Below are 115,343 nucleotides of genomic sequence, written 5' to 3'. Positions count from 1 at the left end.
AATTTTAATCTAAAAAAATGATGAAACTTATTATAATAATTGTGTTTTTTTTCTTTGTAAAATGGTTTTTATATATTGGTGCTAAAGGGAGATTAGAGGGAACAAATCAATTTACAAAACAAAAACAAGATTTAGGATCATTATCAAAGAGTGAAATTAAAGTAAGTGATTCTAAAAAAGAAGCTTCGAAGCAATCTTTAGTTGGTTCTATTATTTTAACAGTAATATTAATCGTAATTATTTATATCTTTTAAAAAAATTAAACGAAATATATTATGTTTATGGTTAATTTTTTAATAAAATCCTGAGGCTGAAGCCAAAGGCAATACGGATTATACCCTTCCTTTTAGTGCATTGAAAACCCATGCAATTGCAAAAAAACCGATTCCTACAGCTGCAAATCCCCAACCGGCTACATCATCGTATCTATAGATTCCAAGTCCAATAATAATAATTCCCATTACAATCATTATAAATGTAGCCCATGCTAATACAGTGTTTTTATTCATTCCCATTTTATACTATTTTTTTTAAGGATAACAAAGATAGGGTTTTCAATATCAAAATTCAATTTCAATTGCAAAAATCAACTTCAAAATTAAATGATATTTGCAAAAGTCAATTTTGATAAACTTCTACCTAAATATTCGTTACTAAATTACAAATACCTACTTGAAAATATGAATCAACATTTCTTTAAGTAAATCACTTTGAGGCAAAGCATTGGCACCAACTCCTTTACTTTTAATGTCAATATCTCTTAATGTTGCGATAACGGCACTTACTTTTTTCATGGGATAATTTCTTGCAGCCAAATCATAATCTTTTAAAAAATAAGGATTTACTTTTAAAACGTTTGCTAAATTTTTAGGATTTTTATCTTTAGTGCCGTGATATTGTAACAATTGTGAAAAAAAACTAAAAACCAAACTTGTTGTAACCACAATTGGATTATCTTTTGGGTTTTGAGCAAAATAGTCAATAATTTTATATGCTTTTAATTGGTCTTTTTCTCCAATGGCTTTTCTTAATTCAAAATTATTATAATCTTTACTAATTCCAATATTATCTTCAACATCTTTGGCTGAAATAGTATGCCCTTTAGGTAAAACGATTTTCAATTTATCCAATTCATTGCTTATTTTAGATAAATCAGTTCCTAAAAACTCAACCAACATGATCGTTGCTTTAGGTTCTATTGCATAACCTTGACCTGAAAGAACTCTTTTAATCCATTCTCCTACTTGATTTTCATACAATTTTTTACTTTCAAAAATTAATCCTGTTTTTGCTAAATTTTTAGTTACTTTTTTTCGTTTATCAAGAGTTTTATATTTGTAAGCAAAAACCAAAACAGTGGAAGGTTGTGGGTTTTCGGCATAACTTTCTAATTTATCTATCGACTTAGCTAATTCTTGAGCTTCTTTTACGATTACTACCTGATGCTCTGCCATCATTGGAAAGCGTTTTGCATTTGAAATAACATCTTCCATAGTTACATCTCTTCCATACAAAATAGTTTGATTAAAATCACGCTCATGTTCTTGCAACACGTTATTTTCAATAAATTCTGTAAGTTTATCAATATAATAAGGCTCTTCACCCATGAAAAAATATATGGGTTTTATATTTCCAGTTTTTATATCTTTTGTAATTCGAATGACTTCGTCCATGTTTGTTGTTAATTGTTTTTAGTTTATTGTTTGTTATTACCAAACTTTAAACCTTTAATTTCTGAATTATTCAAATATTTCATAAAAGCTCCTATTTTATTTTTGACTAATTCAATTTTTATAGAAACTTCTTCAAATTGAATTTGAGAAATTAGTTTTTTATCTAACGATCTATATAATTGTGATTTTAATTCGCCACAAGAACCTTTTGAGTAACTTAAAAAATTAATAAACTCTCTATTTCCGTTTCTTTCAAAACCTTCTGCTATATTATCCATAATTGAACCAGAACTTCTATCCATTTGATCTTTCATGGAGAATCTTTTTCCTAAATTTGTATTTTCAAATAAATATTCAATTTCAGAACAAATTTCTCTAGATTTATTCCAAATTTCTAAATCTTCAAATTTATCTATTTTTGCCATAAACTATTAACAATAAACAATTAACTATAAATTTTGCAGCAACTCAATTTCCCAACCTATTCTTTCCGATTCAAAAATAGTGAAAATAAAGTGTCTATTTTTGATGAAATTAGAAAAAAATTCATTCTTTTAACTCCAGAAGAATGGGTTCGTGTGCATGTTGTTCGATTTTTAATTGAAGATAAAAAATATCCTAAATCCTATATTAATGTTGAAAAAGTTGTGAAAATCAACGGAATGAATAAAAGATACGATATTGTTGTATTTAACAAAGACGGTTCAATTTTTTTATTAATTGAATGCAAAGCTCCTGAAGTTGGTATTAATCAAAAAACATTTGATCAAATAGCACGTTATAATTTGATGTTAAATGCCAATTATTTAATGGTTACTAATGGTCTAAATCATTACTTTTGTGAAATGGATTTTGAGAAAGAGCATTATCATTTTTTAAAAGAATTACCCGATTTCAAAATTCTAAATCCTAAATCCTAAATTTGAAAATAGCAGTAGTCATATTAAATTGGAATGGAACAAAGTTGTTGCAACAGTTTTTACCTTCAATTATTAAATATTCTCAAAATGCAACTATTTATGTTGCAGATAATGCTTCCACTGATGATTCTATAGCAGTATTAAAAAGTGATTTTCCAACGATTAAAATAATTGAAAACTCAAAAAACTTTGGTTTTGCACAAGGATATAATGAAGCACTTCAATGGGTAGAAGAACCTTATTATGCTTTAGTGAATTCTGATATAGAAGTAACCGAAAACTGGTTAAATCCAATTGTAGAATTATTTGAAAAGGAACCTTCAACCGCTATCATTCAACCTAAAATTTTAGATTATAAAAAGAAATCTCATTTCGAATATGCAGGAGCAGCAGGTGGATTTATTGATCAATTTGGTTTTCCTTTTTGTAGAGGGCGTATTTTTGAAACTTTAGAGCAAGATAAGGGTCAGTATAATGATACCACCGAAATTTTTTGGGCAACAGGTGCATGTTTATTTATTAGAAAAAAAGTTTTTAGAGCATTAAAAGGTTTTGATGAAGATTTTTTTGCTCATCAAGAAGAAATAGATTTATGTTGGAGGACTTTTAATTTAGGATACCAAACAAAATACACTTCAAAATCGGTAGTTTATCATGTTGGTGGAGCTACTTTGGACGTTGCAAATCCTAAAAAAACATATTTAAACTTTAGGAATTCACTTTACATGTTAGTAAAAAATTTACCATCAAAACAATTGTTCTTCATTATTTTTTTTCGAATGATATTGGATGGAATAGCAGCTTATAAATTTTTATTTTCAGGAAAACCAAAGCATTTTATAGCTGTTGGTAAAGCGCATTTTTCATTTTACAAAAATTTAGTTAAAATGTATCAAAAAAGAAACGCTTCACAAAAGACTAACTATTTCAAAACTAATTCGATAGTCTATAAATATTTCATCAAAGGTTTAAAAAAATTTACTTCTATATTTTAACAATAATTTATAGCATAAAATTTATTATAACTTAATTTTCTATTTAATTTTGAAAAAAATAATTACCATGAAAAAAGTTTTATTACTAGTTACAATTGTATCTCTAAGCTTAAGTTCATGTGTTTCTAAAAAGAAGTTTACAGCTTTAGAAGCCCAACAAAAAGAAACACAAGACTTATTAAACACGGTAACTTTAAAATTAAATACTTGCTTGACGGAAAGTGAAGCATTAGAAAAACAAAGAAAAGATTTATTAAGTCAGTTAGAATATCTAAAAAGAACTAATACAGACTTAATCAACAGTTCCAAAGAACTAACCGTTCTTACCACAAAAGGTGCTACTAATTTAGAAAAATCTTTAGAAAGTTTAAAAGAAAAAGATTTAAAAATCAGTCGTTTACAAGATGCATTGACTAAAAAAGATAGCGTAACATTGGCTTTGGTTACAAGTCTTAAAAAAGAAGTTGGTTTAAATGATCCTGATATTAACGTCAATGTTGAAAAAGGAGTTGTTTTTATCTCAATTGCTGACAATTTATTATTCAAATCGGGAAGTTATGAAGTTAGTCCTAATGCCAAAAATGTTTTAGCTAAAGTGGCAAAAGTAATTAACAGCAAACCTGATTTTGAATGTATGGTGGAAGGTCATACAGACAATATTCCTTACAGAAGCGGTGTTCTTTTAGATAATTGGGATTTGTCGGTAAAACGTTCTACTTCAATAGTTAGAGTTTTACAAAACGAATTAGGAGTTGATCCAAAACAGTTAATTCCTGCAGGAAGAAGTTCTTATGTGCCACTAACTACTAACGATTCTCCAGCAAACAGAACTAAAAACAGAAGAACTAAGATTATTATTCTGCCAAAAATTGACCAGTTTTATGACATGATTGAAAAAGAAATGAAAAATTTGAGTAAAGAATAGTTTAAAATACGAAGTACGAAGTTTTAAGTACGAAGTGATTAAAAATCCAAAAGTATAGGCTTTTGGATTTTTTTTTATTTTTTTGGTAATATTTACATGAATTAAATTTAACTCTCAAAATTTAGGAAAATCAATATGAATCTATTAAAATTATTTTTTGTTGTTTTTTGTTCGTTTTTACTACTATCGTGTAAAAAAGATGAAACAACTGTAAGTATAAAAAAATCAGACAAAAAAGAAAGTATAACTTCTTTAAATCTTAAAAAAACAATCATAGAAAAAAATTTTAAAGAAATTGATGCCAAATTAAATACATACAAAAAAAAGGAAATGAGTGTTCCTGATGAAATGGACATCACGGCCTATTATGATCAGAATCATTTGGTTAAATTGACCTTTACTTCAGATTATGGTCATGATACAGAAAGTGGAAGCTTTTATTTAAAAAACAACAAACTATTTTTATTAAAAAGCGAATATTATTCTGAACAATCGATAAGTGGTCCTTACACAATTAGTCAAAAGATGCTGTATTTTGATGAAAATGTTGTTATTGAATCTTTAGGAAAAGAACAAACTTTTAAAACTATTTCAGCCATAAATATGTAAAAAGTTCCAAGTTTTCCCAATAAAAATGTGAAACCAAGTGATGTTCGTGAAATTAAGGAAATGTTGAATTATTGTATTGAAGCATTAATCAAATAATTACTCAAAACCAAAATTAGCGGGTAATAAATCTCCTACTCTTTTTCCAGTAAAAACTCCAGAAAACATAATGTTTTCATAATTGGAAAACAATCCAAACTTATCTATGAAAAACGTAGGTTCGTAAAATATGACTTTTGATTGCTGTTTTTTATCGTACAAAACACTCAATTCTTTCTGAAATTTTTTATTTGGAATTGAAGAATTCACATTAGAGAGTACCGATATTCTTTGCATCCCTAAGGTATCTTTGGTTGTAAAATGCATGTTTGGAAGCGTTGGAAAACTTCTATAAAAAAGTTGAAAACCCTTTTCTGAAAAATTCCTTTTAGATAATTCACGCATAAAATGAGTTATGGAACCTTCAAAGGCTTCCAATCGTCTTTTTTTGATTTTTTGAGTGCTATCGACTTCTACAAATCTTGAATCACCTGAATAAATTGAGGTATAAATAAAATCGGCATCCAATGTATATTTCTTAAAATTAATTTCAAATCTATTTAAATCATAATACACTTTGTATCCTAAATAAGGGTTATTTATTACCAAATCAACATCACTGTAGGCATGAAATTTATTTTTGTCTTTATCAAAATAAAAGTACAGTTCATCCTCATTTTCTATAATGCATTTTTTTCCAGCTTTAGTCAAACCCAAAAACTGTTCTTTAAAAATACGCATCATTTGTTTTCTAGAAAAACCACCATCTGAAAGAACAATTTCATTCAATTCTTCTACTTTTGGTTTCAAATAAACTTTATATTTCACCCCTAATTTAGGTTGAGAAATTATAAATTTTTCATATCCAACATAAGAAATAATTAAAGAGGCATTCAATTCAGAAGCAATAGTAATTTGAAACAAACCTCTTTCGTTAGTAGTAGTTCCCAAGGAAGTTCCATCAATATACACAGTTGCTCCTAATAAAGGCTCATTATTTTCATCTAGAATTTCACCATAAATATTTTGCTGAGCAATAATTTGATTATTTGAGAAAAAAATAAAAATTAAAAATATAAACTTGAGGATTTTCATGTGTGAAATTTATTTGTTAGAATTCCGATAGTGTTTTTCTAATTATGGATTAAAGTTTGTAATGAATTTAATAAACTATAAAACATCTAAACTTCCTTTTCCTTCTCTAATAACTTCTGGTTCATAAACAGATAAATCAATTATAGTAGAAGCCACATTATCACCATAACCACCATCAATTACTAAATCAACTTTATGTTGCCATTTTTCAAAAATTAATTCTGGATCCGTTGAATATTCGATTACATCATCTTCATCATATATTGAAGTTGAAACAATTGGATTTCCTAACATTTCAACAATTTTAAGAGCAATATTGTTATCAGGAACACGAATTCCTACTGTTTTTTTCTTCCTAAATTCTTTTGGTAAATCGTTATTTCCTGGTAAAATAAAAGTATATGGTCCAGGCAATGCCCGTTTTAAAATTTTAAATGTAGCTGTATCAATTTGTTTTACATAATCAGAAATATGACTTAAATCGTTACAAATAAATGAAAAATTGGCTTTTTCAAGCTTAATTCCTTTAATTTTTGCAATTTTTTCTAAAGCTTTAGAGTTGGTTATATCGCAACCTAAACCATAAACTGTATCGGTTGGATAGATAATTAATCCGCCGTTTTTAAGTACATCAACTACTTTTTTTATAGCAGCTTCGCTTGGTTTATTTTCGTAAATCTTGATGAATTCTGACATTTGGATTTTATTTAGGATTTAATTTAAAACTTTTTACTAAAAAAAACATTATCCCAAAACTTGTAATTTAGCAAATCGAAGTAAAAGTTTTTTAATTCCTCCAACATCAAAACGAATTTCGGCTTTTTTATCAGCTCCAACTCCTTCAAGATTTAAAATTTCGCCTTTGCCAAAACGTTCATGCATTACTATATTTCCAACAGTTAAATTAGAATCAAATAAATTTGCATTTGAACTGCTTGATGATTTACTAGCTACGGGTTTTAATTTTCGAATATTGATTGTACTTGAAGGTTCATCATAACTCAAATGTTTTGGTGGTGTTCCTGTAGCCGGTTTAGATAAACGCAATTTTGATTTATCTACATCACCAAAAATATCAATATCCATCATGGGTTTGTATCTGTAATTTCCGTTATCTTGAGGATTCATGTATTCTAAAAATTGATCTCCAATTTCTTCAATAAAACGTGAAGGTTCACTATCCACCAATTTTCCCCAACGATATCTGGATTGTGCATAAGTCAAATACGCTTGATGTTCGGCACGAGTTAATGCAACATAGAACAATCTTCTTTCTTCTTCCAATTCGCTTCGTGTATTTAAACTCATTGCACTTGGAAACAAATCTTCTTCTAAACCAACAATAAAAACATAAGGAAATTCAAGTCCTTTAGCCAAGTGAATCGTCATCAAAGCTACTCGATCGTCATCACCGGTGTCTTTATCTAAATCGGTTGCTAAAGCTACATCTTCCATAAATTCGGCCAAAGCACCTCTAGCACCGTCAATTTCTTTTTGACCTTCGGTAAAATCTTTAATACCGTTTAAAAGCTCTTCAATATTTTCTATACGAGCAATACCTTCAGGAGTACCATCTTTTTTTAATTCTTGAACTAAACCTGTTTTTTTGGTTACATGATCTGCTAAATAAAAAGCATCTTGATTTTCATTAATGACTTGAAAACTTTTTATCATGGTAACAAAGTCTTGCAACTTTGTTTTGGTTCCTGAATTTAGTTTTAAATCAATTTTGTCAATATGTTCCATTACTTCAAAAATAGAACGCTTGTAATGATTTGCCGCAACGGTTAATTTCTCGATAGTTGTATTTCCGATTCCACGTGCTGGATAATTGATAACTCTAACTATTGCTTCTTCATCTTTCGGATTAATAACCAATCTTAAATAAGACAATACATCTTTAATTTCCTTTCGTTGATAAAAGGAAAGTCCGCCATAAATACGATAAGGAATATCTCTTTTTCTCAAAGCGTCTTCCATGGCACGAGATTGCGCATTGGTTCTGTACAAAATAGCAAATTGACCGTTATGCAATTGTTTTTGCATTTTCATATCAAAAATTTCTCCTGCCACAAAACGTCCTTCTTCACCGTCAGTTAAACTTCTGTGCACTTTAATTGGTGGTCCATCATCATTGGCAGTCCAAACTATTTTATCTAACTTGGTTTTATTTTTATCAATAATACTGTTGGCTGCTTCCACTATATTTTTCGAAGATCTGTAATTTTGTTCCAAACGATACATTTGTACATTATCATAATCTTTCTGAAAATTCAGGATATTATTGATGTTGGCACCACGAAAAGCATATATACTTTGCGCATCATCACCAACTACACAAATGTTTTGAAATCTATCCGATAAAGCTCTAACAATCAAATATTGAGAGTGATTGGTATCTTGGTACTCATCCACTAAAATGTAACGAAAACGATCTTGATATTTTGCCAAAACATCTGGAAAACGATTTAATAACTCATTGGTTTTCAATAACAAATCGTCAAAATCCATTGCACCACTTTTAAAACATCGATCCACATAATTTTGATAAATATCACCTAAACGTGGTTTTTTGCTCATGGCATCCGATTCTTGTAATTCAGGATTATTGAAATAAGCTTTTACAGTAATTAAAGAGTTTTTGTACGATGAAATTCGACTCAAAACTTGTTTGGGTTTGTAAACATCTCTATCTAATTGCATTTCTTTTATGATGGCAGAAATTAATCGAACACTATCTTGCGTGTCATAAATAGTAAAATTAGAAGGATATCCTAGTTTTTCAGATTCAATTCTCAAAATTTTTGCAAAAACAGAGTGAAAAGTACCCATCCAAAGGTTTTTGGCTTCATTATTACCAACAATATCTGCAATACGTTTTTTCATTTCACGTGCTGCTTTGTTAGTAAATGTTAACGATAAAATATTAAAAGCATCAACACCTTGACTCATTAAATTGGCAATTCTAACAGTTAAAACTCTTGTTTTTCCTGAACCGGCCCCAGCAATAACAATCATTGGTCCATCTTTTTGGAGAACTGGTGCTTGTTGCGCTTCGTTTAATTGATCTATATATCTTTGCATTTTACTATTTTATCTAATCTACAAAAATACAAATTCAAAAATCAATTTCAATGGCAAAAAATGAATATCAGTTAAAAAAAGTGAAATTCTATTTTTGGTATTTAATTTTGAGTTGCAACAATACCATTGTTTTTTAAAATTGATTTTTGAAATTGATTTATTTAATGTTTACTTTGCAATTTAAAATTAAAAAAAATGGATATTTCAAAAATCATAGAAATTGCCTCTTATACTATACCATCAATAGTAACTGGTGGTGTTGCTTACTTTTTATTTCAATCATTTTTTAAAAATGAAGAAAATAGAAGACGTTACGAATTGGTAAAACTAAATCAAAAAGAAGCTTTACCCTTGCGATTACAAGCTTATGAGCGAATGGTTTTATTTTTGGAACGCATTCATCCTGCACAACTTCTTTTGAGAGTTGCTCCACCAACTACTGATAAAAATGATTATGCTACTTTTTTAATTCATGCCATTCAAACAGAATTTGAACATAATTTGACACAACAAATTTATCTAACTGATGACTGTTGGGAAATGATTACAAAATCTAAAAATACAACTGTTCAAATGATTAGAAAAACATCTCTTGAAACCACCATTGCCAATGCAAGTGAATTGAGAGAAGCTATTTTAAGAGAACTAACTGAAATGGAAGCACCCACAAGTATTGCAATTACCTTTTTAAAACAAGAATTGAAATTAATATTGTAATTACTTCTATTTTTATTCTTCTACTGGAATTTCCTGAGTATCTACATCTTTAGATTTTGCATATTCATAGCCAATTTGCCACCATTGTTTCATTTTTTCTTTATTAAAAATCAATGAATTTGTGGTTAAAATAGAAGGTGTATAATAAAAATTGATAGTGGCTCCTTTGAATTTAGCTTCATATTTACCAATTTTAATGTTTTGATATTCAATTCGGTCCATCATAAACGAAAAAAGATTGGTTAAAGCACTAAAAACACCTCTTGCTGGCATTCTGTTATACAATGGCGTTTCTGTGTGAAGAATTATTGCATCTACATGAGTTGCACCGTTTTTAATGGCTTCCTCAATGGGAATCATGCTTGCAAAACCTCCATCTGCATATTCACATCCTTCTTTTTTTACCAATGACATAAATGGAATGTAATTGCACGAAATCCATATCCAATCGCAAAAATCATCGTAAGTGTATTCTTTAATTGCTTTGTACTCTACTGAATTTAAGGACAAATTGGAAACCGTAACATAAATGTTTTTTGCAGAACTTTTTAAAACTTCAAATTCTTCAATCGTAAAGACTTTACTTATCAATTTTCTCAAATTTTTACTTTCACCAAAGGTTTTTGATCCCTTTATGAAATTTCTCATCACATTAACATGACTGATTTCAATAACATCTTCACCATACTTCTTTTTAATTACAAAAGGACAATTACTGAAAATACTTTTTTGATTAACAGAAGTGTAAATTTCTTTAATCTTTTCAACTTTTTGTAAAGCTAGGTGCGAAACCAGTAAACTTCCCGTAGAGGTTCCATAATACAAATCATACTCTCTTTTAAGATCTTCAATTAAATATTGAGCCACACCACCAGCAAATGCGCCTTTACTTCCTCCACCTGAAATTACTAATGCCTTCATTTAATTTTAATTTGAATTATAAAATTACACTATTCGTTTAAAAAATAATCAATACGATTTATTTGAGTATTTGTTGCCTTTATTTTTAAATCTTGAAACTGATTTTTGATAATTGAATTTTTTATCAATTCTCTAATGGTATCTTTTGCAAATTTGACTGCTTGCCATTTGTGATGCAATGATAAATCTATCAATGAGAGTAAAACTTCATCTGGAATTTTTTCTAACTGAATTAAAGGTTCAAGAGCACTTTGTCTGGTTATTGATTCAAAAGGTTCTTTTGAATAGTTTATTAATTCGTTAATAACTTCATCATTAGACACTTTATTTGAAACATATTGAGCATATTTTAAGATTAAATGTGCCAATTTTAAATTATAGTTTAATCCTTCCCAATTTTTAGCTAAATCCAAATACTTTTCTCGTTCCTCAGGAAAGTTTTTAAATAACCTATACAATGCAATTTCTCTAGTGATATAAGATTTATCGTTTAATAAATCTTCAAAAAAACTTAGGTTTTCAAAAGGAATAAAGTCGGTAGTTTCAATCAAAGTTTGCCTTACTTTTAAATCATTTGTATTTAAAGCAGCTCCAATAAGTTCTTTTTTATCTTTAAAAGGAATATTTTTTACTTGATATAAAATTTCTTGTTTTATTGGAAAATAAGCCTCTGAAATCATTACGTTTAAAAACTGTTCTTTCTTTTCTAAAAAAGGAACTTGAGCTAATTTTCTTATTTCTTCAAGTTGAAAAATAGACTTATTTTCTTTTAAAATAGCATTAACTTGACTCCATTTAAAATCAGAAGATTCCAACCATTCTGCTTTAAAATTATCAACATTAAAATTACTGACTTTCTTAATCTCATTTAAAAAGTCATCTGTATTTACATTTTTATAGGCATATTTTTTTAAATACGATTGAACTGCTTTTTTAAACTTTTCTTCTCCAATAGTGGTTCGTAAAACATGTAAAGCCCAAGCACCTTTTTTATAAAATGTCAATGAACTTGCTTTTTCATTTAAAATTGGAATAGTGTCATATTGAGCATTTTCTCTAAGTTCTAAAGCATTCAAATACAATTGATGATGAAAATAATCTTCTCCAAACAATTCTTTTTCAGCTAACAGAGCATAATAAGTAGCAAAACCTTCTTGCAACCAATGGTGTTTGCTTTCTTTAGCAGTAATTAAGTTTCCAAACCATTGATGCGCTAATTCATGAGCGTTGACGTTTAAATAATTTCTATCGTTGAAACCAATATCATCTACAACAAAATCTTGAGAAAAAATGGTAGAAGTTGTATTTTCCATTCCAGCATATAAAAAATCTCTAACAGGAACTTGACGGTAAACTTCCCAAGGGTATTTAACTCCAATTTCTTCTTCTAAAAAATCAAATAGTTGTTTTGAATAGCGGTAAGTAGGTTCAAATTTTAGAGAATCCTTTTTATCCAAATAAAATTCTAAGAGTGTTCCAGATTTTGAAGTCGTAGATTGTTTCACAAAATTGCCAACTGCAAGCATAACCAAATAAGAAGACATTGGTTTTTGCATTTCAAAATACTTAATCTTAGAAGTTTCAGTCAGAAACGATTTTTTAAGTTTGCCATTCGAAAAAAAGTCATAAAAATCATTAAAAGAAATAGAAATATTAAAAATTACTTTCTCATTTACATCATCAAAACTGGGCAGCCAATGACTGGTATATTTGCCTTGTCCTTGGGTCCAAATTTGCAAGTTGTCATCTTCACCATTAAAATAGAGCGCTTGTTTTGGAGATGCTTCATATTTAAAAGTTAAATGATTTTTACCTTTTTTATAACCTTCAAATAAATCTAAAGTTTTTCCTGAGTTTTTAAAATCGACCTTTTTATCATTAATGAAAACTTCCATAATTTTCATATTTTTGGCATCAATTTTTATGGTATCATAGCTTTTTTTTAAATCAAATTCATAATGAACTTTCCCTGAAATAGATTTATTTAAAGAATGTAAAGTTAAAAATGCATCGCAACTAATGAAATCAACTTTTTCTGTTTGTTGACCAACGGCAAAGAATGAAAATAATATAAAAAAAAGTAAGCGCATAAACGTTTTTGGATTATTTTACGAATATAAACATTTTTAAAACTTTTGCATTTCTAAATTATTTAATTTTGAAGTATATTCGCTAATAATAAATATTATATTAATGAAGAATTGTGTTTTTTTGCTTTTATTGATGATTTCTACAACTATTTTTAGTCAAGAGTCTGAAAAAGAAAGTGGTTGGTATTTAGTAAAAGCTAAAGATGCCACTTCAAAGTATTTAGATATTACAGACGACTATTCAATTGAAGATAATTTAATTACAATCAAACATGTAGAAAGTATACAACTTATAGCCTCTGAAACGCGACCATTTAAACAAATTCAACTTAATTTCACCGAAGAAGGGAAACAAATTTGGGAAGAACAAACAGATAAATTTTCGGGAGAAAAAGTATGTTTTATATTTGAAAATCAAGTTGTTGCAATTGTAACAATTACTGTAAAAATTAGTTCTGGAAGCGTCTCTTTTTCCTCTGAAAATCCCAAAATAAACACAGAAGAATTGTACAATAAATTAAAACCAATTGTAGAAAATCAAAAATGAATTTATTTGAAACTCCTATTGAATTCCTAAAAGGTGTTGGTCCACAACGAGGCGATTTGCTTCGCAAGGAACTCAATATACATAAATATGGAGATTTAATTCATTTATTTCCAAATCGTTATATTGACAAAACCAAGTATTTTAAAATCAATCAACTTCAAAATACCAACTCTGAATTTCAAATTATTGGCAAAATCATCAACATCAAAACGGTGGATCAAGGCAAAGGAAAGTCGCGTTTGGTTGCTACGTTTATTGACGATACAGGCCAAATGGAGCTGGTTTGGTTTCAAGGTCAAAAATGGGTTAGAGAAAGTTTAAAAATTAATGAAGTTTATGTCATTTTTGGTAAAATTTCGCAATTTGGAAATACGTTCAATATGGCGCATCCAGAAATGGATTTATTGGAAGAACATAAAGCCAACATTGCATCAGCTATGCAACCTGTATATCCCAGTACCGAAAAGCTAAATAAACGTGGAATTACAAACAAAGTAATGAATAAAATGATGCAACAATTGTTTTTAGAAACTAGTGCATTATTTGCAGAAACCTTACCCATTTATTTGATTGAAAATTTAAAATTAATTTCCAAAAAAGAAGCACTTTTTTATATTCATTTTCCAAAAAATCAAGAGGTTTTAGCCAAAGCTCAATTCCGATTGAAGTTTGAAGAATTATTTTTCATTCAATTACAACTCATCACCAAAAACCTAATTCGAAAGCATAAAATTAAAGGAATGCCCTTCGAAAAAGTGGGAGACAATTTTAATAATTTTTATAAAAATCATTTGCCTTTTGAACTAACAAATGCCCAAAAAAGAGTTTTAAAAGAGATTAGAAATGATATGGGAAGTAATGCCCAAATGAATCGTTTGCTTCAAGGAGATGTGGGTTCTGGAAAGACAATTGTGGCGTTAATGTGTATGTTGATGGCAAAAGATAATGGTTTTCAAAGTTGCTTGATGGCTCCAACAGAAATTTTAGCCAATCAACATTTCAATGGTTTGTCTGAATTAGCTAAAAATTTAGACATCAACATTCAAATTCTAACAGGTTCTAGTAAGGCAAATGAGCGAAAAATGATTCATGAAGCACTAGAAAATGGAACCTTAGATATATTAATAGGAACTCATGCCCTACTTGAAGATAAAGTAAAGTTTCAAAATTTAGGATTAGCAATCATTGATGAACAACATCGATTTGGTGTAGAACAAAGAAGCAAACTTTGGAAGAAGAATACAATTCCTCCACACATATTAGTCATGACAGCAACTCCAATTCCCAGAACATTAGCCATGAGTTTATATGGAGATTTAGATATTTCTGTCATCGATGAATTACCACCAGGAAGAAAACCAATTCAAACCGTACATCGTTTTGATAGTAATCGATTGAAAGTTTGGAAATTTATTAAGGATGAAATTGCTAAAGGAAGACAAATTTATATTGTTTATCCACTGATAAATGAATCTGAAACAATGGATTATAAAGATTTAATGGACGGTTACGAAAGCATTTCTCGTGATTTTCCTTTGCCCAACTATTCTATTTCAATTCTTCACGGTCAAATGAAACCCGCTGATAAAGATGAAGAAATGCGAAGATTCTCCGAAGGAAAAACAAATATTATGGTGGCAACAACGGTTATTGAAGTTGGTGTAAATGTTCCAAATGCTTCCGTAATGATTATTGAAAGTGCAGAACGTTTTGGACTTTCGCAATTACATCAATTAAGAGGAAGAGTTGGTCGTGGAGCCGAACAAAGTTACTGCATTTTAATGACCAGTCACAAACTTAGCGATGATAGTAAGATACGAATGGAAACCATGGTAAGAACCAATGATGGTTTTGAAATTGCTGAAGTAGATTTAAAATTGCGTGGACCCGGAGACATTATGGGCAAACAACAAAGCGGTGTTTTAAATTTACAAATAGCTGATTTGGTAAAAGATAAAGATATTCTTCAATTGGCACGTCACGAAGCTATCAAGATTCTTAAAGCAGATGCTCCAATGGAAAAACCCGAACACAAAAGGCTTAGAGAAGTTTTTATTGAAATGAGCAAAAAGAAAAATATTTGGAATTATATAAGTTAACCAAACAAATAGAATCGTTACGTAAATTAATATTTGTATATACAATTGTTAAATAAAGTATAAGTAGTTGGTTTTATACCATTGTAACAAGTAATTTTGTTTCCTATTTTAATATATTTCTATGAAAATTAAAACTATCATTCTAACCTTAATTGTATTATTTTTTATTGGTTTTATTGGCTATCGCATAAAGAGTAATTCAGATAAAAACAATACCAAAAATACTAAAACTAATGGAAATAGTAAACCTAACGTAAAAGTAAATGGATTGGTGATTTCTGAAGAAAGTTTTTCTAACATTATTTCTGTTTCAGGATCAATTGATGCCAATGAACAAGTTGAAATAAGAAGTGAAGTTTCAGGAATTGTAGAAAGTATTTATTTCAATGAAGGTACTAATGTGATTAAAGGTCAAACTTTATTCAAAGTTAATGATAGCGAACTAAGAGCACAATTAGCACAAGCTGTTACAAAAAAGAATTTAGCCAGTGAAAATGAAAGAAGAGCTAAATTATTACTAGAAAAAGAAGCCATAAGTCAAGAAGAATATGACATTGCAAGTGCAGAATATAGAAGTTTACAATCACAAATGCAATTAATTCAAGCACAAATAGCGAAGACAAATAGTAAAGCGCCTTTTTCTGGTAAGATTGGATTACGTAACATTTCACCAGGTACTTACCTTACTCCCACAACTATTGTAACCAATTTAGTGAGTTCAAATCAACTAAAAATTACATTTTCTATTCCTGAAAAATATGCCAGTGAAGTAAAGATAAATCATGAAATTAGTTTTACTGTTTCTGGAAGTTCTGAAATTTTTAATGCAAAAATATATGCCATTGAACCTAGTGTGGATATGACAACAAGAACTCTTTTAGTTCGTGCAAAAACAGAAAATAAAGATGGAAAATTGCTACCAGGTACTTATGCCAACGTAAAAGTTCCTTTGAATGTTATTGATAAGGCTATTTTAATTCCTACGGAAGCAATAATTCCTGTACAAAATGGAAAAAAGGTTTTTATTTCAGAAAGCGGAAAAGCAAAAGAAGTAAAAATTGAAACAGGCACACGAACTGAAGAATCTATTTTAGTAACCAATGGATTAAAATCTGGTGACACATTAATTACAAGTGGAATAATGAGTCTGAAGCCTGATACATCTGTAAAAATAACTCTTAAATAATAAGCATGAATTTATCTACACTAAGTATTAAAAGACCTGTTCTTACTATTGTATTAAATCTTGCCATCATATTATTTGGTTTAATTGGATATAAATTTCTAGGAGTTAGAGAATATCCTTCTATTGATCCAGCACAAATTTCGATTAGAACCAATTACACAGGAGCAAATGCTGATATTATTGAATCCCAAATCACAGAACCTTTAGAAAAAGCAATTAATTCTATCGATGGAATTAGAAATATAACATCTTCTAGTAATCAAGGAAGAAGTTCCATAACCATCGAATTCAATTTAGAAAAGGACTTGGAAGAAGCGGCTAATGATGTTCGTGATAAAGTATCTCAAGCTATTAGAAGCTTACCAGAAGATATTGATTCTCAACCTATAGTTTCTAAAGCTGATGCAGATAGTGAAGCCATTATTTCGATGACCGTACAAAGTGAAACTAGAAATGCATTAGAATTAAGTGATTATGCTGAAAATGTTATTGGTCAACGATTAGAAACTATTCCAGGAGTAAGTGGCATACAAATTTGGGGTGAAAAAAGATATGCCATGCGTTTGTGGATTGATCCTTATAAATTAGCTTCTTACGGATTAACTGTTGCTGATGTTAGACAAGCATTAAACGATCAAAATGTAGAGTTACCATCAGGGAAAATTACAGGTGATAATACCGAACTGACTGTAAAAACTGTAGGGAATTTAACAACTGCAGACGAATTTAACAACATCATCATAAAAGCTGATGGAGATAAAATCATTCGCTTAAATGATATTGGTTCTGCTACTCTTGGACCAGAAAATATAGAAACTCAATTGACACAATCTGGAAAACCAATGGTTGCCGTAGCAATTGTACCACTTCCTGGAGCAAATTATATTGATATTTCAGATGAGTTTTATAAGGAGTATGATAAACTAAAAAAGGATTTACCAAAAGACATCCAATTAAACATCGCAATTGACACCACTGTTTTTGTAAAACGCTCTGTAACTGAAGTAGTGGAAACTTTGATGATTTCGATTTTATTAGTTGTTTTAATCATTTACTTGTTCTTTAGAAATTGGGCTATTGCATTTAGACCTTTAATTGACATTCCTGTTTCTCTAATTGCGACGTTTTTCATTATGTGGTTGTTTGGTTTTTCAATAAATGTTTTAACGCTATTGGCCATAGTTTTAGCTACTGGATTGGTTGTTGATGACGGAATTGTTGTAACCGAAAACATTTTCAAAAAAGTAGAAGAAGGCATGTCGCCTATTGAAGCCGCAATAAAAGGTTCTAACGAAATATTTTTTGCAGTAATTTCCATTTCAATAACCTTGGCAGCTGTATTTTTGCCTGTAATTTTCTTAGAAGGATTTGTGGGAAGATTATTTAGGGAATTTGGAGTTGTCATTGGAGCTGCAGTATTGGTTTCTGCATTCGTTTCCTTAACTTTAACACCCATGTTAAATGCTTATTTAATGAAAGGTGGCGAACAAAAAAGAACCAAATTTTATGATTTAACTGAACCCTACTTTGTGAAATTAAATAAAGGTTATGCTTCCTATTTAGAACGATTTGTAAAACACAAATGGGTTAGTTTTGCCATTATTATTGCTTGTTTCGGATTAATATATTTGTTTTTTAGTATTCTTCAAAAAGAAACAGCTCCTCTAGATGATCGAAGCGGTTTTGTTATGCGAATGTCAACACCAGAAGGAGCAACTTACGAATACACAGACCGATTCATGCAAGAAATGTCACAATTAGTTGACGATTCTATTCCTGGAAAAAATGTTAGTTTAGTAATTTCATCACCCGGATTTGGTGGTGGCGGTGCTGTTAATAGTGGTTTTATACGTATTTCATTAAAAAATCCAAGTGAAAGAGAAAAATCCCAAATGGAAATTGCAGATGACTTATCCAAATGGACCAAACGCTTTCCTGATGCTAAAACTTCTGTAATTCAGCAACCTACTATTTCTGTAAGTCGTAGAGGTGGTTTACCTATTCAATATATTATTCAAGCTCAAAATTTTGAAAAACTACAAGAAAAAATTCCTCTATTCATGGAAGAAGCTTCAAAAGACGAGACTTTTTCAATGGTTGACGTGAATCTAAAATTCAATAAGCCCGAAATTAATGTTTCAATAGATAGAGAAAAAGCGAAAAGTTTAGGAATTTCTGTGATCGATATTGCTCAAACTTTACAATTATCATTAAGTGGTCAACGTTTTGGCTATTTTACAAGAAACGGAAAACAATATCAAGTCATAGGACAGTTTTTACAACAAGATAGAGCAACTCCATTAGATTTAACCTCGATTTTTATTAAAAATGATAAAGGTCAATTAATTCAAATGGACAATGTGGTAAATGTGGAAGAACAAAGTAATCCACCACAATTATACCATAACAACAGATACATGTCTGCCACAGTAAATGCAGGTTTAGCACCAGGAAAAAGTATTAATGATGGAATTGAAGCTATGGATGCCATAAAAGCTAAAGTACTTGACGATACTTTTACAACAGATTTAGGTGGTGAATCTAGAGATTTTGTAGAAAGTAGTTCTAACACATCTTTTGCTTTTGGTTTGGCTTTATTGTTGATTTTCTTGATTTTAGCAGCTCAGTTTGAAAGTTTTATTGATCCATTTATCATCATATTAACTGTTCCAATGGCAATTGCTGGAGCTTTGTTTTCGTTGTGGTTGTTCGATCAAACTTGGAATATCTTTAGTCAAATTGGAACCATTATGTTAATCGGTTTAGTTACCAAAAACGGAATTTTAATCGTTGAATTTGCCAACCAATTGCGAGAACAAGGAAAATCAAAATACGATGCGATTATTGAAGCTTCCGAATCGCGTTTGCGACCAATTTTAATGACCAGTTTAGCTATTGCTTTGGGTGCTTTACCTATTGCAATGTCGCTTGGAGCAGCATCTGCTAGTAGAATGGGAATGGGAGTTGTAATTGTAGGAGGTACATTATTTTCCTTAGTTTTAACTCTTTTTGTAATTCCAACCATTTACTTATTATGGTCAAGAAATAGAAAATATAGACCAGAATTTGATAATATTGAAGCTTTAGAAAAATAATTATGTCAAAAATATTTACCCTTTTTTTTATTGTCATTTCTTGTACTCCTTTACAAGCTCAAGAACTTCTTTCCATTGAGGATGCGCTACAAATTGCTTTAGAAAATAATTATGAAATAAAAATAGCTTCCAATAATCTAAAAATTGATGCAACTAATAATAATTTAGCTAATGCTGGAATTTTACCTGCTTTTAATGCCAGTTTAACCAATAATAACAGCCAATTAAATACAACCCAAACCCAAGCTGATGGTTCGCAAAGGACTTTAGACGGTGCAAAAAACATGAATTTAAGTTATGGCGTTGGATTAGATTGGACCATATTTGATGGCATGCGAATGTTTGCCAGAAAAGAACAATTAAGTACACTTGAAGCTCAAGGAAAATCTGAACTTCAAGCTACTATTTTAAACCGAATTAGTGATGTTTATTTGACTTACTACGATTTGGTACAACAACAACAAATTATAACTTCTATTGATAGTGCAATGGTCATTTCAAACCAAAGAGTGACCACTGCTCAAAATCGTTTTTCTATTGGTAAAGCATCAAAACTAGAAGTGTTGAATGCACAAGTTGACTTAAATACTGATAAAAGTTTACTTTTGAGTCAAAAAGAACTGCTAAAAAACACAAAAATAAGACTCAACGAACTATTAGCAAGAGATTTACTTTTAGATTTTACTGTGGTTGATGAAATTGATTTTGATGCTAATTTAGTTTACGAAGAACTTAAAGCATTAGCTGAAAAACAAAATCCTCAATTACAAGCTCAAATTTTATCAAAAAAAATAGCCGATTTGAATTTTAAACAAGTCAAGGGAAATCGCTACCCTACTGTGCGAGTTACTTCAGGTTATAATTTTACTCGTTCCGAAGCTTCATTGGGATTTATTACACAATCTTCTGGTAGAGGATTTGTTTATGGAGTTTCTGCAAGTGTTCCAATTTTTAATGGTTTTCTTCAAAATAACAGAGAAAAAGCAGCCAAAATCGAAGTAGAAAACGCTGATTTACTTTTAAATCAACAAAAATTAGCATTAGAATCTCAAATAGCTTCACTTTTTCAAAGTTACCAAACTAATTTAGAGTTAATTGCATTAGAAAAAGAAAATCTAGAAATTGCTAAACAAAATCTCGACATTACTTTAGCCAAATTCAGAATAGGAACCATCATTCCAATTGAGGTAAGAACCGCTCAACAAAACTTTATTGAAGCATCAGTTCGCTATTCCAATGCAAAATTTCAAACCAAATTATCTGAAATTAGTTTAAAAGAATTGGCTGGAACATTAAGTTTGAATTAATTTACTAAATTTACCCTAAATTCATACTTCTAAATTCTAAATTTTCATGGTTCAATACAACCCAAAAGATTGGATTACCTTTATTTTTCGTTTCCATAAATCAGATACTTTTCGTCAATTGATTCCCATGATGATAACTATTGGAATTTATGCTTATGCTATAGCTTATTTAGAAATTGAATATTGGAAATTATCGGCAGACAGTCATGTAAAAAACATAACTATTATGCATGGTATGCTGGGTTTTGTAATTTCCTTACTTTTAGTTTTTAGAACAAATACCGCTTATGATCGTTGGTGGGAAGGACGTAAACATTGGGGTGCTTTAGTAAACAATAGTCGAAATTTAGCTATAAAACTATCTGTAATTTTAAAAGACGAACACGACAAACATTTCTTCAGAAAAGTAATTCCAGGTTATGCTTCTATTTTGCAAAAACATTTGAATGATGAAGAAACAGGTAAAATGCTTTTTGAAGACCTAGATTTGGATATCGATCATCACAAACACAGACCCAATCAAATTGCAAAAATGATGTTTCAAAAAATAAACGATTTACACGAAAGTGGAAAAATTTCGGGAGATCAACTAATCGTTATTAATAATGAAATTCAATCTTTTACAGATATTTGTGGAGCTTGTGAGCGAATCAAAAACACTCCTATTCCCTACTCTTATAGCTCTTTTATCAAGAAATTTATATTTTTTTACATTATGAGTTTACCTTTTGGCTATGTTTTTAGTTTAGGCTATTATGTAATTCCAGTTGTAGTTTTTACATTTTATGTTTTAGCGAGCTTAGAATTAATTGCCGAAGAAATTGAAGATCCTTTTGGTGATGATGCTAACGATTTACCTACAAGAAAATTAGCCAGCAACATCAAAAAACATGTCGAAGAATTGATTTAAAATAGTTTTTCATATTTTTAGATTTTTGGTTTTAAATAGGTCAAAATTTCTAAATTCATATTTCTAAATTCTAAATTTAAAAAGTATCTTTGCACCCTTAAAAATAAAACAAAATGCGTATTTCATACAATTGGTTAAAACAATTTATCAAAATCGACTGGAAGTCGGAAGAAACAGCAGCTTTACTAACTGACTTAGGTTTGGAAGTAGAAGGTGTAGATAAATTTGAAAGCCTAAAAGGTGGTTTAGAAGGTATTGTTGTTGGTCATGTACTGACTTGCGAAAAACATCCTGATGCTGATAAACTAAAGATCACTACTGTAGATTTAGGTGATGGAAATGCTCCTGTACAAATAGTTTGTGGTGCTCCCAATGTTGCCGCTGGTCAAAAAGTACCTGTTGCTACAATTGGAACAAAATTATACGATAAAGAAGGAAACGCTTTTGAAATCAAAAAAGGAAAAATTCGTGGACAAGAAAGTCACGGAATGATTTGTGCCGAAGATGAATTAGGTTTAGGTGATAGTCATGACGGAATTTTAATTCTAGATGAAAATTTAAAACCAGGAACTTTAGGAAAAGATGTTTTCAACATAGAAACGGATGAAGTTTTTGAAATTGGATTAACACCTAACAGAGCTGATGCAATGAGTCATTGGGGTGTTGCTCGTGATTTAAAAGCGGGTTTAATCCAAACCAACATTAATCCTGAATTAATTACACCTTCTGTAAGTAGTTTTAAAGTGGATAAGAGAACTTTAAAAATTGATATAGAAGTTGAAAATAAAGAATTAGTACCGCGTTATTGTGGTGTGACTATTTCAGATGTTACTGTAAAAACATCTCCAACTTGGTTGCAAAATCGTTTGAAGTCTATTGGATTAACTCCAAAAAATAATATTGTTGACGTAACTAATTATGTTTTACACGAATTAGGACAACCAACACATGCATTTGATGCCAGTAAAATTAAAGGAAATAAAGTTCTTGTAAAAACTGTTGAAGCTGGTACAAAATTTACTACTCTTGATGGTGTTGAACGTACTTTAGACCAAGAAGATATAATGATTTGCAATGCTGAAAAACCAATGTGTATTGCTGGTGTTTTTGGAGGTTTAGATTCTGGTGTTTCTGAAAATACTACTACTATTTTCTTAGAAAGTGCCTACTTCAATCCAGTTTCTGTAAGAAAAACAGCTAAAAGACACGGTTTAAATACAGACGCTTCTTTCCGTTTTGAAAGAGGAATTGATCCAAGTATTACCGAATATGCTTTAAAACGTGCTGCTTTATTGATTCAGGAAGTAGCCGGTGGCGAAATTACTTCAGATATTATAGACATATATCCTAAGAAGATAGAAGATTTTAGTGTTTTCGTAACTTTTGATAAAATCAACAGAGTAATTGGTGAAGAATTGAAAAAAGAAACCATCAAAACCATTTTAACTTCATTAGAAATCAAAATCAATAACATTACTGAATCTGGTTTAGGATTGACCATTCCTTCTTACAGAGTTGATGTACAAAGAGAAATTGATGTTATTGAAGAAATTCTTCGTGTGTATGGTTACAACAGCATAGGTTTTAGTACCAAAGTGAGTGCTACTATTGCAAATTCTCCAAGAACTGAAGAATATAAAATCCAAAATATCATTTCTGACCAATTGTGTTCTCAAGGATTTAACGAAATGATGGCTAATTCTTTAACTTCTCCAGAATATATAAAACTATCGGAACAGTTGATTGAAAATGAAACTGTTACTATAATTAATCCTCTAAGTAATGAACTTTCTGCGATGAGACAATCGTTATTGTTTTCTGGTTTAGAAGCAATTTCATTCAACATTAATCGAAGAAAAACTAATTTACGTTTGTACGAATTTGGAAAATCATACCATAAAGTAGAAAATGGGTACGATGAAAGAAAGCATTTGTGTTTATATCTAACAGGAAATAAAACAGCCGAAAGTTGGAATACAACGGTTTCAAAAACAGATTTCTTTTTAATGAAAGGTTATGTAACCGCATTACTTACTCGTTTAGGATTAGAACAAAAAGTAGGTTCATTACCTGTTACAAATGATGTTTTTTCTGAAGGATTAGCATTGGCTATTGGTAAAGAAATTATTGCTGAATTTGGAATCGTAAAAAAATCCATTTTAAAAGCTTTTGATATTAAACAAGAAGTAGTTTATGCCGATATCAATTGGATGGCAATTCAAAAATACGTTTCAAATAAGTTGAAATTAGTTGAAATCTCAAAATTCCCAGAAGTAAGAAGAGATTTGGCTTTATTAATTGACAAAGAAATTACTTTTGAAACGATATATAAAATTGCTAAACAAACAGATAAAGCGCTAATCAAAGAAATTAGCCTTTTTGATGTTTATGAAGGGAACAACTTGCCAGAAAATAAAAAATCGTATGCAGTAAGTTTTATCATGAATGATGAAAAGAAAACTTTAGATGAAAAACAAATTGAAAAAGTTATGCAAAAACTTCAAGCCAATTTTGAAAGAGAAGTTGGAGCTACTTTGAGATAAAATTTTCATCTTAAAAAGTTATCTGCTTTAAAACTTAATCTTTAAATAAAAATTAAAACCCATAATTCTATTTTTTAAATTAAAAATAAATTATGGGTTTATTTATTAAAATACTCTATACTTACAATTTACTAATAAAATTACTATACAAATCTTTGTATTGATAGCCTGATTCTACTCGGTTTTTCGATAGTTTTTTATATTCAACCAAAGCCCAAAGAATGAATTCTTTCATAAAATAAGCATCTTCTTTAGAGGTTTCTGGTTGATACTTTTTAACCAAAACATCCAAAGGTTTTACTTCGTCTAGTATTTTTTGATATTCAGCATTACTTTCATCATCTAACAATTCAAAACCACTTTCGTTGAAAAACCATTCTAGTAAATCCGTGTAAGCGTTTTTTTCATTTTCTTTTTCCAACTTTTCTATTTTAGGAAAATATCCGGGAAATAAAGTATGAATAGCATCACCAATTAAATATTGAGCAACCGTAGCTGCACCTTCTTGTTCACCCTCATAAACCAACTCCACTTTTCCTGTAATGGCTGGAATTATTCCCATAAAATCAGATAATCTTACAGTTGTTTTTTCTTCACCAGCTAATAAAGTTCTTCGTTCAGCAGTAGAAATTAAGTTTTCAAAAGCTGTAATACTCATACGAGCTGAAACTCCACTTTTAGCATCAATAAACTCACTATCTCTAGCTTCAAAACCTATTTGTTCTAACAAATCTTTGGCTAAACTTGGCACATGAACTGTTTCTGATTGATTTGCATCTAATTTTGATTCTTGTTGTGTAATAGTTCTAGCAATTCCAATACTTTCAGGATAATGTGTTAAGATTTGTGAACCAATTCTGTCTTTCAAAGGTGTTACAATACTTCCTCTATTGGTATAATCTTCAGGATTTGCAGTAAAAATAAATTGCAAATCTAAAGGCATTCTCAATTTAAAACCACGAATTTGAATATCACCTTCCTGCAAAATATTAAATAACGCAACTTGAATTCGAGCTTGTAAATCGGGTAATTCGTTTATTACAAAAATACAACGATTGGCTCTTGGTATCATTCCAAAATGAATTACTCGTTCATCAGCATAATTTAGTTTCAAATTGGCTGCTTTTATCGGATCAACATCACCAATTAAATCCGCAACAGTAACATCTGGAGTTGCTAGTTTTTCAAAGAAACGCTCACTTCTGTGCAACCAAGTAATTGGAGTATTATCTCCTTTTTCTTCAATCAAATCTTTGGCAAATCTCGAAATCGGATTTAAAGGATCGTCATTAATTTCTGAACCTTCGACTACTGGAATATATTCGTCCAAAAGTTCAATCATTTTTCGAGCCAAACGTGTTTTTGCTTGACCACGAAGTCCTAATAAGTTAATATTATGTCTGGATAAAATAGCACGTTCCAATTCTGGAATTACAGTGTTTTCAAAACCATGAACTCCTTCAAAAGTAGTTTCACCTGCTTTTATTTTGTTTCGTAAATTGTTTCTTAATTCGTCTTTTATGTTTTGGGATTTGTATCCTGATTTTTTTAATTCGCCTAATGTTTTTATTTCTTTCATATTATTTTTTTTTTGCCACAAAGGCACTAAGTCACAAAGTTTTTATTATATTTTATTATTTAAAATTTGATTTATGCAAACTGAAAACTGAACACTATTTTATTTTTTTCTTTCTATTTGCTTCATAATCTTGAAAAATCATTTCTCCTAAACCTTTCAGACCTGTGTAAAATGCTTTTCCTTGATTGGCTTCTGTAAAATGATTTACAAATTGCTGTAAATAAGGATCTTTAGCAATCATAAACGTAGTGATTGGAATGTGCAATTTTCGAGCTTGAGCGGCTTGGTTATAGCATTTATCTACAATATATTGATCTAAACCATTGCTGTTCATGTAATATTCTCCATTTTTCTCACGAACACAACTTGGCTTTCCATCAGTAATCATGAAAATTTGTTTGTTGGTATTTCTTTTTCTGCGAAGAATATCCATGGCCAATTGTAATCCTGCAACAGTATTGGTATGAAATGGTCCAACTTGCAAATAAGGTAAATCCTTGATTTGAATCGTCCAAGCATCATTTCCAAACACTAAAATATCTAAAGTATCTTTTGGATAACGAGTTGTGATTAATTCAGCTAAAGCCATCGCAACTTTTTTGGCTGGTGTAATTCGGTCTTCACCATAAAGGATCATGCTGTGTGAAATATCAATCATCAAAACCGTACTCATTTGAGATTTGTGATGACTTTCTTCCACAATTAAATCGCGTTCAGTAAGCATAAACTCACCTACTCCATTGTTTACTTGTGCATTTTTAAGACTTTCTGTTAATGAAATTTGCTCTACTGAATCGCCAAAGTGAAATTCACGAAAATCACCTGTTTGCTCATCACCTTTTCCTGTTTGCTTTGATTTATGATTTCCTGAAGAAGCTTTTTTAAGATTTCCAAAAATTTGATCTAAAGCAGCTTGTCTGATAGCTCTTTCTGTTTTTGAAGTGATGCCCAATCCACCAGTTCCATCAGGTTTTAGTTCTTCTTTGATGTATCCTTTTTTCTTTAAATCTTCAATAAAATCATCAATAGTATATTCTGGTGTGGTTAATTTATATTCAACATCTAGTTGACGTAACCAATCTATTGCTTCATCAAAATCTCCAGAAGTGTGTGTAATTAATTCCTTAAAAATCGTAAACAACTTATCGAAAGGTGACTCGTAAGGTGCTTCGTAATTCTTAAAATAAAATCCTGATTTATTCACTTTATTCATAGTCATAAAATTAAGAATAAATGACTAAAGAAAATTATAACGAGTATTAATATTTAGTTAAAGGTATAAAGACTTTAATTCAATTAAAACTTCGGTTAAGACTTTATTATCAATCTTACTTAAGTCATCAAAACGAAGAGAAGCAACCAACTTTCTGTCTTTGTCAAACATGAGATTTCTGTGCTTTTTTAAAAGATATCCTTTCATAAAGCACAAATCAATTGCCTTTTCTTTTTTTAAGATATTAAGATAACAAAATGGTTTTTTCTTGTAGTAATAGAAAGGTAATTTCCATTTGAATAACAATTCAACTTCAGGAACATTTTTTTCAATAACTGCACAAATATGTAACATTAATGATTGAAAATGCTCCGATTGTTTTAAAATATGTTCTTCAGCTGGTTTCATTATTCTTTTCCAATAGTTGCTATTTCATTTTTACTTTTTGATTTTGAAATTAATCTATTGCTATATTTAAGTAGACTTATTGAACCCCAAAAAAACAAACTCAAACCTATAATAGAACCAATAATATAACCTACTAAAAAGGCAGAGTCTTCTTTTGAGTTTTTAATTATACCCGTTATTGCAGTTACTATTGACATACTAGATATTATAAGTAATACTACACTTATTCCTTTTAAAAAATATCCCAAAATCTTCATAATTACTTTTTTTTCAAAAATAGTCAAAAAAAATAGTTCTACATTCAAAAATAATTATTTACTTTGCATTTCAAAGTACTTTAAAATGGAAAACGAAAAATATCTTCAAGACATTGCTGAAATAAAAAACATGATGAACAAATCGTCGCGTTTTTTATCATTAAGTGGATTATCTGGCATTTTAGCTGGTTTTTATGCTTTAATTGGAGCTTTTTTAGCCAATAACATTATCAAGTATACTTATGACTCGAGATATGTTATTGTTAGAGGCAAAATGAATTCAGAATCAACAGAAAATGCAATAAAACAATTGTTTATTATTGCTGCAGTTGTTGTAATTTTATCCATCATAACCGGAATTGTTTTGAGTTCTACAAAAGCCAAAAAATTAGGTGAGAATCTTTGGGATGTTTCTTCAAAAAGATTGGTGGTTCAATTTTCAATTCCGTTAATAAGTGGTGGTTTGTTTGCTTTGGCTCTACTCTATCAAGGTTATTATGGTTTAATTGCACCTGTTACCTTGATTTTTTATGGCTTAGCTTGTGTGAATGCGAGTAAATACACTTTAGGTGATGTAAAATATTTGGGCTTAACGATGATTGTATTGGGATTAATCTCAACCTTTTTTGTAGGTTATGGCTTATTCTTTTGGGCAATTGGTTTCGGATTATGTCACATCGGTTATGGATATGTTATGTATCGAAAATATGACAGAAAATGAGTTATGAGTCGTTAGTTATGAGTTAGTAATTATACCTTTTAACCTCATAACCTTTTAAACTTTTAACACAAAAAAAAATGAAAAATATCATACAAAACATAAACAAAGCCTTTGATCACCGAATTCGTCTTGGGATAATGTCTGTATTGATGGTGAATGAAAGTGCTGATTTTTCTACTTTAAAGGAATTATTAGGAGTAACTGATGGAAATTTGGCCAGTCATGCTAAAGCTTTGGAAAATGAAAATTATATAACTGTGGAAAAACAATTTATTGGCAAAAAACCCAATACCAGCTACATTGCTACAAGAGAAGGAAGATTAGCCTTTAACAATCATATTAACGCCCTTGAAAAATTAATCTCAAAATCATAAACATTTTTTTATCCATTTACTTTGAATTTCAAAGTACTTTTAAATACTAAAATATGAAAGAAATAATCATCGAAAAACTGTACAAAATTGTAAAAGTTCCTTATGAATTTTTATTCAAAAATGCTGCTCCTTGGGAAATTAATATTTCGGATTTTATAAATCTTCCCGATGACAGTTTGGGATTTCATTTAGGCTGCTTTCTACTAAAATACAATTTAGAACCGCAACCAAGATTGGAAGAACACGACATCTATCACGTTTTAACAAATACTGGAGTTTTGGTTACTGACGAAATTAACATGCAATTCTATTTACTAGGAAATGGCAAAAAATCACCTTTTGTATTTATGGTTATTGCAACTGGTTTGGTCTTCTACCCTTTTCGATTCAAAACATTTATCGAATCTTATAAAAAAGGAAAACAAGCCCATCAATTTTATCATTTGGATTTTTTGAAGATGCTTCCTGTTCCATTGGCAAACATTAAATCAACTTTTAATATTTATTAACAATAAATCAATAAAAATCATGGAAAAAATATTAAAAAAGCCATTTTATCAAAAAAATTATATCCCAATTTTATCCTTTACAATTGGTACAGTTTTATTGCTTTTATATGCATTAACCAAAATTAATATATTTCCAATTATAGGTCTTTTCTATGTTTATTTAGCTGTTATTACTAATTGTTGTTATCTAATTGCGATAGTAATACTACACTTCATTAAAAAAAGAAATAACAAAGAAACATTTACAAGAATAGGAATTACTTTATGCAATATTCCAATAACTATTTTTTATATGTATTTAGTTTTTAACGTAATACATTAACCACAAAAACTTTTAAAAATTTAAACACATAACCTTTTAACCATTTAAAAAAACATCATGGAAAATCAAACTCAAAACCTGCAACAAAAACCTTCGTTCTTTCAATCCAACACAGCCAAAATGATAATGGTTGGTTTATTATGTCTATTCCTATTAATTCCTTTAGAATTGGTCAAAGGATTAATTTCAGAACGTTCACAACGCAAAAAAGAAATGACTCAAGAAGTCAATACACTTTGGGGTTCAGACATTAAATTTTATGGTCCAATATTGAGTATTCCTTATTATAGTTTTGAAACTATTGAAGTAGTTGATGCCAATTCGCAACGTACAACACAAACGAAAAAAGTGATAAAAAATGCTTATTTTTTTCCTGAAATTTTGAATAATTATTCGAATATTAAAAAAAGTCAGCCTTTAAAAAGAGGATTATATGAAAACGTTGTTTTTACTTCAACAATGGATTTTAACGGAAATTTTGAAAAACCAAATTTTGATAAATTAAATATCAATCCAGAATCTGTCATTTGGGAAAAAGCAACTGTTATTGTCAATACAACCAATTTGAAAAGTATCAAAAGTGATTTGAAAATTTCTTTGAATGATCAATTTTTCTCATTTGAATCAAAGTCTAATAATCAATCAAATTATGGTGTTTTAGAGTCAAATCAGTTTGATTATAATACATTACAAAATCAAGATAAAATCAACTTCAAATTTCAAATGAAGTTTAATGGAAGTGAAAGTGTACAATTTATTCCTATTGGAAAAACCACCAATGTAAAAATTGATTCCGATTGGAAATCACCAAGTTTAATGGGAACTTTTGCTGCCAATGAAGAAAATAAAAAAGTAGATAGCACGGGTTTTCACGCAGAATGGAAAGTATTAGAAATCAACAGACCATTTTCGCAACAGTATGAAGAAAGCGTTCCTAACTTAAATGAGTATTTATTTGGAGTGCGATTATTGGAAACTGTAGACCAATACCAACAAAATGAAAGAGCTTCAAAATATGGGTTTTTGGTTATTGGATTAACGTTTTTAGTGTTCTTTTTGATCCAATCGATTAGTAAAATCAACATTCATATTTTTCAATACACGATGATTGGATTGGCTTTAGTGATGTTTTATACCTTATTGATTTCGATTACAGAACATTCTACATTTTCATTAGCTTATTTAATCGCAGCAATTGCTGTAATTGTGATGATTGTACTCTATTCAATTTCCATTTTAAAAAATAAAAAATTTCCAATGTTTATTGGAGTTTCATTAACTGCCTTATATAGTTTTATATTTGTTATTATTCAGCTAGAAGATTATGCTTTATTAGTTGGAAGTATTGGATTATTCGCAATTTTAGGAGCTGTAATGTACTTTTCTAAAAAGATTGACTGGAATAGTTAGTTTTAGTTGACTGTTGTCAGATAACAATTTAAGGAAAAACCACAAATTCATAAATTTTATTCTTTGAATTTGTGGTTTTAATTTTTAAAAAAATCCATTAAAATAATCGCAACCGTTGTTAAAACCATCACGATTAATAAGATTGTAAAATATAACTTTTGGACCTTTTTATTTTCTTTATAATCATATGAAGGAATCGTTTCAGTACTAGCTATTATTTCATTTTTTATTAACAATTCATTGATTTTTGCTCTGTCTTTATCTAATAAAAAATAAAGAAATTCATTTGTTAAATCATTATTGTAATATGAAATATTGTTTTCAATCAATAAATGTTGAAACAGAATTTTATCTTTAAATAAAATATTTAGTTTAAAATGCTCTTGAAATTTTATTTCTATATTATTCATTTTAAATCTGATTTATTTTTTTCTTTTCTAAAACTGCCAACTAAAAACTGCCAACTAAAAACTGAACACTGAACACTGAACACTGAACACTTATTTCCCGTCAACGTAATCTTGTAAATAAGCAAAACGTTCCGTTAATTTTCCGTTTTCTGTTACTTTAGCTCTTGCTAAAACACCATCTTTATCCTCATTAAAAAAAGCTGGAATTACTCTTTCTAAGAAAACTTCACCAAAACCTTCACTGGCATCTTTGGGCAATTCGCAAGGCAAATTATCCACAGCCATAACCACTACAGCAGATGGATGCGAAAACGGTACTTCCTTTTCTTCGCTAGCTAAATAACCGTATAAAGGCTCTGCAATTGTACTTGCTCTAATGGTACAAGCAATTGGTCCATTAATATCACAAGAAATATCTGCTACCACTTTTAATTTGCACTTTGGAGATTTTAGCATTGCTTTACTCAAGATAATTGGGGCGCCATTACCATAAAAATGTCCAGCCATAAAAATATCAGAAACATTGGCAAATCTTTCAAAATCAGACTCGTATTCATTTGGGTTTTTATAGAAGTCACTTTTATCTAAAACTTGTCCGTCTTTTCTTTTATTATAATCTAAAACATCAATAAAAGTATAAACGGGTGCATCATATTTTTTAGTCAGATAATCCGTAACTGATACTTGTTTCATTTTCATGGCATCTAACATTTCTTTAGCACCGTAAGCTACTTTTCCACTTCCTGTTAAAACAATTTTTATATTTGGTAATTGATTTCTTCGTAACCTTTCAATTAAAGCCTTTTGATCGGGTAAAGTTTCTGCTTTAGCTAAATTAAATAATTCATATTTCATTCCGAAAGCTCTAATTCCATTGTACGCACCAACAATTCCAGCATAACGCCCAAAACCAATTAAACGATTATTATCTTGATTTACAATTGTTTCATGATCGTACAACTCGATATTTTTTTCTAAAATAGCCAGTAATAAACTTCTGTTATAAGGTTGTTTTTTTATAGTATGAGAAAAGAAAAAATATTTTTTATTGGGGATTAACGCATCCAAAGGAACTTCTTTTACACCAATTAAAACATCGCAATCATCCATGTTTGAGGTAACTTCAAATCTTTTTTCTTTATATTGTTCATCAGAAAATATTCTAACATCAGAAGACTCAACTTTTATTTCTGCCTGTGGAAATTCATTTTTTAAAACTTCCAATCTATAAGGAGAAAATACTACTCTTCTATCTGGTGGGTTTTTGCGTTCTTTTATGATTCCGAATTTCATTGGTGCTGAATTTTGTTCAACATCTTTCGATGTTTATTTTTATTAATTTAAGATTACAAATATAGCTTTTGAATAACTAGTAACAAAAGATTTTTTAATTGAAAAATTAGTAGTAATTTTGGCCCAGTTTTAGTACTACCATTAGAGGTATTCACTGCCTTCTAATAACTGAGCACTTAATACTTAAAAAAGGGGTCGACTGGTTTTGACAGCGAGTGGAATTAACTAGTAAGCACGTCGAGCATTGTATGTTTTGCTCGTAAATCCAAACGTACAAATCTATACACGGCGAAAATAATTACGCTTTAGCTGCATAATCTGAATTATAGTAAGATAGTGCCACGTTCCTACTAGGTAGGAAAGCTGGATTCTCCTTAAAAGCCTTGGTTTATGGCGTTTAGTTTAGGAGAACCGTAAAAGTAAACCTAGAAACGGTAATACTTTAAATCCGTTTTGAACTGGTAAAGTTAAGCAAAGAGTGGTTGTTTTTGACCTAGCTTTTTGTCGAAAATCTAATCAAAAACTAAGCGCGTAGAAAGCTTTTTGATTGCTTGTTTGGACCCGAGTTCGATTCTCGGCGACTCCACAATAAACATTGATTATCAATGTTTTACAAATTTTACACCCAATTTTACACCCAATTATGTAAAGTTGGGTGTTTTTTGTTTTAAGCGCATTTGATATAATCTAAGTGCTAAAAACTTAATTATTGCTTTTGAATTTTACAATAATTTCTTCAATATCCTCTTTTATGAATTCCCAATATTTGCCTTTGAAACAAATAGGATTGAATTCATCATCTGCTATGCTAAAATCAGTAAAATTTTGAATAATCAAATCTCTGTCGTGGGTATACGGATATCTTTGTTCGTGTAAATCTAACATTTGGGATAAACTATAATTTTCAAATAATTCATGTAAATCCCAAAAATCTTTTTTTCTACCACCTCTCTGGACTACATCTAATTTCATAGCAATGATTTCTTCTATTGTAGCCATTCGAATGGTATCTTCTAAATAAATGGGTTGAATAAATTTGTCGGTATAAAAAATATCCAACTTTAAAGCATTGTCTATATCCTTCCCTATCAGGTATGATTTTCCTATTCCTGGAATAATATTCGAAAGGTGGTCAATATACTTAAAATTGGTCTGTAAATAATTCTGAATGGCATCAAAATCTATTTCACCATATTCAGCATCGCTAAAAAGGTCTATATCTATAGATTCCCTGTGTCCAATTTGTAAACTCAATGATGTTCCACCAACTAATCTAAAGTTTTCAAACTCTTTAGCTGCCATCAATTGAAGCAATCCTTCTTTTAATAAATTGTTTACAGTTTTGTAGTAAAGCATTATTGCTATTTATTTTTATAGATAGTATATGGTTTTCCTGCTGATGTATAAAGTGCTGTGTTTATTTTTTCAGCACCATAAAAATGAATTAGTTCTTGCTTTTCAGTTTCATTTCCACGTTCAAAAATTCTTCTGATAACAGCTTTATAATGCTTATCCCAATCAATCATGGAAATATCGGTATCCCAAAATAATGATTTTCTAATTAAAGCTAAATTAGGAGTGTTATCTTCTCTTTTTTGTTTTTCCTCATTAATATCGAAATATGTTTGAAGTATTGCTAGTGTACCTTCTTCTAAACCAAGTCTTTCTTCAATCTTAAGCGCTAATGCTGTATTCAACTTGCGCTTCCCTTTTGTAATTGCATTAAGTGTTTGTGGATGTTCCCCAATAGATAAGGCAAACGGTCTCTTATGGAGCGCTCTTTTTTTAAATTCTCGCTCCAAAATAAATCCAGGGTGTATGCCTTTGTATTTTTCTAAATAGGTATTCATAGTACAAATGTAAACAAATTTGTTTACATATTGCAAAAATGTTGCCAGAGTTTCTATTCACTAAAAATTATTTTACATCAGATTTTAATTTATTAATTAATTTAATAACCGTCTCAAATGCTGCTAGAATTTGCTTCTCTGAAGGAACGTAAACCAGCTGTGCGAAGTATACAGCTCGCTCTGCGAATGTCTCCAGACTTCTATTGCTGCGAAGTCTGGAGACATTCGCAGAGCCTCACGTTTTTATTGAACACTTCGGACAGCTGGGGATAATAGTCTGTTAATAATTACTTTTAAAATACCAATAAAAGCCATTACCACATAGATAATGCTTTCACAAACTTTAGTTTATCAAAATCCTAACTTAGTTTGTTTTTCTTTCTCTAGTAAAGTCTTTTCAAACCAATCTAAACTTTTACCATTCTTTCCAAGTTCCGCTTCTAATGATTTCTTGATATTTTCCAAAGTTTTCGATTGTTGTTTGATTTTCTGAATAACTATCGAAAAATCTCCGTAATTCAAGTATTCTTTTAATTCTTTCGGACAATTCATCTCCTGCTTGTATGTCTCTACTGTTAATTCTTTCAACGATTTGATCGTATTTCCTTTCAAAATCGCTTCGTATTCCATCTTCAACTTCGGCTTGGAGTTTTCTATAATTATTGATTTTTGATTCCAACTGAATTCTAAGTCTTTCAAAATTTTCGAGTTCTTCTTTTTCAAGTCGTTTAAATTCTGATTCAATTGATTTCTCTTCTCTTGTAAAATTGTTTTTAAAGGTTGTGTTTGATTCAATATCTCTTGTAATTCTAACTTCTTGATTTGTGATACCTTCTTGCTCTGATTCAATATTTCTTCCTTTGTTGACAAGTTCTCGTTTAGTTCTTTCAAATTCTCCTCTAATATCTTCTTCTCTTCTCCTAAACTCTTCTCTAATGTTTTCTTCAGTTCTTCCAATTTGCTGTCTAAACTCAATTTCCCTGTCAATATCTCTTCTCTTTTCAATAATTCCCCATCTCGTTGTAGTATATCTTTCTTCCAAGTTTGTAGAATATTTTTGAAATTTTTGCTTTTCTCTATCAAGTTTTTCTCTTCTTTCTCCAAGTTCTGAATGTATTTCGCTTTCAATGTTGCTTTGTATTTCGTCCAGTCTTGCTCGTTCTCTTGTTGTAGCTTCCTCAATACGCTGTATTTCTCGTTCAAAGAGTTCTTCAACTCTTCTGTACGATTGAGATTCCATGCATCGGTTAATTGCCCGTATAAGATTGCCAATTTGCGCTGCTCTACACTTGTAAGATTCTTCGAAAAGCTTTCTTTGCTCTTCATCAATTGATGGTATTCCCTCTGAATTTCCAGAGGTAATTGAAATATATTCGGTGTTGGATTCGATTTCATTATAAGTCCATTTTATATTTGAAACTTTACTAATAGCTTTTTCTATTTCTTCCTCAGGTTTTTTAGGAACAATTATTTGTACTGTATTAATGCCTAAACGTTGCAGTTTATTTAGTTTATTTATATCAGGTTTATGAGTTACTACAAATTCTAAAAACAATATGGGTTTATCATTTTCATCATAGAAAACCGCATCAGGTCTAATCCAAAGATAACGTTCATCTACTTTTATATTTCTGCCACTATGAATAATACCATCCTCATCTTCACAAAAAGTCACCTCTCTATCAACACGATGAGCTACTATAGTTTTAGCATCTTCTAATAAAAAAGGATAACCTTCAATGTCCTTTGGAGGATATTTATAAACCGCAGGGACTTTGATAGTTTTTGTTCTTAAAAAATAATTGAACGCTAACTTTTCTCGATATTCTTTACTACTGTATACGCACTCAACCTTACTTTTATCTACATCTTTTACATGATGTCTAAAATAAGATTGATGTTTAGGGTTTTTAAACTTTACTGCCTGCATTTCTTTAGTACAGCCCATACAAAAATACCCTTTTGCACCGCTTTCTGCAATGTTAATATGAATCGGGTTTTCTTTTATATCAAATGCCCAATCATTGTCCTGTTCATTATATTTTGAATTAATTATATTCAAATTATTATTTCTTTAATTCTCTATTTAAAATTTTCCAATGTCTTTTAGTTTGCTGCTTAATTTTATTATTAATCATAATGTTAGCAGCTTTAAAAGCATAAGATAAAAAGTTACCCCAATTGTAATATTCTGATTTTAAAAACTTTTTTTCTTTTTCATTCCAAATATATTTTCTTGTTCTTTTTGCACCAATGTAGGAATGTCTTTTAAATAGCCTTCTTTTAAAAATTTCTTTTTTTGTTTTTTTGCTATAATATTTAGCTCTTCTAACTCCACGCTTCATTTTTCTGTAATATCCTGAAAGACTTGCAGATTTTAATAGAACAGTTTGACCATCAAATTCAAACCCTAAATAAATAAAATTTTTATGCCAATTAATTGTTTTACCGTTCTGATATTCTTCGCCACATTGAAGTTTATCAATTTTATATTCAAATCGAAAAATCTGTGTTTTTGATGGTTGTATTTCAAGTTTATATTTTTTGATTTCTGAATATACTAAGTCGATTAATTTTGATTTTTGATTGAGTGGACATACTACTATCATATCATCAGAATATCTTCTATAAATTCCTCCAATATTTGTAACAAAATCATTTATTAATTTATCGAAATGCAATAAATACATATTAGCCAAAACAGAACTTATTGGAGAACCTTGTGGAATACCAAAATTTCTATAAACAACTTTCTTATTGACAATTTTTGTTTTTGATGGTTTTAATAATTTATTTTTAACTTTTAAAAATTCCTTTTCTGTACAAAATGCTATTGCATCTTGGTCTCTTAAAAATTTAATTTTATCAATTTTTTTTCTTTTTCTTTTAAGTTTAACACCCAATTTATTTATTTTTTGGGTGTGGATTTTATCCTTAAACTCTTCAAAAATATCAACAATATCTACATGACTAAACCGAGTTATGTTTTTATAAACATTAAAATGATCATCAGGTAACTTTACAACATTTAAAACATCACACCAAACATCTCTTAACAATTCATGGTGTAGATTATCAAAAAAACTAGTAATATCAAAAGCAATTACAGAAAACTCTTTTTTATCATATTCTATAATATGTTTAAAAACATCATTAGCAAAATCGATATTACATTTATTTGAACTATCTTCTTTATCAGGATTTATTGGAACAGAACGATATGCATTTACAACATCTTTTAAACCAAAATCGGAAAGTTTAGTTTCGTACTTTTCATTTAATTGAAATGCATAATAACTGAATATTAATGAATCTAGATGACTCGCATAAAAGAGTTCTCGTTTTTTTTCATTCGGATTTCTAACTGTTTTTTTACCATTAACTAAGACAAATTCAATTTTACCATTTGTTGCGTTGTATTTTTTTCTGAACTTTTTTACTCTCGCAGTTCTGTGAATAAATGGCAAAAAAGCATGTCTTGCAACTTTTTCTATTGAAGTTACATAAGGTTCAATCCATTTAAGTCTATCACTAGGATTTAAAGGTAAACCAATATGTGGATACCTTTTGAGTTTGAACCAATCTTTTTCTTTTTTGTTAACCATTTTTATTCTTTAAAAAAGTGAGCAGAGAAGACCCAATGCGAAGCTTGCTTTTAGAATCTGTTGCCAAATTCCCGAAGTATGCATGCTTTTTCGACACCTAAATGCCGCTCCGACTCAAACTGGGTAGCTAAATATTAATTGTATATTTGTATCTAAAATCAAATAGTATGACCTTAAATAAACATTCAATCGTAAAGGTTGCCCCAACTGTAATTAAACTGTTGGTTAACATAGTTTCCTTACTAGGAGTTGAAATGAATAACTCACTAATTTGGATTTCTGAAATACTTTACCCTCAATCGTTTACTTTTAACTTGCATTAACTATCAAATTGAGCACCTAATGGCTAATACCTTAAAACGCACACTTCAGCTCTTCAACTGCTCACTAATTTTTATATATTTTATATTCAAATTTATCTATAATAATTATTCTTTAAAATTATACTTCCTACAATTCAATTCTATCAATCTCCCTCATAATCCTATCCGTCTCAGTCAAAGCAACAATAATCTTTTGATAATGAAAAATATCATCAAAGCTTAAGGTTCTGTCTTTTCTATCTTTTAGCCATTTTTGAGCAGGTTGGTAGCCACCAATGTAGAAATTCCAAGCTACTTCTGGAACGTTTTCAAAGTATTGGGTATCGTTGATATATACTTTTCCGTTATCGTATTTTGGTTTTCCTACCACATTATCTCCATCAATAGGATATTTAGTAATGTAGTTTTCGGTTTTATCGCTTTCTAATAAATGTATTTGTCTTAATTGGCTACCTAAATCTACCAAATCAAAAAAGGTTTTTTGGTCTTTTGGATAAGGTACTCTTGGAAAATCGATTTTTAAAAACTCTTTGTATTTTTCTCTATACGTTGGACTATGCAACACAGCATAGATGTAATCTAAAATGTCTATTGGAGAAAACTCCTCTTTGTTATGCTGAACTTGTTTCAGCATCTCATCTGTTACAAACGCTAAGCCCAATTGCTTTGCCATAGTATTTACAATTTCCATATTAAGATTTGGAACTCGTGTTGTACTTTGCTCAAAAGCATCTTGTTGTCCTGTAGTTTCTGGATAAAGGTAAAGAGGGAAGTGATTAGGATTAGCATTCGCAGTTTCAATTACATGTAAATCACTTAAATTTTTTGTTATAAAAAAATGAGAAATATTATCAATTTTAATTTGTCTGTTAGTAATTAAACATAAATTATCCTTATTAACAATATGTTTAAAAACGTCATATCTTGGACTTTCAATAAACCCTTTTGTTTTACCTGTGTAATATGTAAACCTTTCATCAAAAGCTCTGTAAGTAATTGGCTGAATTTTGTTAATATCAATTCCTGCAGAATTTATATCTTTTTGCGCCAAATTGATCTTCCAATCTCTTGAATCTATTGGTAATTCAAATTTATTCTTAGCATCTAATTCTGATAATTCAGCAAATAATTTCACTTTATTAAATAATATTGATTTATCAAAATTTATTGTCAATTTATCTCTAGCGGTTTTAATTCCCATTGAGAAAATATTAAATAATTCGTCAAGCTTAAAACCCATGTCATAGTCCAACTTTCCTTCAAAATTTTTATTCACAAAATAATAATCTGAATTTCGTATTTCTAAACTATCCCATTTTATATTTTTAAATGAATTGGAATTCAAAATATCATACTTAAAATCTCTTTTTCCGTATAAATCATAATGAAAAATTTCACCCATTTCATTTTGTTTCTTTTTATCTGTTTTGACAAAAATATTAATAGAAACACCTTGCATAATATCAAATACATTTTGATCAGCAGAACCATCAGGGCAAACTTCTTTTTTCTTGGCATTTCCATGTAAATCAAGAATATAAATTTTGTCAAAACTTTCTAATAAATGTTTTCGCATTTGCCTATGTATAATTCCATCAATAAAACTATTATTAGAAATATAAGCTAAAACTCCACTTCCATTTTTATCAATAAAATGTTGACCAAAACGTATAAATTTTATATAATCATCAGAAAGTGGTTGTATGTTTCTTTCATTCAAATCTTTTTTATAATCAGCTGTTAAACTTTCAATCCATTCGCTTTTATTAGAACTACTCACACTATAAGGAGGATTTCCCATAACCACCATAACAGGTGCATCTCTTTTTATGGCATTGGCTTGGTCGGCTTCGTCACTCAACCAAGAACTAAAAAGAGTTTGCGTGTCTGGGTGGGCTTCTTCTAAACTGTTGGTTAAGAAAATTCTAAAACGTTGGTCGTCGGTTGGTTTATAACCTGTTTCAGTTAACAACATATCCATTTTTAAATGAGCCATAGCATAACTTGCCATTAGCAATTCAAAACCATTTAAACGAGGTATTAAATCGTTGGTTACATAATTGCTCCAAATTCCTTGTTGCCCTTCAAATTTTTTATAAATATGTCTAACCGTTTCGGCTAAAAAAGTTCCTGTTCCTGTGGCTGGGTCAAGTATTTGTACTTTATGTACTTCAACTTCGGTTTCCACTTCTTTAAGTTTAGCATCTTTACCTTTGGTTTGGGTAACGGCTTTTTGCTTAATTTTTATTTTGCTGGTATCGGCTAAACCTGTTTTTAAATTAAATTCGGTTTTTAAAATATCATCTACAGCACGTACAATAAAGTTAACAACAGGTTGTGGGGTGTACCAAACGCCTCTGGCTTTTCGCAACGCTGGGTTATATTCACCCAAAAAGGTTTCATAAAAATGCACTACTGGGTCTTCTTGTTTGGTGCTTTTACCAAAGTTTTTCATAATGGTTGCCACATCACTAGCCAAGAAAATAGAAACCAATTCTTCTACAATCCAAACCAAACGCGTGTCCAAATCATATCCAGCAATATCTTGAAACAGTTTTCGTAAAAACGGATTACTTTTCGGAATCAATTCAGCAGCTTCTTGTCGTGAAAAAGTAGGCAATGTAGGGTCATGATAACGAGCGGCAAACATTCCGTAAGCAATAGTTTGCGCATAAATATCGGCAAAAGCCTTATTGTCAATATCATGAATCAACATTTGTTGAAACGATAACATTTGACTTTTTAATTGGCTTCTGGTAGCTGTTTCATCATCATAATTCAAAGACTTTTCAATGATGTTTGCCATCAACTTGGCTTTTCCTGCCATCATTTGAGCCAATTTTGTAGGGCTTTTGATAGTCTGAGAAATAGTTTGAGCAAAGTTCTTTATTAGACTTTCAAATTGCTCAAAGTTTTCGGGTAATGCCATTATGATTCCGTTTTCTATTTTTGCTATGGCAATTTTTGTAACGAAATCTCCTTCTTTATAAAAATGAAAATCCAAATAATCCGTAAAAATAAGATTGGATAAACCTGCTTTGTATCGGTCAAATTGTTCTTTTTGCGTTTTACTATTCAAGTCAATACCAATGTCTTTGGCTTCAATATAACCAACAGGAACATCTTTTTTTGTCAATACATAATCAGGAGCACCACAAGCTACTCTTGCAGGTTCATTGGTAACTAAAACATCTGGCAAAATAGCCATGATAAGGTTTTGTAAATCACCTCTATAGGAATGTTCACGAGCATTACCTGTTTTGTAAAGGGTATTTATTTTATCAATGTATTGTTGTATTGTCATTTAGAGGATATTATTAACGTTCAAACCTAACCATTTTTAACGAATTTAACAACCGTTAAAAGACCTATTTTTGTAGCATAGAAGTCAAGAACTACAAAATTAAGCAAGCTTTTTTAATTTATATTACGGTTTTCCTTGTTTGGACAAATAAAAGAATTACTTTATACCTTATCCCATCGAAGTGTAGTTTTTTACTATTCGTATTTCGTTCGTGTTTCCTTCGTATTTCGTTCGTATTTCGTTCGTAGTTGTGGTACCCTTACTTGGTAACTAATTCCTATGCATTTGCCAAAAACGGGTGCTTTTGCAAACCAATTACGAACCAATTACGAACGAAATACAAAGCATTTCAAAACAAGTCATCTTAATCTTAATGTATAGCAACAGTATAGCAAAGGAATAGTAACGGTATAGCAAAGCCTAGGTTGTGGTACCAAGATCCCGCACGAATCCCTTAATGTGGTTCAAATTAATTTTGCAAATGGAAACACAATTATTTACTATTACATGGTTATCGGATAAAAAGTAAACAAACGCAGCAGATTTTATAAACCGCTGCAACTATTACTCCCTAATATTTTACAACTCTACTTTTAAGAATCATAATTACCTCACAAATATGTAGTTATATTTTTTTATTAACTAATAGAAAAAAAATAGTACTTTTATTAAAAAATAGTTGATAATGATAACTAATTATAAAACTTATTTTTTAGTACTTCTTTTTTTAGGAAGCATTCAAAATATTATTGCACAAGATATTTTTGATAATCTAATAATAAAAAAAACGCTGTCTCAAAATTGGGAATTAGATAGCATAGACAAAAAAGGAACTTTTAAATTAGTTTCTTATAAACCAATTTATGTCACCGCAGGAAGATGGACAAGTAGTCCAAATTCTAAACCTTACAGCGAAAATCCTGACTATTCTGCAACAGAAATTGATGATTACAACAGCTTTGAAGCTAAATTTCAAATAAGTTTTAAGACAAAAATAGTACAATCTGCTTTTTTTGGTTTAGGTGATATTTGGGTTGGCTATACTCAAAAAGCACATTGGCAAGTCTACAATAAAAAATTTTCAAGAGCTTTTAGAGAACTTAATTATGAACCTGAAATTATTTTTAATTTTCCATTAAAAACTAAATTATTCACAGGAAATATTAGAAATGTAGGATTTGCATTGAATCACCAATCCAATGGAAAAGATTTACCTAATTCGAGAAGTTGGAACAGAATTATATTTAATATGGGTTATGAAAGTGATGATTGGATTGTTAATTTTAAACCGTGGATTAGGTTAAAAGACGAAGATGATGAAAATCCTGAAATCACAAAATACATTGGTAATTGTGAAGTTTATGTGGGTTATCATTACTTGAAACATGAATTTTATGCTATTGGAACTCATCCGTTAACGTCTTTAAAATATGGTGGAATTCAATTAAATTATGTCTTTCCAATTAAAGGACATATTCGTGGACAAGCACAATTTTTTCATGGTTATGGTGAAACTCTTTTGGATTATAATCACAAACAAACAACCTTAGGAATTGGATTTTCTTTTGCCAATTGGTAACAAAAATAGTACGATCAAATTATAAATAATTTAAATGAAAATGAAAAATATATTCATAACCTTACTTTTTATATCAACAACAAATTTTTTGTTTTCACAAACTGTTTCAGTGGATAGTTTGGCCTATTATGAAGGTCAAAAAGTAACCGTTTGCGCTAAAGTTGAAGGGGTATTTATTTCTCAAAAAGCTAAGAAAACTATTTTTATTAATTTTGGAAAACCCTTCCCTAATCAAAAATTTGTTGTGGTGATTTTTGAAAAAGATTTAGCTAATTTCAGTTACGATCCAGGTGTATTTTTGAAAGAAAAATCACTTTGCATTACGGGAATTATAAAGATGTTTAATGGTAAACCCGAAATTATTGCTACAAAAGAAGAACAAATTGCTATTCAGTAATATTGTTTCTATTTTTGCACTATGAATGATAATTTTACAAACGAATTTTTTGGAATAGGAATTCAAAATGGAAAAACTCCCGAAAATTTAGGCGTTTTGTGGCGTTCTGCTCAAAATTTAGGAGCAAGTTATATATTTACCATCGGAAATCGTTATGCCAAACAAGCTTCTGATACGCATAATGCTGTAAAATCCATGCCCTATTTTCATTATGATGATTTTGATGATTTTTTCAAAAATCTACCTAAAGGAGCAAGATTAGTAGGTGTTGAATTAGACGAAAAGGCAGAAGATTTAGAGACATTTCATCATCCAAGAAGGTGCGTTTACTTACTGGGTGCAGAAGATAATGGCTTATCCAAACAAGCTATTGAAAAATGCCATTTTTTAGTGAAGTTTAAATCAGAAAAAAGTTTGAATGTCTCGGTGGCAGGAAGTATTGTGCTTTATGATAGAGGAATTGATAAACCAAGATCGTAGTAGTTTTTACAGAGATTATTATATGTTTTGTTTTTTTTAGCCACAGATTTCACAGATTATCACGGATTTTTTTTTGATTAATTATAACTGTCTTTTACCTACAACCTATTACATACGAATGAAAAATGTGACTGAAAACTAAAAACTAATCAACTGGAAAACCAATCAAATTGGCTTCATAAGGAAATGCAAAATCATTGATATTACTTTTTGGGTTCAACCAATCTAATTCATCTTTTTGATTAAGAATTATAGGCATTCTTTTTTTATGATTGTGTATAAATTGCATGGTTTTATTGGTTTTAGTAGTAAGCATAGCATAGGTTTTTATAATTTCACCCGTTGCTGGATTAGTCCAATGATTATATATTCCGGCAAAGGTAAAAATTTCAGTATTTGAATTGATTTGATATTTCTGTTTGGCTTTTCCTTTTTCATCCAACCAATGCCATTCATAAAAAGCAGTTGCAATAATTAAACAACGATTATCTAAATAATTTTTAAAAGATGGTTTTTCGGTTATGGTTTCAATCTTTGCATTAAGTGTATTTTTTCTAAATTCTATTTCCTTTGTCCAACTAGGTAATAATCCCCAATGATAATCCGTTTCTATATGATTTGGATTCTTATCTAAAATTACAGGTATGTTTGGATGCGAAAATCCATTAATATAATCACTTTGGAGAAATAATTCAGGTTTATTTACTTCTGCATTAAAACGTTTTTTGACTATTGGTATTGGGTCTTTTTGTTGGGAATAAAAACACATAATATTTGGAATAAAAAAACCGAAACTTTCATTCCGGTTTTAATTAATTTATTTTTTATTTTTTACTTTACAGGTGTTTATTCCAAATAAAGTGTAAGCAGGACAAAATTGTACAGATGAAGTTATAACCATAGAAAGCCCTACAATTAAAGCAACCCACATCCAAACACCTTCAACAACATTTCCCATGACCAATAGTAATGCAATTATTCCAATTATAATTCGGAGAAATCGATCTCCATTACCTACATTTTTTTTCATAATTATGGTTTATTAGTTAGTTTTCAATTGGTTTTTTAGCTTCATTCCAGCCTATCATTCCACCATCTAAATCATACACTTGCTTAAAACCTTTATCTTTTAAAATTCCAGCAGCTTTTGCACTTCTTCCTCCTGCTTTACAATAAACCATTACGGGTTTTTCTTTATCTAAATTTTCAATTTTAGATTCAAAATCGTCAGAAGTTACATCCATATTTACAGCATTTGCAATATGTCCCTCAGAAAATTCTCTAGGAGTTCTAACATCTACGATTTGGCTTGTGGTCTCTTCCATTTGTTTTTCAAATCCGTTAGAATCAACTAAATTGACACCTTTTTGCTCTTTAGCGCATGAAAAAGTAAGTAAAATTACAAGTCCTAAACTCAAATATATTTTTCTCATTGTTTTTTTTATAAAATTAAGAAAAAAAAATTAATTCTTATGTTGATTAATAATTTCTATTAATTGATTTTTACTTAAAACCCCAGATTGTCTCCATAACATTTTTCCTTTTTTAAAAAGCATTAACGTTGGAACACCTCTAACCATAAACTCTGAAGCCAAATCTTGATGTTGATCCACGTTGATTTTAATAATTTTCACATCGTCTTTTACAACGGTTTTAGTTTCTTGTAAAATGGGTGACATCATTTTACATGGACCACACCAATCTGCATAAAAATCTACCAATACTAATTGTTTTTGATTGATTATCTCATTAAATTTTGCATTCATTTTCTTTACATTTAATAACAAAATTACGAAGTTAAAGAAGTAAATTGTGTAATATATGTTACAAATATCAAACATGATAATTATCATTTTATAATTGTTCAGTATCCCATAAATTTGAACAAATTATGATGGTATGCAGCAAACACTCGTGCAAAAATATAATGTTCCTGGTCCAAGATATACCAGTTATCCTACTGTTCCTTATTGGGAAGAAGATTTGTTTTCAACTGAGCAATGGAAATCTTCTTTTGTAAAATCGTTTAATGAATCAAATCGTTCGGAAGGCATTAGTCTTTATATTCATTTGCCCTTTTGTGAAAGTTTATGTACGTTTTGTGGTTGCAACAAACGAATTACTAAACGTCACGAAGTAGAACATCCGTACATTGATGCTGTTTTAAAAGAATGGAAATTGTATTGTGATTTATTTTCAGAAAAACCCATTATTAAAGAAATTCATTTAGGTGGTGGAACTCCAACATTCTTTTCTCCAAAAAATTTAGAGCATTTAATTAACGGCATTTTTGAAAGAGCAGAAAAAGCCCCTCAACACGAATTTAGTTTTGAAGGACATCCAAACAATACAACAAGATTACATCTACAAACTTTATATGACTTAGGATTTAGAAGAGTGAGTTTTGGAGTTCAAGATTATTCCGAAAAAGTGCAAGAAGCCATTCATAGAATTCAACCGTTTCACAATGTAGCAAAAGTTACGTTTTGGGCCAAAGAAATTGGCTATACTTCTGTGGGACATGATTTGATTTTTGGATTACCTTTTCAGACTTTAGATGATGTTTTGGATACCATTGACAAAACAAAATCATTACAACCTGATAGATTAGCTTTTTATAGTTATGCACATGTGCCTTGGATTAAAGGAAACGGTCAACGTGGTTTTAAAGATGAAGATTTACCAAAAAGTGATGAAAAACGCGAATTGTACGAAAAAGGTAAAATTCAATTAGCCAAAAACAATTATATCGAAATTGGAATGGACCATTTTGCCTTGAAAGAAGATAGCATGACTAAATCTTTTGAAGAAGGAAAGTTACATCGCAATTTTATGGGATATACCTCATCAAAAACGCAGTTGATGATTGGTTTAGGAGTTTCTTCTATTAGTGATAGTTGGTATGCTTTTGCTCAAAATGAAAAGACATTAGAAGATTATTATGCTCGTTTAGATAAAAATGAATTACCTGTTTTTAGAGGTCATTTATTAACGAATGAAGATTTAATTATAAGAAAACATATCTTGAATTTAATGTGTCAGTTTACTACTTCATGGGAAAATGACTTAATGAAATTTGATGTAATAAAAGATGTTTTGCAAAGTCTTCAAGAAATGAAAGAAGATGGTTTGTTGACTATTGAAGAAAATTCTATTAAAGTGACTGAAAAAGGAAAACCATTTGTTAGAAATATTTGTATGGCTTTTGATTTGAGATTGATTCGAAAAGCTCCACAGACACAATTATTTTCAATGACGATATAGATATTCGGATATTGGATTTTCGGATTTTCGGATTTAGGAACACTGATTTACTTCGTCAGTTCGCACTTCCAGGCTCGGGTAAGAAATTTGAGAAAAATAAAAAATTACTTGACTTATATGTTTCTAAATTTTAACGCAAAGAGGCAAAGTTTTTCGCAAAGTTCGCAATCTGAAATCTGAAAATCTGAAAATCTGAAATCTGAAAATCTGAAAATCCATCTTAATGGCAATTCGCTTCAGCTTGAACAAACAAACTCATATTACTTGGAGAAAGGTATGGAATATCTAATCCTAAACCTCTTACAATAAATAACATTCCAATGCCAATTGTCAAGATTGGAATTGCTTTTTGAATGGTATTTCTAGTTTTTGGAGTTATGAAATTGGCTATATAAACTACAGCACTCATCATTGGAATTGTTCCTATACCAAATAAAAACATATAAAATGCTCCTAGTGGTATACTTTGCATCGCAATAGCTCCAAATAAAGCAACGTAAACCATTCCGCAAGGTAAATAACCATTTAATAATCCAATGGTGAAAAGTGATTTATAGCTTTTATTTTTGAATTGTTTTCCTAAACTCGATTTTACATTTGAAATGACTTTATAAACGGGTTTAGAAAAATTGTATTTAGCAAATACTTTTTCAGGAACAATAGCAACTGTAATCATTAATAAACCAACAATAATTGAAAGTTGTTGTTGAAAACCGGCAATAAATAATCCTTTTCCTAAAAGTCCAAATAATAAACCCAAACTAGAATAAGCGGTTAATCTTCCAAATTGGTAAGTTAAGATTTGCGTAGTTTTTTTAGCTGGATTATTTCTATCTACAGGCAGCATCATAGCAATTGGACCACACATTCCTATGCAGTGAAAACTACTGATTAAACCTAATATGATAGCTGAATAAATCAAAAATGTTTGTTGTTAATAGTTAATTGTTTGTAGTTGTTATTGAAATTAAAAAAGTGCGTTTTAGGTAAAAGGTTTAAAAAAAATACTAATAACCAATAAACTAATTAAGAATCGCCAATTACCTAAAAGCACACCTTTTTTTAAAATTTCAATATTTTAAATTCCAAATTCCAACCTGAAATTCAGAAAATTAATAATACATTGTTTCTTTATTTAAATACTTTGAATTTTCATACGTCCAATCTACAGAAATGTCCCAAAGACCGCCAACCAAGTTACTATTAGGTATGAGCAAATTTGAAGAAGATAATGAAATCGGAATTTCAAAATCTAGCTTTTGGCTTGACGGTCTATATAAGGACACTTTTCCTTTTATGTTTTTATAATCAAAATCTGTTGGAAATTTTACCACAATTCCTTCAGTAGTTTTTTGAAAAACAAGTTTGTTTTCTAATTGATTAGCACTTTGTTGTTTTTCAATATTTCCTTGTACCAATAATTCTTTTTGGTAATAATCTTCTGTCACCAATTCATTATCATAAGTTGAATCCGATTGCACTTTAAATACAAAATACAATATGAATGTCATGAATAGTCCAAAAGCAATCACGATTCCTGTTCCCCAATTTATTTTCATAACTTCTTATTTTAATTGAAACTTCTTGGTCCTAAAAAGGTTGTTGTAGCTGTTTCAATGAGTTTATCGTCATTGTAAATTCCGATTTTTATTTTCATTTTATCTTGAATAATCAAAGCTTTATTAATTTCAATAAATAAAGTTCCTTGATACAAGCCTTCTTTTTTTACTTTAATATTTGGATTACCTACCAATTTAATTGTACCATCTGTTTTTTCTAATTTTATGGTAACATTATCGAAATCTTTGACTGTTTTGTTGATGATTTTATAGGTAAAAATATTACTGATGTTGTTTCCTTTTACTTCGTATAATTGACCAGGTAATCTTAAAACTACAGCTTCGACATCATTTCTCAAGAATAACAATCCGACTAACATTCCAATTAAAATGGTTAAAACAGCAATATAACCTTTCATTCTTAAGGTTAATTTGAACTTTTCTTTCTTAACAATTTCATCTTCACTGGCATAACGAATTAGCCCTTTTGGTAAACCAACTTTATCCATTATGGTGTCACATTCATCAATACAAGCAGTGCAATTGATGCATTCTAATTGCGTTCCATTTCTAATATCAATTCCAGTTGGACAAACTACCACACATTGATTACAATCGATACAATCTCCTTTTCCTGTTTCTGCTCTGTTTTCACGCTTATCCCATTTAGCTCTTCCTGTTTCTCCTTCACCTCTTTTGTGATCATAGGCAACATTGATAGATTTGTTATCCAATAAAACTCCTTGCATTCTTCCATAAGGACAAGCTATAATACAAACTTGTTCTCTAAACCATGCAAAAACAAAATAGAAAACACCCGTGAAAATTAATAAAGCAATTAAGGTACTTTTATTTTCTAAAGGACCTTCATGAATGTATTCTAGTAGTTTATCACTTCCAATTAAATAAGCTAAAAAGACATTGGCAATTAGAAATGAAATAATAAAAAAGATAATCCATTTGGTAACACGTTTTCTTATTTTTTCGGCATTCCATTCTTGTTTTGCTAATCTTATTTGAGCACCTCTATCGCCATCAATCCAGTATTCAATTCGTCTGAAAACCATTTCTAAAAAAATAGTTTGTGGACAAAACCAACCGCAAAATATTCGACCAAAAGCAACTGTAAATAATGTCAATCCAACTACACCAATTATCATTGAAATGACAAACAAGTAAAAATCTTGTGGCCAAAAAGGGAATCCAAATATGGAGAATTTGCGTTCTAATACATTGAATAATAAAAATTGATTGCCGTTTATTTTTATAAATGGTGCAGATAAAAGAAATATTAGTAAAAAATAGCTTAGTATTTTTCTTTTATCATAAAATCTTCCTGAAGGTTTTTTGGGATAAATAAAATTTCTCTTTCCTTCAGTATTGATGGTAGAAATAGTATCTCTAAAACTTTCGTCTGGTAATTTTGACATGGTTTAAATTTCTAAAAAAGGTCTTAAATATTCACTCAAAACCTTTTTGTTATTTATTTAATATCTACTTCTTTAGTAGTAATGGAATCTTTAGTTTGAGTTACTTGTTCTGTAGTTGTTGCTTCCCAAATTTCTCCTTCAGGATCTTTTGCGTTTGCAGGATTTGTTCCTTGCAAAGAAAGAATATAACTGGCCACTTTCTGAATTTCAGTAGGTTTTATTACAGCTTTCCAAGGTGCCATTACAGGATTATTAGAACTTCCTTCAGAAATTATGGTGAAAAGATTTTTAACATCACCACCATTTATCCAGTTTTTATCTGTTAGATTTGGACCGATTCCACCTTCAAGATTTGCACCGTGACAGGAAATACAATTATTCGCAGCGAAGATATTTTTACCTTCTGCAATGTTTCCTGCATCGGTTAGTAGCACAACATTATCAACATTAACTGGATCTGGTTTAATTAAATTATAGGCTGAAATATCCTTATCTGCTTGAGCAACTTCTGCTAAGTATTCTTCTTCTTGAGTATAATCTCCTACTACGTGGAATCTAATTAAATATACAAAAGCAAAGACTATACATCCATAGAATAAATAGACCCACCAAGGAGGCAATACATTATCTAATTCTTTAATACCATCATAATCATGGTCTAGCATTACATCTGCTTCTTGTTCAATTGTCTTAGAACGCGTTAACTTTTTGAGTATACCTTTATAAAATTTACTTTCTGTAAATGGTAGAGCTTGAGCCTCTTTTAATTGTTTTTTTTGTTCTTCGGTTAATAAATGATAAGTTACATTATCAACTGCATTTACTACAATTTCAATTGCAACTAATAAGAATAAAAAAACACCTAAAAATAAAGATACCATTGGGTACTTTAAAAAAGCGGGTTTATCACCTGAGTCTATAAAATATTCCATAGCTGCAAATACAATTGCAAACAATACAGGAACTCTTACATATGAAGGAATTATTTTTCTCATTTTAAATATTTTTAATTATTGTCTTTTAGGGGTAATTCACTCAATTCTTTGATTTTATCTTTTTTATAGGTAAAAACCCAAAAGAATAATCCAACAAAGAAGGTAAAAAATATCAGTAAGGAAATGATTGGATAAATCTCAACACCCGATATAGTTTCTAAATTATGTTTTATGAATTTTAGCATTGTTATTCGGTTTTATCAAGTTTAGTAATATCTGTACCTAATCGTTGTAAGTAAGCAATTAATGCTACAATTTCTCTCTCTTTAACTGGAACAAATTCATTTCCATTTGCTGTTTTTTGATCTTCAAATGATTTTTTAATGTTATTGTTTTTCATTAAATTATCACTAATTTTTGAAGCTTGCACATCTAACGTTTTTAATGCATTGTCAATTTCTTCTTGCGTGTAAGGAACTCCTAAAGTCACCATAGCTTCCATTTTATCTTGGGTTTTAGAGGTATCTAATTTGCTTCTAATTATCCATTTATAACCTGGCATAATTGAACCTGAAGAAGTACTTTGTGGATCCCATAAGTGATTAAAGTGCCAGTCATCGGAACGACCACCATTATTTGGTTTTCCAGTAACACCTTCTCTCGCTAAATCAGGTCCAGTTCGTTTTGAACCCCATAAAAATGGATGATCATAAACAAATTCTCCTGCTTTTGAATATTCACCATAACGAACTACTTCAGAACGGAAAGGTCTAATCATTTGTGAGTGACAGTTGTTACAACCTTCTCTTATGTATAAATCTCTACCTTCTAATTCTAAAGGTGTGTAAGGTTTTACACTTGAAATAGTTGGTATATTTGATTTCACCATGATGGTTGGTACAATTTGAATGATACCTCCAATTAAAATTGCAACAGTAGCCAATAAGGTCATTTTAATAGGTCTTCTTTCTAACCAAGGATGGAATTTTTCACCTTTTAATCTTCCTGACGTGATTTTAACCAATGCTGGTGCTTCAGCTAATTCATCTTCAACTGCAGAACCAGCCATAACTGTTCTTACAATATTATAGACTAAAACCAATAAACCAACAAAGAATAAGGTACCACCAATTGCTCTCATGGCATACATTGGCATAATTTCAGTTACTGTTTCAAGGAAGTTTCCGTATTGTAAATTTCCGTCTGGTTTAAATTGTTTCCACATAGAGGCTTGCATAAAACCAGCCACATACATTGGTAAAGCATATAAAATAATACCTAAAGTACCAATCCAGAAATGGAAGTTTGCTAATGCTGTAGAATATAATTTTGTTTTAGTCATTCGAGGAATTAACCAATAAATCATACCAAATGTCATGAAACCATTCCATGCTAATGCACCAACGTGAACGTGAGCTACAATCCAATCTGTAAAGTGAGCTATAGCATTTACATTTTTAAGAGAAAGCATTGGTCCTTCAAATGTTGCCATACCATAACCAGTAATACCTACAACAAAGAATTTCAAAACTGGCTCAGTTCGTACTTTATCCCAAACACCTCTCAATGTTAATAGTCCATTAATCATTCCACCCCAAGATGGAGCAATTAACATAATTGAAAATACAACTCCTAAATTTTGAGCCCAATCTGGCAAAGCTGTGTATAATAAATGGTGTGGTCCAGCCCAAATATAAATGAAGATTAAAGACCAAAAGTGAATAATAGATAATCTATAAGAATAAACAGGTCTATTGGCTGCTTTAGGCACAAAATAGTACATCAATCCTAAGAAAGGTGTAGTAAGGAAAAACGCTACTGCATTATGACCATACCACCATTGCACTAAAGCATCTTGAACTCCAGCATAAACCGAATAACTTTTAAAAGCTGAAACGGGTAATTCTAAACTATTAAAAATATGTAAAACTGCAACGGTAACGAATGTAGCAATGTAAAACCAAATAGCCACATACAAATGACGCTCTCTTCTTCTCAAGATTGTCATTATCATATTGATTCCAAAAACTACCCAAATTAAAGCGATGGCTATATCAATTGGCCATTCTAATTCGGCATATTCTTTAGAAGTTGTATAGCCTAATGGTAATGTTATAGCTGCTGCAACAATTATCAACTGCCAACCCCAAAAGTTAATGTTACTTAATAAATCGCTATACATTCTAGTTTTTAACAAACGTTGCAACGAATAATAAATTCCTGCGAAAATAGCATTACCTACAAAGGCAAAAATAACTGCATTTGTATGTAAAGGTCTCAATCTACCAAAACTTAACCATGAAATTCCATCGGTCATATTGGGAAAAAGAAACATAAAAGCCACTGTTAGTCCAACTAACATACCTACAACACCAAACAAGATGCTTGCATAAAGAAACTTCTTTACAATTTTGTTGTCGTAATAAAATTGTTGCATTTCCATAATTTAAATTGATTTTTGTTTTTCTGTTTTAATTGTTTTATTGGGTTTCAATTCATCGTCAAAAAGCATTCTGACTGATGGTGTATAGTCGTCGTCGTACTGTCCACTTTTGACTGCTTTTATAAAAGCAATTAAGAAGACAACCGCTACTACTATACTTACTGTAATTAATATATAAATGACACTCATACCTTAAATTTGTGTAAACAAAGTTACCTTGACTTATTTGCTTAAAATATGATATTTGTCATACTTTAAAAATTTGTTAGAATTTTTAATTTAATACCTTCTCTTTGCATAAAAATTACTCATAACAGTAACAAAACTAACTACGGTTATGGAACTTAAAGGCATTATAATTGCAGCAACTAAAGGAGATAAATTACCCGAAATAGCAATTGATAATCCAACAATATTATAGAGTAAAGACAAGCCAAAACTCATGTAAATAGTTCGCATAGCGTTTTTGGAATAATTCAAGAAATAACCGATTTTTGAGAATTGTGTAGCATCAATAATTCCATCGCAAGCTGGAGAAAAAACATTAACGTTTTCAGAGATAGAAATTCCGACGTTACTTTGAGCTAATGCTCCAGCATCATTTAATCCATCGCCAATCATCATTACATTTTTGCCTTGCTTTTGAAGTTGCTCTATGTATTCAAGTTTTTGTTCTGGTTTTTGATTGAAAATTAATTCTGTTCCTTTTGGCAATAAGGAAAGTAAGTTATCTTTTTCTCCTTCATTATCTCCTGAAAGAATTTTTAATTCATATTTTTTACTTAATCTTTCAAACAACTCCTCTACTCCTTTTCTATATTGATTGTCGAATACAAAATAACCTTTGTAAGAATCATTTATTTGTAGGTATACTTTTGTCTGCTTAGAATCATCTTCATTTGATATTCCAAGCAAAGAACCAGAACCAATTACTACTTTTAAATTATTGGCTTTAGCTACAATTCCTTTTCCTGTGATTTCTTCAAATTCTTGAATTTCAATTTTAGTGGAATTGGGTAAAAAATCATAAATTTTTCTACTTAAAGGATGATTTGAACCACGAATTACATTTTTTAGTAATGCTAATTCATCGATTGATAATTCATTGCCTTCAAATTCTATAGATGATTTTTTGTTAGATGTTATAGTTCCTGTTTTATCAAAAACTATGGTATCCACTTTGGCTAATTGTTCAATTACAGTTGCGTTTTTGAGATACAATTTTTGTTTTCCCATAATTCGCAATACGTTTCCTAATGTAAATGGAGCTGTTAATGCCAAAGCACATGGACAAGCCACAATTAAAACTGCTGTCAAAACATTAAAGGCAGTGGAAACATCAATAAATAACCAAAAAACAAAGACTAAAATTGCTAATAGTAATAAAATAGGAGTAAAATATTGACTTACTTTGTCAGTAATCGTTTTGTGTTTTTGATCGATTTTCTTTTGAAATATATCGTTGCTCCATAATTGGGTTAAATAACTTTGAGAAACCGAAAATAAAACTTCCATTTCAATGACACTTCCTATCATTCTTCCTCCAGCAAAAAGTTTATCACCTGATTTTTTTTCAATTGGAATAGCTTCACCGGTCACAAAACTGTAATCAATAGATGAGTTTTCAGAAATAAGAATACCATCTACTGGAATTAATTCTTGATTTCTGATTAATAATCTATCACCTTTTTCAATATCATAAACTTGAACAGGAATTTCAGTTCCATCTGAATTTAATTTAGTAATTGCTATTGGAAAATAGGATTTATAATCGCGTTCAAAAGAAAGAAAACTGTATGTTTTTTGTTGAAATAATTTTCCTAACAACATAAAGAATATCAAACCTGTAAGACTGTCGAAAAATCCTTGTCCGTAATCAAAGACTATATCAACTGTACTTCTAATAAACATGACTAAAATTCCTAAAGCTATTGGAATATCAATGTTTAATATTTTTGATCGTATACTTTTATAAGCTGAAACATAATAATCAGAAGCTGAATATATAAAAGATGGCAGAGCTAATGCAAAAATCAACCATCTAAAAAATTCTCTATATTGATTAATCCAAAATTCATTTACTTCAAAATATTCTGGAAATGATAAAAGCATAATATTTCCAAAACAGAAAAAAGCAACACCCACTTTATAGATTAAGCTTCGGTCAATTTCATTCTTTCCTGTTTCGTAATTATCTAAACTAATGTATGGCTCATACCCAATGGAACTCAATAAATAAACAATATCTTTTAAAGAAGTTTTTGTTGAATTGAATGTAATTCTGACTTTTTTTTCTGGAAAGTTTACTTGAGAAGTACTTATTCCGTCTTGCAGTTTCTGTAAATTTTCCAAAATCCAAATACACGAACTACAGTGTATGTGAGGAATATAAAGTGAAACAATAGCCGTTGTATCTTCTTGAAATTCGAGAAGTTTTGCAATAATTTTTTCATCATCTAAAAAATCATATTTTCCTTTAATGTCTTGTGGTGTTGCACCAGGTGCATATTCAAAATCATAATAACAAGATAAATCATTCTGACTAAAAATTTCGTAAACCGTTTTACAACCGTTACAACAAAAACTTTTTTCGTCAAAAATGACTTCCTCTTTTTTTACAATTTCATTACCACAATGGAAACAGTTGTTTGTGTCCATAAATTTGCTCTTTTACCTGCAACAAAGGTTACAAAAGCATTTAAAAAAAAATATGATATTTGTCATACTTTGAGTATCTTTGAAATCAGAATAAATAGTAATTATTTATGAGTAAATGTGAGCAATGTATAGTTAGACAATTTAGTTCATTAAAAGCCCTAACTAAAGATGAATTAATAAAAATGGCAGATTGTAAGACTTCTTATACCATTAAGAAGGGTGAGCCTATTTTTGAAGAAGGAGAAACCGTTAATGGTGTTTATTGTGTGAAGGAAGGTGTTTGTAAAATGACAAAACTGAGTGACAACGGTAAAGATCAAATTGTAAAATTGGCTAAACCAGGAGAACTTTTAGGCCAACGTTCAATGATAAGTGATGAAGCAGCAAATTTAAGTGCAATTGCTCTAGAAGACATGCAAGTATGTTTTATACCAAAATCAGAAATTATGGGTTTTTTCAACGAAAACAATCAATTTTCAATGAATGTTATGAAAACTATTTGTGAAGATTTAAAAGAATCTGACATACACATGGTCGATATGGCTCAAAAAAATGTAAAACAACGTTTGGCTGAAACCTTACTATATTTAGAAGAAAACTTCGGAGTTAATGAAGATAAAAGCTTAAAATTACAATTATCACGTGAAGAATTAGCAGGAATGATTGGAACTGCAACAGAAAGTTGTATAAGATTGCTTTCAGAATTCAATAAAACGGGTTTAATTGAATTAACCGGAAAAAAAATTACGATTACAGATAAATCCAAATTAAAAAGAATTTCATAAAAAAAGAGCTAATTTTAATTAGCTCTTTTTTTTATTCAACTGGTCCATCCCATTGAGACATTCCTCCTAATAAATTGTGTGCAGTTTCAAAACCCAACTGGTTCATTATACCACAAGCTTGAGCACTTCTTCCTCCTGCAGCACAATAAACATAGTAGTTTTTGTTTTTATCTAATTCTTCTAACAAGTAAATAAAACCTTGTCCTTTATAAATATCTATGTTAATAGCTCCAGGAATTTTTCCACTGTTGAATTCATCATCTGTTCTAACATCAAGTATCACAGCGTTTTCATCAGCTAAAAAAGTATTCCACCATTCTTTTTGTTCTAAATTCATAAATTTAATATTTTATTGACAAAGGTACACTCAAAATTAGTATTTCAAAAATTTAACAAAAATTTAATCAACACTTGTATATACAATTAAATAAAATACTACATTTGTACTGTTAATATTTGTATATACAATTATGAAAATTGAAGACATCATAAAAAGTAATTCACCAATAGCTTTAGAAAAGAAAACATTACTAAACATCATGTATTCTCATAATGTTATTGGCGAAAAATTTAATGAAGTATTAAAACCCTTCGATTTATCAGTAGAACAATTTAACGTATTACGAATTCTAAGGGGTAAAAATGGAAAATCTGCCAACATGTGTGACATTCAAGAACGCATGATTGCAAAAACAAGTAACACTACTCGATTAGTAGATAAATTATTATTAAAAGATTTTGTAACACGTGAAATTTGTCCAAACAACAGACGAAAAATGGAAATAACCATTACACAAAAGGGTTTGAACGTTTTAAAAGAATTAGACCCTTTAGTAATCAGTCATGAAGTAAGTTTTACACAAAATTTAACTCAAAAAGAATTAGAAACTTTGAACGAATTATTAGAAAAATTTAGAACTATATAAAATTATGAATACATTTTTAGAAAATCAGAATTGGCGTTATGCTACCAAAAAATTTGATGCTACCAAAAAAATTTCTGCAGAGGATTTAAACATTTTAAAAGAGGCTATTCAATTGAGTACATCGTCTTACGGTTTACAACCTTACAAAGTTTTAATTGTTGAAAATCCTGAAATTAGAGAACAATTGAAACCATTTTCATGGAATCAAACTCAAATAACCGAAGCTTCCCACTTGTTTGTTTTTACAAATTTTATAGATGTTGAAGAAAGTGACATTACAGATTATTTAAACAACATTGCTACAACAAGAGGTTTAAAAGTTGAAGATTTAAAAGGCTATGGAGATATGATGATTGCAAATGTTGTATCAGGTTTAACTTTAGAACAAAAATCAATTTGGACTGCAAAACAAACGTATTTAGCTTTAGGAAACTTAATAAATGTTGCCGCAGAATTAAAAATTGACGTAACACCAATGGAAGGTTTTCAACCTGAAAAATACAACGAAATATTAGGCTTAGATAAATTAGGACTTAATGCTTCTTTAGTAGCAACTATTGGATATCGACATGAAGAAGATGCGTCACAACATTATCCAAAAGTTAGAAAACCAATGAACGAATTATTTGTAACTATATAATTAATAATCAATTAACTAAAATAATTAAACATGAAAAATTTAAAATCTTTAACATTTGCATTATTTGCATTTGTTTCAATCACAACAACAGCTCAAACTACTACAAAAATTGATGCTACAAAAAGTACAATAAACTGGGTTGGAGAAAAAGTAACTGGTAAACATGAAGGTACTGTAAATTTAAAAGAAGGTGCTTTAGTATTTAAAGAAAATAAATTAGTTGGTGGAAGTTTCACTGTAGATATGACTTCAATTGCAGTTACAGATTTAGAAGGTGGAATGAAAGGTAAATTAGAAGGACATTTAAAAGCAGATGACTTTTTTGGAACGGATAAATTCGCAACTTCAAAATTAGAATTCAAAAAAATTGCTACAAAAGAAAATAATACCTACACTATTTATGCTGACTTAACAATCAAAAATAAAACTAATGAAGTTGTTTTTGACATTGTTGTAAAAGACAAAACTGCGAATGCAACGGTAGTTATTGACAGAACAAAATATGGTATCGAGTACAAATCAGGAAGTATATTTGATGGTTTAGGTGATGCTGCCATTAGTGACGATTTTACTCTAAAAGTGGCTTTATCGTTCTAAAAAATAAATGGGAAAAATTGCTATAAAAAAAAGGCTATTTACATAAAGTAAGTAGCCTTTTCTATTTTAATGTAATGCGTTTTACTTACTAATTATTCAGAAAAAATAAGTCGTACTATTTTATTTCTTCCAGCTGCAAATGCTGTTTTAGCATCTAAAAATCTTATCGTATATAAATCTTTATCTTCATTTAATTGCACCCATGAATTGCCAAAGTTATTAGAATAATAAATTCCGTTGGCTCCTACTGAAACGAGTGAATTTCCTTCACTATTTGGAACAAATTGCACGCAAGAACCATAACCAAATCCTTGTCCATCAGCAACCAATTTCCATGTTTTTCCACCATCAAAAGTAATGGCTTTGTTACTGAAATTATCATTCGGTTTTTCATAATTTCCTCCAGTTATAAATCCGATTGTATCATTATAAAAATCTGCCGAAAAAATTCCAGTCATCGCTTCACCTTGAACAATGGGAGTTTCAAAAACTTGCCAATTATTTCCAAAATCTTTACTAACAAAAACTCTAGATTTTTTTCCTCCAGAAACCATAAATGATTTTGATTTTTTTAATATTAAATTCGAATTACTCGCTGCAAATGCTGCTTCTCCTTCTACTACTTTTGGCAAATCGTTACAACTGACTTTTCTCCAAGAATTTCCTCCGTCATTGGTAATTATAACGGACAAACAGTCTTCTGTAGGATCACCTATTGCCATTCCATTTAATTCGTCTTTAAATTGCATGGAATCATAAAAAACTTTTTCATTTATTTCAGAATATACAATTTGTTGCGAATTATTTTTTTTTGAAATTTTATAAACAATTGCAGGATTGGCAACAGGTAACAAGAAAATAAAATCTTTAGTTTGAGCTAGACTTCGTATTTCATTTACAATAGTATCTGCTTGTATTTTATAGTTTAAAACTTCATTAGTTTTTAAATTTATTTTTCCATAATTACCATTATCACCAGCATACCAAAGGTAATTTTCATCAGTTAAAATAGCTCTAATACTAATTTTATCCTCAACTAAGATTTTGCTTTCAACTTTGGTATAATTATAGCTTAATTTCTTTTGTGATGTGCAAGAAAACAATAAAAAAAGGAGACTTAAACATGGAATAATTTTCATACTAATTTTGTTTTGGGTAAAGTTAAAAATAGTAATTATAAAACAACACTATAAACTATAAATTTTTAGTTTGCTGATTTTCAATATCATAAGTTTACTTAATTTACTTTGGCACGAAAATTGGTTTGATTTAATAGAATGTAAAAATTCAAACTTATTAGTAACTTAATACTATATATTATGAAAAATTTATTTACTCTTGCCCTATTGTTTAGCTTGACAAGTTTATTTGTTGTTGCTCAAGATAAAACAACCGTTACAGCCAATTCATCTGAAATTAGCGATAATTTAGATTTAAGAGCTATTGCAACTATATTTGGAGAAGCTTCTAATTTAGAAGACTTTGAAAAAAGAATCAACGATCCAAAAGCACAAATTAGTAATTTGGACTTAAATGATGATAATTATGTAGATTATTTAAGAGTAATTGAGTCTATTGAAGATAATGTTCACTTAATCATTATTCAATCTGTGATTGACGAAGATAAATACCAAGATATAGCATCTATTGAAGTTGAAAAAGATAAAGACAATAATGTTCAAGTTCAAGTAGTAGGTGATGTTTATATGTATGGAGACAATTATATTTATGAGCCTGTTTATGTAACAAGACCGATAATTTATTCAACTTTTTGGGTAAATAATTACAATCCATATTATTCAAGTTGGTATTGGGGATATTATCCTAGTTATTACAGTTTTTGGAATCCTTTCCCAATCTTTAGATACAGAAATCACATCAACGTTTATATTGGAGGTTATGGGCATGTTTATAACTATGTCAACGTAAGAAGATGCCACGTAGCTTATAACAGTTACTACGGAAGAAGATCAAATGCTTATGAAGTTAGATATCCTAATCGCTCTTTTAGAAGTAGAAATGCAACGGTATCTAATCGTTATGAACTAGATAATACCCGAAATACAAGAACTGTTAACTCCAGAGAAAGAGGTGATACAACACCAAGAATTGAAACTTCTAGAAATGAAAACACAGTTAGAGAAAACAATACAAGATCTGAAAGTAATACGGATAACAATGGTGTAAGAGGAAATGGTTCAACAAGAAATGAAACTGTAAGAACGGATGCGCCTTCTGTAAAACCAACAAGAGAAAATACTACTGTAAGAGAAAATGGTTCAACAAGAAATGAGACTATTAAAACTGAAGTACCTACAAGAAGCGAAACTATTAAAACAAAAACTCCAACAAGAGTGGAAACGCCTTCTGTTAGAACTACAACTAAAGAATCTAGTCCAACAAGAACCACAACTCCTAAAGTTGTAAGTCCTTCAAGAAGCACTACTACACCAAAGGCAACAACTGCTCCATCAAGAAGTGCCTCACCAAGAACTAGTTCGCCTTCAAGAAGTTCAACTCCAAAAGCGACAACTCCATCTAGAAGTTCTTCTCCAAGTTCAACTGGAAGTTCTTCAAGAGGTACATCTTCAAGAGGTGGAAGAGGTTAATTAATGCCCATTTAATATTTAAGAAAAGGCTACTAATGCAGTAGTCTTTTTTTATGTTCAAAAATTTACAAAAACCCATTATTAATAGTATCTTTGCCAGCTGATTAATTAGAAATGAGATTACATAGAAATTTAGTATTTACGGTCATTGATTCACTAATGGCTATCTTTAATGAAGGTGCGTATGCCGATAAAATGGTTGCATTGGCTTTAAAAAAAGACAAACGTTGGGGAAGCAGTGACAGAAAATTTGTGGCCGAAACCATCTACGAAATTGTTCGTTGGAAAAGGTTATATACCGAAATTGCAGAAGTAAAAGATCCTTTTTCAAGAGATGATATTTGGAGAATTTTTGCCGTTTGGGCTGTTTTAAGAGGTATAAAACTACCCGATTGGAAATATTTTGAAGATACTCCTACAAGAAAAATAAAAGGTCGTTTTGACGAATTAACCAAAATTAGAAAATTCAAGCAAGCCATTCCAGATTGGATGGATGAATTAGGTTTAAAAGAATTAGGACAAGAAGTTTGGGAAAAAGAATTAACCGCTCAAAACGAACAAGCTAAGGTAATATTAAGGGTAAATACTTTAAAAACTACCAAAGAAAAGTTACGTGCCATTTTAATGGATCACGATATTGAAACGGAATTTTTAAAAGATCAACCTGATGCATTAGTCCTTAAAGAAAGAGCTAATGTGTTTATGATTCCTGCGTTTAAAGAAGGTTTTTTTGAAGTTCAAGATGCCTCATCACAATTAGTAGCATACTTTTTAGATGTTAAACCAGGCATGCGCGTAGTTGATACTTGTGCAGGTGCAGGTGGGAAAACACTTCATTTAGCCTCTTTAATGGAAAATAAAGGCCAATTAATCGCTATGGATATTTATGAAAGTAAATTGAAACAACTAAAAATTCGTGCCAAAAGAAATGGTGTTTTTAACGCTGAATATCGAGTTATTGATTCTACAAAAGCCATTAAAAAACTTCATGAAAAAGCCGATAGAGTATTAATTGATGCTCCTTGTAGTGGTTTAGGCGTTCTAAAAAGAAATCCAGATAGTAAATGGAAATTGCAACCCGAATTTATAGACAATATCAAAAAAGTACAAGAAGAAGTACTAACAAATTATTCTAAAATTGTAAAACCTGGTGGTAAATTGGTTTATGCTACATGTTCCATCTTACCTTCTGAAAATCAAGAACAAGTGAAAAAATTCTTAAGCTCTGAACAAGGAAAAAACTTTACTTTTGTTAAAGATTCAAGTATTCTAGCGCATCAAACTGGCTTTGATGGCTTTTACATGGCTTTATTAGAAAAAAAAATATAATTATTAAGAAATGAAAAAAACTTACTTTTTTATACTATTATTTAGTGTAACAATTTGTTATTCTCAAAGTGGCGCACCTGCATCACCTTATTATAATGGATTTAATTGGAATCAAACAGGAACTGCTTTAAAGGATGCATTATCTTCTAAAATTACTACAACTCATACTACAACTTTAACTTACAGTCAAGTATGGGAAGCCTTGAAAATTGTTGATTTAGATCCTACAAATTCATCAAATGTTCAATTGGTTTACGGATGGGAAAATGGATCTGATAGTGATGTTACCAATGATAGAACTAGAAATAAATTCAATAACGGTGGTGCAGTTGGAGAATGGAACAGAGAACATGTTTTTCCTCAATCATTAGGAAATCCTGAATTAGGTCAATCTGGACCTGGTGCAGATGCGCAAATGTTAAGAGCTAGTGACGTACAAAGAAATGGCACAAGAGGAAATAGAAAATACGCAGCTGGTTCAGGCATTCAATCAGCAACTGTTGGAGTAAATTGGTATCCAGGTGATGAATGGAAAGGAGATTGTGCAAGAATTATTATGTATATGTATTTAAGATATGGCAGCCAGTGTTTACCAACTTATGTAACCGCAGGTAATACAAATGCTACTGATTCCAATATGGTTGACTTATTATTACAATGGAATGCAGAAGATCCAGTTTCCACTTATGAAGACAATCGAAATGCTTATTTGGGAAATGTAAACAATACTTATGGTCAAGGAAATAGAAATCCATTTATTGATAATCCTTATTTAGCAACAGTAATTTGGGGTGGTCCAGTAGCAGAAAATCGTTGGCCATCTATATTTTTATCTGCTGAAAATTTCACAAATCTTAACGACATTTCGGTTTACCCAAATCCAGCAAATGACAATAAAATAAATATTGAAACTGAAATAGAATTAAATGAAATTCAATTAATTAACATAAACGGGCAATTAATTCAAAGTATTTCTAAACCTGTTTTATCTAACAATACTTTCAGCTTAGAAAATTTAAATTCAGGATTCTATTTATTAAAAATTAGTTCTGATAACGAATCAATTACAAAAAAAATACTTGTAAATTAATATAACATTTTAATTTCTTTAAGAGCAAATTCATTTATCGTATCATCTTCCAATAAAACTTGAAGTTTACCATATTTTGAAACTCCTTTAATAATTCCCATAAATTTTTGTTGATTCAAATCTTCAAAAGTTGTGGGAATTTCTTTTTTAAACAAAACATCATGATAAATATTCCAAATTTCCTCATTTCTATTCGACTTGATTAAAGCTATTTTTTGTTTAAGCTCTTTCAAAATTAAATCCAAAACTACATCTAGATCAAAGAATTTATTTTCTAAAATGGATAAAGATGTAACTTTAGGTAAATCAACAAAAAAATCTTGATTCACATTCAATCCAATCCCAATTACAGAGGAAATTTCACCGTCATGATGGATATTATTTTCAATTAAAATTCCAGCAATCTTCTTTTGGTCTGCCATAATGTCGTTTGGCCATTTAATAGCACATTTTCGATTTGTCAGTTGATTTAAAACCTCAAAAACGCTTAATGAAACCGCTAAATTTAGACTGAAAATATCATTATTATCTACAATTAAATCTTTAACTAAGACACTAAAGGTTAGGTTCTTATAGTCATCTGATTGCCAAGAAGTATCCAGTTGTCCTCTTCCCTTTTTTTGGCATTTTGTTACCACAACAGTATAGTTATCCAAATATTGATTTCGCATTAGTTGCTTTAAATAATCATTAGTTGAGTTTGTGGCATCTAGTTTGATGATATGCATTGAAGTAAAATATTTTTTGTAAACTTTTGTTAACGTTCAAATGTAAAGACAAAATTTGGTAAATTTGCATAAACTAAAAAATTAAATGGCAGTTAAAAAAATAAGTAATGATGATTTAATAGCAAACATCATTAAAGGAATTGAAGAAGTTAAAGGGAATGATATTGATATTTTAGATTTAAGAGCTATCGACAACACCGTTTGTGATTACTTTATAGTTTGCAACGGAAATTCAAATACACAAGTCAATGCAATTGTAAATTCGGTTCAAAAAATAGTTTCCAAAGAATTAAAAGATAAACCTTGGCATGTCGAAGGTTCTGAAAATGCTGAATGGGTTTTGATGGACTATGTAAATGTTGTAGTACATGTTTTTCAAAAACACATCAGAGAATATTACAACATCGAAAGCTTATGGGGTGATGCAAAAATAATTTCAATAGAAAACAAGTAATAAAATATGTCAGAAGATAAAAATAAAAAGCCTTTTTTCAAATTTAGTCCGTTATATATAATATTTTCAATTATTGCTTTTTTTGCCATAATGCACTTTGCGAGTGGTGACATTGACTTAAGCAATCCAAAGAAAACTAATTTATCTAACTTTAATAAATTTCTTGATTCCAATCAGGTACAAAAAGTTGTTTTTAACAAAACTAAAGCTAAAATTTATTTAAAAAAGACAGCTTTAGAATTAAAAGAACATGATAAAGCAAAAACCAATGTATTGAATAAATTAGATACTATTGGTCCACATTATTTTGTAGAAATCGGAAATGAAGAACTTTTCGAAAAAACATTACAAGAATATGGTAAAAAGAATAACCTTCAGTATGAAAAAGAAGAAGATAGCTATTTTGGAGAATTATTAATTTCCATTTTACCTATTTTACTACTAATTGGTGTTTGGATTTTCTTCATGAGAAGAATGTCTGGTGGTTCTGGTGGCGGTGGCGGACAAATATTTAACATCGGAAAATCGAAAGCTAAATTATTTGACGAAAAAACAGATATCAAAACTACTTTTGAAAATGTAGCAGGACTTGAAGGTGCTAAAGAAGAAATCCAAGAAATTGTAGAATTCTTAAAAACTCCTGAAAAATATACCTCTTTAGGTGGAAAAATTCCAAAAGGTGCCTTGTTAGTTGGTCCTCCTGGAACAGGAAAAACATTATTAGCAAAAGCTGTTGCTGGTGAAGCAAAAGTTCCGTTTTTCTCTTTATCTGGATCAGATTTTGTAGAAATGTTTGTTGGAGTTGGAGCTTCACGCGTTAGAGATTTATTCAAACAAGCTAAAGAGAAATCTCCTTCAATAATATTTATTGACGAAATTGATGCTGTCGGAAGAGCTAGAGGAAAAAGTAATATGTCGGGCGGAAATGACGAAAGAGAAAATACGCTTAACCAATTACTTACCGAAATGGATGGTTTTGGTACAAATACTAACGTAATTGTTTTAGCCGCTACAAATAGAGCCGACGTTTTAGATAAAGCGTTACTTAGAGCCGGTCGTTTTGATAGACAAATTTATGTCGATTTACCAGACATTAGAGAACGTAAAGAAATTTTTGAAGTACATTTAAAACCTTTAAAAAAATCAGAAGAATTAGATACTGAATTTTTAGCTAAACAAACTCCAGGATTTTCGGGAGCTGACATTGCAAATGTTTGTAATGAAGCCGCATTAATTGCTGCACGAAATAATAAAAAAGCTGTAGATAAACAAGACTTTTTAGATGCTGTTGACAGAATCATTGGTGGATTAGAAAAGAAAAACAAAATCATTACCAAAGAAGAAAAAAGAGCTATTGCAGTACATGAAGCAGGACATGCAACAGTAAGTTGGATGTTAGAACATGCAGCCCCTTTAGTTAAGGTAACTATAGTACCTCGTGGTCAAAGTTTAGGTGCAGCTTGGTATTTACCAGAAGAAAGACAAATTGTGCGTCCAGAACAAATGCTAGACGAAATGTGTGCTACAATGGGTGGTCGTGCTGCCGAAAAAGTAATGTTTAACAAAATTTCTACTGGTGCATTGAGTGATTTGGAAAAAGTTACAAAACAAGCTAGAGCAATGGTAACTATATATGGTTTAAATGAAAAATTAGGAAATATTACCTATTATGATTCATCAGGACAAAGTGATTATAACTTTTCTAAACCTTATTCAGAAGAAACAGCTAAAGTAATTGATAGTGAAATTTCAATACTAATTGAAGGACAATACCAAAGAGCTATAAAATTATTACAAGATAATAAAGATAAACTGAATCAATTAGCAGATATTTTAATTGAAAAAGAAGTTATTTTTAAAGATGATTTAGAAACTATTTTTGGAGTTAGGGATTTTAATAAAAACTTAAATACTGATTTGGATACTAATTCAGATTTAGCATAAGGTTATTAACAATCGTTTATTAATAAAAAATCTTAATTTGTATTTAATATGAATTAAGATTTTTTACCTTTGATAGAATTCCAAAATCCAAACTGTAAATGAACTTATTTAGAAAAATATTTGGATCAACTTCTGATGAAGATAAAAATGAAGAAGAAGGAAAATTTGCTCCTCAAATAAATATTCCTGTTGATGAAAAGTTTACTACTAATTTTAAAAAAAATGGTGGTAAATTTTTGTACTGTGAGGACTTGAATGAAATAAGAGAACAATTTTTAAATATACTAGAAGAAAACGATTGGTTTGAAAGTGAAGTACTTTGCTATGAAACTAAGCTTTTTTCTTTATTGGATGAAAATAAGTTAGTTTACAAAAATGTTCAAAATCCAAAATTTTTCTTTACCATTTGTGAGGATTTAATTGCTGATGATGGTTCAATTTTATTTTCTTCAAAACAATTCAAACAATATAAAGCTAATGAAATTCCTTGTGATATGGTTGTTTTTGCAACAACTAGTCAACTTGTAGGAAATAAAAGTGATGGCTTAAGAAATATCAAAAAAAGATACGACAAAGAATATCCTTCAAACATTACCACAATTAAATACTTTGAAAAAACAAAAGAAGAAGACTTTTTACATTATGGTAGCAGTCATAAAAATCTTTATTTGTTACTTCTAGAAGATTTATAAAATGAACGAATCACTAACCAGATTATTATCGGGTATAGTTTATATATTTTTGCTAATATTTGCTATTTCCTTCACTACCAATAGTTTCTTTTTGCTGTTTGGAGTTTTTATGGTAATAGCCATTTATGAATTTTGCAACTTAGTTCAAATTTCAAAAATAGTTCCTCTTGCAATTGGAGCAACCATCTATTACTTTTTTACATTTGGTGGTTTAGAACATTCAACTCTTATCTTAAGTTTATTAGCAATAACAATTATCTGTTCTATCAAAGCAATGCTTTTTTTGTTTTCCAAGCACACAACTTCTTATACTCTTTTTGATAAATTTTTTTATTTAATTGGTTACATTATACTTTCTTTTCTATTCATTACCAAAATTCCATTCGGAATCAAAGGTTACAATCCTAAAATCATTCTTGGAATATTTATTCTCATTTGGACCAACGATACGTTTGCCTATATTGTTGGTAAATCGATAGGAAAAAATAAACTTTTTGAAAGAATTTCTCCAAAAAAAACTATTGAAGGATTTGTAGGTGGATTACTATTTAGTATTTTAGCAGGCATAATCATTTCAAAATTTTACATCAATTCGTCTCAAACATATACCATGTACTTATGGATTGGAATTGCAGTAATTGTAAGTATATTTGGGACAATTGGTGACTTAATAGAATCCAAATTCAAAAGAGTTGCCAACGTTAAAGATAGTGGAAAAATCATGCCTGGTCATGGTGGTGTTTTAGATCGATTAGATAGTATTATATTTGCAGCACCATTTGTATATTTGCTTTTTCAAATTTTAAACTTAATATAAAATCATATGTTTCATAAAGAAGGTTCAAAAATCATTTTAATTGCAGTAGTAATTACTGTAGCTTTATTACTTTTATCTGATACAATAACCGATATTTTTTGGATACAAAAAGTGATTCAAGTTTTCGCTTTATTTTTATTAATTATGGTACTTCAGTTTTTTAGAAACCCTAAAAGAGAAGTTGATAATAGTGACAATCATATTATTGCACCAGTTGATGGAAAAGTTGTAGTCATTGAAGAAGTATTTGAACCTGAGTATTTTAAAGACAAAAGATTAATGGTTTCCATTTTTATGTCACCAATAAATGTACACGTGACTCGTTATGCTTTAAATGGAATTGTAAAATACAGTAAATACCATCCAGGAAAATATTTAGTAGCATGGCATCCAAAAGCTAGTGAAGAAAATGAACGCACCACTGTAGTCATCAATAATCGTATTTATGGTGAAGTAATGTATCGACAAATTGCAGGTGCATTAGCTCGAAGAATCGTAAATTATGCACAAGAAGGCATGAGAGTAGTTCAAGGAAAAGATGCTGGATTTATCAAATTTGGTTCTAGAGTTGATTTATACTTTCCAATTGGAACACCTATCGATGTGCAATTAGGTCAAAAAGCTATTGGAGGAAAAACTGTAATTACCAAAAAATAAATGGAGTTGGAAAACGAAGAATTAAACATCTTATTTGATCAAGCTTTTGAAGATGCTTTCAAAATCCCAAAAGAATCTGTACCTCCAAACGTACAATTAGTTCTTTATGGATTGTACAAACACGCAACATCTTCAAGACCATCTAATAATAATTATGTACAAGATGCTTCTCAAGATGCCAACGATTTAAAAAATGCTTTTAAAATGAATGCTTGGCTTCAAGTTAAAAACCTTACCACTGATGAAGCTAAACAGGAATACGTTGACCTTATCAATAAATTACTTAAAGAAAGAAATCTTTAGTTTTATTTTTTATATATGAAATCGCAATTAACAACTTGTTCATTGCAAAAATACCAGTCAGTAAAACGGTACCATATATGACCTCTAAAAAATAAATTTTACATATATGAAAAAAATACTACTCTTATTCATAATAGGTTTAACAATCACTTCTTGCAAAAAAGAAAAAGTTTTGGAAGAAGTAAAACTTCCTAATCCTGAATTGATTGACGAATCAATAAGCAAATTCGGAAATCCTGCAAGTGTAAAAACTAGCGATGGGCCATTTAAAATGAAAGGTTTAAAATATCAGTACGATGATTTAGAACCTTATATTGATGCCAAAACTATGGAAACACATTATGCAAAGCATCATTTAGGATATGCCAATAAATTAAATACTTCTATAAAAGAAACTGATTTAGAAGAAAAAACAATTGAAGAAATTCTATCTAAACTGGATTTAAAAAATCAGTATTTAAAAAATAATGCCGGTGGTTATTACAATCACAACTTATTTTTTGAAATTTTAAGTCCAAAATTAAATACAAAACCATCAGGTGCATTTGAAAAAGCTATTCTTACCGATTTTGGTTCTTTTTACGAATTAAAATCCAATTTAATAGAACAATCCAACAGCTTTTTTGGTTCGGGTTGGATTTGGATTGTGGTTGATAAAAAAGGCAAACTATTCATTACACAAACCACAAACCAAGACAATCCTTTAATGCCAAATGCAACTGTTAAAGGCACACCAATATTTGCTTTTGACGTTTGGGAACATGCCTATTATTTAAAATATCAAAATAGAAAATCGGACTACATTGAGGCTGCTTTTAAAGTAATTAATTGGGAAGTTGTTTCAAAAAAATACGAAGAAGCTTTAATTCCTAAAGAATAAAAATCAAAATGAAACAACTATTATTACTAACTTTTATATCTTTTTTTCTTTTTTCATGCAAGAAAGAGAACGCTACAACTAACGAAACTTCTGATGCTGGTAACGAATGGACTTTTTATGATTTGAACAGTAACGTAAAATCATTTTCTGATTATACCACAACCGATTCAACATCTACAACAAACGTAAGAAATTTTGAAAATTCTTTCTACGCAGATATTTCTTTAAAATTTGATTCTAATGGAAAACTAATTGAAAAAATTATTTTTAAAGAAGATGGAAGCATTTCTGAAAATCAAACTTATGACGGAAAAGATAAATTATTGAGCAAAAGACAGTTTACTTCTAACAATGAATATATTGATACTAAATATTCTTGGGAAAACAATAAAAATACATTAATTACAAAAAGAAACCAAGACGGAAGTTTATTTGATAAAGAAGTATTTTTATACGATAATAATCTTTTAGTTGAACAACAAAAATTTAATAGCAAAGAAGTTTTAACAAATCGATCAACTTTTACATACAACTCTAACAATCAATTAGTTGTTGAAAAGATTTTTGAAAACAAAGAAGTTATTCAATCTAGTTTTGAATATGATTACGATAACAATGGAAATAGAGTTTCTGAAAGCAAATTAGACAATAACCTTGATGTAATTTATAGAACGATTTACAAATACCAAAACGGATTAATCGTAGAAGAAGCAACCTACACGAATGGAGATAAATTAGAAAGTCAAATTAAGAGAACTTTTGATTTTAAAAATAGATTAATTGTAAAAACTATATTTGATTCTTTTGACAATTCAACTGATAAAGAAGAATTTGGTTATGACGATAATGACAATACTATTTCATGGAAAGTATATAAAAATGAAAAACTTTTATCACAAACAACTTATATTTTTGATGAAAAAAATAATTTAATCAATGAAATTACTTTGGATGGAAATGATAAAATAACCAATACAAAAATCATTGATTACCTATACGACAACAAATCTAATTGGATAAATAAAAGAACTACCATTAACGGGAAAACATTTTTTACTTCCAGAAAAATTGAATATTATTAATAATTTATTCTTCTAAGGTATCGTAATCATTAGCCGTTGAATAAGTCTTCCACTTTTCAATACAAGCTACAATATCATCAGGAATTTGAGAATCAAAACTCATAAATTCTTTTGTAGTAGGATGTTGGAATCCTAACGTTTTAGCGTGAAGAGCTTGTCTAGGTAAAACTTTAAAACAGTTATCGATAAATTGTTTGTATTTTGTAAAAGTAGTTCCTTTTAAAATTAAATTTCCACCATAACGTTCATCATTAAATAATGTATGGCCAATATGCTTCATGTGCACACGTATTTGATGTGTTCTACCAGTTTCTAATTTACAAGAAACCAGAGTAACATAACCAAAACGTTCTATAACTTTATAATGCGTAACAGCGGGTTTTCCTTTATCTTCGTCCAAAAAGACAGCCATTTGCATTCGGTTACTAACATGTCTATCTATATTTCCTTCAATGGTTCCTTCGTCATCAATTACGTTTCCCCAAACCAATGCAATATATTCTCTGTCAGAAGTTTTTGCAGCAAATTGCTTCGATAAATAAGCCATAGCGTGTTCTGTTTTAGCAACCACCAATAAACCCGAAGTATCTTTATCAATTCTGTGAACTAATCCTGGACGTTCAGAACTGTTCATAGGTAAATTTTCAAAATGAAAAGCCAATGCATTAACTAAGGTTCCCGTATAATTTCCATGACCTGGATGAACAACCATTCCTGCTTCTTTATTGATAACAATCAGTTGATCATCTTCATAAACAATATTTAACGGAATGTTTTCTGGACCAATTAAATTTTCATAAGGTGGATGCGTCAACATCATACGAATTACATCGTTAGGCTTTACCTTATAATTGGATTTTACAACTACGTCATTTACAAAAATATGTCCTTGTTCCGCAGCGGATTGAATTTTACTTCGAGTGGTATTCTCAATAAAATTCATTAAAAATTTATCAATTCTTAGAGGAACTTGCCCTTTGGTTACTTCAAATTTATAATGTTCGTATAAAGCATCGTCATCAAAATCTTCTATTGTTTCATTTTTAATCATCTTGTCCTATATTTGGAGCATCTAAATCAATATCATCGATAGGAGCATCACTAATTGTATCTAATTTTTCTAAATCGTCTTGCGTAAACACACGTTTTCCGTCACCTAAAACAAAATCAATAACCGAGTTTTTTAAAATCTTGTCTCCTTTTTTTAAAGTTTTTCCATTATTTTTTACTTCTAAAACTAAGTCTTTTGCTAGATTTGGTTTATATTCAACTGTACCTTCTCTTAAACCTAAAGCTCTAATTGTTGCTTGTAATTGGCGGTATGTTTTTTCTTTTAAATCGGGCATTTTAATAATTTCATAACCACCAGCATTAATTTTTACATAAATGGAACGACCGTCTTTTACATATTCACCCGATTTAGGTTCTTGTTCTACTATTGAAAATGGAGGAAAAGATTTATTGTAATCAACTGTGTCTAAAATAGCAATTTCTAAACCTAATTCTTCTAATTTAGTTTGAGCTACCTCTAACTTCATTGAATCTAAATCTGGGACACTTATTTTTTCACCATGTCGAGTTCTATAGTCAAGAAAATTGATTAGTAAAAACAGTAAAATAGCAACAATAATAAGTGCTAATAACATTTGTCTGATAAATGCGCCACTCTTTAAAAATTGTATTATTCTCATAAAAATTAATTTTAGCAAAGATATAAATTTATAGTTTGATTTACCTATCAAATAATAACCACAAAAGTACCATTTTATTATTTGTTCAATTATTTTTAATAAAACCGCAAATCCTAACCATCAAATAAATAAATTATGATATTTTTGTATAGAAGTATATATTCAATTTTATATGAACATAGCAGTTGTAATGGGTGGATATTCTGATGAATCAGTAATTTCACTAAGAAGTGGTCAGTTAATCTTAAACAATTTAGACAAAGAAAAATATAACATTTATGAAATTCATATTTTGTTAGAAGGTTGGTATGCCATTTTAGAAGGAGAAAAATTTCCTATTAACAAAGCTGATTTTTCATTTTTTGATGGATTTTCAATCACACATTTTGATGTAATTTTAAATACAGTTCACGGAACACCAGGAGAAGATGGCCATTTACAAGCTTATTGGGAATTATTGGAAATTCCGTATGCAGGCTGTAACTACTATCAGTCTAGTTTAACTTTTAATAAGCGAGATACATTATCAGTTCTATCAAAATTTAATATTTCAAGAGCCAAATCAATATATGTTTCTGAAGGAAATATCGATTTTAGTTACGAAGAAATTGTTGCTGATTTAGGCTTGCCTTTTTTTGTAAAACCCAATCAATCAGGAAGTAGTTTAGGAATTTCAAAAGTAAATTCTAAAGAAGAATTTGAAAAAGCATTACTTTTTGCCTTTGCAGAAGACAAAGATATTTTAATTGAAAGCTTTTTAGACGGAATGGAAGTATCGGTTGGCGTACTCAATTATAAAGGAAAAACAACTGTTTTAGGCATTACTGAAATTGTTTCTCACAACGATTTCTTTGATTATGAAGCCAAATATTTAGGAAAATCTGAAGAGATAACTCCTGCTAGAATAAGTGATGAAATGACAGAAAAAGTCAAAAAAACAGCTATAAAAGTTTATGATTCCTTACGAATGAAAGGTTTTTCAAGGGCTGAATATATCATCATGAATGATGAACCTCATTTTATTGAAATCAATACCAATCCCGGATTGAGTCCACAAAGTATATTTCCACAACAAGCAGCTTATGCCAATATTTCCATGAGTAATTTGCTAGACAGCGAAATTGAATTAGCTTTACAAAACAAACCTATTTGGAAGAAATAAGTAATTAATGGTTAATAGTTTATTGTTGATAGTTTTAACCATGAACTATTGACTACAAGCAACAAACTTAAAAAAAATGAAAAAAGCCATTTTCCCAGGATCGTTTGATCCAATAACCAACGGACACTTTGACATCATTAAAAGAGGTGTTTCTCTATTTGATGAAGTAATTGTAGCCATTGGAGTCAATGCTGAAAAAAAATATATGTTTTCCCTTGAAGAAAGAAAACGCTTTATAGAAGAATCTTTCAAAGACGAACCTAAAGTAAAAGTGATTACCTATACAGGTTTAACGATAGATTTATGTAAAAAAGAAAAAGCCGAATTCATTCTAAGGGGTTTACGAAATCCAGCTGATTTTGAGTTTGAAAAAGCCATTGCTCATGCCAACAGAACCATGTCTAAAATAGAAACTGTATTTTTATTGACAGCTGCTAGAACTTCCTATATTTCATCAAGTATCGTAAGAGACGTTTTAAGAAATGGTGGTGATGTTTCTAAAATGGTTCCTGATTCAGTTTTGAAAAAATAGAATTTTGGAGTACAAAGTCTCTCGAAGTATGACTCAGAGTTGCGCAAAGTTTTTTTTGAAACCACATAGGCACATAGATTTTTTTAGATTGAGTTGAGAAGCTTTGCTTTACATAGTTAAACATAGGTACTTTGTAAACTTTGCGAAAAACTTAGCCCCTTTGGGTTAAAAGATCCGTAAAAATCTGCTAAATCATTGTCATCCTCGTTCCATTTCTCAGATTTCTCCAATTTCTTCAATCTGTATTCCAAAAAACTTCATTGCAAAAGTAGCTTCAATCTTTAAATTGAAAACCTTACCTTTGCCGCTTAATTTTTTTTATAAGCCCAAATTATAATGCAAAAAGTACTCAATCTTTTCGATTTCAAACAAAAAATAGATTATAAAACCGAAGTTTTAGCAGGTTTAACCGTTGCTATGACTATGATTCCGGAATCGTTATCGTTTGCTATTTTAGCAGGTTTTCCACCTTTAGTTGGCTTGTACGGAGCTTTTATCATGGGAATAATCACCGCTATTTTTGGTGGTCGTCCTGGATTAATTTCTGGAGGTGCTGGAGCAACTGTAATCGTTTTAATTGCTTTAATGAATTCTCACGGTTTAGAATATGTCTTTGCCGCAGTTGCTATGGCTGGAATTATACAAATTGTAGTAGGAATACTTAAATTAGGTAAATTCATAAGACTAGTACCACAACCTGTAATGTTTGGTTTCGTAAATGGTTTAGCTGTGATCATCTTTATGTCGCAATTAGAACAATTTAAAACTATAGTAAACGGACAAAGTGAATTATTATCAGGTTCAGCACTATATATCATGGCAGGATTAGTAGCTTTGACTATTGCGATTATTATTTTATTTCCAAAGATTACTAAAGCTGTTCCGGCTTCGTTGGTTGCTATTATTGTAGTTTTTGCAGTTGTACTGATTTTTAATATTGATACTAAACAAGTTGTGGATATTGCTTCTGTCAGTGGAAGCCTTCCTCCTTTTCATATTCCTGAAATTCCTTTTACGTTTGAAACGCTTAAAATCATTTTACCTTACGGTTTAATTATGGCTGCTGTGGGTTTAACAGAAGGTTTATTGACTCTAAATTTAGTTGATGAAATTACTGGAACAAAAGGAAACAGTAACCGTGAATGTTTAGCACAGGGAACTGCCAATATTGCCAACGGCTTTTTCTTTGGTATGGGTGGTTGCCCTATGATAGCACAAACTTTAGTAAATTTATCATCAGGTTCAAGAGCTAGATTATCAGGAATCGTAGCTGCATTGACTATTTTAGCTATCATTTTATTTGGAGCACCTGTTATAGAATTGTTACCAATGGCAGCTTTAACAGGAGTGATGATTATGGTGGCTATAGGAACCTTTGAATGGGCTAGTTTCAAAGCTTTTACCAAAATGCCTAAGCATGATATATTTGTAATGCTTGTGGTAACATTAATCACTATTTTTATGCATAATTTAGCTCTTGCAGTTTTAATTGGAGTAATTATATCTGCATTAGTTTTTGCTTGGGAAAGTGCTAAACGTATTAGAGCTCGGAAATATGTTGACGATAAAGGCATCAAACATTATGAATTATTTGGTCCTTTATTTTTTGCTTCAACAACAGCTTTTTCAGAAAAATTTGACGTTCAAAATGATCCAAACGAAATAATTATTGACTTTGCAGAAAGTAAAATTACCGACATGAGTGCCATTGATGCTGTGAACAAAATAACCGAACGTTATGCTGCAATAGGTAAAAAAGTACACTTAAAACATTTAAGTAACGATTGTGTTGATTTACTTAAAAATGCAGAAGCAATTATTGATGTAAATATTATGGAAGATCCTACTTACAAGGTGGTTCCAAAAAAATAAAATAGGATTTTTATTATATAAAAATAATTTAAAAAAAATCCCAAGCCTAAACTTGGGATTTTATATATGTTTAAATAAAACTAATTAAGAAAGAGCTGCTTTTACTTGATCTGCAGCTTCTTGAAATTGTACTGCTGATAAAATTGGCATACCTGAATTATCAATTAATTCTTTAGCAATTTCTGCATTAGTACCTTGTAATCTTACAATAATTGGCACATTAATAGCATCACCCATGTTTTTATAAGCATCAACAACACCTTGCGCTACTCTATCACAACGAACAATTCCTCCAAAAATATTAATTAAAATTGCTTTTACATTTGGATCTTTTAAGATGATTCTAAAAGCAGTTTCTACACGTTTAGCATCAGCTGTTCCACCCACATCTAAAAAGTTAGCTGGTTCAAAACCTGCATATTTAATTAAATCCATCGTTGCCATTGCTAAACCAGCACCGTTGACCATACATCCTACTGTACCATCAAGGTCAACATAGTTTAATCCAACCTCTTTAGCTTCAACTTCAATCGCATTTTCTTCTCTAACATCGCGCATAGCTTCAATACTTTTTTGTCTGTATAAAGCGTTGTCATCAATATTTACTTTAGCATCAACGGCCATGATTTTATCATCCGAAGTCTTTAAAACTGGATTAATTTCAAACATAGAAGCATCAGAACCAATGTAAGCATTGTATAAAGAGGCAACAAATTTTACCATTTCTTTAAAAGCATTTCCGCTTAATCCTAAGTTAAAAGCAATTCTTCTCGCTTGAAAACCTTGTAATCCGACAGCAGGATCAATTTCTTCAGTAAAAATTAAATGAGGTGTATGCTCAGCCACTTCCTCAATATCCATTCCACCTTCTGTAGAATACATAATCATATTTCTACCAGTAGCTCTGTTTAAAAGTACTGACATATAAAATTCAGAAGTTTCACTTTCACCAGGATAATAAACATCTTCAGCAACCAAAACCATGTGTACTCTTTTACCAGCAGCAGATGTTTGAGGTGTAACTAAATCCATTCCAATAATTTGTCCAGCAATTTCAGCCACTTGGTCTAAATTTTTAGCCAATTTAACTCCACCACCTTTTCCTCTTCCTCCAGCATGAACTTGAGCTTTGATTACGTGCCAACCTGTACCCGTTTCTTCCGTTAACTGTTTAGCTTTAGCAACTGCTTCTTCAGCATTGTTAGCAACATGTCCTCTTTGAATGCGAACACCGTAACTCGCTAATATTTCTTTACCTTGATATTCGTGTAAATTCATAATTTATATATCGATTATACTATTTTAAAAAGTGATACAAAAATAGAAAACTATTCTCTAACTGACTAACGATTTGTATTTTTTTTATTTGAAGCTATTTCCAGCCATCCACTGTATCTTTTGCTTTAAAAAAAAGCAAAAGGATGCCGTTCCTGTCTGGGCTAGAACAAATGTATTAAAATAACAAATTGTTATATTTTGTTAATATTTGTAAATTTTATAAAATATATAGATTTTAATTTTACTTTTGCACCAATAAAAAAAGAATATGAAAACACAGGAATTAGTTCAATTATCAGAAGAATTTGGAAGTCCATTATACGTTTATGATGCTAAGAAAATAGAATCACAATACAAAAGATTAACTAATGCATTTAGTAAAGTAGAACGTTTTAGAGTACATTATGCCGTTAAAGCCTTGTCAAACCTATCCATACTTAAATATTTGAAAAGTTTGGGTTCTTGTTTAGATACTGTTTCAATTCAAGAAGTACAATTGGGATTGCATGCTGGTTTTCAACCCTCTCAAATTATTTATACTCCAAACGGAGTTTCCATGGAAGAAATTGAAACTGTAGCACAATTAGGAGTTCAAATTAACATTGATAATCTTTCTATTTTAGAGCAATTTGGAACTAAACATCCTAAAGTTCCTGTTTGTATTCGTATAAATCCACATGTTATGGCTGGTGGAAATGCTAATATTTCTGTGGGTCATATCGATAGTAAATTTGGAATTTCAATTCACCAATTGCCTCATTTATTACGTATTGTTGAAAATACAAAAATGCACATCAACGGTATTCACATGCATACAGGTTCAGACATTTTAGATGTTGGCGTGTTTTTGTATGCAGCTGAAATCTTATTTGATACGGCAAAACATTTTAAAGAATTAGATTTTATAGATTTTGGAAGTGGATTTAAAGTTCCCTACAAAAAGGATGATATTGAAACTGATGTAGAAGAGTTCGGAAAAAAATTAACCAAACGCTTTTTAGCTTTTGAGAAAGAATATGGTCGTGAATTGACATTAGCATTCGAACCAGGAAAATTTCTGGTAAGTGAAGCTGGTTTCTTTTTAGCAAAAGTGAATGTTGTAAAACAAACTACTTCAACTGTTTTTGCTGGAATTGATTCGGGTTTTAATCACTTGATTCGTCCAATGCTTTATGGTTCGCAACATCATATTGAAAACATATCCAATCCAAAGGGAAAAGAACGTTTTTACTCTATTGTGGGTTACATTTGCGAAACGGATACCTTTGCCAACAACCGAAGAATTTCAGAAATTACAGAAGGTGACATTTTATGTTTTAGAAATGCAGGTGCTTATTGTTTTTCAATGGCTTCAAATTATAATTCTAGAGTAAAACCTGCAGAAGTTTTATGGTTGAATGGAAAAGGACATTTAATTCGTGAACGAGAAACTTTTGAAGATATCTTGAGAAATCAGGTAGAGATTAGTTTTTAAGAAAGACTATATGTAAAATAAAAACACGATTCAAGTAAAATTAAATCGTGTTTTTTGTATTTATCTCCTTTGCTCTTTAGTGATTACACTTTCATCTTTATTCAAAACTTCTTGTAACAACTCTGCTTTAGTTCCGTTTGGATAAGTGATTTTTAGTAATTGAGAAAGTGTTGGAGCAATTTGTGTGATTTCTTTTCGGTCAAAAGATTCTCCTTTTTTAATGTGCCAACCATAAAATAACAAAGGTACATGTGTATCATACGTATAAGGACTGCCATGAGTTGTTCCAGTTGAAGAATATTCTACATAACCCGGTTTTAAAGTTATAACTAATTCACCATTTTGACTTGGATCATAACCATTTGCAATAAAATTTAAATAAAAATCAGCTCCAGAAGAAGCTAAAATTTGTTCTTCTGTATATACTCTTTTAACGAATTTTTGTTGGTATAAATAATTAGTAAATTCTTCTTTCACTTTTGAAAGTTCTAATTCTTTTTTCTTGATTAAATCTTTATTAAAGAATAAATTGAAATTAGAATAATCTAAAATTAAATCTTCTCCGAAAGTGGTTTTAGAAAACTCAACTAATTCATTTTTTATAGTTTTAGAATTTAAGTTATTGACATCGTATTTATTATCTTTCAAATACGAAACATTTTCAGCACCAGCATGATCAGCAGTTAAAAACACTAAATAATTTCCTTTTCCTACATTTTTATCTAGATAAGCTAAAAAGTCGGCTATAGTTTCATCTAAACGCAAATAAGTGTCTTGTAATTCAATTGATCTTGGTCCAAGAATATGTCCAATATAATCTGTAGAAGAAAAACTAACGGTTAAAAAATCAGTAATTTCATCTTTTCCAAGAGCCTCTTTTTCAATGGTTTCTTTGGCAAAATCAGCTAACAAATTATTTCCAAAAGGAGTTGAACGCAACACACCTGCATCATTATTGTCATACATGTCTTTTAAATTGTATGGAAAAAAAGGGGTTTTCTTATATAGTTTTCCTTCATAAGGACTGTTATCTGTTAAACTTTCGTTATAGGTTTCTTTTGGTTTAAATAATTCCCAACCCTTTTGAATGTAGGTTTCGTAATGTTTAGCATTATTGAAATTTGTTACCCAATTTGGTAAACTTTCACCGTAGTAAGTACTTGAAATAAAAGCACCTGTTTTGCTATACCAAAAAGCCCAATCTGCAAAATGTCCTGCTGGTAAAATAGCACCTCTATCTTTTAAACTCATTCCAATTACTTTTCCTTTGAAATTGGTGGCTAATTTTAATTCATCTGTGATTGTAGTACTTTGTAAATTTTTTGGCGACATTTTTCCTTCACTATCAGTTCCGTCTCCAATGGTTTTTACATTTTCATCATCAGTACAATACATGTCTTTTCCAGTAGTTTTGTTGAACCAATCATTCCCTACAATTCCGTGAGTAGTCGGCGTTGTTCCTGTATAAATGGAAGCATGTCCTGGTGCCGTGTAAGTTGGCATATAATTATAATGCATATTTTGAAACGTGTACCCCTCTCTCATTAAACGTTTAAAACCCGTTTCGGAAAAATCATTTGAAAATCGGTACAAATATTCCATTTTCATCTGATCTACAACAATTCCTACGACTAATTTTGGTTGCTCTTGACTGAAAGATTTTGCTAAAGAAAATAAAAATAATAATGCGAATAATTTTTTCATGCTTGAAATTTTTACAAAAGTAATTATAAGTTATGAATTGAAAGTAAAGAGAATCTTAAATTATATTCAAAAAAAAATCCTATTTATTTATAGGATAATTTAACTAATGTAATCTATTGTTTTTTATTTTTGAATTCGTAATTGAAATTCTTTAAGTGAATGTGTTTTTTTGTAACTTCCTTTTTTTCAACTAATTTAACTGAAGATTTGTTCAGTTTTACTACTTTTTCTTTTATTTTTAATGGTTTAAAATCGTAACTATTTATGTAATTATCAATAAATTGACTTAATATACTGAGTTTAGATTTTTCTACTGAATAAATAGAATTTTTTCCTAGAAAAGAAATATTAATCAATTCAGCCTTTTTAAGTTCTAACAAATGTTTTGAAACCGTTGATTGCGCTAAAGGAAGCACTCCTACAATTTCTCCACAAGTTGCCGTTTTGGTGTTTAACAAAACATTCATAATTTGAATTCTTGCAGGATGTCCTAATGCTTTGAAAACATTTGCTACATCATTTACATCTTGTTTAAAACCAACACGTTTAGTTAATCCCATAGTTTCTACCAACTTAAATGAATCGCAATTTAACGATAAATAATAAAATTAGCAAAAGTTATTAACAAAATCTATAAAATGCTTAAAAAAAGCGATAATAAGTCAAAAAAATGTTGAAAAGTATTAATTTAGGTCACAAAATGTTTAATAACTATTAATTACTACTCTTCTTTTGGAGCATCTTCTTTCTGCATTATAATGTTATAAGCAATAATTAAATCGTCGTAAGTAATGTAAAGTTGCATTCTATTGCCTTGTTTTTTTCGCGTAAAAACCGAAACATTACAATCAACACCTTCGTTATCAATACAATTCAATGATACGATATTATCCGTTTCATTGGACACAGGATCATTATACTTGACAATGCTAAACAACTGAATAACTTCAGAATAAACAACGACTCTATGATTATCACCATCTAATTTAATAATCATTTTTGACGCTGTAAAATCAGACCAATCTTTCCATTCCCCTTTTTTATTTTTCTCTAAAACGGTAAATCCAGTAGTTTCAAAAATTACCTTTTGAGAAAATCCAGAGCAACTAATTAACAAAGCAACTAGTATTATTTTTAATTTGTTTTGCATTTTTTAAAATTGAAATTGTTGTACTTCTTTTTGTGCGTTATAAAATTCATTCATCACCTTTACTATAATGTCTTTAACTGGTAATATGTCATGAATTAAACCTGAAATTTGACCAATTTCCAATTCACCTTCAATTAAATCACCTTCAAACATGCCTCTTTTGGCCCTTCTTTTTCCCAATAATTGTTCTAATTCCTCTTTTGAAGGACCTTTAGTGTATAATTCTTGAATATCTTGAAAAAATTTATTTTTAACCAATCTTACAGGAGCTAACTCTTTTAACGTTAATTGTGTATCACCTTCATTTGCTTCCACAACCGTATTTTTAAAAGCATCGTGCGCACTAGATTCAACTGAAGCCACAAAACGGGTTCCCATTTGGATTCCGTCAGCACCTAAAGCCATTGCAGCTAACATTCCTTTTCCCGAAGCTATTCCTCCAGCAGCAATTAATGGTATAGTAATATTTTCTCTTACAACTGGAATTAATGTTAAAGTTGTAGTTTCTTCTCTTCCATTGTGACCTCCAGCTTCAAAACCTTCAGCTACTACTGCGTCAACACCAGCATCTTGAGCTTTTAAAGCAAATTTTGAACTACTAACAACATGTGCAACTTTTATGCCATTATCTTTCAAATGTTGCGTCCAAGTTTTAGGATTTCCTGCAGAAGTAAAAACTATTTTAACCTCTTCTTCAATAATAATCTTTATAATTTCTTCCAAATCTGGATATAACATTGGAACGTTTACTCCAAAAGGATTTTTTGTGGCTTTTTTACATTTTTGGATGTGCTCTCTTAAAACATCTGGATACATTGAACCTGCACCAATTAATCCTAAACCACCTGCATTACTTACAGCACTGGCTAATTTGTAACCGCTATTCCATATCATACCTCCTTGTATAATTGGGTATTTTATTTGAAATAGATTTGTAATTCTATTCATTATTTTTTTTGTATTTTCCCTGTAAAGGTTTTGTTTGAAGTTTCAATTTTATAAAAATAAATTCCCGAGTTTAAATTAGACAAGGAATAAACCCCTTGTTTACTCATGATCTCTTTTTCATCAACTAATTGTCCGATTGCATTAAAAATATAAAGCTTTGTATTTGTAAAATTAGTCAATAAAGTAAATTCATTTTCTACAGGATTTGGATATAAAACGGGATGATTGTCAACTACATTTTCTAAATTTAAGGCATTGTTTAAAGCCAATTGAAAATCGGGAACACCATATCCTTTTTGAGTTGTAGGATTTGTGAAATTATCTGAAGATTCTTTGATGAATTGAATTACTTGATCGTTTGTTAAATTAGGCATAGCTGACCAAAAAGAAGCTACCATTCCTGCCATTATTGGACTTGAAAAAGATGTTCCACTTGCTGTAATTATAGTTCCATTGATATCGCTTAAAGTTGCACCTAAACCTTTGGCCACCACATCTGGTTTTACTCGACCGTCAAAAGTTGGTCCGACAGAACTAAAACTTACATAATTTTCATTACTATCAATAGCTCCAATTGTAAACGCTTTTAAAGCATCAGCTGGAGTTCCAATATTTGGATTAGCTGTTGCACCCGAATTTCCTGCACTTACAACCACAATCATTCCACGAGAATGGGCAATGTTTAAACCTCTTGATATAAATGATGTTGTTCCATTCATATCGTTATAAGTGTAACTGTAGGAAGGATTGTCATAACCAAAATACCCTAATGAAGTATTGATGATGTCTGCACCATAATAATCAGCCAATTCGGCAGCTTCCACCCAATAAGATTCTTCTACTGGGTTTTCTTCATTTACATCTTCGGTAATAAATAAGTAGTATTGAGCATTTGGTGCTGAACCAATTAACTGATTTTCAACTACTGAACCCATGCAAGAAAGTACATAAGTACCATGAAAATGTCTTGCAAAATAATTAGAATTCGCATCTGGAAAATTATATCCTCCTAAAATTTGATTGTTATTGATAAGATTTTGAAATGGCATCGCAGTATTCACACCAGTAAAACCAGAATCTAAAACGGCAATAATTTTTCCTTGACCTGTAAAATTTTGTTCGTGCAACAAATGACCGTTCAACATTTGTATTTGATTGGCCGAAGTTCCGTAATTATAATCAATAGTTGCGTCTAAATTTTTATTGATGCTGTTTAATACATTACTACTTGATGAACTTGAAGCTTTTGCATTTAAATTTCCATTGGCAAAATCAATATAACTTACAAAGGAAAATAAACTCAACGCTTCAATATTAGACTGAGTTCCTCTTACATGTACCGCATTTAACCATTTTGATTTGGCTTTAACAGTAATTCCGTTAGCATTTAAAATTTGATTCAAATAATCTTGATGAATGGGTACATCTTTAACATCTAAAGGAATATTTTGATTGGTTCTTCTATCTAAAGCTCTTTGGGTAAGCATTGACAAAGGATTTGACAAATATGTTGCAGCTTCAGGCTTATTGGTAAAATAAATCCAAGCATCTTCTTGAGAAAACACTGAAAAAGAAGTTAAGACTAAAATTATTAGGATAAACTTTTTCATGATTTATTATTTACTTCAAATATATAAAATTCTTACCGAAATTTAAGAAATAGTAAAATAAATGAATGTTGTATAAGCTAACAATAAAAGTATTCCCTCTTTAAAACTTAAACTTCCTCTTTTAGGTAAAAGAACCAATGGTAACAAGATGATTGCAAAACCTAGCATCCAATAAATATCTTGTGACATAATACTTTTATCGATATTTTTTATGGGACTAATGATGGCTGTAATTCCTAAAACACTTAGTATATTGAATATGTTTGAGCCAATTATGTTTCCTATTGAAATATCATTTTCTTTTTTTATACTCGCAATAACTGAAGAGGCTAATTCTGGAATACTTGTACCAATTGAAACAACAGTTACAGCAATAATTCGCTTACTTACTCCTAAGTTTTCAGCCAAATTTACGGCTCCATTTACTAATAATTCTGATCCAGCCCAAAGTGCAAATCCACCTACTGCTAAAAATCCTAAAATTAAAAGATAAGACATTTCTTTCTCTTTTACTTCTGGAACTTCAATTGTAACTTTTTTATTTTGTTTGACTAAATAAAATAAGAATACAATTAATAAAGCAATAAAAATAAACCCTTCTACTCTACTTAATTCTCCATCCATGATTAAGAAAACAAACAACAAAACGGAAGCTATCATTTTTGTAGGCCAATCCGTCGCAAAAAAACTTTTATCAATTTGAATGGCATTAATTAATAATACTACTCCAAGTACAAGACCAATGTTTCCAATATTTGAACCCACAACATTGCCAACAGCAATATCCGAATATCCATCTAAAGCAGCATTTACACTAACAATAAGTTCAGGTAAAGATGTAGCAAAAGAAACTACTGTTAAACCTACAATTATTTTAGAAATATTTAATCTGTTGGACAAACCCACTGCTGATTTTAACAACCAATCTCCACCTAGAACTAATAAAACTAAACCTCCAATAATGTACAATAAATCTTCCACGAAATTGTTGTATTTTTAAGAAATTACACCACTACCAAATAATTCATCATTCTCATACCATGCCACAAATTGTCCTTCCGTGATGGCAGATTGAGGATTTTCAAAAACTACATACATTCCAGTTTCAAATTGATGCAGCGTTGCTTTTTCTAAAGGTTGGCGGTAACGAATTCGAGCCATTACTTGTCTTTCCTCGTTCGCTTTTAATTTTAAGTCTTCTCTTATCCAATGCACTTCTGACGCTTTTACAAATAAAGCATTTTTATACAAACCCGGATGATTTGAACCTTGACCGGTATAAATTATATTTTTTTCAACATCTGTTTGAATTATAAATAAAGGTTCTTTTGTACCTCCAACATTCAAGCCTTTTCTTTGTCCATTGGTAAAATAATGTGCTCCTTGGTGCTTTCCTACAACTTTAGCATCAGCTTTTGAAAAATCTAACTTTCTAGATTGATAGGCAAAGGCTTCTTCTCTATTTTTAAACTCATTTGAAACTACTTCAAAAACAGCATCATCAGCATTGACTTCAAGAATGATTCCTTCTTTAGGTTGTAATTTTTGTTGAAGAAATTCAGGCAAACGCACTTTTCCAATAAAACATAGACCTTGAGAGTCTTTTTTATCAGCAGTTATTAAATCCATTTCAGTAGCAATTGCCCTTACTTGCGGTTTTGTTAATTCACCAATAGGAAATAATGCTTTTGAAAGTTGCTCTTGCGATAATTGGCATAAAAAATACGATTGATCTTTGTTATTATCTTTTCCTACTAGTAATTGAAATAGTTCCTTTCCATCTTTTAGAAAACTAGATTTTCTGCAATAATGTCCTGTTGCTACATAATCTGCACCTAATTCTAGGGCAATTTTCATAAAAACATCAAACTTAATTTCTCTGTTGCATAAAACATCAGGATTTGGAGTTCTTCCATTTTCATATTCTTGAAACATGTAATCAACAATTTTTTCTTTGTATTGTTCTGACAAATCAACTGTTTGAAATGGAATTCCTAATTTTTCGGCAACTAAAAGAGCATCATTACTATCTTCTAACCAAGGACAATCATTAGAAATAGTAACCGAATCATCATGCCAATTCTTCATAAAAAGACCTATAACATCATAGCCTTGTTCTTTTAATAAATATGCCGCAACACTTGAGTCTACACCACCAGAAAGTCCTACTACTACTCTTTTCATTATTTCTCTTTTGTCTTTTCTTGTGTATTTATATATTTTTTTTCTGTTTTATCTTTTTCATCTCTATCTTTCAATTCACTTGGAATTTTTTCTCCTTTTTCATTTAAGATGTATATGAAATTTTTAGCGTTTATTTTTTTAGCTTTTTCTTCTTTAATCACTTTTCCGTTTTCGTAAGTGTACCAAATTCCCGATTTTAAGCCTTCTTTATATTGACCTTTTAAAATTAAATTGCCTAAACCGTCATAAAATAAAGCCTCACCATCTAATTGATCATTTTTATAATTTAACTCTTCAATAATTTTTTCATTAATACCAAATCGTTTATAATTACCCTGTTTTTTACCTTCCACATAATTCATAATTTCAGCTAAAGAGCCATCGTTAAAAAAAACTTTTCTTGTTCCATTTAATTGTCCTTGTTTATAATTTTCATGAGTCATAACTATTTTTGACTCTTTGTGATAGAATTTCCAGATACCTTCATATGATCTATTAATTAATAACCCTTCACTTACAATATTATTTTTTCTATCAAAAATAGTTACATAACAAGAATTGTTTCCTTTAGAAAAATCTCTAGTGGCAATAACTTTACCATCTTTTGTATCATCAAAATATTTAAATATTCCTGTTTCAATACCGTGTTCAAAAACGCCTTCATATCTAGGTCTTTTTGATTCTTCATAAATACCTTTCCACAAACCGTGTCTTTTTCCTTCTTTATCCAACTGGTTTATTGTTTCTTGACTAAAAGCAGTACAACATATAAAAAGCACAAAATTTAGAATATATTTCTTCATTTTAACAATTGTTTTAAATTATTTATAAATTTCCGTTAAAAAACAAATTATTTGCTAAACACTTCTAAAAAAAGGTGTTAAACTTTATTTTGAATTTTTGAATTTTGTTTATTCTTTTTTAAGTTTGATTAAACAAAAAATCAATACTATGAAAAACATTGCAAAATTAATCAAATTAACGTTATTAGTTGTTACAACTTCAATAATGTTTTCATGTACCGATGATGAAACAGGTACAACACAAAGTAATACTATTTCAGCTATTGCTTCTAGAACGTCAGATTTCTCCATTTTAGTATCTGCACTAGATAGAGCTGGTTTAGTACAAACATTAGACCAAACTGGTCCTTACACTGTATTTGCTCCTGATAATGCTGCATTTTCTGCATTTTTGACTGCAAACAATTTCAACAGTTTAGAAGAAGTTCCAATTCCACTATTGACAGAAATTTTAAAAAATCATGTAGTATCTGGAACTAATTTATCAACTGGATTAACCACTGGTTATGTGAAAACTTTAGCTGTTGGTTCTGCATCTTCAACAAATACCTTGAGTATGTATATTAACACCACCAATGGGGTTAGACTTAACGGTGTTTCAAATGTAACACAAGCAGATATTGTTGCGTCAAATGGTGTAATTCACAAAGTCAATGCTGTAATTGGATTACCAACTGTTGTAACTCATGCGGCTGCTAATGGCAATTTTTCTACTTTAGCTGGTTTGTTAGATGCGCAAGGATTATTACCAACTTTATCTTCTACATCTGGAACTCCGACTCCTTTTACTGTTTTTGCACCATTAAATTCTGCTTTTACACAACCAGTTATTGATTTGTATGGCACTTTAACAGATGCACAAAAAACAGGTCTTTTAACATACCATGTAGTTGGTGAAGCAAACGTTTTATCAACTGGAATTCCTACAACTGCTATTAATACACTACAAGGTGGAACTTTTACAGTTGCTGGAACGGTGATTACTGATGCAATCAATGCACAAACAAACATTGTTTTAACTGATGTTCAATGCTCAAATGGAGTTATCCACGCTATTGACAGAGTTATACGTCCTTTTTAATTAAAGAAAATGCTATGAAAACATAAAGCCATTCATTAATTTGAATGGCTTTTATAATAAAAATCATGTTTTTTATTTTTTATTTTGAGCTTTTTGGGCTTCGGCTTGTTCCATCATTTCTCTCATTTTCTTTTGGAACTTACTTTCTTTCTTTTCTTTAGTTTTATTCTCTTGAATTTTAGCATGAATTTTTTCATCATTCACAATGTAATTCTTGATAACTAACATGATACCGATTGTAATTAAGTTAGAAATAAAATAATACAAACTTAATCCTGAAGCATAATTGTTAAAGAAAATCAACATCATTAATGGAGAAATATAAATCATAATTTTCATGATTTTTCCCATATCTGGCATTCCTTCTTGAGTTGGAGCACTCATTTGTTGATCACCTGTTGTCATTTTCATGTAAAAGAAAATAGCAATAGAAGCTAAAATTGGAAATAAACTTACGTGATCTCCATACATCGGGATTCTAAATGGTAACGGGTAAATATTATCATAAGAAGATAAATCATCTGCCCAAAGAAAGCTTTTTTGTCTTAAATCAAACATTGATGGAAAGAAATTAAACAAAGCATAGAAAACAGGAATTTGCATTACCGCTGGCAGACAACCTGCCATAGGATTTACACCAGCTTTAGAGTACAATTTCATTGTTTCCTGCTGTTTTTTCATTGCATTATCTTTATACTTAGTATTTAATTCATTAATTTCTGGACGAAGTACTTTCATTTTTGCTTGAGACAGATATGATTTGTAAGTAATTGGAGACATAACCAATCGCACTAAAATTGTAAACAAAATAATAGCCAATCCGTAAGGCATGAAACCACTAATAAAACCAAATACAGGAATAAAAATGTAACGGTTAATCCAACCGAAAATTCCCCAACCTAATGGTAAAATTTCGTCTAGATTTTTTTCATAATCTTTTAAAATATCATATTTTGCTGGACCATAATACCAATTCATGCTATAGTTTAATTCACCATTTTTTATATCTAAAGGTGCTTTAGCAAAATATTTTTTAGTAAAAATTGTGTTAATTTTTTCGTCTATAACCAAGTTTTCAGATTTAAACTGAACTGTTTTTAAAGGCGTATCGGTCAACAAAATAGAAGTAAAAAAATGTTGATGAAACGCAATATAGGTTACCTCTTTAGCGGTATCATCATCATCTGCTGCAACACTTAAAGAACTGTCTTTTCCATCTTCATATTCGTAGTGAATATCTGTGTAACGGTTTTCGTAAGAAATACTTTTTTCATTTCTGTAAGTCTTTAATTGCCATTCTAATTCTAATGGCTTTGAAGTATTTACAACCTCTGTTAAACCTTGGGTTTTAATACCAAAATCTAACATGTATTCTTTAGGTTTTAAAACATAACGATACTCTAAAAACTGAGTTTCACTTGCTTTTAAACGCATAGTTAACACTTGATTTTTACCATCTTTAGTTAAAATTGGTTGAAAATATAGATCTTTCGAATTTAAAACACGATTATCTTTTGTGTTTAAAACTAAATTAAAATCGGCATTATTGTCTTTAATTATTTGAACTTCTTTTTTCGAATCTCTTTCGAATTGTTCTATTCCTTTAACGGTTGCTTCAACAATGTAACCACCTTTATTGGCAATCTTAAGAGAAAGTAAATCATTTTCAATGGTGGTAAACTCTTCTTTTGCAGATGGAAGTAATGAAGAATAAGCAAAAACTCCTAGTTTAGCAATTGCTTGTTCATCTTTAATAGAATCATTAACTACTTCAGGAGAAGCAACTTCATTATTATTATTTGATTCTATTGTTTCTGTTTGATTTTCAACTTGTTCATCTTTGGCTTTGGTCTCTGACACTTCAGGTGTAGGAGAATTTGAATAAAGCATCCACATCAAAATTCCTGAAATAAGTACAAAACCAATTATCGAATTTAAGTCTAATTTTTTTTCTTCCATTTTTATTTAATAATACGAAAGCTTAAGCAAACGTTTAATTTATACTAGTAGTTATTTATTATTAACTGCAGCTTTTATAAAACTCACAAATAAAGGATGTGGGTTTGCTACAGTACTTTTATATTCTGGATGATATTGAACTCCTACAAAAAAAGGATGGTCTTTAATTTCAACCATTTCAACTAAATTAGTGTCTGGATTCACTCCAGAAGCTATTAAGCCTGCATTTTCAAATTCATCTTTATATAGTCCGTTGTATTCATATCTGTGTCTGTGACGTTCCGAAATTTCTGATTTCCCGTAGATTTGTTGAGCTAAAGAACCTTCTTTTAAGGCACATTTCCAAGCACCTAATCGCATGGTTCCACCCAAATTTACAACATTTTTTTGCTCTTCCATCAAGTTAATTACAGGATGCTTTGTATTCCCGTTCATTTCTGTAGAATTAGCATCAGAGTATCCTAAAACGTTTCTTGCGAACTCAATAACGGCCATTTGCATTCCAAGACAAATTCCTAAAAATGGGACTTTGTTTTCTCTGGCATAACGAACTGTATCAATTTTTCCTTCAATTCCACGACTTCCAAATCCAGGAGCAACTAATATACCATCTAGATTTTTAAGTTGTTTTTCTGCCGTTTTGTCATTTAAAAATTCAGAATGAATAGAAATGACATTAACTTTAGTTTCGTTTGTAGCACCCGCATGAATAAATGCCTCTAAAATCGATTTGTATGAATCTTGTAATTCTACATATTTTCCAACTAAACCAATATTAATTTCGTGTTTAGGGTTTTTATGTTTTTGAAGAAATTCGTTCCAATTTTTTAAATCCGGACTATTTTTTTCTGGTAAACCTAATTTTTTTAAAGTGACCGTATCTAATCCTTCTTCAAGCATTAAATTAGGCACATCATATATTGTTGAAGCATCAATAGATTGAATAACCGCTTCCTTTTTAACATTACAAAATAAAGCTAATTTTTGTCGCAACTCATCAGACAATTCATGTTCTGTTCTACAAACAAGAATATCTGCTTTTATACCACTTTCCATTAAAGTTTTAACGGAGTGTTGGGTTGGTTTGGTTTTTAATTCTCCAGCAGCAGCTAAAAAAGGAACTAAAGTTAAATGAATACAAATGGCATTTTCATCCCCTAATTCCCATAACAATTGTCGTACAGATTCGATGTATGGCAATGATTCAATATCCCCTACGGTTCCACCAATTTCAGTAATAACAATATCAAAATTACCTGTTTGACCAAGCAATTGCATGCGTTCTTTAATTTCGTTAGTGATGTGAGGAACTACTTGAACTGTTTTTCCTAAAAACTCACCTCTTCGTTCTTTTTCAATAACAGAAAGGTATACTCTACCAGTTGTAACATTATTAGCTTGAGAAGTTGGAACGTTTAGAAATCTTTCATAGTGACCTAAGTCTAAATCGGTTTCAGCACCATCATCTGTAACGTAGCATTCCCCGTGTTCATAAGGATTTAATGTTCCTGGATCGACATTAATATAAGGGTCAAATTTTTGTATAGTTGCCCTATAGCCTCTTGCTTGTAATAATTTGGCTAAAGATGCCGCGATGATTCCTTTTCCTAAAGAAGAAGTCACACCACCTGTAACAAAAATATATTTCGTTTGATTCATTAGTTTGTTGTTTGTTGTGTTGTTGTTTGTTTTTATAAAACGTGCAAAGATAGTTTTAAATATTAGAATTTTTAAATTAGAAATCAGAAAATTTAATCTATAAAAAACAAAAAAACCATTTGGAATTCAAATGGCTTTAAAAAATATTATAATTAATTTATTCTTCAGAAGTTCCTATTTCATTTATTTCATGCATAGGAGCTTTGGGGTTATTTCCATATTCATTTTTCTGATTTTCTCCTTCTGAAACAGCTAATACAAAGTTATAAATTGGAATTAATAAATACCAACCACTTTTCCCATTATCATGCATTCTTCTTACACCAACTGCAATTGAAGGAATTAAAAAAACTATACTTGAAATTGAACCTAAAATTCCATTACCATTTTCTGGATCACCAATAAATAAACCACCGATTCCATCTAAAATACCTAAAAGAATACTTATAATAATATTTACTAATACAAAATACCAATATTCTTTTCTTCTTGCTCTTCCATTAAAATTGGCATAATTATCTATAACTACTTTTTTCCACCAATCTAAAAGATTATAGTTTTCTTCGCTTTTTTTCATTGTTTATGTTTTTAGTTAATATTAATTTCAAAAGTATTTAAATTTCTGTTAAAATTAAAATGTTTAAACTAAAATTATTAACAGTCTATCAAGGTTTCTGGAAATTTCTACGAATATTTCTAACCAATTCTTCTAAACCATTTAATTTTAATTCGTACACCAACTGCATTTGTTCTCCTAATAGACCTTTTGGAAATCCTTTATTGCTATACCAAACCACATAATATTCTGGTAAATCAATTAGATGATAACCTTCGTATTTGCCAAAAGGCATTTTTGCATGAGCAAGTTTAACTAATTGTTCTTGATGGGTCAATTTGATAAGTGAATTTTAGTTTTAGAACTCTATTATTTCCAGTTAAAAACAACCTCTTTTTCTATATCAGGATGAAGACTTAATAATACGGGGCAAGTCATGGCTGATCTTTCAAGAATAATTTTATTTTTATCAGATGTTGCAATTGATAGGTCTAAAACGACTTTTATTTTAGCAATTTTTCTGGGTTCCGATTGCATAATTTTGGTAATAGAAACTTTGGAATCCTTTAAATCAACCTCTAAATCTTTGGATTTAATTCCCATTATGGAAACCATACAACTTCCCAATGCAGTTGCTACTAAATCCGTTGGTGAAAAAGCTTCTCCTTTTCCGTGATTGTCTGTTGGAGCATCGGTGAGAATTTCTGTTCCTGATTGTAAATGCATACAAACAGTTCTAAGTTCTCCAACATAAGTTATATTTGAAGTTGCCATTATTTGATTTGTTTTATGGTTAAATCTTCCATAAATTGTTGTAAATAAATGGCATTGTTGTAGTTACCATTTTCAATTTTTATGTAATTGAATTTACTTTCCAATTGTTCCGATGCATATTCTGTAGTGGAAGCAATAAATCCCCCGTCTTGATACATTCTCAAAACTGTATCTAAAGTAACATCAAAACCACGTGTTGCAAAAGAATTAGGATTAATATTATTACTGTTTTTAAACTTTTTTGCAAATGATTTATAGTAACCACTATCATTATTCCTGTTATTGCTAGGATACAACAAATCTAAATTGGTTAAGCTTTTAATTTTAATTGCCTCAAAATCTAAAACATCATATAACTTTAAAACTACCAGCTGAATGTCGTATTTTGATTTTAACTTAGATAAAATTCCAGTTGCATTTAATGTCATTCCTGTGCTTTCAGTTTCTAAAATCACAAAATTCTTTTTGTCTTTTATTAAAAGCCCTTCAATTCCTGCTTCAGTAACACCTCCTTTTTCAGATAATGGTACTATTTTTAAATCAGGAAATTGAGCTTGCAATTCTTCTTTAATAGCTACTTTTTTCTTACTAAAGATGGCTAAAGTATTTCCATTATTCTCCTTAAAATACTTCATTAACTCTTCTCTTTCAATTTGTTCGGTAGGTCTCGAATAATAGATATTCTCAAAAGGTTTACCGGTTTTAGAAGACAAAGGAGAAATTACTGGAATATTGTATTTTTTTAATAAAAGTGCTGTTTGTTCAATTTGATTGTTAAATAAAGGTCCGATAACTGCATCTACTTTTGAAAAATCATTTTTAGCAATAATTTCATTAATTTTACTAACGGATGATTCAGTATCAAATATTTTGACTTTTAAGTTATAACCCAATTTTTTTAAAGAGTCAAGTGCTAACAATTGTCCCGCATAAAAATCTAAGGCGATGTTTAAAGTCTTATCGGCTTTTAAATAATCCGATTTAGATTTTACCGTATCAGATTCCATTTTAGCTATATTGAAAGGTAAGAAAATCACTAATGTTTTTTCTTCATTACTTTTCTTGGCTACCAAAGCAACTTTATTATGGTTTTGTTGAATTTCTTCAAGTTTAGAGTTTGGTAAATTGATAACTAAACCTTCTTTAAATCCTTCCTTTAAAATTGGATTTAACTCTAAAATTTTCATTTGAGAAACATTAAATTTTTTTGAAACTCCGTAAAGTGTCTCACGAGGAAGAATTGTATATTGTTGGTAGTTTATTGAATCATTTAGAACAGTTACTAATTCACTTTTAGATTCATTAGGAGTTTTAACTGCTTCAATTTTAGAATCATCAGTTTGATTTTTAACATCTTGAAAATTAGGATTTTTGATAGTTAATTCTTGACCAGCTTGTAAACCATTTTCAACAATAATTGGATTCCATTCTTTTAATTCATCTTGACTCACATTGAATTTTTTGGATAGTCCATACAAGGTTTCCTGCTCTTTTACCGTATATTTTTCAGAAACAACTAAATTCTTTTTTGTGTCTTTTTTAGCTTCTTTTTTACTTTTTTTGTCTTGTAAAATCAAACTAATTAATAAAACTTCCCCTTCTTTAATACCTCCTTTAGCACTTGGGTTTAATCTATAAATATCGTAAGGAGAAACTTTATATTTCTTAGCAATTTGAGTAACATTTTCACCCTTTAAAACTGTATGTTTTACATAATCATCGTTTTTTTGTGCCCATGAACTGACAGAAAGTAAGATGATAAAAAGAAGTTTATAAATAGATTTCATGAAATGTATATTAATTTTTAATGACAATAATTTGGCCAACTTCAATTGGTTTTTCCAATAATTCTTTATTATTATTAATTAAATCTGGAACATTAACATTATATATTTTAGAAATTGCATATACTGTTTCTCCCTCTTTAACCACATGTTTTTGTTTTGAATTATTGTCTAAATTAGTGTTTTCTGTTGGTTTATTAATATTTGTTTTTTGATAATCAAGAACTGTACCAACCGAATTATTTTTAATTTTTAATAAGACACCTTCTTTAAAACCATTTCTAAGTGCTTCCTTATTTTCGTTTATTAAATCTGAGAGTTGAATATCGTATTTATCGCAAACCGATTTTAATGTTTCTCCTTTTTTGACTTCATGATTTACAATATTTGAAGCAATGACTTTATTGGAGTCGTCGGCTAATTTTTCAATCTTAGTATTTATGGCTTTACTATTGGGTCCAGAGCTAGTTAGTTTAGAATTGGATTTTAAATTGCTATATTCTGATTGTTCTTTAACTAAGTTGCTTTTATTTTGTTCCTTCAGATTTTCGTTTTTTGTCAAATCTTTTAATTGATTGTTCGTGTTTTCTGTGGGAAGTTCAACCGTTAATAACAAACCTTCCTTGATTCCATTTTTTAACTCTTCTTTATTTAATTTTAAAAGTTGACTAACTGAAAGATTATATTTTTGTGCAATTTGATAAACAGTTTCTCCATTTATTACAACGTGTTTAGGAGCTTCAATAGGCTGAAAATAATAAGGATCGGGAATTCTAATAATCCTTGTTTAGACTTAATACTATCAGGAACAGCATTTAAATTGACTCTGTTTTTATCTTCAGGCATAATGCTGGTATTAGGTATTTTAAGAATCATACCTCTTTCTAAACCGTCAACACTAAATTTATTTACTTTATATATTTCTGTTGGATTGACTAAATATTTTTTTGAAATAATAAGCATAGTTTCTCCTAAAGTAACTTTGTGCAAAACTACTTTATGTTTACTAATATCAAAATTACTTGCAGTTTGACCAGTAGACAAATTGATAAAAAACAATAGGATAAAAATGATTATTCTTTTCATTGCATTTAGTTTTTATTCAACTATTCCCATTCAATGGTTGCCGGTGGTTTAGAACTTATGTCGTAAACTACTCTATTAACTCCTTTTACTTTATTAATTATTTCGTTGGATATTTTCATTAAAAACTCGTAAGGTAAATGAACCCAATCCGCAGTCATTCCGTCAGTTGACTCTACTGCTCTCAGAGCAACAACTTTTTCATAAGTACGTTCATCACCCATTACACCTACACTATTAACAGGTAATAAAATAGCTCCAGCTTGCCAAACTTTGTCATACAAACCGTGTTCTTTCAAACCGTTAATAAAAATGGCATCAACTTCTTGAAGAATTGCTACTTTTTCTGGAGTAATATCTCCTAAAATTCTGATGGCTAAACCTGGCCCAGGAAAAGGATGTCTCCCTAATAATTCAGGATCAATACCTAAAGTTTTACCAACTCTTCTTACTTCATCTTTAAATAACATTCGTAAAGGTTCAACAATTTTAAGCTTCATAAAATCAGGTAAACCTCCTACATTATGATGTGATTTAATGGTAGCACTTGGACCACCAGTAGCTGAAACGGATTCAATAACATCTGGATAAATGGTTCCTTGTCCTAAAAACTTAACATCGGTAAGTAAATGTGCTTCATCATCAAAAACCTCAATAAATGCATTACCAATGGCTTTTCTTTTCGCTTCAGGATCATCTAAGTTAGCCAATGCATCATAAAACTTTTTTGAAGCATCAACACCTTTGACATTTAATCCCATGCCTTTGTATTGATTTAAAACATTTTGGAATTCATCTTTTCTTAAAAGACCATTATTAACAAAAATGCAATATAAATTATCACCAATAGCTTTATTCAATAAAACTGCGGCTACAGTAGAATCAACACCTCCAGATAATCCTAAAACCACTTTATCATTTCCGATTTTTTCTTTCATTTCAGAAATAATTTCTTCCACAAAAGCATTTGGAGTAAACGTTTGAGGCACTTCGGCAATATTAACTAAAAAGTTTTCAAGCATTTGTTTTCCATCTGAAGAATGATAAACTTCTGGATGAAATTGAATTGCGTAGGTAGTTTCACCTTCAATTTTGTACGCTGCATTTTCAACATCTTTTGTACTTGCTAATTTAACAGCTCCTGTTGGTAATGTTTTAATTGTATCGGAATGACTCATCCAAACTTGACTGTTTTCTGAAACGTTTTCCAAAAAACCTTCATTTTCTTTTATGTAAGATAAGTTGGCTCTTCCATATTCTCTAATATTGGACGGAGCTACTTCTCCACCAGAAAAATGAGCTAAATATTGTGCCCCATAGCAAATTGCCAAAAGTGGTTTTTTACCTCTAATTTCTGACAAATCTGGGTGTGGTGCATCATCAGCTCTAACAGAAAATGGACTTCCTGATAAAATTACTGCTTTGTAAGTTGACAAATCCTTGGGTGGATTGTTGTATGGAAATATTTCGCAAAAAATATTAAGTTCTCTAACACGTCTAGCAATAAGCTGCGTGTATTGTGAACCGAAATCTAAAATTAGTACGTTGTGTTGCATGGACAAATTTAATTTTTTAACCTAGATTATAAAAGTGTTAAAATAAAAGGTTTTCCACTAGTTATAAACAATTAAAACCATTTTTTTCGTTTGAAGTAAAGTATCATAAAAATCACTATAAAAAACATGACTCCTAACACAAAAAAGTAAGCATATTTATAATGTAATTCTGGTAAATAATCGAAGTTCATGCCATAAAGTCCAACAATAAATGTAAGAGGCATAAAGATGGATGAAACTACCGTTAGGATTTTCATGACTTCGTTCATACGATGGTTTTGAGCTGTGTAAAAGAAATTACTAGCACTTTCAAGAGAATTCATATCGTATTCTATTTGTTCTAAAAGCTCTACAGTTTTATTATGTAATCTTCCAAAAAAAACAAAATTAGAAGGTTGTATTAGATCTAAAACATCGTCATCTTTGATGGTTTTAATGGTAAATAAAGCCTCTTTTAAAGGAATAATTGAATGTTTTAAAAATTGAAATACTTCTCTTGTTTTTTCAATTTCCTGCATAATTGTTGGATCATCAGCTGTTTTTGAAGCCACTAATAATTCTTCAATTTTAATTTCTTTACTTTCTATTGTTATAAAAAAATTTTCAATAATTGCATCTAAAAGCAAATAGAGTAAATAATCGACTTTTTTCTTCCTAACGATACCTATATCGGCTCTAATTCTTTCTCTGATATGGGTAAAAAAATCACCTTTTTTTTCTTGAAAAGAAACTACCAAACCATCTTTCAACAAAAAACTAATTTGTTCTACTGTTATAAATTCTTTATTTTCTGATGGCAAAATGGAATTAATACTAAAAAACAAACTATCGCCTACTTCGTCCAAACTAGTTCTTCTAGAAATATTTAATATATCTGAAACAATCAAACTATTTAAATGCAAATGATCTGTAAGATCTTTAATCAATTCAACATCATTTAAACCGTGAAGATTTAACCAATTATTGTTTGAGTCCACTTTAAGTTTTAAAAAATCATTAACTAATATTTTCTTGTATTCTGAAAACTTTTGATCGTCATATACAAACAATTGCATTTCAGTGGCTTTATCAGTATAAATTCCAGTATATTCGAGCTGATTTGGATGTACTTTTCTTCCTTTTTTGTATTTAATTTTTTTCAAAACAATAAAATTTAGTTCATCAAAGGTAGGAGATTTTAAAAATCAAGTTTACTTTTACCAAAATTATTACAAACAATGAAAACATTACTTATCAACATCAAAGAGCTTTTACAAGTAAGAGAAACTTCTGTAGAGATGGTTTCGGGTGCAGCAATGGCTATTTTACCAAAACTTGAAAATGCTTTTTTAATGATTGAAAATAATTTGATTTTGGATTATGGCAATATGGAAAATTGTCCTAATCATAACGATAAAAATGTGATTGATGTTTCAGGAAAAATTGTTTTACCAACTTGGGTTGACAGTCATACACATATAGTTTATGCAGGAAATCGAGTTCAGGAATTTGTGGATAGAATTAACGGACTTTCTTATGAAGAAATTGCAAGTCGTGGTGGTGGTATTTTAAATTCTGCTAAAAAACTTAATGCAACTTCTGAAGAAGAAATTTACAATCAATCAAAAATCAGGTTAGAAGAAGTAATCTCTCAAGGAACAGGCGCTGTTGAAATTAAATCAGGTTATGGTTTGACCGTTGAAGGAGAGTTGAAAATGCTTCGAGTGATAAAAAAACTGAAAGAAAATTATCCAATAGCAATAAAAGCTACTTTTTTAGGAGCACACGCATTTCCAGAACAATACAAAGAAAATCATGCAGCTTATATTGATTTAATAATTAATGAAATTTTGCCGAAAATAGCTGAAGAACATTTGGCAGATTATATTGATGCTTTTTTAGAAACCGGTTATTTTTCTGTAGATGAAACCAAGAAAATAATGCTTGCTGGAAATAAATATGGATTAAAAGCTAAAATTCATGTCAATCAATTTACAGCAATTAACGGAATTAAAGCTTGTGTTGAAAATGAAGCTTTGTCTGTAGATCATTTAGAACTAGTTACGGATGATGATATTGCAATTTTAAAAAATAGTAAAACAATGCCAGTTGCTCTACCAAGTTGCTCGTATTTTATTTCCATTCCATACACGCCAGCAAGAAAAATGATTGATGCTGGTTTACCATTAGCTTTGGCTACAGACTTTAATCCTGGCACAACGCCTTCTGGAAACATGAATTTTGTTGTCGCTGCAGCTTGTATAAAAATGAAAATGACTCCAGAGGAAGCAATAAATGCTGCCACAATAAATGGTGCTTATGCAATGGGAATTTCAAAAACTCATGGAAGTATAACAAAAGGTATGAGAGCTAATATTTTAATCACAAAACCATTGAATTCATTTTATCAAATTCCGTATGAATTTACTAGTAATTTAATTGAAAGTGTGATGATTGAAGGTCAATTTATAAAATAAAAAAAGCGTTTCAAAACAAATTGAAACGCTTTTTTAGAGAGCTATTATTTCTACTTTAATTCAAATTGTGAATTGGCAACAAGTTCGCCTTTATCAAAAATGTTTACATAATATAAACCTTTTTCAAATTTAGAACTGCTTAATTCTTTAACCACATTCATAGTATTGTTTTCATATTTAACAGATGTGATAAAACTATAATTCAAAACTTTTTCATTGAAGTTTATGGTTTTCTTTTCGCCCATAACATTGTTTTTACTATCAATGATTTGAACATAATAATCTCTTACACCTGTTTGAGCTAATTCATTTTCAGCAATTGTAAAACTGATTTTTAACTTGTCAACTCTACTTGCTTTTTCTGTCTCGATTTGTTTTCCTGAATTACGTTCTTTAACAGCAATTGTTTTTAAATTTGTAATTACTAATCGTTGTCCTTTTTCGTATTTTTTTGCTAAGTCTTCGTTTTGATTTAACAATTCTTCGTTATATGTTCTTGTTTCAGACAAACTATCTTTCGTATTTGCTAAACTAGAATTAACAGCTTCTAATTCTTCTTTTAAATTTAAATTTTCAGCTACTAAACTGTCCATTTCTCTTTTCAATTTTAAATAATCATTTTTATAATGCGCTACCGATTCTCCTTTTTTAACTCTCACAATTAAAGCTTCAACTTTAGCTTTTTCAGCTTCTAAATCAGCTTTTAATGTAGTATTAGATGCAATTTCTTCATCATACTTAGCTTTCATTTCTTCTAAGTCCTTAAGTACTGAATCTTTTTCTGAAAGAATAGTTTCATATTTTGTTTCACTTTCTTGAATTTCTGTTTTTGTATCAGAACTCATTTTAAACATGTAAGCTAAACTACCTAAAAGCAGTAAAGACAGAATTAAGATTATTGCTTTAAGTTTTGAATTGTTTTGAGAATTTTCCATTATTAAATTATTTTTTTGCAAATTTACACTCTTTAATAAGAATAACGAAATAATTTAAGGTTATAGTATTTTTAAAAACCTGTATATTCAATAAATTATGAAAAATTTAATACTTTTTACCAACAAACATCTTGCCGAAGATACCAATTATAGAAGCGGTGAAGTAAAATTAGGTGAAAAAGTAAACTTAATTTCAAATGAAGGTGACCTTTTTGAACACATAAAAAATTCTGAATCAAGATTTGTGGTTTTTGGTATTTGTGAAGACATAGGTGTGAAAGCTAATTTTGGAAGACAAGGAACTTCATCAGCATTTAAAAGTGCCATAAAAAGCCTATTGAATGTACAACACAATAAATTTTGTAAAGGAAGTTCTATTCTATTGCTAGGTCATTTGAATTATGAAAAAGAGTCAGCAATTGCTTCAAAATTAGAAGTTCATTCTAAAGAAGATCGTAAAGCTTTATTCAAATTAGTTGAAGAAATTGATAAAGATGTTTCACATTTGGTAAGTTCAATAGTAAAGACAGGCAAAATTCCTATTATAATTGGTGGTGGCCATAATAATGCTTATGGAAATATTAAAGGATTGGCATTAGGCAAAGGAAAGATTGTAAATGCTATAAATTTTGATGCACATACGGACTTTAGAATTATGGAAGGAAGGCATTCTGGAAACGGCTTTACATATGCATTTGAAGAACATTTTTTAAAAAAATATTTTGTTTTTGGATTGCACGAAGGTTATGTTTCAAAAAGTGTTTTCAATACCATAAAATCTATTCCTGAAACTATAAATTATACTACTTACGAAGAAATTGAAGTACGAAAAGAAAAGAATTTTGAAGTTGAGTTAGAAAATGCATTACAATTCATAAAAAATGAATCTTTTGGAATTGAAATGGATTTAGATGCTATTGCTGGTGTATATTCAAGTGCTATGACAAATTCTGGATTTTCAGTTGATAAAGCCCGACAATTTGTTCATTATTTTGGTAAACATAAAAATGCATCCTACATCCACATTTGCGAAGGTGCACCAGATTTAGATTTAACCAATAACCAGCATTTAACAGGAAAATTAATCGCTTATTTAATTACAGATTTCATAAAAAGTAAATCCGAATAATTCAATTGAATTTAAACACACAAAAAAACCGATTTTCAAACTCATGAAAATCGGTTTTTTTTAGTTATTTAAAGTCTATTTCTTTGCTTGTAAACTAGCAGTCAATTCAGAAGAAACAGCACTACGTTCCATTTTAATTTTTCCAGACATGGTTTCAATTACTAATGAATCTGTTGAAATTTCGGCAATTTTACCGTGAATTCCAGCTTTTGTAATAACTCTGTCACCCACTTTTAAAGCAGCATCAAAAGCTTTTTCTTTTTTGGCTCTTTTTTGTTGAGGCATTATCAATAAAAAATAAAAAACCGCAATCATTAATAATAATTGTAATATAAGATCTTTGCTCATAATTTAAATTTTAATTATTTAAAGTAGCTGATTTTTTTGCTACATTTTTTGGATTTGGAGTTACATTAGCTTTAATAGAACAAGTTTCAGTTCCTGTAGCTGTATTTGTGGTTAAAGTAACTGTTTTTTCTTGTTGTCCTGGTTTGTTTGTTGAATCAAAAGTAACCTTAATTGGAGTTGATTCTCCTGGTTTAATTTCCCCTTTTTCAAATTCTGGAACAGTACATCCACAACTTCCTTTGGCATTTACAATTACCAAATTTCCTGTACCTACATTTTTAACCATAAACTCAGTGGTAACAACTTCTCCTTCATTGATTGTACCAAAATCGTGAAAAGCTTTATCAAACTCAATAACTGGTAATTTTGAAGCAGCTTCAATGTTAGCCTGTGCAATTTTTACATCTTCGTCTGAAATTTTTGCTGATGCAGAATCATTACATGAAATTGTTGAAAAAACAGCAACAACTGCTAAACTTTTTATAAATCTATTTTTCATTTTATACTTATTTAAATTAAACCTCTACCTGTTTTAATTAATTTATTTTGTTCTTTATAATCTTTAACTAAATTATCTAAAATACCATTAATAAAAATACTACTTTTTGGTGTAGAATATTCTTTTGCAATTTCTAAATATTCATTAATTGTAACCTTAACTGGTATTGACGGGAATTTTAACAATTCGCAAATAGCCATTTTCAATAAAACTGTATCAATTATTGCAATACGTTCTGTATCCCAATTGGGTGTTTTATTTACATATTCTTGAGCTAATTCTTTGTCATTTAAAACGGTTTTTAAAAACAACTGTTTAGCAAAATCTTTATCGTCTTGATCTTTATAAACTTTCGGAATTTCTATTTGAAAATACAGATCTTTAATTCCTTTTAATTGTTTGCTTATCAAGGTATTTACCATAGCATAATCATCAATCCAAGTCAATTTATTATCTTCTAAATAATCAAAAAACCTTTCGTTTGGAGCAATAACTTTGGTAAATAAATCTACCATAAATTTAGCATCATTTTCAAAAGTAGAAGTTGAATCATTTAAATAATTTAAGTAAACTTCGGATTTTTTAACATCATCTAACAATTGTATAATTAAATCATCATTCAACTTCCAATTATTAATTTTTCTATCATCTAAAGCATCAATTAATGTTTCTTGATTAGAAAGAATATTTAAAACCTGATTGTTGATGAATTTTTTGTTAGGATTTTTCTCTTCAGCTGTTGCTAAATGTTTCTTTGAAGATAATTCGATGTGTATTTCTTCTTTATTTCGTAGCTCAATAAAAGTAGAAAAAATAAGTAAGTATAAATCTTGAATGGATTCCATACTGTAAAATAAAAATTTTTCTTCTCTAATTAAATCATCTGAACTATGCTGATTTACAGCATAAATACTCTGCATTACCTTAACCCTAATATGTCTTCTGTTTAACATTTGTGTAAGAACTTGTTATAAATTAATAAAGCGAAAGACTACCCTTTCGCTTTGCAAAAATACATTATTTATAGTATTATTTTTGTTGTAACTCTAATTTTTTATCATCAATTCTTTTTTGAGCAATTAATAAAGCTGCATGATGTGTTGAAATATCATTGGTTTCAGCAAGATTAAAAATATCCAATGAAGTATTGTAGATGTTTTCTGTTTTTTGCATCACTTCTGCTTTTGAAAGTTTTGCTAATTCTGAATAAACATTGATAACACCACCAGCATTTATTAAAAAATCTGGAGCATATAAAATTCCTTTATCCTTTAAAATTTGACCGTGAACAACTTCATTAGCCAATTGATTATTTGCAGCACCAGCAATAACTTTAGCTTTAATCATTTTAATAGTATCATCATTGATAGTTGCACCCAAAGCACAAGGAGCATAAATGTCTACTTCTGAAGCATACAAATTATCACCTGTAAATATTTTAGCACCGTATTTTGATCCTACTTGATGTAATCTGTCTTCATTAATATCTGATATGGTAACTATTGCACCCTCATTAGTTAAATGTTCTACTAAAACTTCACCAACATGTCCAATTCCTTGAACGAGTACCGATTTTCCGTTTAAATTATCGGTTCCAAATTGATACTTTGCTGCAGCTTTCATTCCCATATAAACACCATAAGCAGTGATTGGAGAAGGATTTCCAGAACCACCAATAGCTTCAGAAACACCCGTTACATATGGAGTTACTTCTCTAACAATATCCATATCTTTAGTTTCCATACCAACATCTTCTGCTGTGTAATATTTACCTGATAATGAATGAACAAACTCTCCAAATCTTCTCATCAATTCAGGATTTTTTTGAGTTTTAGCATCTCCAATGATTACTGCTTTTCCACCACCAAGATTTAATCCAGAAATTGATGATTTAAAAGACATTCCACGAGATAATCTTAAAACATCATTTAATGCTTCCCATTCATTGGTGTAATTCCACATTCTAGTACCTCCTAAAGCTGGTCCTAAAATTGTGTTATGAATACCAATTATTGCTTTTAAACCAGTATCTTTGTCGTGACAAAAAACAACTTGTTCATGTCCATCAAAAGATATTTGTCCAAAAACAGGATCTACTTTATGTAGTTCATTTATAGGTAATGTATTTGCAGTCATAGGTGTGATAATTATGAATTATTCAATTTTAAGAGGCAAAATTAATTAATAATTTGAAATGGTAATCAAATTTTAGTCTTTTTTTAGCATATCTACATTTATTAAAACAATATAATTGCAAAATGTTATATTATTTTTGTCAAAACTAATTATTAAAATTCATTAAACTAAAATGCAAGAATTAAAATATTTAAATAAATATTTCCTTAAATACAAATACCGCTTTTTTTTAGGTTTGATATTCACCATATTAGCACAAATCTTTTCTCTTTTTGCACCAGAATATTTTGGAAAATCTATTAATGTTGTTAAAGATTTATTGGCCACAAATCCATCGTTAGCAAAAACAGAACTTACCAACTATATTTTATTTATAATTATTACCGCTTTAATTGCGGGGATTTTAACATTTTTAATGCGTCAAACTTTGATTGTAATGTCGAGACACATTGAATTTGATTTAAAGAATGAAGTCTTTAGTCATTACGAAAAATTATCTCAAAATTTTTATAAAAAAAATAGAACTGGCGATTTAATGAACCGAATAAGTGAAGATGTTGGTAAAGTGAGAATGTACGTTGGACCAGCTGTAATGTATACCTCAAATATAATTATTCGATTTGCAGTTGTCATTGTATACATGTATCAAATTTCTCCAAAATTGACCTTATATTCGGTGTTGCCTTTGCCTCTATTATCCTACAGTATTTTTAAAATTAGTAGAAAAATTAATATCCAAAGTGGCTTATTTCAAAAAAATCTTTCCACTCTATCTAGTTTTACACAAGAGTTTTTCTCTGGAATTCGAGTTGTTAAAGCGTATGCCTTAGAAAATTTAAAGATTAATGAGTTTAAAATCTTAACAAATGATAGTAAGACCAAATATTTAGATTTAGCAAAAACTCAAGCCCTTTTTGGACCTATGATGATTTTACTTATCGGATTATCCAATTTAGTTGTAATTTATGTGGGAGGAAAAATGTACATAGATGGTGAAATCGCCAAAATTGGAACCATTGCACAATTTATTTTATACATTAATATGCTAACTTGGCCTGTGGCTTCGTTAGGTTGGGTTTCCTCAATGGTACAAGAAGCAGAAGCATCACAAAAACGATTGAACGAATTTTTAAAAACAGAACCTGAAATAAAAAATTTAGTTTCAAAACATACGCCTATCAATGGTAAAATTGAATTTAAAAATGTTTCATTTACCTATGAAGATACTAATATCAAAGCTTTATCTAACGTGTCATTCACAGTTGAAAAAGGAAAAACTTTAGCTATTTTAGGAAAAACAGGTTCAGGAAAATCAACGATAATGACATTGACTAGTCGTTTGTATGATGTTGACCAAGGCAGCATTTATATTGATGATACTCCAATTAGTGATTTGAATTTATTTGATCTAAGAAATAGTATTTCTGTTGTTCCACAAGATGCCTTTTTGTTTTCAGATTCCATCATAAACAACATCAAATTTGGAAAGGAAAACGCTACAAATGAAGAAATTTATGAAGTTGCAAAAAAAGCTGCTGTGCATGAAAACATTCTGAACTTTGCTAATGGCTATGAAACTATTTTAGGGGAAAGAGGAATTACACTTTCTGGCGGACAAAAGCAAAGGGTTTCAATTGCTAGAGCATTTTTAAAAGAAGCTCCAGTTTTATTATTAGACGATTGTTTAAGTGCTGTGGACACTGAGACTGAAGAAGAAATATTGCATAATTTATTACAACTTTCTGAACAAAAAACAACCATTATTGTTAGTCATAGAGTGTCTTCAGCTAAAAATGCAGATAAAATTATCATTCTTGACGAAGGAAAAATCATTCAGCAAGGTTCTCATAATCAATTAATAGCCATTGATGGTTATTATAAAGAATTATACAATAAACAACTTTTAGAAAAAGAATTGCTGTAAGTATTGTTTTATTTCAATTTTTTTTAGAATTTTGGTAAGTAAAATATTAAAACAGTACGAAGGATTATGAGTGAAAAAGACATGTTTGAAAAAGAAGATATTTTTTCGAAAGTATTAAGAGCAGGAAGAAGAACTTATTTCTTTGATGTTAGATCTACAAAAGCTGATGATTATTACATCACCATTACAGAAAGTAAAAAGTTCACGGAAGAAGATGGTTCTTACCATTTTAAAAAGCATAAGATTTATTTATACAAAGAAGATTTTACTGCTTTTAGAGAAATTTTAGACGAAATGACAGATTACGTTTTAGAACACAAAGGTGAAGAAGTTATTTCTGAAAGACATCAAAAAGATTTTAAGAAAGAAACATACGAAACAGCACCATCTGAAGAAAGTTTTGAAAAAAAATCTTTTACTGATATAGATTTTGATGATATTTAATTCAAATCAAATCTAACAAAAAAGCCAATTCGCACTAGGAATTGGCTTTTTTATTATTGAGAACTTTTCTTTTTTATGTCTTCCTTAATCCAATCAAGTTCTGGATCTTTATTAGTAATTATATCTTCAATGGTTGGAATAATTTCTACGTCAGGAAAAATACCTCTTCCTTCCTGATTGGATTTGTATGTTGGAACCAAATCCATAATCCATAAATTGGTTTTTAGCTTTGAATTAGGTAAACTATAAGTAGAACGTCTTCCTGCAACTGTACCGTTAAATGTTCCTCCGGTTTCTTCTCCAACAAAAATGATATCTTTATTTTCTTTAAGTTTTGATGAAATTATACAAGATGCCGAAAAACTTCCTCCATCAATTAAAACGTAGATATTTCCTTTAAAATAGTCGGCTTTATGAGGTTTTACTTTACTACTAGCTAATGCAAAATAGTAATTTCCATCATCTGCTTTTTTTGTTTTTAGCAACATTATTGAAGCATAAATTGGATATGTCGGAATGACAACAAGATGAGCCAATTTAGGAACTGATTTTAAATAATCTGCCATTAATACGCTTGATTTACGTGTGACTTTTGTTTTTTCAAGCAATTGAAAAGTAGAATCAACTGTTAAATAGGAATATAAATCCTGAATATCATTTAATCTTCCACCAGGATTTCCTCGCAAATCTAAAACTAAATTTTGAGTTTCTTTTTTTCTTAAAAGACTAAAAAATTCTTTGTATGCCGATTTGTAATCTCCTTGAGAAAAGTTCTTGATTTTTAAAATTGCTGTCAAACTATCGGTATCAGTAAACTTCAAAGTTTTTATAAATTCTTTTTTTGTTATATCATATCCGTAAAGAAATTTCTTATCTCTTTCAGCTTTTTTCTTAGCTTTTTCCTCTTTTGCTTTAGCTTTTTTGGCTTCTTTAGAAACTACTATAGGTTCCTTATCTAGAGTATCATTTTTAACGACATCTTTCGTTTTTACTGTTTCCTTTTTCTCTTTTGGAAGTCGTTTTATGGTTTTAAAAAAAATAGAATCATTAAATTTAAATTGATACATTAAACTGTCTTGCATTCCAACTTCATAATACATAAAAGTCGAAAATCTTTTAGTTAATAAATGCGGAATCCAAGTTGTGTTTTCACCATCAGAAGTAATAGATTTTCTGTATTTTGAATAAATTTGCTTGGGTGTAATTTCGTTAATTGAAACCACTTCTGTTCCTAATTTTATAGAAGAATCTTTAGATTTGTTAGCAATAATATAAACTTTGTCATTTTTCCATTTAAATTCAAATTGACTCATTGGACCTAAACCTTTTTCTTTTAATTTTTTAGTCTCTTTTTTTGTCGGAATTGGAGTTGTATAGGTTTGTGAAATACTTGAATGTCCTTGTTTTATTGAAGCTAAAAGCGGACTTACTTTATAATAAAACTCGCGAGGTTTTAAAGGAGTTTCAATAGTATTTCTTAAACTATCAAACTTGTAATTAAATTGATCTTCGGTAATAAAATTATATAAACTAGGTTGAATTTTCTTGATTTTTTTCTCTAAAAAGTTAATATCTTCTAATTGTTCATTTACAGTTAAATTAGTTTCCAAAAACTTATTTTGTTTCTCAATCGAAGCACAATTGCTTAAGAGACTTATTACTAAAAAATAAAGAGGAATTTTTCTCATACATTAAATGGATTGATTAACAAATTAAGCTTTTTTTATGATATTGTAAAGTTAAATAAATGGTAATTTTTGTAAATTTACAAATGCTAAAATTGTTTTCAAAAATACATAACAAATTCACTAACGAATTACCAGGAGATTTAATCGAATCTGACGAAACGAGACAAGTTGTTGAAGCTGCTTTTTCTTATGTAAATCCCATAAAACCAAGTAATCCAAAACTAATTCATGTTTCAAAAGAAGTAGTGGAAAGTGTTGGGATTTCTTTTGAAGAAACTAAATCCGAAGATTTTTTGAATATTTTTTCGGGAAATACCGTTTTAAATAACACCAAACCTTACGCAATGGCTTATGCTGGTCATCAATTTGGTAATTGGGCCGGACAATTAGGTGATGGAAGAGCTATCACTCTTTTTGAAGCTACTCACAACAATAAAAGTACCATGTTTCAATTAAAAGGAGCTGGAAAAACTCCTTATTCCAGACGTGGTGATGGTTTAGCGGTTTTACGTTCGTCTATTAGGGAACATTTGTGTAGTGAAGCCATGTACAATTTAGGTGTTCCATCAACACGTTCATTAGCTTTATTTTCGAGTGGCGATATGGTTCTACGTGACATTTTATACAATGGAAATGCCGATTACGAAAAAGGAGCAATTGTTTGCAGAACAGCACCAAGTTTTATTCGTTTTGGTAATTTTGAATTATTTGCTTCTCGCGAAGACACTAAAAACCTTCAATTATTAACCGATTTTACCATCAAACATTATTTTCCCGAAATCAAATCTGAAGGAAAAGATAAATATTTGGAATTCTTTGAAAATGTTGCAGATAAAACTCGAGAAATGATTGTGCATTGGCAACGTGTTGGGTTTGTTCACGGTGTTATGAATACTGATAATATGTCTATTCACGGAATCACGATTGATTATGGACCTTACGGTTGGTTGGAAGATTACAACCCAAATTGGACTCCAAACACTACTGATAATGAACATAAACGTTATCGTTTTGGCAATCAACCTCAAATCGCTCAATGGAATTTATTGCAATTAGCGAATGCTTTATTTCCGTTAATTGAAGAAGTGAAACCTTTGGAAAAAATTTTGAATGACTTTCCTGTTAAGTATGAAGAAGATTATATGCAAATGATGCACAATAAGTTAGGTTTTAAAAATTCGAACGAAGAAACTAAAAACTGTATCTATCTTTTAGTAGAAAATCTGCAATTAACTGCAACAGATATGACGATTTTCTTTCGAAATTTGAGTCAATTTTCCAAAGAAGATACTGTTGAAAATGCATTTGAAAAAATAAAAGATGCTTTTTATAATTTAGAAGAAGCTAAAAATTCAACTTATAATACATGGATCTATTGGTTTACAATGTATATCAATCAGTTACAAAAAGAAAATCAGACCGATTTGGAAAGAAAAACGGCTATGAATTTGGTCAACCCAAAATACGTTTTACGAAATTATATGGCTCAATTAGCGATTGATGATGCTGACAAAGAAGATTATAATTTGCTAAACGAACTATACGAAATGCTATTAAATCCTTATGAAGAACAAGAACATTATCAAAAATGGTTTGCTAAAAGACCCGATTGGGCTAATAATAAAGTTGGGTGTTCTGCTTTGTCTTGTAGCTCATAATACCTTTTAACCATTTAACCTTTTAAACTTACAAAATGATAAACTGGAATTCAATTATACAATTTACTAAAAACGGAAATCCTGAACCTGATAAAAAAGTAGTAAAAACAGAAGCAGAATGGAAAGTTCAATTAACTGAAGAACAATACAGAATCACTCGTTTAAAAGGAACAGAACGACCACATAGTTCAGAATTATGCTCCCTTTTTGAACCAGGAATTTATGCTTGTGTTTGTTGCGATACTTTATTATTTGATGGAAGTGAAAAATTTGAAAGTGGCACAGGTTGGCCATCATTCACGCAACCTATAAAAGAAAATGCAGTTGGTTATGTAAAAGATATTTCTTTTGGAATGATACGAATTGAAGCAGTTTGCAATACTTGTAATGCTCATTTAGGTCACGTTTTTCCTGATGGACCAGAACCAAGTGGTTTGCGCTATTGTATGAATGCTATTTCTTTGAAGAAGGTTAAGTAAAATTATACTAATTTTTATAACTTATTTCATTAGTAATAATTTCATATAATTTTCCATTATCAATAGATTCTTTTTTTAAAACATTTCCTTTTTTATCATAAGTGTAAATAAATTCTTGAGTTTTAACTATCGAATTGTTATGATTAAAATATTTTCTTTCAATCATATTTCCAAATTTATCTAATTGAATTATAAAATATTGAACCAATTTTTTACCAAGAATTGAATCATCATAAATGTATTTTTCAATTAAAATAGTTTTATTTTGATTAGAAAAAGATATTTTAAAATAGGAATTTCTATTATTTGTTGGTAATTCTTGAGTAGTAACTAAATAATAATTTTCTTTATAATTATAATTATAATAAGTTTCCCAATTTTTTTTATTTGACTGAAAATGAACATGTGCAAGGTTTTTATTTTTATCATATTCAAATTTTTTATCAAAATTAATTTCATTGGAAACTATATATCTATGTCTTATTAAATTTCCATTTTTATCATATTCAAAAAGGTTATTTGAATAATTAGGCATCCCATAATTTTCTAATAAATCTTTTTCATTATATATATAACGATAAGTGTTTTTTGTTTTTATTTTTGGATAATATTCTGAACTTTCAATAATTTTACCATCTTTAAAATAATATGTCATAACAATTTTTGTAGTATCCTTATTTAATGCAAACAATTTTATTGTTGATTTTATTGAATCAATCTTACCATTGAAGTTCTCTAACTTTAAATCGTTTAAATCAAATACATCGAAATATCTTAAAGATTTACATGAACTAACTAGAAATAATAAAAGTACTGATATTAAAATTAATTTCTTATTCATATTTTAAGTTAATTTTTTTATCTCACCAATAATTCTATTCGCTAAATCATCTGCTAATTGTTGCGTTTGTGCTTCTGTATAAATTCTAATAATTGGTTCTGTATTTGATTTTCTTAAGTGTACCCAATTTTCTGCGAAGTCAATTTTTACACCATCAATAGTTGAGATGTCTTCGTTTTTGTACTTTTCTGTCATGGCTTCTAAAATTGCGTCAACATCAATTTGAGGTGTTAATTCAATTTTGTTTTTACTCATGTAATATTGAGGATAGCTGGCTCTTAATTCAGCAACCGTAATATCTAAATTAGCTAAATGGGTTAAAAATAATGCTACACCAACCAAACTATCTCTTCCGTAATGACTTTCTGGATAAATGATTCCACCGTTTCCTTCACCACCGATTATAGCATTAGTTTTTTTTATTAATTCTACCACATTTACTTCACCAACAGCACTGGCTTGGTAATTTCCGTTGTGTTTGATCGTAATATCACGCAAAGCACGAGAAGAACTCATGTTAGAAACCGTATTTCCTGGAGTTTTGCTCAAAACATAATCAGCACACGCTACTAAAGTATATTCCTCTCCAAACATTTCACCATCATTAGAAATGAAAGCCAATCTATCCACATCTGGATCGACTACAATTCCGAAATCTGCTTTTTCGTCTACAACTAATTTACAAATATCTCCTAAATGCTCTTTTAAAGGTTCTGGATTATGAGGAAAATGACCGTTTGGTTCGCAATATAATTTCACAACTTCAACACCCATTTGTTCTAATAAATTTGGAATTACAATTCCACCAGAGGAATTCACACCATCAACAACCACTTTAAATTTACGTTTTTTTACAGCTTCAGCATCAACCAAAGGCAAATCTAAAACCTCATCAATATGAATATCCATATAGGAATCATTCACAGTAACTTCTCCTAACGAATCCACATCCACAAAATCAAAAGCTTCACTTTCAGCTATTTCAAGAATTTTTTCTCCTTCTGCTCCACTTAAAAATTCCCCTTTTGCATTCAGTAATTTTAAAGCATTCCATTGTTTTGGATTGTGAGAAGCTGTTAGAATAATTCCACCATCAGCTTTTTCCAAAGGAACTGCAATTTCAACGGTTGGAGTTGTTGACAAACCTAAATCAATTACATCAATTCCTAAACCAATTAAAGTATTTTGTACTAAATTATGAATCATTGGACCAGAAATTCTAGCGTCACGACCAATTACAACTTTTAGTTTGTCTTTTGGAGTATTTTGTTTCAAAAATGTACCATAAGCTGAAGCAAATTTAACGGCATCAACTGGTGTAAGGTTCTCTCCTACTTT

General features: G+C 29.8%; 110 protein-coding genes and 1 other RNA gene (1 of these 111 cut by a window edge). 48 read left to right on the top strand and 63 right to left on the bottom strand.

Translation table 11 applies throughout. The features are described 5' to 3' along the window. Window positions 1-17: 17 nt before the first annotated feature. Window positions 18-254, top strand: coding sequence for a hypothetical protein (locus ACTF56_RS02830; protein ID WP_438965397.1), 237 nt, complete (start codon window positions 18-20; stop codon window positions 252-254). A gap of 78 nt (window positions 255-332) precedes the next feature. Here the strand turns inward: ACTF56_RS02830 and ACTF56_RS02825 are convergent, their stop codons facing one another. From ACTF56_RS02825 to ACTF56_RS02815, 3 genes are all read right to left on the bottom strand, one after another. Beyond that, window positions 333-515 carry a CAL67264 family membrane protein gene (locus ACTF56_RS02825; protein WP_438965396.1) on the bottom strand — a complete coding sequence of 61 codons (183 nt, stop codon included), beginning with the start codon at window positions 513-515 and terminating at the stop codon, window positions 333-335. 153 nt (window positions 516-668) lie between these two features. Beyond that, on the bottom strand, window positions 669-1,673 hold the full coding sequence (holA, locus tag ACTF56_RS02820) for a DNA polymerase III subunit delta (protein ID WP_438965395.1): 1,005 nt from the start codon (window positions 1,671-1,673) through the stop codon (window positions 669-671). 23 nt (window positions 1,674-1,696) lie between these two features. Continuing rightward, on the bottom strand, window positions 1,697-2,098 hold the full coding sequence (locus tag ACTF56_RS02815; protein ID WP_438965394.1) for a four helix bundle protein: 402 nt from the start codon (window positions 2,096-2,098) through the stop codon (window positions 1,697-1,699). A gap of 33 nt (window positions 2,099-2,131) precedes the next feature. On the opposite strand from ACTF56_RS02815, the gene ACTF56_RS02810 reads away from it, so the two are divergent. From ACTF56_RS02810 to ACTF56_RS02795, 4 genes are all read left to right on the top strand, one after another. Further along, complete coding sequence (locus tag ACTF56_RS02810) at window positions 2,132-2,593, top strand: type I restriction enzyme HsdR N-terminal domain-containing protein (protein ID WP_438965393.1); 462 nt, start codon at window positions 2,132-2,134, stop codon at window positions 2,591-2,593. Window positions 2,594-2,595: 2 nt separating this feature from the next. Further along, the gene (locus ACTF56_RS02805) at window positions 2,596-3,588 is read left to right on the top strand and encodes a glycosyltransferase family 2 protein (RefSeq protein WP_438965392.1); all 993 of its coding nucleotides are present in this window, start codon (window positions 2,596-2,598) and stop codon (window positions 3,586-3,588) included. Window positions 3,589-3,655: 67 nt separating this feature from the next. Then, window positions 3,656-4,513, top strand: coding sequence for an OmpA/MotB family protein (locus ACTF56_RS02800; protein ID WP_438965391.1), 858 nt, complete (start codon window positions 3,656-3,658; stop codon window positions 4,511-4,513). Between the two features lie 135 nt (window positions 4,514-4,648). Next, window positions 4,649-5,122, top strand: coding sequence for a hypothetical protein (locus ACTF56_RS02795; RefSeq protein WP_438965390.1), 474 nt, complete (start codon window positions 4,649-4,651; stop codon window positions 5,120-5,122). 96 nt (window positions 5,123-5,218) lie between these two features. Here ACTF56_RS02795 and ACTF56_RS02790 read toward each other — a convergent pair whose 3' ends face one another. The 3 genes from ACTF56_RS02790 to ACTF56_RS02780 all read right to left on the bottom strand — a co-directional run bounded on the left by ACTF56_RS02790 (window position 5,219) and on the right by ACTF56_RS02780 (window position 9,337). Further along, a complete protein-coding gene (locus tag ACTF56_RS02790) occupies window positions 5,219-6,253 on the bottom strand; it encodes a carboxypeptidase-like regulatory domain-containing protein (protein ID WP_438965389.1) in 1,035 nt (344 codons plus the stop codon). Between the two features lie 75 nt (window positions 6,254-6,328). Continuing rightward, the gene (locus tag ACTF56_RS02785) at window positions 6,329-6,949 is read right to left on the bottom strand and encodes an L-threonylcarbamoyladenylate synthase (protein ID WP_438965388.1); all 621 of its coding nucleotides are present in this window, start codon (window positions 6,947-6,949) and stop codon (window positions 6,329-6,331) included. A gap of 48 nt (window positions 6,950-6,997) precedes the next feature. Continuing rightward, entirely contained in the window at window positions 6,998-9,337 is a 2,340-nt protein-coding gene (locus ACTF56_RS02780; RefSeq protein WP_438965387.1) for an ATP-dependent helicase, read from the bottom strand. A gap of 195 nt (window positions 9,338-9,532) precedes the next feature. Here ACTF56_RS02780 and ACTF56_RS02775 point away from each other — a divergent pair, with 195 nt between their 5' ends. Next, window positions 9,533-10,054, top strand: a complete 522-nt coding sequence (locus ACTF56_RS02775) for a hypothetical protein (protein WP_438965386.1) — start codon at window positions 9,533-9,535, stop codon at window positions 10,052-10,054. Window positions 10,055-10,066: 12 nt separating this feature from the next. Here the strand turns inward: ACTF56_RS02775 and ACTF56_RS02770 are convergent, their stop codons facing one another. Together ACTF56_RS02770 and ACTF56_RS02765 are read right to left on the bottom strand one after the other, a co-directional pair. Further along, on the bottom strand, window positions 10,067-10,975 hold the full coding sequence (locus ACTF56_RS02770) for a patatin-like phospholipase family protein (protein WP_438965385.1): 909 nt from the start codon (window positions 10,973-10,975) through the stop codon (window positions 10,067-10,069). Between the two features lie 29 nt (window positions 10,976-11,004). Then, the gene (locus ACTF56_RS02765) at window positions 11,005-13,065 is read right to left on the bottom strand and encodes a M1 family metallopeptidase (protein WP_438965384.1); all 2,061 of its coding nucleotides are present in this window, start codon (window positions 13,063-13,065) and stop codon (window positions 11,005-11,007) included. Between the two features lie 103 nt (window positions 13,066-13,168). Between ACTF56_RS02765 and ACTF56_RS02760 the strand changes: the two genes are divergently transcribed. The 7 genes from ACTF56_RS02760 to pheT all read left to right on the top strand — a co-directional run bounded on the left by ACTF56_RS02760 (window position 13,169) and on the right by pheT (window position 24,752). Then, on the top strand, window positions 13,169-13,612 hold the full coding sequence (locus ACTF56_RS02760; protein WP_438965383.1) for a SecDF P1 head subdomain-containing protein: 444 nt from the start codon (window positions 13,169-13,171) through the stop codon (window positions 13,610-13,612). Further along, entirely contained in the window at window positions 13,609-15,711 is a 2,103-nt protein-coding gene (gene recG, locus ACTF56_RS02755) for an ATP-dependent DNA helicase RecG (protein WP_438965382.1), read from the top strand. Before ACTF56_RS02760 ends, recG begins: the two co-directional genes overlap by 4 nt. A 121-nt stretch (window positions 15,712-15,832) precedes the next feature. Next, window positions 15,833-16,897 carry an efflux RND transporter periplasmic adaptor subunit gene (locus ACTF56_RS02750; protein ID WP_438965381.1) on the top strand — a complete coding sequence of 355 codons (1,065 nt, stop codon included), beginning with the start codon at window positions 15,833-15,835 and terminating at the stop codon, window positions 16,895-16,897. 5 nt (window positions 16,898-16,902) lie between these two features. Beyond that, on the top strand, window positions 16,903-19,992 hold the full coding sequence (locus ACTF56_RS02745) for an efflux RND transporter permease subunit (protein ID WP_438965380.1): 3,090 nt from the start codon (window positions 16,903-16,905) through the stop codon (window positions 19,990-19,992). Between the two features lie 2 nt (window positions 19,993-19,994). After that, the gene (locus ACTF56_RS02740) at window positions 19,995-21,299 is read left to right on the top strand and encodes a TolC family protein (protein WP_438965379.1); all 1,305 of its coding nucleotides are present in this window, start codon (window positions 19,995-19,997) and stop codon (window positions 21,297-21,299) included. Window positions 21,300-21,345: 46 nt separating this feature from the next. After that, window positions 21,346-22,209: a bestrophin family protein gene (locus ACTF56_RS02735; RefSeq protein WP_438965378.1), complete on the top strand. Its 864-nt coding sequence runs from the start codon at window positions 21,346-21,348 to the stop codon at window positions 22,207-22,209. A 113-nt stretch (window positions 22,210-22,322) separates the two neighbouring features. After that, window positions 22,323-24,752 carry a phenylalanine--tRNA ligase subunit beta gene (pheT, locus tag ACTF56_RS02730; RefSeq protein ID WP_438965377.1) on the top strand — a complete coding sequence of 810 codons (2,430 nt, stop codon included), beginning with the start codon at window positions 22,323-22,325 and terminating at the stop codon, window positions 24,750-24,752. A gap of 121 nt (window positions 24,753-24,873) precedes the next feature. Here pheT and ACTF56_RS02725 read toward each other — a convergent pair whose 3' ends face one another. The 4 genes from ACTF56_RS02725 to ACTF56_RS02710 all read right to left on the bottom strand — a co-directional run bounded on the left by ACTF56_RS02725 (window position 24,874) and on the right by ACTF56_RS02710 (window position 28,209). Further along, entirely contained in the window at window positions 24,874-26,331 is a 1,458-nt protein-coding gene (locus tag ACTF56_RS02725; RefSeq protein ID WP_438965376.1) for a magnesium chelatase, read from the bottom strand. Window positions 26,332-26,425: 94 nt separating this feature from the next. Then, window positions 26,426-27,544 carry a vWA domain-containing protein gene (locus ACTF56_RS02720; RefSeq protein WP_438965375.1) on the bottom strand — a complete coding sequence of 373 codons (1,119 nt, stop codon included), beginning with the start codon at window positions 27,542-27,544 and terminating at the stop codon, window positions 26,426-26,428. Between the two features lie 57 nt (window positions 27,545-27,601). Continuing rightward, complete coding sequence (locus ACTF56_RS02715; RefSeq protein WP_438965374.1) at window positions 27,602-27,952, bottom strand: DUF1801 domain-containing protein; 351 nt, start codon at window positions 27,950-27,952, stop codon at window positions 27,602-27,604. Further along, on the bottom strand, window positions 27,952-28,209 hold the full coding sequence (locus tag ACTF56_RS02710) for a hypothetical protein (protein WP_438965373.1): 258 nt from the start codon (window positions 28,207-28,209) through the stop codon (window positions 27,952-27,954). The genes ACTF56_RS02715 and ACTF56_RS02710 overlap by 1 nt, the downstream gene beginning before the upstream one ends. Window positions 28,210-28,294: 85 nt before the next feature. On the opposite strand from ACTF56_RS02710, the gene ACTF56_RS02705 reads away from it, so the two are divergent. From ACTF56_RS02705 to creD, 4 genes are all read left to right on the top strand, one after another. Next, complete coding sequence (locus ACTF56_RS02705) at window positions 28,295-28,930, top strand: hypothetical protein (RefSeq protein WP_438965372.1); 636 nt, start codon at window positions 28,295-28,297, stop codon at window positions 28,928-28,930. Window positions 28,931-29,007: 77 nt separating this feature from the next. Continuing rightward, on the top strand, window positions 29,008-29,304 hold the full coding sequence (locus ACTF56_RS02700; RefSeq protein WP_438965371.1) for a winged helix-turn-helix domain-containing protein: 297 nt from the start codon (window positions 29,008-29,010) through the stop codon (window positions 29,302-29,304). A gap of 53 nt (window positions 29,305-29,357) precedes the next feature. Further along, a complete protein-coding gene (locus ACTF56_RS02695; protein ID WP_438965370.1) occupies window positions 29,358-29,813 on the top strand; it encodes a hypothetical protein in 456 nt (151 codons plus the stop codon). A 379-nt stretch (window positions 29,814-30,192) separates the two neighbouring features. Beyond that, window positions 30,193-31,545, top strand: coding sequence for a cell envelope integrity protein CreD (gene creD / locus ACTF56_RS02690; RefSeq protein ID WP_438965369.1), 1,353 nt, complete (start codon window positions 30,193-30,195; stop codon window positions 31,543-31,545). 77 nt (window positions 31,546-31,622) lie between these two features. Here the strand turns inward: creD and ACTF56_RS02685 are convergent, their stop codons facing one another. Both ACTF56_RS02685 and ACTF56_RS02680 read right to left on the bottom strand, forming a co-directional pair. Then, window positions 31,623-31,955 (bottom strand): hypothetical protein, encoded by a 333-nt coding sequence (locus ACTF56_RS02685; protein ID WP_438965368.1) that lies wholly within the window; start codon window positions 31,953-31,955, stop codon window positions 31,623-31,625. 90 nt (window positions 31,956-32,045) lie between these two features. Further along, window positions 32,046-33,248 (bottom strand): NAD(P)-dependent oxidoreductase, encoded by a 1,203-nt coding sequence (locus ACTF56_RS02680; protein WP_438965367.1) that lies wholly within the window; start codon window positions 33,246-33,248, stop codon window positions 32,046-32,048. A gap of 191 nt (window positions 33,249-33,439) precedes the next feature. Here ACTF56_RS02680 and ssrA point away from each other — a divergent pair. Beyond that, window positions 33,440-33,837, top strand: a transfer-messenger RNA (tmRNA) gene (gene ssrA / locus ACTF56_RS02675). A 113-nt stretch (window positions 33,838-33,950) separates the two neighbouring features. Here the strand turns inward: ssrA and ACTF56_RS02670 are convergent. From ACTF56_RS02670 to ACTF56_RS02650, 5 genes are all read right to left on the bottom strand, one after another. Then, window positions 33,951-34,604 (bottom strand): nucleotidyl transferase AbiEii/AbiGii toxin family protein, encoded by a 654-nt coding sequence (locus ACTF56_RS02670; RefSeq protein ID WP_438965366.1) that lies wholly within the window; start codon window positions 34,602-34,604, stop codon window positions 33,951-33,953. A gap of 5 nt (window positions 34,605-34,609) precedes the next feature. Beyond that, on the bottom strand, window positions 34,610-35,098 hold the full coding sequence (locus ACTF56_RS02665; protein WP_438965365.1) for a helix-turn-helix transcriptional regulator: 489 nt from the start codon (window positions 35,096-35,098) through the stop codon (window positions 34,610-34,612). Window positions 35,099-35,513: 415 nt separating this feature from the next. Further along, window positions 35,514-37,160: a hypothetical protein gene (locus tag ACTF56_RS02660; protein ID WP_438965364.1), complete on the bottom strand. Its 1,647-nt coding sequence runs from the start codon at window positions 37,158-37,160 to the stop codon at window positions 35,514-35,516. 4 nt (window positions 37,161-37,164) lie between these two features. Further along, entirely contained in the window at window positions 37,165-38,703 is a 1,539-nt protein-coding gene (locus ACTF56_RS02655; RefSeq protein ID WP_438965363.1) for a reverse transcriptase domain-containing protein, read from the bottom strand. A gap of 450 nt (window positions 38,704-39,153) precedes the next feature. Then, complete coding sequence (locus ACTF56_RS02650; RefSeq protein WP_438965362.1) at window positions 39,154-42,330, bottom strand: type ISP restriction/modification enzyme; 3,177 nt, start codon at window positions 42,328-42,330, stop codon at window positions 39,154-39,156. A gap of 685 nt (window positions 42,331-43,015) precedes the next feature. On the opposite strand from ACTF56_RS02650, the gene ACTF56_RS02645 reads away from it, so the two are divergent. From ACTF56_RS02645 to ACTF56_RS02635, 3 genes are read left to right on the top strand one after another with little or no spacing between them, the layout of a single operon-like run. Next, on the top strand, window positions 43,016-43,909 hold the full coding sequence (locus ACTF56_RS02645; RefSeq protein ID WP_438965361.1) for a phospholipase A: 894 nt from the start codon (window positions 43,016-43,018) through the stop codon (window positions 43,907-43,909). A 40-nt stretch (window positions 43,910-43,949) separates the two neighbouring features. Continuing rightward, on the top strand, window positions 43,950-44,306 hold the full coding sequence (locus ACTF56_RS02640; RefSeq protein WP_438965360.1) for a hypothetical protein: 357 nt from the start codon (window positions 43,950-43,952) through the stop codon (window positions 44,304-44,306). Window positions 44,307-44,327: 21 nt separating this feature from the next. Then, window positions 44,328-44,786, top strand: coding sequence for an RNA methyltransferase (locus tag ACTF56_RS02635; RefSeq protein WP_438965359.1), 459 nt, complete (start codon window positions 44,328-44,330; stop codon window positions 44,784-44,786). A gap of 145 nt (window positions 44,787-44,931) precedes the next feature. Here ACTF56_RS02635 and ACTF56_RS02630 read toward each other — a convergent pair whose 3' ends face one another. Genes ACTF56_RS02630 through trxA form a run of 4 tightly spaced genes read right to left on the bottom strand, consistent with a single transcriptional unit; the run spans window position 44,932 to window position 46,552 of the window. Then, entirely contained in the window at window positions 44,932-45,555 is a 624-nt protein-coding gene (locus tag ACTF56_RS02630) for an SOS response-associated peptidase (protein WP_438965358.1), read from the bottom strand. Window positions 45,556-45,603: 48 nt separating this feature from the next. After that, window positions 45,604-45,816, bottom strand: a complete 213-nt coding sequence (locus ACTF56_RS02625) for a YgaP family membrane protein (protein ID WP_438965357.1) — start codon at window positions 45,814-45,816, stop codon at window positions 45,604-45,606. A gap of 16 nt (window positions 45,817-45,832) precedes the next feature. Next, complete coding sequence (locus ACTF56_RS02620; RefSeq protein ID WP_438965356.1) at window positions 45,833-46,219, bottom strand: rhodanese-like domain-containing protein; 387 nt, start codon at window positions 46,217-46,219, stop codon at window positions 45,833-45,835. A 30-nt stretch (window positions 46,220-46,249) separates the two neighbouring features. Beyond that, complete coding sequence (gene trxA, locus ACTF56_RS02615; RefSeq protein ID WP_438965355.1) at window positions 46,250-46,552, bottom strand: thioredoxin; 303 nt, start codon at window positions 46,550-46,552, stop codon at window positions 46,250-46,252. A 133-nt stretch (window positions 46,553-46,685) separates the two neighbouring features. Here trxA and hemN point away from each other — a divergent pair, with 133 nt between their 5' ends. After that, the gene (gene hemN / locus ACTF56_RS02610; protein ID WP_438965354.1) at window positions 46,686-48,050 is read left to right on the top strand and encodes an oxygen-independent coproporphyrinogen III oxidase; all 1,365 of its coding nucleotides are present in this window, start codon (window positions 46,686-46,688) and stop codon (window positions 48,048-48,050) included. Between the two features lie 220 nt (window positions 48,051-48,270). On the opposite strand, the gene ACTF56_RS02605 is transcribed toward hemN, so the two are convergent. The 8 genes from ACTF56_RS02605 to ACTF56_RS02570 all read right to left on the bottom strand — a co-directional run bounded on the left by ACTF56_RS02605 (window position 48,271) and on the right by ACTF56_RS02570 (window position 57,075). Beyond that, window positions 48,271-48,972 carry a sulfite exporter TauE/SafE family protein gene (locus tag ACTF56_RS02605; RefSeq protein WP_438965353.1) on the bottom strand — a complete coding sequence of 234 codons (702 nt, stop codon included), beginning with the start codon at window positions 48,970-48,972 and terminating at the stop codon, window positions 48,271-48,273. 190 nt (window positions 48,973-49,162) lie between these two features. Continuing rightward, window positions 49,163-49,609, bottom strand: a complete 447-nt coding sequence (locus tag ACTF56_RS02600) for a FixH family protein (protein ID WP_438965352.1) — start codon at window positions 49,607-49,609, stop codon at window positions 49,163-49,165. Between the two features lie 11 nt (window positions 49,610-49,620). Beyond that, entirely contained in the window at window positions 49,621-51,039 is a 1,419-nt protein-coding gene (gene ccoG / locus ACTF56_RS02595; RefSeq protein WP_438965351.1) for a cytochrome c oxidase accessory protein CcoG, read from the bottom strand. A 53-nt stretch (window positions 51,040-51,092) separates the two neighbouring features. Continuing rightward, on the bottom strand, window positions 51,093-52,034 hold the full coding sequence (locus tag ACTF56_RS02590) for a cbb3-type cytochrome c oxidase N-terminal domain-containing protein (protein ID WP_438965350.1): 942 nt from the start codon (window positions 52,032-52,034) through the stop codon (window positions 51,093-51,095). Between the two features lie 11 nt (window positions 52,035-52,045). Continuing rightward, window positions 52,046-52,219, bottom strand: a complete 174-nt coding sequence (locus ACTF56_RS02585) for a CcoQ/FixQ family Cbb3-type cytochrome c oxidase assembly chaperone (RefSeq protein WP_438965349.1) — start codon at window positions 52,217-52,219, stop codon at window positions 52,046-52,048. A gap of 2 nt (window positions 52,220-52,221) precedes the next feature. Then, window positions 52,222-54,417 (bottom strand): cytochrome-c oxidase, cbb3-type subunit I, encoded by a 2,196-nt coding sequence (gene ccoN, locus ACTF56_RS02580; protein WP_438965348.1) that lies wholly within the window; start codon window positions 54,415-54,417, stop codon window positions 52,222-52,224. A gap of 3 nt (window positions 54,418-54,420) precedes the next feature. Next, a complete protein-coding gene (gene ccoS / locus ACTF56_RS02575) occupies window positions 54,421-54,606 on the bottom strand; it encodes a cbb3-type cytochrome oxidase assembly protein CcoS (RefSeq protein WP_438965347.1) in 186 nt (61 codons plus the stop codon). A 90-nt stretch (window positions 54,607-54,696) separates the two neighbouring features. Continuing rightward, window positions 54,697-57,075, bottom strand: a complete 2,379-nt coding sequence (locus ACTF56_RS02570) for a heavy metal translocating P-type ATPase (RefSeq protein WP_438965346.1) — start codon at window positions 57,073-57,075, stop codon at window positions 54,697-54,699. Between the two features lie 107 nt (window positions 57,076-57,182). Between ACTF56_RS02570 and ACTF56_RS02565 the strand changes: the two genes are divergently transcribed. Then, complete coding sequence (locus ACTF56_RS02565; protein WP_438965345.1) at window positions 57,183-57,860, top strand: Crp/Fnr family transcriptional regulator; 678 nt, start codon at window positions 57,183-57,185, stop codon at window positions 57,858-57,860. Window positions 57,861-57,891: 31 nt separating this feature from the next. Here ACTF56_RS02565 and ACTF56_RS02560 read toward each other — a convergent pair whose 3' ends face one another. Continuing rightward, window positions 57,892-58,197, bottom strand: coding sequence for a rhodanese-like domain-containing protein (locus tag ACTF56_RS02560; RefSeq protein WP_438965344.1), 306 nt, complete (start codon window positions 58,195-58,197; stop codon window positions 57,892-57,894). 133 nt (window positions 58,198-58,330) lie between these two features. Here ACTF56_RS02560 and ACTF56_RS02555 point away from each other — a divergent pair, with 133 nt between their 5' ends. From ACTF56_RS02555 to ACTF56_RS02545, 3 genes are read left to right on the top strand one after another with little or no spacing between them, the layout of a single operon-like run. Continuing rightward, a complete protein-coding gene (locus ACTF56_RS02555; RefSeq protein ID WP_438965343.1) occupies window positions 58,331-58,786 on the top strand; it encodes a MarR family winged helix-turn-helix transcriptional regulator in 456 nt (151 codons plus the stop codon). A 4-nt stretch (window positions 58,787-58,790) separates the two neighbouring features. Next, window positions 58,791-59,426 carry an NAD(P)H-dependent oxidoreductase gene (locus tag ACTF56_RS02550; RefSeq protein ID WP_438965342.1) on the top strand — a complete coding sequence of 212 codons (636 nt, stop codon included), beginning with the start codon at window positions 58,791-58,793 and terminating at the stop codon, window positions 59,424-59,426. Window positions 59,427-59,456: 30 nt separating this feature from the next. After that, window positions 59,457-60,023, top strand: coding sequence for a YceI family protein (locus ACTF56_RS02545; RefSeq protein WP_438965341.1), 567 nt, complete (start codon window positions 59,457-59,459; stop codon window positions 60,021-60,023). Window positions 60,024-60,115: 92 nt separating this feature from the next. On the opposite strand, the gene ACTF56_RS02540 is transcribed toward ACTF56_RS02545, so the two are convergent. Continuing rightward, window positions 60,116-61,162: a WD40/YVTN/BNR-like repeat-containing protein gene (locus ACTF56_RS02540; RefSeq protein WP_438965340.1), complete on the bottom strand. Its 1,047-nt coding sequence runs from the start codon at window positions 61,160-61,162 to the stop codon at window positions 60,116-60,118. A gap of 180 nt (window positions 61,163-61,342) precedes the next feature. On the opposite strand from ACTF56_RS02540, the gene ACTF56_RS02535 reads away from it, so the two are divergent. The 3 genes from ACTF56_RS02535 to ACTF56_RS02525 all read left to right on the top strand — a co-directional run bounded on the left by ACTF56_RS02535 (window position 61,343) and on the right by ACTF56_RS02525 (window position 65,051). Beyond that, on the top strand, window positions 61,343-62,632 hold the full coding sequence (locus ACTF56_RS02535) for a hypothetical protein (RefSeq protein WP_438965339.1): 1,290 nt from the start codon (window positions 61,343-61,345) through the stop codon (window positions 62,630-62,632). A gap of 114 nt (window positions 62,633-62,746) precedes the next feature. Beyond that, complete coding sequence (locus tag ACTF56_RS02530) at window positions 62,747-63,961, top strand: RsmB/NOP family class I SAM-dependent RNA methyltransferase (RefSeq protein ID WP_438965338.1); 1,215 nt, start codon at window positions 62,747-62,749, stop codon at window positions 63,959-63,961. Between the two features lie 10 nt (window positions 63,962-63,971). Then, the gene (locus tag ACTF56_RS02525; RefSeq protein WP_438965337.1) at window positions 63,972-65,051 is read left to right on the top strand and encodes an endonuclease; all 1,080 of its coding nucleotides are present in this window, start codon (window positions 63,972-63,974) and stop codon (window positions 65,049-65,051) included. Here the strand turns inward: ACTF56_RS02525 and ACTF56_RS02520 are convergent. Further along, a complete protein-coding gene (locus ACTF56_RS02520; RefSeq protein WP_438965336.1) occupies window positions 65,048-65,779 on the bottom strand; it encodes a biotin--[acetyl-CoA-carboxylase] ligase in 732 nt (243 codons plus the stop codon). The genes ACTF56_RS02525 and ACTF56_RS02520 overlap by 4 nt on opposite strands. 85 nt (window positions 65,780-65,864) lie before the next feature. Between ACTF56_RS02520 and rsfS the strand changes: the two genes are divergently transcribed. The 8 genes from rsfS (at window position 65,865) to ACTF56_RS02480 (ending at window position 72,608) form a co-directional block, all read left to right on the top strand. Further along, on the top strand, window positions 65,865-66,233 hold the full coding sequence (rsfS, locus tag ACTF56_RS02515) for a ribosome silencing factor (RefSeq protein WP_438965335.1): 369 nt from the start codon (window positions 65,865-65,867) through the stop codon (window positions 66,231-66,233). Between the two features lie 6 nt (window positions 66,234-66,239). Beyond that, window positions 66,240-68,177, top strand: a complete 1,938-nt coding sequence (gene ftsH / locus ACTF56_RS02510) for an ATP-dependent zinc metalloprotease FtsH (protein WP_438965334.1) — start codon at window positions 66,240-66,242, stop codon at window positions 68,175-68,177. A 98-nt stretch (window positions 68,178-68,275) separates the two neighbouring features. Then, window positions 68,276-68,869, top strand: a complete 594-nt coding sequence (locus ACTF56_RS02505) for a lactate utilization protein B/C (protein ID WP_438965333.1) — start codon at window positions 68,276-68,278, stop codon at window positions 68,867-68,869. Window position 68,870: 1 nt separating this feature from the next. Next, a complete protein-coding gene (locus tag ACTF56_RS02500; RefSeq protein WP_438965332.1) occupies window positions 68,871-69,686 on the top strand; it encodes a phosphatidate cytidylyltransferase in 816 nt (271 codons plus the stop codon). Between the two features lie 6 nt (window positions 69,687-69,692). Next, complete coding sequence (locus ACTF56_RS02495; protein WP_438965331.1) at window positions 69,693-70,343, top strand: phosphatidylserine decarboxylase family protein; 651 nt, start codon at window positions 69,693-69,695, stop codon at window positions 70,341-70,343. 6 nt (window positions 70,344-70,349) lie between these two features. Beyond that, window positions 70,350-70,646: an acyl-CoA-binding protein gene (locus ACTF56_RS02490; RefSeq protein WP_438965330.1), complete on the top strand. Its 297-nt coding sequence runs from the start codon at window positions 70,350-70,352 to the stop codon at window positions 70,644-70,646. Window positions 70,647-70,752: 106 nt separating this feature from the next. Continuing rightward, a complete protein-coding gene (locus tag ACTF56_RS02485; protein WP_438965329.1) occupies window positions 70,753-71,526 on the top strand; it encodes a superoxide dismutase in 774 nt (257 codons plus the stop codon). An 8-nt stretch (window positions 71,527-71,534) separates the two neighbouring features. Beyond that, window positions 71,535-72,608: a hypothetical protein gene (locus ACTF56_RS02480; RefSeq protein WP_438965328.1), complete on the top strand. Its 1,074-nt coding sequence runs from the start codon at window positions 71,535-71,537 to the stop codon at window positions 72,606-72,608. A gap of 4 nt (window positions 72,609-72,612) precedes the next feature. Here ACTF56_RS02480 and ACTF56_RS02475 read toward each other — a convergent pair whose 3' ends face one another. After that, a complete protein-coding gene (locus ACTF56_RS02475) occupies window positions 72,613-73,659 on the bottom strand; it encodes an RluA family pseudouridine synthase (protein WP_438965327.1) in 1,047 nt (348 codons plus the stop codon). Continuing rightward, window positions 73,652-74,299 (bottom strand): PASTA domain-containing protein, encoded by a 648-nt coding sequence (locus ACTF56_RS02470; protein WP_438965326.1) that lies wholly within the window; start codon window positions 74,297-74,299, stop codon window positions 73,652-73,654. Before ACTF56_RS02470 ends, ACTF56_RS02475 begins: the two co-directional genes overlap by 8 nt. Window positions 74,300-74,471: 172 nt before the next feature. On the opposite strand from ACTF56_RS02470, the gene ACTF56_RS02465 reads away from it, so the two are divergent. The 3 genes from ACTF56_RS02465 (at window position 74,472) to ACTF56_RS02455 (ending at window position 77,865) form a co-directional block, all read left to right on the top strand. Then, window positions 74,472-75,461 (top strand): D-alanine--D-alanine ligase, encoded by a 990-nt coding sequence (locus ACTF56_RS02465; protein ID WP_438965325.1) that lies wholly within the window; start codon window positions 74,472-74,474, stop codon window positions 75,459-75,461. Between the two features lie 76 nt (window positions 75,462-75,537). Next, on the top strand, window positions 75,538-75,993 hold the full coding sequence (coaD, locus tag ACTF56_RS02460) for a pantetheine-phosphate adenylyltransferase (RefSeq protein WP_438965324.1): 456 nt from the start codon (window positions 75,538-75,540) through the stop codon (window positions 75,991-75,993). Between the two features lie 336 nt (window positions 75,994-76,329). Then, window positions 76,330-77,865: a SulP family inorganic anion transporter gene (locus tag ACTF56_RS02455; RefSeq protein ID WP_438965323.1), complete on the top strand. Its 1,536-nt coding sequence runs from the start codon at window positions 76,330-76,332 to the stop codon at window positions 77,863-77,865. An 84-nt stretch (window positions 77,866-77,949) separates the two neighbouring features. Here ACTF56_RS02455 and sucC read toward each other — a convergent pair whose 3' ends face one another. Next, window positions 77,950-79,143, bottom strand: a complete 1,194-nt coding sequence (gene sucC / locus ACTF56_RS02450) for an ADP-forming succinate--CoA ligase subunit beta (protein ID WP_438965322.1) — start codon at window positions 79,141-79,143, stop codon at window positions 77,950-77,952. 268 nt (window positions 79,144-79,411) lie between these two features. Here sucC and lysA point away from each other — a divergent pair, with 268 nt between their 5' ends. Next, window positions 79,412-80,617, top strand: a complete 1,206-nt coding sequence (gene lysA / locus ACTF56_RS02445; RefSeq protein WP_438965321.1) for a diaminopimelate decarboxylase — start codon at window positions 79,412-79,414, stop codon at window positions 80,615-80,617. A 60-nt stretch (window positions 80,618-80,677) separates the two neighbouring features. On the opposite strand, the gene pafA is transcribed toward lysA, so the two are convergent. The 8 genes from pafA to ACTF56_RS02405 form a co-directional block, all read right to left on the bottom strand. Continuing rightward, the gene (gene pafA, locus ACTF56_RS02440) at window positions 80,678-82,321 is read right to left on the bottom strand and encodes an alkaline phosphatase PafA (protein ID WP_438965320.1); all 1,644 of its coding nucleotides are present in this window, start codon (window positions 82,319-82,321) and stop codon (window positions 80,678-80,680) included. A gap of 113 nt (window positions 82,322-82,434) precedes the next feature. After that, the gene (locus ACTF56_RS02435; RefSeq protein ID WP_438965319.1) at window positions 82,435-82,881 is read right to left on the bottom strand and encodes an ArsR/SmtB family transcription factor; all 447 of its coding nucleotides are present in this window, start codon (window positions 82,879-82,881) and stop codon (window positions 82,435-82,437) included. Window positions 82,882-83,042: 161 nt separating this feature from the next. After that, window positions 83,043-83,471 (bottom strand): hypothetical protein, encoded by a 429-nt coding sequence (locus tag ACTF56_RS02430; protein ID WP_438965318.1) that lies wholly within the window; start codon window positions 83,469-83,471, stop codon window positions 83,043-83,045. A gap of 3 nt (window positions 83,472-83,474) precedes the next feature. Beyond that, a complete protein-coding gene (locus ACTF56_RS02425) occupies window positions 83,475-84,419 on the bottom strand; it encodes an NAD(P)H-dependent flavin oxidoreductase (RefSeq protein WP_438965317.1) in 945 nt (314 codons plus the stop codon). Next, entirely contained in the window at window positions 84,419-86,029 is a 1,611-nt protein-coding gene (locus ACTF56_RS02420; protein ID WP_438965316.1) for a S8 family serine peptidase, read from the bottom strand. The genes ACTF56_RS02425 and ACTF56_RS02420 overlap by 1 nt, the downstream gene beginning before the upstream one ends. A 42-nt stretch (window positions 86,030-86,071) precedes the next feature. Continuing rightward, complete coding sequence (locus tag ACTF56_RS02415; RefSeq protein WP_438965315.1) at window positions 86,072-87,010, bottom strand: calcium/sodium antiporter; 939 nt, start codon at window positions 87,008-87,010, stop codon at window positions 86,072-86,074. A gap of 15 nt (window positions 87,011-87,025) precedes the next feature. Continuing rightward, entirely contained in the window at window positions 87,026-88,213 is a 1,188-nt protein-coding gene (gene mnmA / locus ACTF56_RS02410; protein ID WP_438965314.1) for a tRNA 2-thiouridine(34) synthase MnmA, read from the bottom strand. Then, window positions 88,213-89,016: a toxin-antitoxin system YwqK family antitoxin gene (locus ACTF56_RS02405; protein ID WP_438965313.1), complete on the bottom strand. Its 804-nt coding sequence runs from the start codon at window positions 89,014-89,016 to the stop codon at window positions 88,213-88,215. The genes mnmA and ACTF56_RS02405 overlap by 1 nt, the downstream gene beginning before the upstream one ends. Window positions 89,017-89,164: 148 nt before the next feature. On the opposite strand from ACTF56_RS02405, the gene ACTF56_RS02400 reads away from it, so the two are divergent. Next, window positions 89,165-90,097: a fasciclin domain-containing protein gene (locus ACTF56_RS02400; protein ID WP_438965312.1), complete on the top strand. Its 933-nt coding sequence runs from the start codon at window positions 89,165-89,167 to the stop codon at window positions 90,095-90,097. 72 nt (window positions 90,098-90,169) lie between these two features. Here ACTF56_RS02400 and yidC read toward each other — a convergent pair whose 3' ends face one another. The 10 genes from yidC to corA all read right to left on the bottom strand — a co-directional run bounded on the left by yidC (window position 90,170) and on the right by corA (window position 100,610). Further along, on the bottom strand, window positions 90,170-92,056 hold the full coding sequence (gene yidC / locus ACTF56_RS02395; RefSeq protein ID WP_438965311.1) for a membrane protein insertase YidC: 1,887 nt from the start codon (window positions 92,054-92,056) through the stop codon (window positions 90,170-90,172). 51 nt (window positions 92,057-92,107) lie between these two features. Then, the gene (locus ACTF56_RS02390) at window positions 92,108-93,715 is read right to left on the bottom strand and encodes a CTP synthase (RefSeq protein WP_438965310.1); all 1,608 of its coding nucleotides are present in this window, start codon (window positions 93,713-93,715) and stop codon (window positions 92,108-92,110) included. Window positions 93,716-93,872: 157 nt separating this feature from the next. Continuing rightward, window positions 93,873-94,292, bottom strand: coding sequence for a DUF805 domain-containing protein (locus ACTF56_RS02385; protein ID WP_438965309.1), 420 nt, complete (start codon window positions 94,290-94,292; stop codon window positions 93,873-93,875). A gap of 88 nt (window positions 94,293-94,380) precedes the next feature. After that, window positions 94,381-94,608, bottom strand: a complete 228-nt coding sequence (locus ACTF56_RS02380; RefSeq protein WP_438965308.1) for a DUF3820 family protein — start codon at window positions 94,606-94,608, stop codon at window positions 94,381-94,383. A 32-nt stretch (window positions 94,609-94,640) separates the two neighbouring features. After that, on the bottom strand, window positions 94,641-95,045 hold the full coding sequence (locus tag ACTF56_RS02375) for an OsmC family protein (RefSeq protein WP_438965307.1): 405 nt from the start codon (window positions 95,043-95,045) through the stop codon (window positions 94,641-94,643). Then, a complete protein-coding gene (locus tag ACTF56_RS02370) occupies window positions 95,045-96,832 on the bottom strand; it encodes a LysM peptidoglycan-binding domain-containing protein (RefSeq protein WP_438965306.1) in 1,788 nt (595 codons plus the stop codon). The genes ACTF56_RS02375 and ACTF56_RS02370 overlap by 1 nt, the downstream gene beginning before the upstream one ends. A 10-nt stretch (window positions 96,833-96,842) precedes the next feature. Beyond that, entirely contained in the window at window positions 96,843-97,391 is a 549-nt protein-coding gene (locus ACTF56_RS02365; protein WP_438965305.1) for a LysM peptidoglycan-binding domain-containing protein, read from the bottom strand. 158 nt (window positions 97,392-97,549) lie between these two features. Then, window positions 97,550-97,915 (bottom strand): LysM peptidoglycan-binding domain-containing protein, encoded by a 366-nt coding sequence (locus tag ACTF56_RS02360; protein WP_438965304.1) that lies wholly within the window; start codon window positions 97,913-97,915, stop codon window positions 97,550-97,552. A 20-nt stretch (window positions 97,916-97,935) separates the two neighbouring features. After that, the gene (gene guaA, locus ACTF56_RS02355; RefSeq protein ID WP_438965303.1) at window positions 97,936-99,468 is read right to left on the bottom strand and encodes a glutamine-hydrolyzing GMP synthase; all 1,533 of its coding nucleotides are present in this window, start codon (window positions 99,466-99,468) and stop codon (window positions 97,936-97,938) included. Between the two features lie 71 nt (window positions 99,469-99,539). Beyond that, a complete protein-coding gene (gene corA, locus ACTF56_RS02350; protein WP_438965302.1) occupies window positions 99,540-100,610 on the bottom strand; it encodes a magnesium/cobalt transporter CorA in 1,071 nt (356 codons plus the stop codon). A 75-nt stretch (window positions 100,611-100,685) separates the two neighbouring features. Here corA and hutI point away from each other — a divergent pair, with 75 nt between their 5' ends. Then, window positions 100,686-101,924 carry an imidazolonepropionase gene (hutI, locus tag ACTF56_RS02345; RefSeq protein ID WP_438965301.1) on the top strand — a complete coding sequence of 413 codons (1,239 nt, stop codon included), beginning with the start codon at window positions 100,686-100,688 and terminating at the stop codon, window positions 101,922-101,924. A gap of 50 nt (window positions 101,925-101,974) precedes the next feature. Here the strand turns inward: hutI and ACTF56_RS02340 are convergent, their stop codons facing one another. After that, the gene (locus tag ACTF56_RS02340; RefSeq protein WP_438965300.1) at window positions 101,975-102,859 is read right to left on the bottom strand and encodes a hypothetical protein; all 885 of its coding nucleotides are present in this window, start codon (window positions 102,857-102,859) and stop codon (window positions 101,975-101,977) included. A 97-nt stretch (window positions 102,860-102,956) separates the two neighbouring features. Between ACTF56_RS02340 and ACTF56_RS02335 the strand changes: the two genes are divergently transcribed. Continuing rightward, entirely contained in the window at window positions 102,957-103,988 is a 1,032-nt protein-coding gene (locus ACTF56_RS02335; RefSeq protein WP_438965299.1) for a formimidoylglutamase, read from the top strand. A gap of 75 nt (window positions 103,989-104,063) precedes the next feature. On the opposite strand, the gene yajC is transcribed toward ACTF56_RS02335, so the two are convergent. From yajC to ACTF56_RS02315, 4 genes are all read right to left on the bottom strand, one after another. After that, window positions 104,064-104,336, bottom strand: coding sequence for a preprotein translocase subunit YajC (gene yajC / locus ACTF56_RS02330; RefSeq protein ID WP_438965298.1), 273 nt, complete (start codon window positions 104,334-104,336; stop codon window positions 104,064-104,066). A 10-nt stretch (window positions 104,337-104,346) separates the two neighbouring features. Next, window positions 104,347-104,835, bottom strand: a complete 489-nt coding sequence (locus tag ACTF56_RS02325) for a DUF1573 domain-containing protein (RefSeq protein WP_438965297.1) — start codon at window positions 104,833-104,835, stop codon at window positions 104,347-104,349. Window positions 104,836-104,846: 11 nt separating this feature from the next. Further along, complete coding sequence (gene nusB / locus ACTF56_RS02320; protein WP_438965296.1) at window positions 104,847-105,788, bottom strand: transcription antitermination factor NusB; 942 nt, start codon at window positions 105,786-105,788, stop codon at window positions 104,847-104,849. Between the two features lie 76 nt (window positions 105,789-105,864). Then, on the bottom strand, window positions 105,865-106,971 hold the full coding sequence (locus tag ACTF56_RS02315; RefSeq protein WP_438965295.1) for a Glu/Leu/Phe/Val dehydrogenase dimerization domain-containing protein: 1,107 nt from the start codon (window positions 106,969-106,971) through the stop codon (window positions 105,865-105,867). Between the two features lie 172 nt (window positions 106,972-107,143). Here ACTF56_RS02315 and ACTF56_RS02310 point away from each other — a divergent pair, with 172 nt between their 5' ends. Further along, a complete protein-coding gene (locus tag ACTF56_RS02310; RefSeq protein ID WP_438965294.1) occupies window positions 107,144-108,895 on the top strand; it encodes an ABC transporter ATP-binding protein in 1,752 nt (583 codons plus the stop codon). Between the two features lie 66 nt (window positions 108,896-108,961). Continuing rightward, window positions 108,962-109,339, top strand: a complete 378-nt coding sequence (locus tag ACTF56_RS02305; protein ID WP_438965293.1) for a PUR family DNA/RNA-binding protein — start codon at window positions 108,962-108,964, stop codon at window positions 109,337-109,339. Between the two features lie 53 nt (window positions 109,340-109,392). Here ACTF56_RS02305 and ACTF56_RS02300 read toward each other — a convergent pair whose 3' ends face one another. Further along, the gene (locus ACTF56_RS02300) at window positions 109,393-110,949 is read right to left on the bottom strand and encodes a S41 family peptidase (protein ID WP_438965292.1); all 1,557 of its coding nucleotides are present in this window, start codon (window positions 110,947-110,949) and stop codon (window positions 109,393-109,395) included. 137 nt (window positions 110,950-111,086) lie between these two features. On the opposite strand from ACTF56_RS02300, the gene ACTF56_RS02295 reads away from it, so the two are divergent. Together ACTF56_RS02295 and msrB are read left to right on the top strand one after the other, a co-directional pair. Continuing rightward, window positions 111,087-112,685: a protein adenylyltransferase SelO gene (locus tag ACTF56_RS02295; protein ID WP_438965291.1), complete on the top strand. Its 1,599-nt coding sequence runs from the start codon at window positions 111,087-111,089 to the stop codon at window positions 112,683-112,685. A 35-nt stretch (window positions 112,686-112,720) separates the two neighbouring features. Next, the gene (gene msrB, locus ACTF56_RS02290; protein WP_438965290.1) at window positions 112,721-113,164 is read left to right on the top strand and encodes a peptide-methionine (R)-S-oxide reductase MsrB; all 444 of its coding nucleotides are present in this window, start codon (window positions 112,721-112,723) and stop codon (window positions 113,162-113,164) included. Window positions 113,165-113,171: 7 nt separating this feature from the next. Here the strand turns inward: msrB and ACTF56_RS02285 are convergent, their stop codons facing one another. After that, a complete protein-coding gene (locus ACTF56_RS02285) occupies window positions 113,172-114,005 on the bottom strand; it encodes a hypothetical protein (protein WP_438965289.1) in 834 nt (277 codons plus the stop codon). A gap of 3 nt (window positions 114,006-114,008) precedes the next feature. Continuing rightward, window positions 114,009-115,343, bottom strand: the 3' portion of a protein-coding gene (glmM, locus tag ACTF56_RS02280) for a phosphoglucosamine mutase (RefSeq protein WP_438965288.1). Its footprint extends 48 nt past the window's final position; only the last 1,335 of its 1,383 coding nucleotides appear in the window; the start codon falls outside the window, past its right edge; it ends in the stop codon at window positions 114,009-114,011.

This window comes from Flavobacterium sp., assembly GCF_965657075.1.
Taxonomy (GTDB): Bacteria; Bacteroidota; Bacteroidia; order Flavobacteriales; family Flavobacteriaceae; genus Flavobacterium.
This window is presented reverse-complemented; position numbering and strand designations above follow the sequence as displayed.

What these genes read in the sequence shown, in the direction of transcription:
- creD (WP_438965369.1), top strand. Translation starts at nt 30,193, where the DNA reads ATGGAAAATCAAACTCAAAACCTGCAACAAAAACCTTCGTTCTTTCAA.
- ACTF56_RS02370 (WP_438965306.1), bottom strand. Translation starts at nt 96,832, where the DNA reads ATGAAATCTATTTATAAACTTCTTTTTATCATCTTACTTTCTGTCAGT.
- ACTF56_RS02530 (WP_438965338.1), top strand. Translation starts at nt 62,747, where the DNA reads ATGAGATTACATAGAAATTTAGTATTTACGGTCATTGATTCACTAATG.
- ACTF56_RS02285 (WP_438965289.1), bottom strand. Translation starts at nt 114,005, where the DNA reads ATGAATAAGAAATTAATTTTAATATCAGTACTTTTATTATTTCTAGTT.
- ACTF56_RS02710 (WP_438965373.1), bottom strand. Translation starts at nt 28,209, where the DNA reads ATGAAGATTTTGGGATATTTTTTAAAAGGAATAAGTGTAGTATTACTT.
- ACTF56_RS02375 (WP_438965307.1), bottom strand. Translation starts at nt 95,045, where the DNA reads ATGGCAACTTCAAATATAACTTATGTTGGAGAACTTAGAACTGTTTGT.
- ACTF56_RS02455 (WP_438965323.1), top strand. Translation starts at nt 76,330, where the DNA reads ATGCAAAAAGTACTCAATCTTTTCGATTTCAAACAAAAAATAGATTAT.
- ACTF56_RS02585 (WP_438965349.1), bottom strand. Translation starts at nt 52,219, where the DNA reads ATGCTAAAATTCATAAAACATAATTTAGAAACTATATCGGGTGTTGAG.
- ACTF56_RS02430 (WP_438965318.1), bottom strand. Translation starts at nt 83,471, where the DNA reads ATGCAAAACAAATTAAAAATAATACTAGTTGCTTTGTTAATTAGTTGC.
- pafA (WP_438965320.1), bottom strand. Translation starts at nt 82,321, where the DNA reads ATGAAAAAATTATTCGCATTATTATTTTTATTTTCTTTAGCAAAATCT.
- ACTF56_RS02630 (WP_438965358.1), bottom strand. Translation starts at nt 45,555, where the DNA reads ATGTGTTTTTATTCCCAACAAAAAGACCCAATACCAATAGTCAAAAAA.
- ACTF56_RS02500 (WP_438965332.1), top strand. Translation starts at nt 68,871, where the DNA reads ATGAACGAATCACTAACCAGATTATTATCGGGTATAGTTTATATATTT.
- ACTF56_RS02705 (WP_438965372.1), top strand. Translation starts at nt 28,295, where the DNA reads ATGGAAAACGAAAAATATCTTCAAGACATTGCTGAAATAAAAAACATG.
- ACTF56_RS02385 (WP_438965309.1), bottom strand. Translation starts at nt 94,292, where the DNA reads ATGAAAAAAAGCGAAGAAAACTATAATCTTTTAGATTGGTGGAAAAAA.
- ACTF56_RS02295 (WP_438965291.1), top strand. Translation starts at nt 111,087, where the DNA reads ATGGTAATTTTTGTAAATTTACAAATGCTAAAATTGTTTTCAAAAATA.
- ACTF56_RS02590 (WP_438965350.1), bottom strand. Translation starts at nt 52,034, where the DNA reads ATGAGAAAAATAATTCCTTCATATGTAAGAGTTCCTGTATTGTTTGCA.
- ACTF56_RS02795 (WP_438965390.1), top strand. Translation starts at nt 4,649, where the DNA reads ATGAATCTATTAAAATTATTTTTTGTTGTTTTTTGTTCGTTTTTACTA.
- ACTF56_RS02765 (WP_438965384.1), bottom strand. Translation starts at nt 13,065, where the DNA reads ATGCGCTTACTTTTTTTTATATTATTTTCATTCTTTGCCGTTGGTCAA.
- ACTF56_RS02310 (WP_438965294.1), top strand. Translation starts at nt 107,144, where the DNA reads ATGCAAGAATTAAAATATTTAAATAAATATTTCCTTAAATACAAATAC.
- ACTF56_RS02650 (WP_438965362.1), bottom strand. Translation starts at nt 42,330, where the DNA reads ATGACAATACAACAATACATTGATAAAATAAATACCCTTTACAAAACA.
- ACTF56_RS02520 (WP_438965336.1), bottom strand. Translation starts at nt 65,779, where the DNA reads ATGCATATCATCAAACTAGATGCCACAAACTCAACTAATGATTATTTA.
- ACTF56_RS02775 (WP_438965386.1), top strand. Translation starts at nt 9,533, where the DNA reads ATGGATATTTCAAAAATCATAGAAATTGCCTCTTATACTATACCATCA.
- ACTF56_RS02315 (WP_438965295.1), bottom strand. Translation starts at nt 106,971, where the DNA reads ATGACTGCAAATACATTACCTATAAATGAACTACATAAAGTAGATCCT.
- pheT (WP_438965377.1), top strand. Translation starts at nt 22,323, where the DNA reads ATGCGTATTTCATACAATTGGTTAAAACAATTTATCAAAATCGACTGG.
- ACTF56_RS02735 (WP_438965378.1), top strand. Translation starts at nt 21,346, where the DNA reads ATGGTTCAATACAACCCAAAAGATTGGATTACCTTTATTTTTCGTTTC.
- ACTF56_RS02635 (WP_438965359.1), top strand. Translation starts at nt 44,328, where the DNA reads ATGAATGATAATTTTACAAACGAATTTTTTGGAATAGGAATTCAAAAT.
- ACTF56_RS02780 (WP_438965387.1), bottom strand. Translation starts at nt 9,337, where the DNA reads ATGCAAAGATATATAGATCAATTAAACGAAGCGCAACAAGCACCAGTT.
- msrB (WP_438965290.1), top strand. Translation starts at nt 112,721, where the DNA reads ATGATAAACTGGAATTCAATTATACAATTTACTAAAAACGGAAATCCT.
- ACTF56_RS02425 (WP_438965317.1), bottom strand. Translation starts at nt 84,419, where the DNA reads ATGAATAGAATTACAAATCTATTTCAAATAAAATACCCAATTATACAA.
- ftsH (WP_438965334.1), top strand. Translation starts at nt 66,240, where the DNA reads ATGTCAGAAGATAAAAATAAAAAGCCTTTTTTCAAATTTAGTCCGTTA.
- ACTF56_RS02420 (WP_438965316.1), bottom strand. Translation starts at nt 86,029, where the DNA reads ATGAAAAAGTTTATCCTAATAATTTTAGTCTTAACTTCTTTTTCAGTG.
- ACTF56_RS02670 (WP_438965366.1), bottom strand. Translation starts at nt 34,604, where the DNA reads ATGCTTTACTACAAAACTGTAAACAATTTATTAAAAGAAGGATTGCTT.
- ACTF56_RS02545 (WP_438965341.1), top strand. Translation starts at nt 59,457, where the DNA reads ATGAAAAATTTAAAATCTTTAACATTTGCATTATTTGCATTTGTTTCA.
- yajC (WP_438965298.1), bottom strand. Translation starts at nt 104,336, where the DNA reads ATGAGCAAAGATCTTATATTACAATTATTATTAATGATTGCGGTTTTT.
- ACTF56_RS02695 (WP_438965370.1), top strand. Translation starts at nt 29,358, where the DNA reads ATGAAAGAAATAATCATCGAAAAACTGTACAAAATTGTAAAAGTTCCT.
- ACTF56_RS02655 (WP_438965363.1), bottom strand. Translation starts at nt 38,703, where the DNA reads ATGGTTAACAAAAAAGAAAAAGATTGGTTCAAACTCAAAAGGTATCCA.
- ACTF56_RS02470 (WP_438965326.1), bottom strand. Translation starts at nt 74,299, where the DNA reads ATGAGAATAATACAATTTTTAAAGAGTGGCGCATTTATCAGACAAATG.
- ACTF56_RS02570 (WP_438965346.1), bottom strand. Translation starts at nt 57,075, where the DNA reads ATGGACACAAACAACTGTTTCCATTGTGGTAATGAAATTGTAAAAAAA.
- ACTF56_RS02505 (WP_438965333.1), top strand. Translation starts at nt 68,276, where the DNA reads ATGAACTTATTTAGAAAAATATTTGGATCAACTTCTGATGAAGATAAA.
- ccoS (WP_438965347.1), bottom strand. Translation starts at nt 54,606, where the DNA reads ATGAGTGTCATTTATATATTAATTACAGTAAGTATAGTAGTAGCGGTT.
- ccoN (WP_438965348.1), bottom strand. Translation starts at nt 54,417, where the DNA reads ATGGAAATGCAACAATTTTATTACGACAACAAAATTGTAAAGAAGTTT.
- ACTF56_RS02700 (WP_438965371.1), top strand. Translation starts at nt 29,008, where the DNA reads ATGAAAAATATCATACAAAACATAAACAAAGCCTTTGATCACCGAATT.
- hutI (WP_438965301.1), top strand. Translation starts at nt 100,686, where the DNA reads ATGAAAACATTACTTATCAACATCAAAGAGCTTTTACAAGTAAGAGAA.
- yidC (WP_438965311.1), bottom strand. Translation starts at nt 92,056, where the DNA reads ATGGAAGAAAAAAAATTAGACTTAAATTCGATAATTGGTTTTGTACTT.
- ACTF56_RS02325 (WP_438965297.1), bottom strand. Translation starts at nt 104,835, where the DNA reads ATGAAAAATAGATTTATAAAAAGTTTAGCAGTTGTTGCTGTTTTTTCA.
- ACTF56_RS02800 (WP_438965391.1), top strand. Translation starts at nt 3,656, where the DNA reads ATGAAAAAAGTTTTATTACTAGTTACAATTGTATCTCTAAGCTTAAGT.
- ACTF56_RS02715 (WP_438965374.1), bottom strand. Translation starts at nt 27,952, where the DNA reads ATGAAACCAGCTGAAGAACATATTTTAAAACAATCGGAGCATTTTCAA.
- ACTF56_RS02525 (WP_438965337.1), top strand. Translation starts at nt 63,972, where the DNA reads ATGAAAAAAACTTACTTTTTTATACTATTATTTAGTGTAACAATTTGT.
- ACTF56_RS02555 (WP_438965343.1), top strand. Translation starts at nt 58,331, where the DNA reads ATGAAAATTGAAGACATCATAAAAAGTAATTCACCAATAGCTTTAGAA.
- ACTF56_RS02435 (WP_438965319.1), bottom strand. Translation starts at nt 82,881, where the DNA reads ATGGGATTAACTAAACGTGTTGGTTTTAAACAAGATGTAAATGATGTA.
- ACTF56_RS02760 (WP_438965383.1), top strand. Translation starts at nt 13,169, where the DNA reads ATGAAGAATTGTGTTTTTTTGCTTTTATTGATGATTTCTACAACTATT.
- ACTF56_RS02390 (WP_438965310.1), bottom strand. Translation starts at nt 93,715, where the DNA reads ATGAATCAAACGAAATATATTTTTGTTACAGGTGGTGTGACTTCTTCT.
- recG (WP_438965382.1), top strand. Translation starts at nt 13,609, where the DNA reads ATGAATTTATTTGAAACTCCTATTGAATTCCTAAAAGGTGTTGGTCCA.
- ACTF56_RS02620 (WP_438965356.1), bottom strand. Translation starts at nt 46,219, where the DNA reads ATGAGAAAAATATATTTGAGTTTAGGACTTGTAATTTTACTTACTTTT.
- coaD (WP_438965324.1), top strand. Translation starts at nt 75,538, where the DNA reads ATGAAAAAAGCCATTTTCCCAGGATCGTTTGATCCAATAACCAACGGA.
- ccoG (WP_438965351.1), bottom strand. Translation starts at nt 51,039, where the DNA reads ATGTCAAAATTACCAGACGAAAGTTTTAGAGATACTATTTCTACCATC.
- lysA (WP_438965321.1), top strand. Translation starts at nt 79,412, where the DNA reads ATGAAAACACAGGAATTAGTTCAATTATCAGAAGAATTTGGAAGTCCA.
- ACTF56_RS02640 (WP_438965360.1), top strand. Translation starts at nt 43,950, where the DNA reads ATGAAAAATATATTCATAACCTTACTTTTTATATCAACAACAAATTTT.
- holA (WP_438965395.1), bottom strand. Translation starts at nt 1,673, where the DNA reads ATGGACGAAGTCATTCGAATTACAAAAGATATAAAAACTGGAAATATA.
- nusB (WP_438965296.1), bottom strand. Translation starts at nt 105,788, where the DNA reads ATGTTAAACAGAAGACATATTAGGGTTAAGGTAATGCAGAGTATTTAT.
- ACTF56_RS02770 (WP_438965385.1), bottom strand. Translation starts at nt 10,975, where the DNA reads ATGAAGGCATTAGTAATTTCAGGTGGAGGAAGTAAAGGCGCATTTGCT.
- ACTF56_RS02665 (WP_438965365.1), bottom strand. Translation starts at nt 35,098, where the DNA reads ATGAATACCTATTTAGAAAAATACAAAGGCATACACCCTGGATTTATT.
- ACTF56_RS02750 (WP_438965381.1), top strand. Translation starts at nt 15,833, where the DNA reads ATGAAAATTAAAACTATCATTCTAACCTTAATTGTATTATTTTTTATT.
- ACTF56_RS02785 (WP_438965388.1), bottom strand. Translation starts at nt 6,949, where the DNA reads ATGTCAGAATTCATCAAGATTTACGAAAATAAACCAAGCGAAGCTGCT.
- ACTF56_RS02740 (WP_438965379.1), top strand. Translation starts at nt 19,995, where the DNA reads ATGTCAAAAATATTTACCCTTTTTTTTATTGTCATTTCTTGTACTCCT.
- ACTF56_RS02745 (WP_438965380.1), top strand. Translation starts at nt 16,903, where the DNA reads ATGAATTTATCTACACTAAGTATTAAAAGACCTGTTCTTACTATTGTA.
- ACTF56_RS02475 (WP_438965327.1), bottom strand. Translation starts at nt 73,659, where the DNA reads ATGATTAAAAATGAAACAATAGAAGATTTTGATGACGATGCTTTATAC.
- ACTF56_RS02400 (WP_438965312.1), top strand. Translation starts at nt 89,165, where the DNA reads ATGAAAAACATTGCAAAATTAATCAAATTAACGTTATTAGTTGTTACA.
- ACTF56_RS02825 (WP_438965396.1), bottom strand. Translation starts at nt 515, where the DNA reads ATGGGAATGAATAAAAACACTGTATTAGCATGGGCTACATTTATAATG.
- ACTF56_RS02565 (WP_438965345.1), top strand. Translation starts at nt 57,183, where the DNA reads ATGAGTAAATGTGAGCAATGTATAGTTAGACAATTTAGTTCATTAAAA.
- ACTF56_RS02790 (WP_438965389.1), bottom strand. Translation starts at nt 6,253, where the DNA reads ATGAAAATCCTCAAGTTTATATTTTTAATTTTTATTTTTTTCTCAAAT.
- ACTF56_RS02480 (WP_438965328.1), top strand. Translation starts at nt 71,535, where the DNA reads ATGAAACAACTATTATTACTAACTTTTATATCTTTTTTTCTTTTTTCA.
- ACTF56_RS02335 (WP_438965299.1), top strand. Translation starts at nt 102,957, where the DNA reads ATGAAAAATTTAATACTTTTTACCAACAAACATCTTGCCGAAGATACC.
- guaA (WP_438965303.1), bottom strand. Translation starts at nt 99,468, where the DNA reads ATGCAACACAACGTACTAATTTTAGATTTCGGTTCACAATACACGCAG.
- ACTF56_RS02815 (WP_438965394.1), bottom strand. Translation starts at nt 2,098, where the DNA reads ATGGCAAAAATAGATAAATTTGAAGATTTAGAAATTTGGAATAAATCT.
- trxA (WP_438965355.1), bottom strand. Translation starts at nt 46,552, where the DNA reads ATGAATGCAAAATTTAATGAGATAATCAATCAAAAACAATTAGTATTG.
- ACTF56_RS02550 (WP_438965342.1), top strand. Translation starts at nt 58,791, where the DNA reads ATGAATACATTTTTAGAAAATCAGAATTGGCGTTATGCTACCAAAAAA.
- ACTF56_RS02685 (WP_438965368.1), bottom strand. Translation starts at nt 31,955, where the DNA reads ATGAATAATATAGAAATAAAATTTCAAGAGCATTTTAAACTAAATATT.
- ACTF56_RS02725 (WP_438965376.1), bottom strand. Translation starts at nt 26,331, where the DNA reads ATGAAAGAAATAAAAACATTAGGCGAATTAAAAAAATCAGGATACAAA.
- ACTF56_RS02405 (WP_438965313.1), bottom strand. Translation starts at nt 89,016, where the DNA reads ATGAAGAAATATATTCTAAATTTTGTGCTTTTTATATGTTGTACTGCT.
- ACTF56_RS02830 (WP_438965397.1), top strand. Translation starts at nt 18, where the DNA reads ATGATGAAACTTATTATAATAATTGTGTTTTTTTTCTTTGTAAAATGG.
- rsfS (WP_438965335.1), top strand. Translation starts at nt 65,865, where the DNA reads ATGGCAGTTAAAAAAATAAGTAATGATGATTTAATAGCAAACATCATT.
- ACTF56_RS02535 (WP_438965339.1), top strand. Translation starts at nt 61,343, where the DNA reads ATGAAAAATTTATTTACTCTTGCCCTATTGTTTAGCTTGACAAGTTTA.
- ACTF56_RS02540 (WP_438965340.1), bottom strand. Translation starts at nt 61,162, where the DNA reads ATGAAAATTATTCCATGTTTAAGTCTCCTTTTTTTATTGTTTTCTTGC.
- mnmA (WP_438965314.1), bottom strand. Translation starts at nt 88,213, where the DNA reads ATGAAAAGAGTAGTAGTAGGACTTTCTGGTGGTGTAGACTCAAGTGTT.
- hemN (WP_438965354.1), top strand. Translation starts at nt 46,686, where the DNA reads ATGCAGCAAACACTCGTGCAAAAATATAATGTTCCTGGTCCAAGATAT.
- ACTF56_RS02625 (WP_438965357.1), bottom strand. Translation starts at nt 45,816, where the DNA reads ATGAAAAAAAATGTAGGTAATGGAGATCGATTTCTCCGAATTATAATT.
- ACTF56_RS02720 (WP_438965375.1), bottom strand. Translation starts at nt 27,544, where the DNA reads ATGAATAAAGTGAATAAATCAGGATTTTATTTTAAGAATTACGAAGCA.
- ACTF56_RS02360 (WP_438965304.1), bottom strand. Translation starts at nt 97,915, where the DNA reads ATGAAAAGAATAATCATTTTTATCCTATTGTTTTTTATCAATTTGTCT.
- ACTF56_RS02680 (WP_438965367.1), bottom strand. Translation starts at nt 33,248, where the DNA reads ATGAAATTCGGAATCATAAAAGAACGCAAAAACCCACCAGATAGAAGA.
- ACTF56_RS02305 (WP_438965293.1), top strand. Translation starts at nt 108,962, where the DNA reads ATGAGTGAAAAAGACATGTTTGAAAAAGAAGATATTTTTTCGAAAGTA.
- ACTF56_RS02485 (WP_438965329.1), top strand. Translation starts at nt 70,753, where the DNA reads ATGAAAAAAATACTACTCTTATTCATAATAGGTTTAACAATCACTTCT.
- ACTF56_RS02465 (WP_438965325.1), top strand. Translation starts at nt 74,472, where the DNA reads ATGAACATAGCAGTTGTAATGGGTGGATATTCTGATGAATCAGTAATT.
- ACTF56_RS02495 (WP_438965331.1), top strand. Translation starts at nt 69,693, where the DNA reads ATGTTTCATAAAGAAGGTTCAAAAATCATTTTAATTGCAGTAGTAATT.
- sucC (WP_438965322.1), bottom strand. Translation starts at nt 79,143, where the DNA reads ATGAATTTACACGAATATCAAGGTAAAGAAATATTAGCGAGTTACGGT.
- ACTF56_RS02560 (WP_438965344.1), bottom strand. Translation starts at nt 58,197, where the DNA reads ATGAATTTAGAACAAAAAGAATGGTGGAATACTTTTTTAGCTGATGAA.
- ACTF56_RS02645 (WP_438965361.1), top strand. Translation starts at nt 43,016, where the DNA reads ATGATAACTAATTATAAAACTTATTTTTTAGTACTTCTTTTTTTAGGA.
- ACTF56_RS02340 (WP_438965300.1), bottom strand. Translation starts at nt 102,859, where the DNA reads ATGGAAAATTCTCAAAACAATTCAAAACTTAAAGCAATAATCTTAATT.
- ACTF56_RS02600 (WP_438965352.1), bottom strand. Translation starts at nt 49,609, where the DNA reads ATGAAAATAAATTGGGGAACAGGAATCGTGATTGCTTTTGGACTATTC.